Source organism: Arthrobacter psychrochitiniphilus (assembly GCF_003185915.1).
Taxonomy (GTDB): Bacteria; Actinomycetota; Actinomycetes; order Actinomycetales; family Micrococcaceae; genus Specibacter; species Specibacter psychrochitiniphilus.
Window position 1 is genome coordinate 1 of sequence record NZ_QHLZ01000007.1, and the last position, 115,343, is coordinate 115,343.

The 115,343-nt window shown below is 58.4% G+C and carries 97 protein-coding genes, 1 other RNA gene and 1 riboswitch (1 of these 99 running past the window's edge); of the genes, 65 read left to right on the top strand and 33 right to left on the bottom strand.

What is annotated here, in order from left to right; genetic code table 11:
• The 3 genes from CVS29_RS11730 to hpf form a co-directional block, all read left to right on the top strand.
• Positions 1–1,503, top strand: a 1,503-nt coding sequence (locus tag CVS29_RS11730; protein ID WP_110106528.1) for an LpqB family beta-propeller domain-containing protein, incomplete at its 5' end; no start/stop codon positions are given.
• Between the two features lie 202 nt (positions 1,504–1,705).
• Complete coding sequence (locus tag CVS29_RS11735; RefSeq protein ID WP_110106529.1) at positions 1,706–2,629, top strand: ComF family protein; 924 nt, start codon at positions 1,706–1,708, stop codon at positions 2,627–2,629.
• 142 nt (positions 2,630–2,771) lie between these two features.
• Positions 2,772–3,467, top strand: a complete 696-nt coding sequence (gene hpf / locus CVS29_RS11740) for a ribosome hibernation-promoting factor, HPF/YfiA family (RefSeq protein ID WP_110106530.1) — start codon at positions 2,772–2,774, stop codon at positions 3,465–3,467.
• 128 nt (positions 3,468–3,595) lie between these two features.
• Here hpf and CVS29_RS11745 read toward each other — a convergent pair whose 3' ends face one another.
• Both CVS29_RS11745 and CVS29_RS11750 read right to left on the bottom strand, forming a co-directional pair.
• Positions 3,596–4,813: an MFS transporter gene (locus CVS29_RS11745; protein WP_110106531.1), complete on the bottom strand. Its 1,218-nt coding sequence runs from the start codon at positions 4,811–4,813 to the stop codon at positions 3,596–3,598.
• A gap of 48 nt (positions 4,814–4,861) precedes the next feature.
• Positions 4,862–5,443 (bottom strand): MarR family winged helix-turn-helix transcriptional regulator, encoded by a 582-nt coding sequence (locus CVS29_RS11750; RefSeq protein ID WP_110106532.1) that lies wholly within the window; start codon positions 5,441–5,443, stop codon positions 4,862–4,864.
• A gap of 111 nt (positions 5,444–5,554) precedes the next feature.
• Here CVS29_RS11750 and secA point away from each other — a divergent pair, with 111 nt between their 5' ends.
• Positions 5,555–8,329 (top strand): preprotein translocase subunit SecA, encoded by a 2,775-nt coding sequence (secA, locus tag CVS29_RS11755; RefSeq protein WP_110106533.1) that lies wholly within the window; start codon positions 5,555–5,557, stop codon positions 8,327–8,329.
• 112 nt (positions 8,330–8,441) lie between these two features.
• On the opposite strand, the gene CVS29_RS11760 is transcribed toward secA, so the two are convergent.
• Together CVS29_RS11760 and CVS29_RS11765 are read right to left on the bottom strand one after the other, a co-directional pair.
• Positions 8,442–9,104, bottom strand: coding sequence for an Rv3235 family protein (locus CVS29_RS11760; RefSeq protein ID WP_110106534.1), 663 nt, complete (start codon positions 9,102–9,104; stop codon positions 8,442–8,444).
• 28 nt (positions 9,105–9,132) lie between these two features.
• The gene (locus tag CVS29_RS11765; RefSeq protein ID WP_110106535.1) at positions 9,133–9,903 is read right to left on the bottom strand and encodes a LysM peptidoglycan-binding domain-containing protein; all 771 of its coding nucleotides are present in this window, start codon (positions 9,901–9,903) and stop codon (positions 9,133–9,135) included.
• 155 nt (positions 9,904–10,058) lie between these two features.
• On the opposite strand from CVS29_RS11765, the gene CVS29_RS11770 reads away from it, so the two are divergent.
• A complete protein-coding gene (locus CVS29_RS11770) occupies positions 10,059–10,634 on the top strand; it encodes a hypothetical protein (RefSeq protein WP_110106536.1) in 576 nt (191 codons plus the stop codon).
• Between the two features lie 68 nt (positions 10,635–10,702).
• On the opposite strand, the gene CVS29_RS11775 is transcribed toward CVS29_RS11770, so the two are convergent.
• The gene (locus CVS29_RS11775) at positions 10,703–10,921 is read right to left on the bottom strand and encodes a helix-turn-helix domain-containing protein (RefSeq protein WP_110106537.1); all 219 of its coding nucleotides are present in this window, start codon (positions 10,919–10,921) and stop codon (positions 10,703–10,705) included.
• Positions 10,922–11,341: 420 nt separating this feature from the next.
• Here CVS29_RS11775 and CVS29_RS11780 point away from each other — a divergent pair, with 420 nt between their 5' ends.
• The 4 genes from CVS29_RS11780 to CVS29_RS11795 all read left to right on the top strand — a co-directional run bounded on the left by CVS29_RS11780 (position 11,342) and on the right by CVS29_RS11795 (position 20,298).
• On the top strand, positions 11,342–11,983 hold the full coding sequence (locus CVS29_RS11780; RefSeq protein ID WP_110106538.1) for a CpaB family protein: 642 nt from the start codon (positions 11,342–11,344) through the stop codon (positions 11,981–11,983).
• A complete protein-coding gene (locus CVS29_RS11785; RefSeq protein WP_110106539.1) occupies positions 11,980–13,785 on the top strand; it encodes a CpaE/TadZ family protein in 1,806 nt (601 codons plus the stop codon). The genes CVS29_RS11780 and CVS29_RS11785 overlap by 4 nt, the downstream gene beginning before the upstream one ends.
• A gap of 56 nt (positions 13,786–13,841) precedes the next feature.
• Positions 13,842–18,716, top strand: a complete 4,875-nt coding sequence (locus tag CVS29_RS11790; RefSeq protein ID WP_110106540.1) for an NAD-glutamate dehydrogenase — start codon at positions 13,842–13,844, stop codon at positions 18,714–18,716.
• Between the two features lie 103 nt (positions 18,717–18,819).
• Positions 18,820–20,298: a sensor histidine kinase gene (locus tag CVS29_RS11795; protein WP_110106541.1), complete on the top strand. Its 1,479-nt coding sequence runs from the start codon at positions 18,820–18,822 to the stop codon at positions 20,296–20,298.
• A gap of 66 nt (positions 20,299–20,364) precedes the next feature.
• Here CVS29_RS11795 and CVS29_RS11800 read toward each other — a convergent pair whose 3' ends face one another.
• Positions 20,365–20,613, bottom strand: coding sequence for a WhiB family transcriptional regulator (locus CVS29_RS11800; RefSeq protein WP_038469266.1), 249 nt, complete (start codon positions 20,611–20,613; stop codon positions 20,365–20,367).
• A gap of 231 nt (positions 20,614–20,844) precedes the next feature.
• Here CVS29_RS11800 and CVS29_RS11805 point away from each other — a divergent pair, with 231 nt between their 5' ends.
• Positions 20,845–21,324, top strand: coding sequence for a hypothetical protein (locus CVS29_RS11805; protein ID WP_110106542.1), 480 nt, complete (start codon positions 20,845–20,847; stop codon positions 21,322–21,324).
• A gap of 2 nt (positions 21,325–21,326) precedes the next feature.
• On the opposite strand, the gene CVS29_RS11810 is transcribed toward CVS29_RS11805, so the two are convergent.
• Complete coding sequence (locus CVS29_RS11810; protein WP_170120964.1) at positions 21,327–25,313, bottom strand: FtsK/SpoIIIE domain-containing protein; 3,987 nt, start codon at positions 25,311–25,313, stop codon at positions 21,327–21,329.
• Positions 25,314–26,160: 847 nt separating this feature from the next.
• Between CVS29_RS11810 and glf the strand changes: the two genes are divergently transcribed.
• The 6 genes from glf to CVS29_RS11840 all read left to right on the top strand — a co-directional run bounded on the left by glf (position 26,161) and on the right by CVS29_RS11840 (position 34,748).
• Complete coding sequence (gene glf / locus CVS29_RS11815) at positions 26,161–27,345, top strand: UDP-galactopyranose mutase (protein ID WP_110106544.1); 1,185 nt, start codon at positions 26,161–26,163, stop codon at positions 27,343–27,345.
• A gap of 92 nt (positions 27,346–27,437) precedes the next feature.
• Positions 27,438–29,357: a glycosyltransferase gene (locus CVS29_RS11820; protein WP_110106718.1), complete on the top strand. Its 1,920-nt coding sequence runs from the start codon at positions 27,438–27,440 to the stop codon at positions 29,355–29,357.
• 6 nt (positions 29,358–29,363) lie between these two features.
• A complete protein-coding gene (locus tag CVS29_RS11825) occupies positions 29,364–30,242 on the top strand; it encodes an ABC transporter permease (RefSeq protein WP_110106545.1) in 879 nt (292 codons plus the stop codon).
• A gap of 1 nt (position 30,243) precedes the next feature.
• Positions 30,244–30,972, top strand: coding sequence for an ABC transporter ATP-binding protein (locus CVS29_RS11830; RefSeq protein WP_110106546.1), 729 nt, complete (start codon positions 30,244–30,246; stop codon positions 30,970–30,972).
• The gene (locus tag CVS29_RS11835; RefSeq protein ID WP_110106547.1) at positions 30,969–33,080 is read left to right on the top strand and encodes an acyltransferase family protein; all 2,112 of its coding nucleotides are present in this window, start codon (positions 30,969–30,971) and stop codon (positions 33,078–33,080) included. The genes CVS29_RS11830 and CVS29_RS11835 overlap by 4 nt, the downstream gene beginning before the upstream one ends.
• 363 nt (positions 33,081–33,443) lie before the next feature.
• Positions 33,444–34,748 carry an ISL3 family transposase gene (locus CVS29_RS11840; protein WP_245932211.1) on the top strand — a complete coding sequence of 435 codons (1,305 nt, stop codon included), beginning with the start codon at positions 33,444–33,446 and terminating at the stop codon, positions 34,746–34,748.
• Positions 34,749–34,910: 162 nt separating this feature from the next.
• On the opposite strand, the gene CVS29_RS11845 is transcribed toward CVS29_RS11840, so the two are convergent.
• Positions 34,911–36,911, bottom strand: a complete 2,001-nt coding sequence (locus tag CVS29_RS11845) for a DUF6541 family protein (protein WP_110106549.1) — start codon at positions 36,909–36,911, stop codon at positions 34,911–34,913.
• Between the two features lie 321 nt (positions 36,912–37,232).
• On the opposite strand from CVS29_RS11845, the gene CVS29_RS11850 reads away from it, so the two are divergent.
• From CVS29_RS11850 to galE, 13 genes are all read left to right on the top strand, one after another.
• A complete protein-coding gene (locus tag CVS29_RS11850; RefSeq protein WP_110106550.1) occupies positions 37,233–38,522 on the top strand; it encodes a nucleotide sugar dehydrogenase in 1,290 nt (429 codons plus the stop codon).
• 44 nt (positions 38,523–38,566) lie between these two features.
• Positions 38,567–39,163 carry an acyltransferase gene (locus CVS29_RS11855; protein WP_110106551.1) on the top strand — a complete coding sequence of 199 codons (597 nt, stop codon included), beginning with the start codon at positions 38,567–38,569 and terminating at the stop codon, positions 39,161–39,163.
• The gene (locus CVS29_RS11860) at positions 39,160–40,251 is read left to right on the top strand and encodes a DegT/DnrJ/EryC1/StrS family aminotransferase (RefSeq protein ID WP_110106552.1); all 1,092 of its coding nucleotides are present in this window, start codon (positions 39,160–39,162) and stop codon (positions 40,249–40,251) included. Before CVS29_RS11855 ends, CVS29_RS11860 begins: the two co-directional genes overlap by 4 nt.
• A 2-nt stretch (positions 40,252–40,253) precedes the next feature.
• Positions 40,254–41,249, top strand: a complete 996-nt coding sequence (locus tag CVS29_RS11865; RefSeq protein ID WP_110106553.1) for a Gfo/Idh/MocA family protein — start codon at positions 40,254–40,256, stop codon at positions 41,247–41,249.
• Positions 41,246–42,409 (top strand): glycosyltransferase, encoded by a 1,164-nt coding sequence (locus tag CVS29_RS11870; protein WP_110106554.1) that lies wholly within the window; start codon positions 41,246–41,248, stop codon positions 42,407–42,409. Before CVS29_RS11865 ends, CVS29_RS11870 begins: the two co-directional genes overlap by 4 nt.
• Before the next feature lie 92 nt (positions 42,410–42,501).
• Positions 42,502–43,140, top strand: a complete 639-nt coding sequence (locus tag CVS29_RS11875; protein WP_110106555.1) for a glycosyltransferase family 2 protein — start codon at positions 42,502–42,504, stop codon at positions 43,138–43,140.
• 4 nt (positions 43,141–43,144) lie between these two features.
• Positions 43,145–43,495 carry a DUF2304 domain-containing protein gene (locus tag CVS29_RS11880; protein WP_110106556.1) on the top strand — a complete coding sequence of 117 codons (351 nt, stop codon included), beginning with the start codon at positions 43,145–43,147 and terminating at the stop codon, positions 43,493–43,495.
• Between the two features lie 188 nt (positions 43,496–43,683).
• Entirely contained in the window at positions 43,684–45,096 is a 1,413-nt protein-coding gene (locus CVS29_RS11885) for a lipopolysaccharide biosynthesis protein (protein ID WP_170120966.1), read from the top strand.
• Positions 45,097–45,155: 59 nt separating this feature from the next.
• Entirely contained in the window at positions 45,156–46,325 is a 1,170-nt protein-coding gene (locus tag CVS29_RS11890) for a glycosyltransferase family protein (protein ID WP_110106558.1), read from the top strand.
• Between the two features lie 86 nt (positions 46,326–46,411).
• Entirely contained in the window at positions 46,412–47,470 is a 1,059-nt protein-coding gene (locus CVS29_RS11895) for a glycosyltransferase (RefSeq protein ID WP_110106559.1), read from the top strand.
• A complete protein-coding gene (locus CVS29_RS11900; RefSeq protein WP_110106560.1) occupies positions 47,467–48,591 on the top strand; it encodes a glycosyltransferase family A protein in 1,125 nt (374 codons plus the stop codon). Before CVS29_RS11895 ends, CVS29_RS11900 begins: the two co-directional genes overlap by 4 nt.
• Before the next feature lie 388 nt (positions 48,592–48,979).
• Positions 48,980–51,787 (top strand): GH25 family lysozyme, encoded by a 2,808-nt coding sequence (locus tag CVS29_RS11905; protein ID WP_110106561.1) that lies wholly within the window; start codon positions 48,980–48,982, stop codon positions 51,785–51,787.
• A gap of 117 nt (positions 51,788–51,904) precedes the next feature.
• Complete coding sequence (gene galE / locus CVS29_RS11910) at positions 51,905–52,921, top strand: UDP-glucose 4-epimerase GalE (protein WP_110106562.1); 1,017 nt, start codon at positions 51,905–51,907, stop codon at positions 52,919–52,921.
• A gap of 52 nt (positions 52,922–52,973) precedes the next feature.
• Here galE and CVS29_RS11915 read toward each other — a convergent pair whose 3' ends face one another.
• Positions 52,974–54,977: a DUF6541 family protein gene (locus tag CVS29_RS11915; RefSeq protein ID WP_110106563.1), complete on the bottom strand. Its 2,004-nt coding sequence runs from the start codon at positions 54,975–54,977 to the stop codon at positions 52,974–52,976.
• A gap of 848 nt (positions 54,978–55,825) precedes the next feature.
• Here CVS29_RS11915 and CVS29_RS11920 point away from each other — a divergent pair.
• Entirely contained in the window at positions 55,826–56,971 is a 1,146-nt protein-coding gene (locus tag CVS29_RS11920) for a D-alanyl-D-alanine carboxypeptidase family protein (protein WP_110106564.1), read from the top strand.
• Positions 56,972–57,204: 233 nt separating this feature from the next.
• A complete protein-coding gene (locus tag CVS29_RS11925; protein WP_110106565.1) occupies positions 57,205–59,310 on the top strand; it encodes an acyltransferase family protein in 2,106 nt (701 codons plus the stop codon).
• Here the strand turns inward: CVS29_RS11925 and CVS29_RS18240 are convergent.
• Together CVS29_RS18240 and CVS29_RS18245 are read right to left on the bottom strand one after the other, a co-directional pair.
• Positions 59,303–59,557 carry a hypothetical protein gene (locus tag CVS29_RS18240; protein ID WP_146213043.1) on the bottom strand — a complete coding sequence of 85 codons (255 nt, stop codon included), beginning with the start codon at positions 59,555–59,557 and terminating at the stop codon, positions 59,303–59,305. The genes CVS29_RS11925 and CVS29_RS18240 overlap by 8 nt on opposite strands.
• Before the next feature lie 68 nt (positions 59,558–59,625).
• Positions 59,626–61,176, bottom strand: coding sequence for an LGFP repeat-containing protein (locus CVS29_RS18245; protein ID WP_245932226.1), 1,551 nt, complete (start codon positions 61,174–61,176; stop codon positions 59,626–59,628).
• 244 nt (positions 61,177–61,420) lie between these two features.
• On the opposite strand from CVS29_RS18245, the gene CVS29_RS11950 reads away from it, so the two are divergent.
• From CVS29_RS11950 to CVS29_RS11985, 9 genes are all read left to right on the top strand, one after another.
• Positions 61,421–62,644: a TadA family conjugal transfer-associated ATPase gene (locus CVS29_RS11950; RefSeq protein WP_110106567.1), complete on the top strand. Its 1,224-nt coding sequence runs from the start codon at positions 61,421–61,423 to the stop codon at positions 62,642–62,644.
• On the top strand, positions 62,644–63,498 hold the full coding sequence (locus CVS29_RS11955) for a type II secretion system F family protein (RefSeq protein WP_110106568.1): 855 nt from the start codon (positions 62,644–62,646) through the stop codon (positions 63,496–63,498). Before CVS29_RS11950 ends, CVS29_RS11955 begins: the two co-directional genes overlap by 1 nt.
• Positions 63,495–64,433 (top strand): type II secretion system F family protein, encoded by a 939-nt coding sequence (locus tag CVS29_RS11960; protein WP_110106569.1) that lies wholly within the window; start codon positions 63,495–63,497, stop codon positions 64,431–64,433. Before CVS29_RS11955 ends, CVS29_RS11960 begins: the two co-directional genes overlap by 4 nt.
• Before the next feature lie 166 nt (positions 64,434–64,599).
• Positions 64,600–64,830: a hypothetical protein gene (locus CVS29_RS18905; protein ID WP_245932227.1), complete on the top strand. Its 231-nt coding sequence runs from the start codon at positions 64,600–64,602 to the stop codon at positions 64,828–64,830.
• A gap of 5 nt (positions 64,831–64,835) precedes the next feature.
• The gene (locus CVS29_RS18910; RefSeq protein ID WP_245932212.1) at positions 64,836–65,204 is read left to right on the top strand and encodes a TadE/TadG family type IV pilus assembly protein; all 369 of its coding nucleotides are present in this window, start codon (positions 64,836–64,838) and stop codon (positions 65,202–65,204) included.
• On the top strand, positions 65,185–65,637 hold the full coding sequence (locus tag CVS29_RS11970; protein ID WP_110106571.1) for a hypothetical protein: 453 nt from the start codon (positions 65,185–65,187) through the stop codon (positions 65,635–65,637). The genes CVS29_RS18910 and CVS29_RS11970 overlap by 20 nt, the downstream gene beginning before the upstream one ends.
• Positions 65,634–66,107, top strand: coding sequence for a pilus assembly protein TadG-related protein (locus CVS29_RS11975; RefSeq protein WP_245932213.1), 474 nt, complete (start codon positions 65,634–65,636; stop codon positions 66,105–66,107). Before CVS29_RS11970 ends, CVS29_RS11975 begins: the two co-directional genes overlap by 4 nt.
• 68 nt (positions 66,108–66,175) lie before the next feature.
• Positions 66,176–67,294, top strand: a complete 1,119-nt coding sequence (gene prfB / locus CVS29_RS11980) for a peptide chain release factor 2 (RefSeq protein WP_110106721.1) — start codon at positions 66,176–66,178, stop codon at positions 67,292–67,294.
• Positions 67,295–67,506: 212 nt separating this feature from the next.
• Positions 67,507–68,301 (top strand): VanW family protein, encoded by a 795-nt coding sequence (locus CVS29_RS11985; RefSeq protein ID WP_245932214.1) that lies wholly within the window; start codon positions 67,507–67,509, stop codon positions 68,299–68,301.
• Positions 68,302–68,392: 91 nt separating this feature from the next.
• On the opposite strand, the gene CVS29_RS11990 is transcribed toward CVS29_RS11985, so the two are convergent.
• The gene (locus CVS29_RS11990; protein WP_110106573.1) at positions 68,393–69,361 is read right to left on the bottom strand and encodes a PDDEXK family nuclease; all 969 of its coding nucleotides are present in this window, start codon (positions 69,359–69,361) and stop codon (positions 68,393–68,395) included.
• 559 nt (positions 69,362–69,920) lie between these two features.
• On the opposite strand from CVS29_RS11990, the gene ftsE reads away from it, so the two are divergent.
• From ftsE to ssrA, 6 genes are all read left to right on the top strand, one after another.
• Positions 69,921–70,832, top strand: a complete 912-nt coding sequence (ftsE, locus tag CVS29_RS11995; protein WP_110106574.1) for a cell division ATP-binding protein FtsE — start codon at positions 69,921–69,923, stop codon at positions 70,830–70,832.
• Entirely contained in the window at positions 70,829–71,743 is a 915-nt protein-coding gene (gene ftsX / locus CVS29_RS12000; protein WP_110106575.1) for a permease-like cell division protein FtsX, read from the top strand. Before ftsE ends, ftsX begins: the two co-directional genes overlap by 4 nt.
• A 76-nt stretch (positions 71,744–71,819) precedes the next feature.
• Positions 71,820–73,292: a M23 family metallopeptidase gene (locus tag CVS29_RS12005; protein WP_110106576.1), complete on the top strand. Its 1,473-nt coding sequence runs from the start codon at positions 71,820–71,822 to the stop codon at positions 73,290–73,292.
• A 136-nt stretch (positions 73,293–73,428) separates the two neighbouring features.
• On the top strand, positions 73,429–73,905 hold the full coding sequence (gene smpB / locus CVS29_RS12010) for an SsrA-binding protein SmpB (protein WP_110106577.1): 477 nt from the start codon (positions 73,429–73,431) through the stop codon (positions 73,903–73,905).
• Positions 73,906–74,030: 125 nt separating this feature from the next.
• The gene (locus tag CVS29_RS12015) at positions 74,031–75,332 is read left to right on the top strand and encodes a glycoside hydrolase family 3 N-terminal domain-containing protein (protein WP_245932215.1); all 1,302 of its coding nucleotides are present in this window, start codon (positions 74,031–74,033) and stop codon (positions 75,330–75,332) included.
• A gap of 93 nt (positions 75,333–75,425) precedes the next feature.
• Positions 75,426–75,792, top strand: a transfer-messenger RNA (tmRNA) gene (ssrA, locus tag CVS29_RS12020).
• 80 nt (positions 75,793–75,872) lie between these two features.
• Here ssrA and CVS29_RS12025 read toward each other — a convergent pair.
• The 4 genes from CVS29_RS12025 to CVS29_RS12040 form a co-directional block, all read right to left on the bottom strand.
• Positions 75,873–77,270: an L-serine ammonia-lyase gene (locus CVS29_RS12025; RefSeq protein ID WP_110106723.1), complete on the bottom strand. Its 1,398-nt coding sequence runs from the start codon at positions 77,268–77,270 to the stop codon at positions 75,873–75,875.
• A 475-nt stretch (positions 77,271–77,745) separates the two neighbouring features.
• Positions 77,746–78,333, bottom strand: a complete 588-nt coding sequence (locus CVS29_RS12030; RefSeq protein WP_146213045.1) for a hypothetical protein — start codon at positions 78,331–78,333, stop codon at positions 77,746–77,748.
• A gap of 107 nt (positions 78,334–78,440) precedes the next feature.
• Positions 78,441–79,175 (bottom strand): hypothetical protein, encoded by a 735-nt coding sequence (locus tag CVS29_RS12035; RefSeq protein WP_110106579.1) that lies wholly within the window; start codon positions 79,173–79,175, stop codon positions 78,441–78,443.
• A gap of 82 nt (positions 79,176–79,257) precedes the next feature.
• Positions 79,258–79,650, bottom strand: coding sequence for a hypothetical protein (locus CVS29_RS12040; RefSeq protein ID WP_110106580.1), 393 nt, complete (start codon positions 79,648–79,650; stop codon positions 79,258–79,260).
• 335 nt (positions 79,651–79,985) lie between these two features.
• Between CVS29_RS12040 and CVS29_RS12045 the strand changes: the two genes are divergently transcribed.
• The 3 genes from CVS29_RS12045 to CVS29_RS12055 all read left to right on the top strand — a co-directional run bounded on the left by CVS29_RS12045 (position 79,986) and on the right by CVS29_RS12055 (position 82,481).
• A complete protein-coding gene (locus tag CVS29_RS12045; RefSeq protein ID WP_062007187.1) occupies positions 79,986–80,285 on the top strand; it encodes a DUF4193 domain-containing protein in 300 nt (99 codons plus the stop codon).
• A 107-nt stretch (positions 80,286–80,392) separates the two neighbouring features.
• Positions 80,393–82,063, top strand: a complete 1,671-nt coding sequence (locus tag CVS29_RS12050) for an AMP-binding protein (RefSeq protein ID WP_110106581.1) — start codon at positions 80,393–80,395, stop codon at positions 82,061–82,063.
• Between the two features lie 61 nt (positions 82,064–82,124).
• Positions 82,125–82,481 (top strand): DUF2568 domain-containing protein, encoded by a 357-nt coding sequence (locus CVS29_RS12055; RefSeq protein ID WP_110106582.1) that lies wholly within the window; start codon positions 82,125–82,127, stop codon positions 82,479–82,481.
• A gap of 43 nt (positions 82,482–82,524) precedes the next feature.
• Here the strand turns inward: CVS29_RS12055 and CVS29_RS12060 are convergent, their stop codons facing one another.
• The 8 genes from CVS29_RS12060 to CVS29_RS12095 form a co-directional block, all read right to left on the bottom strand.
• Positions 82,525–83,280 carry a metal-dependent transcriptional regulator gene (locus tag CVS29_RS12060; protein WP_110106583.1) on the bottom strand — a complete coding sequence of 252 codons (756 nt, stop codon included), beginning with the start codon at positions 83,278–83,280 and terminating at the stop codon, positions 82,525–82,527.
• Between the two features lie 17 nt (positions 83,281–83,297).
• The gene (locus tag CVS29_RS12065; RefSeq protein ID WP_257032526.1) at positions 83,298–84,548 is read right to left on the bottom strand and encodes an Nramp family divalent metal transporter; all 1,251 of its coding nucleotides are present in this window, start codon (positions 84,546–84,548) and stop codon (positions 83,298–83,300) included.
• A 121-nt stretch (positions 84,549–84,669) separates the two neighbouring features.
• Positions 84,670–85,437 carry a class I SAM-dependent methyltransferase gene (locus CVS29_RS12070; RefSeq protein WP_110106585.1) on the bottom strand — a complete coding sequence of 256 codons (768 nt, stop codon included), beginning with the start codon at positions 85,435–85,437 and terminating at the stop codon, positions 84,670–84,672.
• A 131-nt stretch (positions 85,438–85,568) separates the two neighbouring features.
• Positions 85,569–86,981 (bottom strand): aminotransferase class V-fold PLP-dependent enzyme, encoded by a 1,413-nt coding sequence (locus CVS29_RS12075; RefSeq protein ID WP_110106586.1) that lies wholly within the window; start codon positions 86,979–86,981, stop codon positions 85,569–85,571.
• A 44-nt stretch (positions 86,982–87,025) separates the two neighbouring features.
• A riboswitch (SAM riboswitch) is annotated at positions 87,026–87,139 on the bottom strand.
• Positions 87,140–87,300: 161 nt separating this feature from the next.
• Positions 87,301–88,116: a histidinol-phosphatase gene (hisN, locus tag CVS29_RS12080; protein ID WP_110106587.1), complete on the bottom strand. Its 816-nt coding sequence runs from the start codon at positions 88,114–88,116 to the stop codon at positions 87,301–87,303.
• A 138-nt stretch (positions 88,117–88,254) separates the two neighbouring features.
• A complete protein-coding gene (gene rsgA / locus CVS29_RS12085; protein ID WP_110106588.1) occupies positions 88,255–89,373 on the bottom strand; it encodes a ribosome small subunit-dependent GTPase A in 1,119 nt (372 codons plus the stop codon).
• 3 nt (positions 89,374–89,376) lie between these two features.
• Positions 89,377–90,726, bottom strand: coding sequence for a 3-phosphoshikimate 1-carboxyvinyltransferase (gene aroA / locus CVS29_RS12090; RefSeq protein ID WP_110106589.1), 1,350 nt, complete (start codon positions 90,724–90,726; stop codon positions 89,377–89,379).
• A gap of 6 nt (positions 90,727–90,732) precedes the next feature.
• On the bottom strand, positions 90,733–91,248 hold the full coding sequence (locus CVS29_RS12095; RefSeq protein ID WP_110106724.1) for a DoxX family protein: 516 nt from the start codon (positions 91,246–91,248) through the stop codon (positions 90,733–90,735).
• Positions 91,249–91,454: 206 nt separating this feature from the next.
• Between CVS29_RS12095 and CVS29_RS12100 the strand changes: the two genes are divergently transcribed.
• Both CVS29_RS12100 and rsrA read left to right on the top strand, forming a co-directional pair.
• Positions 91,455–92,216 carry a sigma-70 family RNA polymerase sigma factor gene (locus CVS29_RS12100; RefSeq protein WP_110106590.1) on the top strand — a complete coding sequence of 254 codons (762 nt, stop codon included), beginning with the start codon at positions 91,455–91,457 and terminating at the stop codon, positions 92,214–92,216.
• 2 nt (positions 92,217–92,218) lie between these two features.
• Positions 92,219–92,479, top strand: coding sequence for a mycothiol system anti-sigma-R factor (rsrA, locus tag CVS29_RS12105; protein ID WP_110106725.1), 261 nt, complete (start codon positions 92,219–92,221; stop codon positions 92,477–92,479).
• Between the two features lie 26 nt (positions 92,480–92,505).
• Here rsrA and CVS29_RS12110 read toward each other — a convergent pair whose 3' ends face one another.
• The 6 genes from CVS29_RS12110 to CVS29_RS12130 all read right to left on the bottom strand — a co-directional run bounded on the left by CVS29_RS12110 (position 92,506) and on the right by CVS29_RS12130 (position 98,959).
• Positions 92,506–93,015, bottom strand: a complete 510-nt coding sequence (locus CVS29_RS12110) for a group III truncated hemoglobin (protein WP_211315128.1) — start codon at positions 93,013–93,015, stop codon at positions 92,506–92,508.
• 6 nt (positions 93,016–93,021) lie between these two features.
• On the bottom strand, positions 93,022–93,489 hold the full coding sequence (locus CVS29_RS12115; protein WP_110106591.1) for a hypothetical protein: 468 nt from the start codon (positions 93,487–93,489) through the stop codon (positions 93,022–93,024).
• 170 nt (positions 93,490–93,659) lie between these two features.
• The gene (locus CVS29_RS19255) at positions 93,660–93,734 is read right to left on the bottom strand and encodes a 50S ribosomal protein bL37 (RefSeq protein ID WP_373366723.1); all 75 of its coding nucleotides are present in this window, start codon (positions 93,732–93,734) and stop codon (positions 93,660–93,662) included.
• Between the two features lie 215 nt (positions 93,735–93,949).
• Positions 93,950–94,165 (bottom strand): hypothetical protein, encoded by a 216-nt coding sequence (locus CVS29_RS12120; protein ID WP_146213047.1) that lies wholly within the window; start codon positions 94,163–94,165, stop codon positions 93,950–93,952.
• A gap of 280 nt (positions 94,166–94,445) precedes the next feature.
• Positions 94,446–95,063, bottom strand: coding sequence for a GDSL-type esterase/lipase family protein (locus CVS29_RS12125; RefSeq protein WP_110106593.1), 618 nt, complete (start codon positions 95,061–95,063; stop codon positions 94,446–94,448).
• Positions 95,064–95,131: 68 nt separating this feature from the next.
• Complete coding sequence (locus CVS29_RS12130) at positions 95,132–98,959, bottom strand: multifunctional oxoglutarate decarboxylase/oxoglutarate dehydrogenase thiamine pyrophosphate-binding subunit/dihydrolipoyllysine-residue succinyltransferase subunit (RefSeq protein ID WP_110106594.1); 3,828 nt, start codon at positions 98,957–98,959, stop codon at positions 95,132–95,134.
• Positions 98,960–99,336: 377 nt separating this feature from the next.
• On the opposite strand from CVS29_RS12130, the gene guaB1 reads away from it, so the two are divergent.
• The 9 genes from guaB1 to CVS29_RS12175 all read left to right on the top strand — a co-directional run bounded on the left by guaB1 (position 99,337) and on the right by CVS29_RS12175 (position 108,078).
• Positions 99,337–100,836 (top strand): GMP reductase, encoded by a 1,500-nt coding sequence (guaB1, locus tag CVS29_RS12135; RefSeq protein WP_110106595.1) that lies wholly within the window; start codon positions 99,337–99,339, stop codon positions 100,834–100,836.
• A 71-nt stretch (positions 100,837–100,907) separates the two neighbouring features.
• Complete coding sequence (locus CVS29_RS12140; protein ID WP_110106596.1) at positions 100,908–101,489, top strand: gluconokinase; 582 nt, start codon at positions 100,908–100,910, stop codon at positions 101,487–101,489.
• Between the two features lies 1 nt (position 101,490).
• Positions 101,491–101,967 carry a redox-sensitive transcriptional activator SoxR gene (gene soxR, locus CVS29_RS12145; RefSeq protein ID WP_110106597.1) on the top strand — a complete coding sequence of 159 codons (477 nt, stop codon included), beginning with the start codon at positions 101,491–101,493 and terminating at the stop codon, positions 101,965–101,967.
• 126 nt (positions 101,968–102,093) lie between these two features.
• Complete coding sequence (locus CVS29_RS12150) at positions 102,094–102,654, top strand: flavin reductase family protein (protein ID WP_211315129.1); 561 nt, start codon at positions 102,094–102,096, stop codon at positions 102,652–102,654.
• 303 nt (positions 102,655–102,957) lie between these two features.
• Complete coding sequence (locus tag CVS29_RS12155; protein WP_110106598.1) at positions 102,958–104,325, top strand: hemolysin family protein; 1,368 nt, start codon at positions 102,958–102,960, stop codon at positions 104,323–104,325.
• Positions 104,322–105,380 carry a hemolysin family protein gene (locus CVS29_RS12160; protein WP_110106599.1) on the top strand — a complete coding sequence of 353 codons (1,059 nt, stop codon included), beginning with the start codon at positions 104,322–104,324 and terminating at the stop codon, positions 105,378–105,380. Before CVS29_RS12155 ends, CVS29_RS12160 begins: the two co-directional genes overlap by 4 nt.
• A gap of 75 nt (positions 105,381–105,455) precedes the next feature.
• A complete protein-coding gene (locus CVS29_RS12165; RefSeq protein ID WP_110106600.1) occupies positions 105,456–106,379 on the top strand; it encodes a metal ABC transporter solute-binding protein, Zn/Mn family in 924 nt (307 codons plus the stop codon).
• Positions 106,376–107,206 (top strand): metal ABC transporter ATP-binding protein, encoded by an 831-nt coding sequence (locus CVS29_RS12170; protein WP_245932217.1) that lies wholly within the window; start codon positions 106,376–106,378, stop codon positions 107,204–107,206. Before CVS29_RS12165 ends, CVS29_RS12170 begins: the two co-directional genes overlap by 4 nt.
• Positions 107,203–108,078: a metal ABC transporter permease gene (locus CVS29_RS12175; protein WP_110106601.1), complete on the top strand. Its 876-nt coding sequence runs from the start codon at positions 107,203–107,205 to the stop codon at positions 108,076–108,078. The genes CVS29_RS12170 and CVS29_RS12175 overlap by 4 nt, the downstream gene beginning before the upstream one ends.
• A gap of 146 nt (positions 108,079–108,224) precedes the next feature.
• Here the strand turns inward: CVS29_RS12175 and CVS29_RS12180 are convergent, their stop codons facing one another.
• Complete coding sequence (locus CVS29_RS12180; protein WP_110106602.1) at positions 108,225–108,632, bottom strand: Fur family transcriptional regulator; 408 nt, start codon at positions 108,630–108,632, stop codon at positions 108,225–108,227.
• A 117-nt stretch (positions 108,633–108,749) separates the two neighbouring features.
• Here CVS29_RS12180 and CVS29_RS12185 point away from each other — a divergent pair, with 117 nt between their 5' ends.
• Positions 108,750–109,406 carry an MBL fold metallo-hydrolase gene (locus tag CVS29_RS12185; protein ID WP_110106603.1) on the top strand — a complete coding sequence of 219 codons (657 nt, stop codon included), beginning with the start codon at positions 108,750–108,752 and terminating at the stop codon, positions 109,404–109,406.
• A gap of 64 nt (positions 109,407–109,470) precedes the next feature.
• Here CVS29_RS12185 and CVS29_RS12190 read toward each other — a convergent pair whose 3' ends face one another.
• Complete coding sequence (locus CVS29_RS12190) at positions 109,471–110,550, bottom strand: PLP-dependent cysteine synthase family protein (protein WP_110106604.1); 1,080 nt, start codon at positions 110,548–110,550, stop codon at positions 109,471–109,473.
• Between the two features lie 64 nt (positions 110,551–110,614).
• On the opposite strand from CVS29_RS12190, the gene CVS29_RS12195 reads away from it, so the two are divergent.
• The 4 genes from CVS29_RS12195 (at position 110,615) to CVS29_RS12210 (ending at position 115,118) form a co-directional block, all read left to right on the top strand.
• Complete coding sequence (locus CVS29_RS12195) at positions 110,615–111,475, top strand: sulfurtransferase (RefSeq protein WP_110106605.1); 861 nt, start codon at positions 110,615–110,617, stop codon at positions 111,473–111,475.
• Complete coding sequence (locus CVS29_RS12200; protein ID WP_110106606.1) at positions 111,472–112,521, top strand: NAD(P)-dependent alcohol dehydrogenase; 1,050 nt, start codon at positions 111,472–111,474, stop codon at positions 112,519–112,521. Before CVS29_RS12195 ends, CVS29_RS12200 begins: the two co-directional genes overlap by 4 nt.
• A 54-nt stretch (positions 112,522–112,575) precedes the next feature.
• The gene (locus CVS29_RS12205) at positions 112,576–113,004 is read left to right on the top strand and encodes an HIT family protein (protein WP_110106607.1); all 429 of its coding nucleotides are present in this window, start codon (positions 112,576–112,578) and stop codon (positions 113,002–113,004) included.
• A gap of 140 nt (positions 113,005–113,144) precedes the next feature.
• Positions 113,145–115,118 carry a BCCT family transporter gene (locus CVS29_RS12210; protein WP_110106608.1) on the top strand — a complete coding sequence of 658 codons (1,974 nt, stop codon included), beginning with the start codon at positions 113,145–113,147 and terminating at the stop codon, positions 115,116–115,118.
• 20 nt (positions 115,119–115,138) lie between these two features.
• Here CVS29_RS12210 and hrpA read toward each other — a convergent pair whose 3' ends face one another.
• Positions 115,139–115,343, bottom strand: partial view of an ATP-dependent RNA helicase HrpA gene (gene hrpA / locus CVS29_RS12215; protein WP_110106609.1) — the 3' portion only. 3,812 nt of this gene lie beyond the right edge of the window; the window shows 205 of its 4,017 coding nt (coding positions 3,813–4,017); the start codon falls outside the window, past its right edge; its stop codon occupies positions 115,139–115,141.

The following is a 115,343-nucleotide window of genomic DNA, read 5'->3' on the forward strand; positions in this document are numbered from 1 at the left end:
ACCTTATTCTGGAGCAACTCAACGAACTTCGACTCACCACACCACGGCGCCCTCTACACTCTCAATTCTGAAGAGCCGGATAAGCGCACTCTGGTCTATACGAACACCTTTGCCGTGGCGCCCACCTATGAACAGGACACCTTTGAGCTGAAGTTCGATGTGGTCTCCACGGTGGACGCAACCGGTGTGCTGACCCCGGCCAAACCGGATTCATCGGAACTGTTGCGGATGAAAATGGTGCAAGTGGATGGACAGTGGAGAATCTCGGAAGCGCCCGACGGCGTGATCCTCACCGAGGCGAACTTCCAAACGCTGTTCGCACCGGTCTCGCTCTACTTCTATGATCCGAGTTTCACCTTTGGGGTCCCCGATGTCAGGTGGCTGGCTGGGCGCTCCTCACGCACGGCCACCTCCATTGTCAAAGCGATGCTCAACGGCCCGGCACCCTATTTGCAAGGCGCCGTGGTAAGTGCATTCCCCAACGGCATTGCCTTGGAACGCGATTCGGTGCCCGTGATCAATGGGCAGGCCCGGGTGGGGTTGACTGCAGGGCCTCTGCTGGAAACAAGCATCGAGCAGCGCCAGCAAATGAACGCGCAGTTGTTGACCACGTTCCAAAAGAGCCTGAACACCATCACCGAGGTGGCGTTCTTGGCCGATGACAGATCTGTTGACATGGGCAGCACTGATAACGAGGTGAGCCGCATGATCGTGGACAATCCCGTGCGGCCCACCCAAGTGGCGCTGTCCAAGAACGAGCTGGTTACCTTCGACGGCGTCAAGAGTGCCCGCATTCCCGGGATGGCATCTGTGGCAGGTCTCGATCCGTCGGCGCCGGCCATTTCCTATTCGGGGAAGGACTTTGCGTTCCTAGCAGGGGTGGGAAACCAAATATATTGGGCAACACCCAATGAGCCACCCGTGCTTGCCTTGTCTGGGGTGGGCCTGACCCCGCCTTCGTTTGCCCCCAACGGCTGGCTGTTCTCTGCTGCTGGGGACGGCTCTGGCCTGGTGTTGGCAATCAATCCGGACGACAACGGCAAGTTGGGCGCCCCTGTTCTGCTCAGGGTTCCTTGGTTGGTGGGGCAGGAGGTCAGTACCTTCCGGGTGTCCCGTGATGGCACCAGGGCCTTGGTTATTTCCCAGTCCAACGGCATCAGCAAGGTCAACATGACGGGTATTTTTAAATCCGGTGAGGTCCCCAAGGAACTCACCACGCCCATCAATTTTCTGCATTCCGGGATGCCTACGCTCGGCGTCTGGGTGGGGGGTGCCAGCGTTGCCGTCATGGCCCCCTCTGATACTGACCCGGTGGTCATCGATATTTTGGATCTAGCCGCGCGTCCGTTGGCATTGGATGAGCTCAAGGGTGTGCAATGGATCAGCGCCGGATCCGGTGTCCGGAACATCCATGCTCAGACGGCCACGGAGTTCTTCACCAATGTGGGCAGTTATTGGGAAGTGGCCGCTAAGGAACTCCAACAGGCCTCGTTCGCAGGATAGGCACTGTATAGGCGCTGCGTCGCACAGGATGGGCGCCGGATAAGCACTGTTTAGCACAGGATAGGCGCCGGCCGTGCGCCACTAGCACGTCCCTTCCCTGCCGCCGGTGCTTGATTCCTGCCCAAGGGTTTAGCCTGCAACCTTCTACACAATGGGTGGCCTGGTACTTCCATAGGCACGGCGGCACAAGCATGCTGGGCAGATGGATACGAGAGCAGAAACTGGCCAGGTAGCCGCCCGACACAGGGGGCGGGCAGGAACTGTGTGGCTGCGGGCCTGGTTGTGGTGCGAAGCAGCCTGGCGTGACTTCCTGAATTTGGTATTGCCGGCCGACTGCGTGGTCTGTGGCGCGGATGACCACGCTTTGTGTCCAGGCTGCGCAGTTCTGCTGCGCCAGCAAACGGGCGCGCCATTCCGGGCCGAACAGCATGCCGATGCCCTGATGGGTGTTTCCGGGGATCCGTTGCTGACGGTTTTTGCTGCCGGGGAATACCGGGATGCGTTGGCGCAGGCCATCTTGGCGTTCAAGAATCACGGGCGAACCGAACTTGGCCCGCCGTTGGCCCGGGTGCTAGCCCGAACCCTGACGGCGGCTCTCACCGGTCCTGGCCCATCCGACCAACACATGTGCCCCGCGCAAGATATAAACCCGGCCCGGCTCATCCCGCACGGCTTGCTCCTGGTCCCCGTGCCTAGTACTGGCAGTGGTTGGCGGCGCCGCGGATATGATCCCGTTGCTCTGCTGCTACGGGCCCTCATACGTGAGGGCCGGCTGCCTGAAGGGCTGGAGGTGGCGCCCGTCCTGCGCATCAAAACCAAGCTGCCGTGGCACAGGGCGCATCAGAAGGGGTTGGGCAGGGCTGCCCGGCGGCGCAATGTGCGTAACACTATGGCAATCAAGGCAAAAAAAGTGAGAAATTTTCGGCTGACAGCGAAGCCAAGTGGCCAAGAAATAGTTCTCCTTGACGATGTTCTGACCACTGGTTCCACTCTCAGGGAAGCAGCAAAAACACTGGAATTAGCGGGGTTTAATCTCCGTTGCGCAGTGGTTTTGGCAGCCGCGAAAGCCCCGTCAGGTGATGCGGAAACCAGCGGCCGGAGCGGAGGCGCGGAAAACAATTTTTGAGCAAAAGATGAATAAAACCATGAGGTGAACTAACGTGAGTAAACGGGTACCTCTAGCAAGGGGAAACCGCCCGTCGGCGGTCAGGAATACAGCGATAAATGCTAGCCGGCCGCCGTGTCACCTAAGTTATTTGGAGGGCACCATGGAGTTCATGATCACCGGTCGCAATGTGAGTGTTTCGGACCGATTCCGCGAATATGCAGCCGAAAAGCTCACCAAGATCGAGCAGCTGGCCAGCAAGGTTCAGCGTGTCGATGTGAAGGTTTCCAAGGAGAGCAAGGCGCGCGCAGCAGAGGCTCCACTCACGGTTGAGTTGACGGTTCTGGGCCGCGGGCCGGTCATCCGCGCGGAAGCTGCCGCACCGGATAAGTTCGTTGCCTTTGATCTGGCCTACGGCAAGCTGCTCGAGCGCCTCCGCCGTGCCAAGGACAAGAAGAAGGTCCACCACGGTCGGCACGCCCCCGTGGCTGTGAATGAGGCCACCGGGGCGTTGATTCCCGTGAGTAGTTCTGAGCCTATCTACGCCCAGAGCACACCGGAAGTTCCCGAAGTTAAGTCCCCGTACGAGATCGAAAATGACATCCCCGCCGGTGATTCACCGGTGTTGATCCGCAGAAAAGTCTTCCCGGCTACTGCACTTTCTCTCGATGACGCCGTGGACAACATGGAAATGGTAGGTCACGATTTCTACCTGTTCATCGACTCATCAACAGGGATCCCCTCAGTTGTTTACCGCCGCAAGGGCTGGACCTACGGGGTCATTTCACTCGATGACAACGCAGAGGTTTCCGAAGAGATTTCCGCTTACCGCTCAGAGGATGTTCCGGCACGTGTCTAGATCCTAGATAGTTGCCAGGCTTTCAAAGAAAGACGCCGGCACCTGGGTGGGGATTTTCCCTCACCTAGGTGCCGGCGTCGTTTGCTTCGTTGGGGTTTGCTTGAATACCGGGTTGCGTGAATGCCGGATTAGACGCCGGCGGGTGCGTGAGCCGTAAGGAACTTGCGCCCACCCACAATGATGGCGGCACTGACCAGCACCATGGCTGCGGCCACAAAGAAGGTTGTGGATGCGCCGCTGTACTCGGCTATTTTGGCTGCCAGAAACGGTGCGAGAGCCCCGCCCATCCAGCGCACAAAGTTATAGCCTGCACTGGCAACAGGACGCGGGGAGTCCGAGACAGCCATGGCCATTTCAGTGAACAGGGTGTTGTTGATACCCAGCAGAGCACCTGAAACCACCGTCAGAACCACAATGGCCGGCACCGAGTGTCCGGCAGCCAAGGCCAGTCCCGCCAAGATGACCACCAAACCCAACAGTGAACCGGTCAGGGCACGGACGGGGCCAAAGCGGCGCTGGACCATGGGTGCGACAAATACAGAGAATACGGCCACTGCCACGCCCCAGCTAAAGAATACTGCGCCTATTCCGTAGGCATCGAAGCCCAGAATGAAGGGCACGAATGCCAGGATGGTGAAGAATCCATAGTTATAGAACAAGGCGCTGCCAGCGGTAGTGCGCAAGCCCTTGTGGCCCAGTGCCAGGAGCGGATCACGCAGTCGGGTCTTGGTGGCCGGCAACGGGGTTTTAGGCAGCAGCACCATCAGGAGGATGAACGCCACCGCCATGGCGGTGGCCGTACCAAAGAAGGGTGCACGCCACTGCCAGGCGCCCAGCATTGCGCCCATGAGCGGGCCGAGTGAGAGGCCCAGCCCCAGTGCTGCCTCGTACAAGATGATGGCCGTAGCCGCCCCACCGGAGGCAACCCCCACCATGACGGCCAGCGCCGTCGCTACGAACAAGGCGTTACCCAAGCCCCAACCGGCTCGGAAACCCACCAGGGCATCGACGCTGCCGGATAGGCCTGAAAGGGTCGCAAAAATAACAATGATGCCTAGGCCCAGCAACAGCGTCCGCTTCCCACCAAGGCGTGAGGAGACAAAACCAGTGACGAGCATGGCGATAGCTGTGACCAGAAAATAGCTGGTGAACAGCAACGACACCTGGCTGGGGGTGGCACTGAGGTTCTCTGCAATGGCGGGCAGGATGGGATCAACGAGGCCGATTCCCATGAAGGCGAACACCGATGCTCCAGCCACCGCCCACACAGCCATGGGCTGCTTGAGCATTGATTGCTTTTCTTTTGAGACGGTACTGACTCCGTCGCGGGCAGTTGAATCTGCCATGTTCGCGTGCACTTTTTCTCCTGGGTTGTTGTTGCTGAATGGGCTTGCTTAATGGTGTTGCTTGCGGGTGTTAGTTGGCGGGGGATGACGCCGGTAGGACACGGACGGCGGAAGTGGCAGGGCTAGGGGGGAGAGTGCCGCGTTGAGTTTGGCGATGGCGGAAAGTGCGCGGGAGATGCTCTGCTGTTCACGTAGTGAGAGCCCGGAGAGGCCTGCGGCGACTTCCTGGTTGCGGCGCAGATTCGAAGCCTCCAGAGTTGCCCGCCCTTGCTCGGTGAGGAGCACTTCCACTACGCGGGCGTCGTTGGGGTTCTGCAACCGCTTGACCAGGCCCGCTGCTGCGAGCTTGGTGACCTGCTCAGTGGCGCTGGGCAGGCGGATACCGGCATTACGTGCAATATCGCTGATGCGCAGGGGCGCTTTGGTCAACATGTTTAAGGTGCTCACCTGGCTGGAACTGAGTTCGCCGTCAGCGTCAGTGGAACGCACCACATAGACAGCTTGGCGCAGAATTTCACGGTAGCGGCGCGCAGATGGTGCACTGAAATGCTGGGATATTACGTGCCTGAAGGTTCCGCTGCGGGAGAACAATGTGGCGCAATGCAGGCATAAGCAAGCACTTTCGCTCATATCTGGCAGTATTGCCGGGTGCCACACAGCTAGAACTGGCAGTGTGGTGTGCGTCTTCTCACGTAGACTGAACACGCCACTTTTAGGCAGTAATAGATTGGGAGCAATTTCGTGCCATCACTTCTTGAGCGGGTTCTTCGCACAGGCGATCGCAAGACGCTTAAACGACTCAATGTCCTTGCCGACGCCATTGATTCGCTGGAGGACTCTTTCCAGACCTTCACCGATGCTGAGCTCCGCGAGGAAACAGACAAGCTTAAGCTCCGCCATCAAGACGGCGAGACGCTCGATGACCTGTTGCCGGAAGCCTTCGCCGCGGTGCGGGAAGCTTCCTCGCGTACACTCGGTCTTCGCCACTTCCGTGTCCAGCTCATGGGTGGTGCCGCCCTGCACTTGGGCAACATTGCTGAAATGAAGACCGGTGAAGGCAAAACCCTGGTGGCCACGGCCCCGGCATATTTGAACTCGCTGACCGGCAAGGGCGTGCACGTGGTCACGGTCAATGACTACTTGGCGGAATACCAGTCTGATTTGATGGGACGCGTTTTCCGTTTCCTAGGTCAAAGCAGCGGTTGCATCATCGCCAATCAGGATCCTTCGGTGCGCCGCGCCCAATACGCTGCCGACATCACCTATGGCACCAACAACGAATTCGGCTTCGATTACCTGCGCGACAACATGGCCTGGAGCCAGGATGAGCTAGTCCAGCGCGGGCACAACTATGCCATTGTGGATGAAGTTGACTCCATTCTCATCGATGAGGCCCGCACCCCGCTGATCATTTCCGGTCCTGCGTCAGGTGACGCGAACCGTTGGTACGGGGAATTTGCCAAGGTGGTCCTGCGCCTCAAGCCTGAAGATGACTATGAAGTCGATGAGAAAAAGCGCACCGTGGGTGTTCTTGAAGGCGGCATTGAAAAGGTAGAAGACTACCTGGGCATCAGCAACCTGTATGAGTCTGCCAATACGCCCCTGATCGGCTTCCTGAACAACGCCATCAAGGCCAAGGAGCTCTTCAAGCGTGACAAGGACTACGTCATCATGGACGGCGAAGTCCTGATCGTTGACGAGCACACCGGCCGCATCCTTGCTGGCCGCCGCTATAACGAAGGCATGCACCAGGCCATTGAGGCCAAGGAAGGTGTGGAGATCAAGGCTGAGAACCAGACCCTAGCCACGGTGACCTTGCAGAACTATTTCCGCCTGTATGAGAAGCTTTCCGGCATGACAGGTACCGCCGAGACCGAGGCGTCTGAGTTCATGGGCACCTACTCGCTGGGTGTTGTACCGATCCCCACGAACAAGTCCATGCAGCGCGTTGACCAGCCCGACCTCGTGTACAAGAACGAGATTGTGAAGTTCGACGCCGTGGTGAAGGACATTGCCGAGCGTCACGAAACCGGGCAGCCGGTTCTGGTGGGCACAACCAGTGTTGAGAAGAGCGAATACCTCTCCAAGAAACTGGCTGAGGCAGGCGTCAAGCACGAGGTTTTGAACGCTAAGAATCACGCCCGTGAAGCCGCAATTGTGGCCCAAGCCGGCCGACGTGGGGCCGTCACCGTAGCAACCAATATGGCTGGCCGAGGCACCGATATTATGCTCGGTGGTAACGCCGAGTTCAATGCTGTGAGTGAATTGGCGGCACGCGGACTCGATCCTGAAGAAACCCCGGAGGAGTACGAGGCCGCATGGCTTGACGCCTTTGAGGAAGCAAAACTGGCTGTCAAGGATGAACAAGAGGCCGTTATTGAAGCTGGCGGGCTTTACGTTCTAGGTACCGAACGCCACGAATCACGCCGCATTGACAACCAGTTACGGGGCCGTTCCGGACGTCAGGGAGATCCGGGCGAGTCACGGTTCTACCTGTCATTATCAGATGATCTGATGCGCCTGTTCAACTCCGGTGCCGCTGAAAGGCTCATGTCACGTTCTGCCATGCCTGATGATGTGGCGTTGGAGTCCAAGCTGGTCTCCAAGGCCATTGCCTCGGCCCAGGGCCAGGTTGAAGGCCGCAACGCCGAGCAGCGTAAGAACGTGCTCAAGTATGACGATGTTTTGAATCGCCAGCGTGAAGCTATCTATGGCGACCGCCGCCGGATCCTCGAAGGTGGGGACCTGCATGAAAAGGTCCAGCACTTCTTGGAAGACACCGTCAATGAGATCATCGAGGCTTCCTTGGGCTCCGGTCATGCCGGAGACTATGACTTCAACACGCTGTGGACCAACTTGCGCACCATCTACCCTGTCACTGTCACGGTGGATGAAATCGCTGAAGAAGTGGGCGGCGAAGGCCGCATCACAGCAGAACACCTCAAGACTGAACTGCTCTCGGATGCCCGGGTTGCCTACCAGGAACGCGAAGCCGCACTTGGCTCAGAGAGCATGCGCGAGCTGGAACGCCGTGTGGTCCTCTCCGTTGTAGGGCGCAAGTGGCAAGAGCACCTTTACGAGATGGACTACCTCAAGGAAGGCATCGGTCTGCGGGCCATGGCCCAACGTGATCCCCTCGTGGAGTATCAGCGCGAAGGCTTTGAGATGTTCCAGTCCATGATGGCAGCCATCCGTGAAGAAAGCGTCGGCTTCCTTTTCAACTTGGAAGTTCAGGTTGAGAATGCTCCCGAAGCTACTGTCGGTGTGGTGGAGAACGCCCCGGCTAACCTCATGAAGCGCGTTGAAGGCGGTGCGGCTGCGTCAGAGCATGAGCACGCTGCCCCTCGCATCACGGCCCCTGGTCTTGAAGCTCCGGCCCGGCCCGCCCAGTTGCAGTTCACTGCTCCGGACGCCCAAGGTGATGCGGAGACGCATGTTGAGCGCCGCAGCACAGGCGGTGTCCCGCCGTCGGCCAAGCGCCCGGCTGGCAAGGCCAAGAAGAAGAAAAAGCGCTAAGTTCACGTGAAGAGGGCCGCCGTCCGGAGGAGCTGACACAGCACATCAGGTGCGTCAGTTCCTGCGGATGGCGGCCTTTTTGTTGTGTCTTTCTCTCTGGCCAACACGTTCCCTAGCCAATACGCAGGGCGGTGACCTTCCACAGGCCGTGGCTCAATTCCAGGCGCATGGCGATGGCTCTAAATCTGGTCCTGTCAGCCACCACAACCGCCGTTTCAAAGATGCCGGGGCCAACCACATGGCAGTGAACCGACTGTACATGCGGTTGCCGGTGCAGCATCTGGACGTTGTCCGGGTATCCGCCATCATTACTACTACGGCGTTCCTGCTCCCGGTAGGCTTCCGCATAAAGACGTGCCCGGGTGCTCAAAGCGCTCAGGCACCGGGCGTCGAGCCACCTGGCCAACTGCTGCACTGAACGGACGCCATGGAGAATTTCCAAGGCGCTTTGGGCAACCTTGCAGGACATATTGCCCACCACCGCCCGTTCGGCGGATTCCGGGTCGAGCGTCTGCACCGTGCCAACCCCGGCCGCGTTAAGTCCGACCGTGCCAATCTTGGTGGAGGTCTCTTCCGCCGGGGCTGATGCCTCGTCTGCCGTTGAGGCAGTGTTTCTGGATGGGCGTGTTTGAGGAGTGCCAGCAAACAACTCCACAATATTTTCCTGGTTCTCTTGCGGAGTCGGTGACGGGGCGGGAGTGCTGGAAGAGGGAAGTGGCCGTACCAACAAGAAAGTGGCTGGTGCGGGGGTTTCAGAGATGGCTGCTGTACTCACGGGGTGCTCCTTTGGGTGGTGCCAAATGTTAGTAATTGCCGGGTGCATGCAGTATTTGTCCCGGAAGAATAAGGTTCGGATCAGCACCAATGGTGCTTCGATTGGTGCCGTACCACTGCGGCCATGCCAAGGCCACCTCGACATCCGTGGAATACGGTCCCAACGCTTCGGCGACGATTCCCCAGAGTGTGTCGCCCTTTTTGACAACCACGTCACCGGAGCGCAGATCACCGGAAGCCGCTGTTGGGTCCTCTTGAAACTCGGGCTGGTCCGCGGGCTCGCGCGGCGAGGTCCTGATCAGTAGATCCGGTGCAATGTCAGGGGTGTGTGGCACCCACAAAGGATCCACTGGCGGTGATGATGGCGAAGGTGTGCTCACTGCTCCTGAGATGGGAGCCGTGGAAACCGTCAGGGTATGCCAGAGTGGGGCAACACCGGCTGCCTGCGCTGCGCCAGCCAACGGTGCGCCGAGGAGATTAATCCCAATAATCGCTGCGACCACTCGGCGCATGAACGCCGGCGACCAGCGTGCTGTGAGCGTTGAAAGCCTGTGGGCTCCGAATCTCTGGGCAAATGCAGATAGGCAAGCGCAGCAGAGGGCAAACAACCACCAGCAGAGCAAGGCAAAGCCGATCCCGGCACCCGCCACGCCCAACAATTCAGGGAACCCAAGTGTCGGAGCCATGGAGCGCCCGCCCCACTGCAGACGCAGCAGTGCAAAACCGCTGAAGACCAGGGCGGCCCCTAGGAAGGCAATGGCTGCGGTCATTGCCAGATCAGCCCGAGTTTGTGGTTTCACGGTTGCTCTCCTTTGAGCATGTTTGACACTGTTTGACATCATTTGAAGGTGATTCATTCATTTTGACCCCAACAGCATGGATATGTCTAGAGGCTGCAGCCAAGCTGTGGAAGGGCAGAGTTGACGGCCCCATGGTTGCCGCTTAGCGTGGGCCCATGCGGTGGGAACTTCTCTTCGGTGATCTGGAAACACAGTGGCATGCCTCAACGCAGCAGGATTTCGAGCGGCACGTCAATGAATTAGCCCGCATTGAGGCGTCCCAGATGACCCTTGCCGAGGCTTTACGAGGAGCCAGCGGAGAGCAGCTTTCCGTGTTTCTGTGCACGGGCACCGCGTATCACGGGGAAGTGCTCAGGGTGGAAAAGGACTGGGCTTTGCTGCGTGAAGAGAACCGATCCGTCATCGTGCCGCTGACGAAGGTGGTGCGGGTGAACGGGCTGGGATTGGAGCGTCAGCAGAGCCCGAGCCAGGTGGGCTATTCCCTGGCCGCGGCACTGCGGGTGCTGGCCAGGAACCGTTCGGCCGTGGTCCTTGAGCTGGACACCGCCGCGCAGGCGGGCTCCAGTGCGGTGCATGTCAGGGGTGTTCTGGACCAAGTGGGGGCTGACTATGTTCAACTCATGCAATTGGCCGACGGCGTGGGCCGGGACCCCGGAAATCGGCAGGGCTCAGTGGTAATTCCGCTGGGACGGTTGGTTTCGATCGTCTCATCACCGGACAACGAATTCTGAACCAGCAAGTTCCTGATGTACCTAGACCGGCACTACTTAGACCAAGAGATGCCAGTGCCCAGAGCTACCTATTCGGCGGTGACGGAATTCTCAGTGGCCAGCATGGTTCTGGCTGCTGCGTGTCTGTCATCGATGAACTGCTCAAATTTCGCTTCGTCCACACGCCACTGCCCGCGTCCACCAATTTGGAATGCGGGCAGCTCGCCACTGTGTACCAGGGCATAGCAGGCTGCTGCAGAGATCTGCAGCTGTTCGGCCACATCGGCCAAGGTTAAGAATCTGGGCATGCACTCATTATCCCCCCTTTGATGTGCTTTGACGAGCTTAATCATCCTTAACCACAGCCTAGGAGGTCTTGCCGGTCACTACGAGGTGCCGGTGCATGACTCCACGCTGCTTGTCACCGCGGATGGCTTGCCTTATGCAGCGCGAGCATGCCCGCTACCTGCACTCACGGCTAAGTTCGTCGCTATAGGCCTGGCTAGGCTCGTTTCCAGAAGCCCAGGTGTCAACGATCAAAGCACCAGCGGGACAACGCAGAGCAACCTGAGAAGGTAGTGGCAACTTGTTCCATCACTGCTGAAGTTGTCCACAGTTTTAGTCGGTTTTTGAGGAAGCCCTTTCAACCGTGGCCAATCAGCGGTAGAAAGAGTAGACGGCAGCGTGGCTCGCACCATCGCTGCCAGATTCCTGAAGGGGGCGGGGCTATGGCGATGGAAATGCCGGGGCAAGCACCACGGCTGAGCAAACCGTCGTGGAAGGATCCACGTCTGCTCATTGGCATTCTTTTAGTGCTGGCGTCCGTGGCCGGGGTGGTGGCATTGGTGGGCAACGCAGCCAAGACAGTGCCCATGTATGTGGCCAAGGATGCGCTGGTGGTAGGTCAGAAGATCACTCCGGATTCCTTCACCATTGTGGATGTCCAGCTTGGAGACGTTGATGGGAAATATCTTGATCCGGCCGACGCGCTGGATGCGAACGCCGTCGCCATTCGCATGGTTCCCAAGGGTGAACTGGTCTCCCGTAGCAGCATTGGGCGGATCGATGCGCTGAACCGAAAACCAGTTCCTGTCACTATCACTGAACCCTTGCCCAAAGAGGTAGTGGTGGGCGCTTATGTTGACGTTTGGGTGGCCCTGCCCGATGACCGCAACGGCTTTGCTGAGCCGGTGCTGATGCTCCCGGGAGCCGAAGTTGCCTCCCTGGCGTCAGCCTCGGGCTCCTTGGGATCGAGCAAGAACACAGCCCTCATGGTTCTGGTCAGTGACGCTCAAATGCCAAAATTTCTTGGTGCTGTGGCCAACAATGCCAAAGTTTCCGTGGTGTGGAATCCCGGTGCGGCGCCATGAGCCCAGTGACAGTGGTTGCGGTGGGGGACACCCCGGCAGCGGTGATTGCTGAGCTGGAAAACAACAGAGGCGCACTTCATATTGTCCGCCGCTGTCCTGAGCTGGCCGAGCTTCTGGCAGCGTGCCAAAATGGGCTGGCCCAAGCGGCTGTTGTAGCCGAGGGGGCGGATGAACTCAGCGCAACGCTTGTGGACAGGCTGGCCGCGGTTGGTGTCAGCGTGGTGGCTGTTGCCACTACTGCAGAGGCCGCACAGCGCCTACGTTCGATCGGTGCCGGCGTTGTCACGGAGCACGTGAGCGCGGAACTGCTCGCCCAGGTAGTCACAGCCGCCGTGCAATCTCGCAAGCAGTTGGATGGGGCAGGTGGGTACGCCGTCCCTGCGCGAGCCCCCACAGATGTGGCAGCTTCGCGGGGAGCACACGCGAGCACTCCAACGAAGCCGCAAGCAGATGCAATGGCCCTCACTGCCGCGCCGGAGTCTACAGCTCCAGCCACCCCGGAGCATTTAGATGCCACCGGCGAAGAAGCGGGCCACAACGCTGTCAAGCACAACGCTGTCAAGCACAACACTGTCAAGCACAACACTGCGGACACCACGGATCCAACGCAGCACGCGAGTCTGTGGGAGCGGACGCGGCGCCGATTACGGCGTCGCGACTGGACCCAGGAAGACGAAACAAAGCCCGAAACCACTAAAGAAACCGAAACGGATCCTAGCCCCGGATCCACGCCGCTGCCAAGACCAACTCCGGACCCGCCGAAGTCAGCTCTGCACAAGCCGGACCCGTTAAAGCCGGCACTGTCCAGACCTTCGCAGTCCAAGCCGGCCCTGTCCAGAGCTGCACCGTCAGCGCCAGAACCAGCAACGGCTCCCGCTGCCCTGTCTTCACCTGCGGCGGCACCTGCGGTCACAGCTGAAGCAACACCGGCACTGCCCGGCCGCACAGGCATGCTCGTGGCGTTGTGGGGTCCCATTGGATCGCCCGGGCGCACCACAGTGGCCATAAATCTGGCAGCCGAACAGGCGGCTGCCGGCCGCAGTGTCTTGGTGATAGACGCAGATAGCTACGGAGCCAGCATTGGTGCCGCGCTGGGCCTGCTGGAGGAATCCGCGTCCTTTGCCCAGGCATGCCGGGCAGCTGACCAGGGAACCTTATCCGCAGTTCGCTTCACGAACATCTTGACTAAGGTTGTTTTTTCAGCAGGCACGTTTTCCCTCTTGACGGGCCTGACCAGGGCCGATCGCTGGCCGGAGTTGCGGGCGGCCGCCGTGGCCAGGGTTGTAGCTCTGGCACGGGAATCGGCAGACTTGGTGGTGGTGGATTGCGGATTCTCGCTAGAGAACGATGAGGAACTCAGCTATGACACCGTAGCTCCGCGGCGCAACGGCGCAACGCTGACTGTGCTGGCCCAGGCGGACATCATCTACGCGGTGGGCAGCGGGGACCCGGTGGGGATCCCGAGACTGATCCGAGGCATGAACGAACTCCAAGCGGCCTTCCCTGCTGCACGGATAGATGTGGTGGTGAATAAGGTGCGCCGTCAAGCTGCCGGGCGGGCACCGGAAAAGGCACTGGCACAGGCTTGGGAACGGTTTGGCCCCACCGCGCCGATCAGGCATTTTCTCCCCTGGGACCCGGAAATAACTGATAGGGCGTTGCTGGAAGGGCGGCTCCTGCTGGAGGTGGCTCCGGACTCGCCGCTGCGCCGGGGCATTAGCCGGATCGATTGTGCAGCTGTCCAAGAGAACTCTGAATCCGCTGTCACAAGCACCACAGCAGCCCTGCAGAATCAGGGCTAGGCTCAGAACAGGCCTGCAAAGAAGCGGTCTCATCTCTTTGACGGAGGCGTTAATTCATGTCATCGCACACTTCAAGCCACGAGCCTGTGCAGGAGCACCCACAGTTTGGTGGACAGCCATTCCATAATGACTACTTTGTGCAATTGTCCGTAGAGGACGCCGCTCGCTATGACCCGGACGTACTTAATGCGCGGGCCCTGCTCCACCAGCAGATTGCAGCCATTAGAACTCCCGGCCATTCCACGGTGGATATCCGCGACGAACGCGATGCCAGCGTGGTTTACATTGTTTCCGATGACATGCCCTTCTTGGTTGACTCGGTCAGTGCCGAATTGGTGCGCCAAGATCTCGCCATCCATTTGGTCACGCACCCCGTTTTTGTGGTCTCCCGGGATAAAAAATCCAACGTCTTGAGCGCTGTCACGAAGGTTCCTTCCCACGCGGGCATCGCCAGCGGGGACACCTCAGCAATGCCCAACATTGCCCACCTGCTGGGGGATGGGGAGAATTCCTCCTTCCTGGAATCATGGATTGCCATTGAAATTCCCAAGATCGACGACGAGCGCAAGTTGGCGCTCTACTCAGGCCTCGCCAAGGTGCTGGCCAATGTACGGGCAGCGGTTGAAGATTGGCCTGCCATGCGTGAGAAGGCGCTGAGCCGGGCAGAAATTCTGGCCACCGTGCTGGCAGGGGAAGATCTTGTGGACCTGCGCGAAGCCGAAGATTTACTGCACTGGATGGAGGCAGATAACTTCACTTTCCTTGGCTACCGCGAATACGATCTTGAAAAGCGTGACGGTGAAGACGTACTCGTCAATCGTGAGGGCAGCGGCCTGGGCCTGATGCGGGATGGCTCCAGCCACCCTACCGTTCAGCACCTGACTACAACGGGGCAGCGCAAGGCCCGTGAAAAACGTGTCCTTGTCATTACCAAGGCCAACTCACGCTCCACAGTGCACCGCGGCGCGTACTTTGACTACATTGGTGTGAAGTCTTTCGATTCCCAGGGCAATGTCAACGGTGAGCAGCGTTTCATCGGCTTGTTTTCCTCTGGGGTTTACACCGGTTCCGTGCGTAACATCCCTGTGGTTCGGGAAAAGGTTGAGGCTGTGCTGCGGCACTTCGGTTTCCCGCCCAACTCACACTCCGGCAAAGACTTGTTTGCGGTTCTGGAGACCTACCCCCGCGATGAGCTGTTCCAGATTGAGGTTTCGGACCTGATCGAGATCGCGGAAGGGATCCTCAGGCTGGCCGAACGACGCCGCACGCGGTTGTTCCTGCGCCCTGACATCTATGGACGCTTCATGTCCGCGTTGGTCTACATCCCGCGTGATCGCTACACCACCGCTGTCCGGCACCGCATTGAGGATGAACTCACCCGCACCTTCAGCGCCGTGTCCATTGATTTTGAGGCGCGCATGAGCGAATCGGCGCTGGCCCGGCTGTTCTTCCGCATCCGCCTGCCCAAGGCCTACATGGTTCCGGCGGATCTGCAGGCTGCCGAACTGGAGCAGCGGCTGGTGCGTGCGGCGAGGTCCTGGCCCGAGGGGATCGCCCAGGTGTTGCGCGATTCGGAGCAGCGCGAGGTGGCGGACCGTTTGGAAGCCAAGTGGGCTCATGCATTCCCGCAGAGCTACCGGGTGGACTTTGAGGTTGAGGACGCTCTGGCGGACATTGCCCGCTTTGAGGAATTTGATGCCCGTTACAAGGCTGCAACAGCGGCCGGGCTAAGCCCCGATAAGTGTGCCCCCGGCATGCACGTCTACCTGCCCAAGGGCAGCGGCGGGCTCCTTGAAGGAGATGCCCGCGTCAAGCTGTACATGGCACATCCGCAAAGCCTGAGCAAGATCCTGCCCTTTTTCCACAGCTTGGGACTCGAGGTGCTGGATGAGCGGCCCTTTGACGTTGAAACTGCTGATAAGCGTGACTTCTTCCTCTACGATCTTGGCCTGAAGTACCCTGCCGGAGTTGACCCGTTGACAACGGCGGACCTGCTGACGGAGGCGTTTGGGGCAGCGATTACGGGCCGCAGCGAGTCGGATAACTTTGATCGGCTGGTGCTGACCGAGGGTATGCATGCACGCCAGGTAGTCATTCTGCGCGCCTATGCCAAGTACACGCGCCAGATGGGCAATACCAACTCCTACGGGTTCATTGCCAACACGCTTTTGGAAAATGTGGATGTTACCCGCGGGTTGGTGGAGCTTTTTGAGGCCCGCTTCAACCCTGCCATTGAGGAGGGGGCCCGCCCGGCCTTGCAGGATGAGATCCACACCAGGCTCAATGCGGCGCTGGAAAGCGTCCCAACACTTGATGCCGATCGGGTCCTGCGCACTTTCACCAACTTAGTTGATGCCACCTTGCGCACCAACTACTACCGTGAACGGGATTACCTCAGTCTGAAGCTGGATCCGCTAGCCATTGAGGGTTTGCCGGCGCCGAAGCCCATGTTTGAGATTTGGGTTTACTCCCCGCGCGTGGAAGGCACGCACCTGCGCTTCGGTAAGGTGGCACGCGGCGGGCTGCGTTGGTCTGACCGGCGTGAAGATTTCCGCACCGAGGTGTTGGGCCTGGTCAAGGCGCAGACCGTCAAGAACGCCGTGATTGTGCCCACCGGGGCCAAGGGCGGCTTCTTCGCCAAGCAACTGCCCAACCCGGCAGTGGACCGCGGCGCCTGGATGGAGGAAGGGCGGGAAAGCTATAAGACCTTCATCCGCGGGCTGCTGGACGTCACGGATAACCTGGTGGCCACCGACGCCGGTGAAGTGGTGGTGCCGCCGGTGAACGTGGTCCGCCATGACGGTGATGACACGTACATGGTGGTAGCGGCAGACAAGGGCACGGCGTCCTTCTCGGACACGGCCAACGCCATCTCTGCGGAGTACGGATTCTGGCTCGGTGACGCCTTCGCCTCGGGTGGTTCCGTGGGCTATGACCATAAGGCCATGGCCATTACCGCCCGTGGCGCGTGGGAGTCCGTCAAAGCGCACTTCAGCGAGTTTGGTGTAGACACCCAGACCCAGGAGTTCACCGCCGTGGGCGTAGGAGACATGTCAGGGGACGTGTTTGGCAACGGGATGCTGCGTACCCGCCACGTCAATCTGGTGGCCGCTTTTGACCACCGCGATATTTTCCTTGACCCCAACCCTGTGGCCGGGGTGGCGTTCGATGAGCGCCAGCGCCTGTACGATCTTCCGCGATCATCATGGCAGGACTACAACAAGGAGCTCATCAGTGCCGGTGGCGGGGTGTACTCACGCACACTGAAATCGATCCCGATCTCACCGGAAGTTGGCGTGGCGCTCGGCCTGCCCGCCGGAACCACGAAGCTCAGCCCGCCGGAGCTGCTCCGGGCAGTGCTGCTGGCCCCCACCGATCTGCTGTACAACGGTGGCATTGGCACCTACATCAAGGCCAGCTACGAAAGCAATGCCTCGGTGGGAGATAAAGCCAACGATCCCATTCGTGTTGATGGTGCGGACCTACGGGTCAAAATCATTGGCGAAGGCGGCAACTTGGGCATGACCCAGCATGGCCGTGTGGAGGCTGCTCTGCATGGGGTCATTCTGAACACTGACGCCATTGACAACTCTGCCGGCGTGGATTGCTCCGATCATGAAGTGAACATTAAGATCTTCGTTGATCGCATGGTGGCTGCAGGCAAGCTGGACCCCGCCGAACGCACCGATTTCCTGATGTCCATGACCGATGAAATTGGGCAGCTGGTGCTCGAGGACAACATTGAACAGAACATCTTGCTGCTCAACGATCGTCAACGAGTGGTTGAGTGGAGCCCCAGCTATGAGCGCTTCATGGACTGGCTGGAAGATCACGGGGACCTGAACCGTGAGCTTGAGGCGCTGCCCAGCAACGCCGAACTGCAAGAACGCCTGGCAACCGGGCAGGGACTGACCTCCCCGGAACTTGCCGTGCTGCTGGCCTACGCCAAGATGGAACTGGCCAAGTCACTCACCAACAGTGACTTGGCCGATGATTCGTGGTTCAAGACAACACTGCGCCGTTACTTCCCCGCCCAGGTGGCGGCACGTTTCGATGCGGAACTGGACACGCACCCGCTGCGCCGGGAAATCATTGCCACCGTGGTGGCCAATGACATGGTGAACCTGGGCGGCATCACCTTTGCCTTCCGGGCCATGGAAGAATCCTCGGCCAGCGAAGTGGTTGTTGCCAAGGCCTTTGTTGCCCTGCATGAGATCTTTGATCTGAAGTCCATGACCACCATGCTGGGCGAACTCCCGCCCAGCTTCCCCACGGAGCAGTGGAGCACGGTTCACCTGGACATGCGCCGCCTGCTGGATAGGGCCGTGCGATGGCTGGTCAATGAGGGGATTGGGCAGCAGAGCATTGCGGAGCTGGTGCAACGCTTCAAGCCTGGGGTCAGCAACCTGGCCCCACGCCTGAGTGAGTTCGTCCAAGGTGTGGATGTGGAGCGGGTGGAGAACTGGTACAGCCAGGCCACATCCTTTAACATGCCGCTGGCCTTGGGCCGCCGCTGGGCGGAACTCTTTGAGACGTTCCCGCTGCTGGATGTTGCCAAGGTCAGTGAAGCATTGGCCGAACCACAGGACACGGTGGCGAGCGTGTACTACACGCTTTACAACCGATACGGGGTGGACTCACTGCTGGAACGGATCACGGCGTTGCCACGTAATGACAGGTGGCAGGCGCTGGCGCGTGCAGCCTTACGTGATGACCTGTACGCCACCACGGCGGACATGACCAGTAATGTTCTGGACCGGACCGAGAAGGGTGCCTCCACCATGGCGCGCATTGAAGCCTGGGAGGCACAGAATGCGGAGCAGCTGGAGAGGGCTGTTCGGATGTTTGCCGAAGTCAACGAGCTCGAACAGGACGACATGGCGTCCTTGTCGGTAGCATTGAGGCTCTTGCGTTCAATTGTGCGGCGGTAACCGCAGCACACCATCTGTGTAACTGGCGCCCTCGAATGCGCCAGGTAGTGCGGTGCCCGCTGTTTGCAGCGGGCACCGCCACCCATTTTTTAAAAGGAGCCCGATGGCAATTTTTGCCGACATGATCAGGGACAATCCCGGGCTGGCCCCGGGCGACGCCGAATGGCTGCACCTTTTGGTGGGGGACTGGCAGATGATTGCTGACCTTTCCTTCGCCGACCTGGTCCTGTGGTTCCCGGCCAAAACCGGCACGGGGCATGTGGCGCTGGCCCATGTGCGGCCTTCCACTTCTCACACCATGTTCCACGCAGACTTTGTGGGCGAACAGATTCAGCCTTCTCTGGAGCCGTTGGTGAAGGCGGCCTGGAAGAGTCAAAACATTGAGCGCTCGCATGAAACCAAAATCTGGAGCCCGGACATGGCCATGCGGGTTGAAGCCATCCCCATGGTGCGCAACGGGCGCACACTGGCTGTTATCACCACACATATGGACCTCTCCAGCTCGCGGATGCCCTCCCGGCTGGAACTGACGTACCGGCAGTGCGCCTACGATTTGCTGAAGATGGGCACCTTGGGTTTGTGGCCCGATTTTGCCTCGCCCACAGGATCCCGCCGCGGTGCGCCGCGTGTTGGTGATGGTTTGCTGCGTCTGGACGTTGACGGGATTGTGCAATACGCCAGCCCCAACGGCGTCTCGGCTTTCCGCCGGCTAGGAGATGGCGAGTCCTTGGAAGGCCGGTCCCTGGCCGAGGTGACCACGGGGCTGCTCAAGGACCGGCGCATGGTGGATGAATCGCTGCCACTGGTTGTCACGGGCCGCATGCCGTGGCGCACCGAGATTGAATCACGGGGCGTCAGCTTGTCATTGCGGGCCATTCCGTTGCGTGATGGTGTGGAACGCTTTGGAGCACTGGTACTGTGCCGCGATGTTTCCGAGCTGCGGCGCAGGGAGCAGGAGCTGGTGACCAAGGACGCCACCATCCGCGAGATCCACCACCGGGTGAAGAATAATTTGCAGACAGTGGCTGCCTTGCTGAGGATGCAGTCGCGCCGCATGCACAGTGAAGAGGGAAAGCAGGGGCTGGAACAGGCCATGCGCCGGGTCGCCACCATTGCGTTGGTGCATGAGACGCTGTCCCAGGGCCTGGCTCAGAACGTTGACTTTGATGAGCTGATTGACCGGCAGTTCCGGCTCTCCGCCGAGGTTGCCTCCCCGTCCCAGCGGGTGCGCACCGAACGCGAGGGTGCCTTCGGTGAGCTGCCCAGCGATTTCGCCACCCCGCTGGCACTGGTGATCAACGAGCTGGTGACCAACGCCGTCGAACATGGTTTGCAGGACCGGGAGGGGACGGTGTGGCTGATGGCGCACCGGTTCAAGAATGATTCAGGTGATGACGCGCTGACCGTGAAGATCGCGGACGACGGCGTGGGGTTGCCGCCGGGGAACATTGCTGAGGGTCTGGGGTTGCAAATTGTGCGGACCCTGGTGACCAGTGAATTAGGCGGCACCATTGACTGGTCTGTGCGTGAGGGTGGCGGCACGGTGGTTGAGATGCAGATGGCACTCATTTCCCGGCATTAAAAAACTGACCCGCAGCAATCTGTGATTGCTGCGGGTCAGTTGCCTATGCGCTTAGCTTGCGTGCGCTTAGCTTGCGCGGCGGGCGCGGGCTGCGCGGCGCTTCATAGCGCGACGCTCGTCCTCGCTAAGACCGCCCCACACGCCTGCGTCCTGTCCGGATTCGATGGCCCACTTCAAGCAGGTGTCAATCACGGGGCAGCGGCGGCATACGCTCTTTGCTTCCTCGATCTGCAGCAAGGCCGGACCTGTGTTTCCCACGGGGAAAAACAATTCCGGGTCCTTGTCGAGGCAGGCTGCGCGACTACGCCAGTCCATGCTGATCACTCACTCCTTTTAAAACGGGGGCGTCTTGTGAAAAAATTCACTTTAGGCCACATAAGAAAAGGCCCACAATGGGCCCTTCAGGTCATTTACTTAAGATTGTCATGTTAACTCAACGTAAACAAGGGGTAATGGCGGAAATAATTGTCTCTAACCGTGAGCGATGCGTCACAATGCCCCGCGGGTTCCCGGCCCCCACCCGGCAAACTCCGATAAGGTGCTCTTGTGCAAAACGATCCCCAAACCCCAGCTGACATGCCCCGCCCAGAGGACGCTGATGCGTTGGAAGCGAGCCTTAAACGCGGTGAGTTAGTCCGCCCGGCAGGCGTTTTTGTCATTGCGGGCGTGGTGGGATCAGAAGCGTTGGCATTGGCCGTGTTCGGCATCTGGTCGATCTTTTCATTGCTCACACAGCCGAGTAATTCCTTTGCGAGCGCCATATTTTTGACTCTCTTGCTCTTGGGACTGTCCGCAGGCTTGGGTGCGGTAGCGTTCAAGGCTTTCCATGGTTTCAGGTGGACACGCTCGGCTGCGTTTGTGTGGCAATTGCTTATGGTGGCCATCGCTACGCCGGCCTTGTTGGAAGGTGAGCTGATGCTGGGCTTGCTGCTCCTCTTGCCGCCGCTGGCGGTTGTTTACTTCCTCTTCACCCCCAAAGTGGTGGCCTTTTCATTGCGTACGGCGGCGGAGGAAACGGTCCTTTAGCTTCACAGTCCCGGGAACTGAAACCATTCCCGGTGGCCGCCGTTGATCAAGACTGCCCGCCCCGGTGGTTCTGAGCCGGCAGTGTCTAGGCGGATGCCGAACATCTCCGCGTCCATGGCCCGCTGGGGTCGCACAACCACTCCTTGGCTGGAGGTTCGTAAACCCCACTCCAAGGGCAGCCGTGACAGTGCGGGACCTGGATACGGCACTGCCACAATGAGGACAGCGCCGGCAGCCAGTAATTCATCCGCTGTATGAATCTGCTCGGCAGTGGTGGATAAGGGATTATCCAGCAACACCACGGAGCTCTCCGCGCACCGCACTGAAGCGGGGGTGCTTGATTCAAGCCAGCTTGCGCCATTGAGGTGAGCCAAGGTCTGCAGGAAAGTACTCTTGCCCGTTTGGGGCCCGCCAAAAACGGGCAGAACCGTTCCGGGAGGGAGGCAGACGCTCACGGGGTCGCTGCCGTCGCCGCCCAAGCCCAGGATCAACGGCGCGGCTGGGCCGTTGCCGGGCTGTGCCAGCTGAGCCTTCCGTTCCTGCCGGGCCAGAAGCGCCCAGTCAACTAGTTCATGCCTCTGTTGCGCTGAGATGGACACTGGTAACGTGCCAACGCGCAGGATCCCCGCCGCGAACCCTTCCGATTCAGGGGAGTCTGGCCCGGACCAGCGTTGGGTGCTCAGTTGCAGTGTGCTCGTCCCCAACTGGGCCACGTGCATGAGATTCACCGGTAGGTGGTTCCCCTGTTCTGGGTTCGCCGGGGGTGTGCCTGAGACTGTGGAGGCGCTGGCGTTGATGGGTCCATCCAAAGCACCCCGCCCGGGCATCGGGGAGAAGTGCGGAATGCGGGGCCACAGCATGGTGGTTTCGGCAGGGCTCCCATGACTGAGATAAATCCTGTTGGGGATGGCAGCCATGAACCCGGTGGTGAGCAGGTCACGGCTACCGCCTATAACAACTATGAGATTTTTTCCGCCGAAGCGGATCAGCTCGGACACGGCGTCTTCACCTTCGTGCCATGGCCCGGATCTGAAGGCCGTGGACCAGCGGCCCCAATCTGTCATGCACAAAATCAAAGGGCGAACACTACTGGGGGCAGCCTCGGCCAGCCTTTGCATAAGATGCGCCACAGTGCGCAAATCCGTGGGCGTTAAATAGCTGCCCACCCACGGGTTGTCCGCAAGATCCTTCAGGGAACCATCGGCATCGAGGAGGTACAGCACAGGGGCCGTGGAAAAATTTGCTGTTGCTGTTGCTGTTGCTGTTGCTGTTGCTGTTGCTGCGGCGGCTGTGAGCGCTGCGTGCGCTAGAACCCTGGTGGCCACAAGGGCCACGGCGCAAGAAGATTCCGTTACCGTCCCAAAGCACGCCAGATGTGAATGATCGCGGGGGTGCCATACAAGGGCTTTCAAGCATTGCTGTTCCGGCAGATCAACTATGCCCAGCACCACAGTTCCTGGTTGCCTTGCAGGATCTTCGCCAGATAGCTGAACGCTCTCCGTGCCTGGCTCAGCTTCGCCAAGGCCATCAAGGGCTATCTCGGTGGGTAGTTCAGGTGCCACTACGGCAGGGGCGCAGACTAGCGCGGGTTGGAGGGTGCAAGCATTGCGCCAGGCCTGATTCATGACTGCCACCACGGCCTCAACATTGCTGGTCACTGCTGAGCTGGTCATTCCTGACTTGGTCACTGAAGCGGCGTTTGGTGGTTCGCCCTGTTCTACCTGCATCAACTCAGGCACCACGGCCTCTCCTGACGGTGGCACACCCAGAACAGCACTTTGAAATTCCGTGGGAGTCCCGCCTGCCCTGCTGATGTAGGCGCGGCCGGGAGTCTCCACGGCGATCTCAGCGGCGGCCGCAGTGCCAATGACGTCAATGGAATCAAAACTTGACTGCACCCGCAGGCAAATTGAACTGGTCACATTGGCGCGGATGTCCGCATTGATGGCGCCTTGCGGACGCTGGGTGGACAGGATCAGGTGAATGCCCAAAGATCTGCCCACAGCGGCGATCCGCATGAGTTCTGCCATGGCGTCAGGGAATTGGTCAACAAGAACCCTGAATTCATCAACAACAATCACCAGGTGCGCCATACCGTAGCGTGTGGGCTCGTGGGTGTTGGTTTCTCTGCGAGTGGCACGGGCGCGGTAGGCCAGGCTGTCGGCAACATCTGCGGCAGAAAGCGCTGCTTCACGCCGGTGCAGTTCGGCACGCAGGGATGCCAACGTTCTTGCTACCCCGTGCCCTCCCAGATCGGTGACCAGTGAACTGGTGTGAGGGAGCTTGACCAACGCGCCCAACCCGGCACCGCCCTTGAAATCAATGAACAGAAATTGGAGATCGGCGGGGGAGTGTGAGGCGGCCAAGCTGCCCACCAGGGCCTTCAGGAACTCGGACTTTCCGGAGCCAGTGGTGCCACCCACCAGCAGGTGCGGTCCGTCATGCACCAAGCTGAACAAGGTGGGGCCCGTTGCTGAGCTGCCAATAGGGATGGCAAGTAGCGGCCCTCCGCCCGAGGCTTCCCATGCTGCTACCACGGACGATGCCGTGGACTGCCCCGGCCGCGGCACAAAATTGGTGGAGAGAGTTCCGGGAGCCTCTGATAGAGCAGAAGCGGCTGCCACCGCACGGCGGCGGGCATGGCTTGCAAATACTTGCGGCGGCACCCCGTCGGGAATGAAGTCATATCCCGCGCAGTGCCCCACAATCCGTAGGCCTTGGGCGTGGAGGTGCACACTGCTCGGGTCTGCGCTCGCATAGGCGCCGGGCTCGGTGGCGTCCACCATGACGTGGATGGTTCTGGTAGGGGAGGGAAGGGAAAGTTTGGTGCTGCCAGCACCTCCCAGCATGATCAGCACGTTAGTCGCTGGAGCGGCACCAACTCCGGGATCGGTACCAGCTGCGGTGGGCCATTGCATGGCAGCAAGTGCGTTCTGCGCAGCCGCAGTGCATTGAACAATTTTGGTTCGGGGAAGAAACCTTGCTGCCCAGGGAACGTCCTCCGGTGGACTCAGCACAACAACGGGAATGGCTGCGGCATCCAACTGCACTAAGAGAAAGTTCAGCAAAGCCTGCACAGCCCCGGAAGGCCCCCTAATGGTCATTCCCGCCGGTCCCAGTGAGACAGTAAAGGGCTGCGCCTGCACCACAGGAGCTATGAACCCCGGGGCAGGGGGAGCAGGGGCTACTTGTGCGCTGCGAGAAGCGGTTCCTAAACGAAGCGCCAAGTCCCTACGCGGCGACGCTGTAGATTCGCCTGCGCTGGTAAGTGTGCCCGTGAACGCCACAGCGGGTGCATTCGTGGGTACCTCCAGGAGCAATGTTGCAGCATCAGGAAAAGAACTGGCTGCCCGCTCGGCGTCCTGGACAACCGCACGCGCCACGTCATCACGGAATTGTCTGCGCCGTTTGGCACCGCCAAGTAGCGGAACCAAAACGGTGACGGCCCCCATGGCGGCAAAGGCCAAGAACATCATTGAACCGGTAAAAACTGCCAACGCGGTGCCCATCAGCAGGGGGAGCAGTCCGGTCAGCACCATAGCTAGGGAGGCGCGGGTGGAACCGGCCGGCTGTGGCACCACTAGGGGAGCAGGGTCAGCAAGGAACAACGGAGACGCGGCGGATGCCCAGGCTGATTCCAGATTGGGACGAGGTGCGGACAGTGGAGCAGAGCCGGTACCAAGAACCAGGCCAGTGCCAGAAACTAAGCCAGTGCCAGAAACAAAGCCGCGGGCAGAAAAAGAACCGGGGGCAGGAACCCCGCTAAGGTACTGCCCGGGCAGTCGCAGCTCCAGTACACTATTCCCGCAGATAATGCGCTTGCCGGTATCAACGGTGATGGTCCCTTTGAACGGTTGGGCGCTCGCCGTAGGGCCGTCTGTGATCTGGTGAATCAGGAATCCTGAGGAGCCGGGGGATGCCGTCAAGGTGATGCTCTGGGATCCAACAATCAAGGTTCCGTGATGCCTGGACAACGCAGGATCGGGCATAGGCAATCGGCACTTCCCGCGGCCTAGGCTGTAGCTTCCGCGATGAAGTGTGAAGATGGTCCCTGCCGCAGGACCAGCGGAAACACACAACAATGCCACAACCCCGGAACCGGAAGCCCAAGGATCAGCAGGATCTGGCGCTTCGCCTACGGATGCAGCGCCGGACGCAGCGCCAGTCCAAGCGCCGGAAGAAGCACCACGCGCGGGGACGGGTTGAGATCCGGCTCGGCAGGCAACCACTACCGCTCCGTCGCAGAGTGGGGCGCAGCCGGGACGCAACGTGTTCAGTGCTTCTCCGGAGACCGCAAATGCAAGCCCTGGCCATTTGGTTGCCAGTGCCCGAGCCAGGGAAGCCCCCGTGCAGCTCTCGAGGCCCACACCCGGTGGCCACAGAGCGCTGAGTTCAATAGGTGGGAACCAGCAACTACTCGGCTCACCTATTTCAGGTACTGCACTCCCCGTGGAGGCAGACGCAGTTGAGGAAGGCCCCGCAACCAGCGTGAATTCCAGCCGCATGGCACCTCCCCTCCAGCCTCTCTGGCTCTCCTACGCTTCCGGCGCTCCCACTACTCCAGCACTCCCCAGGCTGACATAGCGGGCACTGGCGCATCGGTCCAAAAATGCCCTCGCACGGCCGAGCCTAGGTGAGTTGGCAGCTATGGAGGGGCCCGGTGCCGTACTTTGTGGGCAGGATAGGGACGGGCGCACGCTGTGGGGGAAGAGCGCCGGGCTCTTGTGAGCATTGCCACGTATGCAGTGCCCTGAGATAACACTCAGGTAACCTAGGGAGGTAGACCATGGCACTGCTGTGCCCAATACATCGCTACCAAGCACCGCAGGAGAGTTTGTGAACGCTGACTTAGTCGTCGTTGGTTCGGGTTTCTTTGGCCTGACCATTGCAGAACGTGCCGCCACCGAGTTGGGGTTGAAGGTTGCTGTCCTTGACCGCCGTCACCACATCGGCGGAAACGCCTACAGCGAGAACGAGGCCCAGACCGGGATCGAGGTGCACCGCTACGGAGCGCACCTATTCCACACTTCGAACGAGCGCGTCTGGGAGTACGTGAACCGCTTCACCGCGTTCACCAACTACCAGCACAAGGTGTACACCTCCCACAACGGAGAGGTCTACCAGATGCCCATCAACCTGGGTACCATCAACCAGTTCTTCCGTTCCTCCATGGGCCCCGGTGAAGCGCGTGCGCTGATCCAGGAGCAGGCGGGCGAGCTTGCTGGAACCGATCCGTCCAACTTGAACGACAAGGGCATTCAGTTAATTGGCCGCCCGTTGTATGAGGCGTTCATCAAGCACTACACGGGCAAGCAGTGGCAGACGGACCCCAAGGACCTGCCAGCCGAGATCATCTCCCGCCTGCCTGTCCGCTACAACTATGACAACCGCTACTTCTCCGACACCCACGAGGGTCTGCCGGTAGACGGCTACACTGCGTGGATTGAGCGCATGGCGGACCACCCAAACATTGAAGTGGTGCTGAACACCGACTTCTTTGACGATGGTGTGTACGGCCGCAAGGCTGTCACCGGCCAGGTCCCGGTCATTTACACCGGCGCCGTGGACCGCTACTTTGACTACGCCGAAGGTGATCTGTCCTGGCGCACCATTGACTTGGAGCAGGAAGTTCTGCCCATCGAGGACTTCCAGGGCTGCTCGGTCATGAACTACCCGGATGAGGCGCAGAAGTACACGCGTATCCACGAGTTCCGCCACTTCCATCCGGAACGCGATTACACCAAGGACGCCACGGTCATCATGCGCGAGTACAGCCGCTTCGCCGAGAAGGGCGATGAGCCGTACTACCCGGTCAATACCAGCGATGACCGCAGCAAGCTGCTGGCCTACCGCGATCTTGCCCGCGGTGAGAAGGACGTACTGTTCGGTGGCCGTCTGGGCACTTACAAGTACTTGGACATGCACATGGCCATTGGTTCGGCACTGAATATGTATGACAACAAGATTAAGCCCCACTTCACCGGTGGTGCGAAGCTGCAAAGCGGAGGAGTTGACGCGTGAGCGTAGCGCAGAAGTTGGAAAGCACGACGGCGGCAGTTGAGTCCGAGCAATGGCGCACCCTCCAGCGGGTCATCCTGCCCGAGCAGAGCCAGATGGACACCGCGCCGCTGTACATGGATACCGGTAGTGCCATGGGTGTGCAGATCCCCACGGCTGGCGCTGGTAACACGATGCGCGATGCCAAGACGACTCAAACGGTAAGTGCCCCCACAAAGGAAGTCCATGTTGAGGATTTCCTGTCCAGGTACGCAACATCGGTCCGCCCGGGTGAGCGTGTTTCTTTCGGCACGTACTTCAACGCCTTCCCTGCCAGCTACTGGCGCCGCTGGACCACTGTGGACAGCGTGCGCTTGAGTGTTGCCACTTCAGGTGCTGGCGCGGTAATTGTCTACAAATCGAACGCTCGTGGCGCACTGCAGCGTGTTGACTCAGTCCGTGTTGAAGGCGATGCTGTCAGCAACTTTGACCTTTCGCTGACCCCCTTTGGCGATGGCGGCTGGTACTGGTTTGACCTGGTTGCAGGATCAGCGCCGTTGATCCTCCAGGGTGCGGAGTGGCAGGCCGAAGGCGATTTCAAGAAGCCTGGCACCATTACGCTGGAAATCACCACGCTTAATAAGACCGATTTCTGCATCAACAACTTGCGCCTTCTGGCTGAGAACCCCCAGGCTTTGGAACACGTCAAGGAACTGATCCTGGTGGATCAGGGCACACAAAAGGTGGCTGACGCAGAAGGCTTCGCCGAAGTTGCCGATGCCCTTGCCGGAAAGCTGCGCATCATCAACCAGGACAACTTGGGTGGTTCGGGTGGCTTTGCGCGCGGCATGTACGAGGCTGATAAGAATGGCAGCGACTATGCCCTTCTCATGGATGATGACGTTGTTGTAGAGCCGGAGAGCATCATCAGGCTCTTGACGTTTGCTGATCTGTGCAAAACCCCCACCATTGTGGGCGGCCACATGTTTGATCTATACAACCGCACGGTGCTTCACACCTTCGGTGAAGTTGTGAACCCGTATTCATTCCAGCCCGATCTGCCCAGCGGCGAGATGACTTTGGGCCATGACTTTGTCGGGTCCAATCTGCGTCACACAGGTTGGATGCACCGCCGTGTCGATGTGGACTACAACGGCTGGTGGATGTGCATGATCCCCACCAAGGTAATCCGTGAAATTGGGCTCTCACTGCCTGTCTTCATCAAGTGGGATGACGCCGAGTATGGCCTGCGTGCCAAGGCAGCAGGTTACCCCACGGTATCCATGCCGGGCGCAGCCGTGTGGCATGTTTCATGGATCGACAAGGACGATCTTGTTGGATGGCAAGCCTATTTCCATGCACGGAACAGGTTCATCGCAGCACTGATTCACAGCCCTTACGAATTTGGTGGGAAGGTAGTGCGCCAGTCGTACGCCTTTGATGTGAAGCACCTGGTGTCCATGCAGTACGCCACTGCTCAGGGCCGCATCATGGCTCTGCGTGACCTGTTGCGGGGCCCGGAGCAGTTGCACGGTTTACTGCCGGGGAAGCTGCCAGAAATCCGCTCCATGATGAGTGGTTACTCTGATTCACAGTTCTCTTCAGACCCCGATTCTTACCCGGCGCCGAAGATGGATAAGCCGCCTAAGCGTGGACACGGCGTTACCCCGCCTTCCTATGTGGGGCTACTGCCTTGGGCTGCCAAGACCGTGATCCGTCAGTTGTCACTGCCTGTTTCTGATTCGAGCAAGGAACGGCCCCAGACCAATGTGGCGCACCAAGATAACCGCTGGTGGCGGATGTCGCAGTATGACTCTGCTGTGGTTTCCAACGCCGAAGGAACAGGTGCTTCTTGGTACAAGCGTGATCCCAAACAGTTGCGCACCATGATGGCAGAAAGTGCCAAGTTGCACGCAGCACTGCTGAAAGATTGGCACAAGCTCAGCACACAATACAAGAACGCACTGAGCGAGATCACTTCCATTGCGGCTTGGGAAAAAACTTTCGAAGCCCACAGTGAAAAAAGCGAGAACTAGTCACACATGACACAAACGAACAGTGAACTGGTCCGCCCAGGAGTGAGTGGCGGACTGGCAGATGTGGTGCGGGCACGGTTCCTGCTCAAGCTCTTAGTGCGCAAGGAACTCAAGGTCCGCTACCGCGGCTCTGTGCTGGGTCTGTTGTGGTCCTACGTCAAACCCGGTGTCCAGTTCATTGTGTTTTACGTGGCGTTGGGTATTTTTCTGGGTCTGGAGCAAAGCCCCACCAACAGGGGTGGCCTGCCGAACTACGCCATTTACCTGTTTTCGGGAATCATCCTCATCAACTTCTTTACTGAAGCGCTTGGCAATGCCTCACGGTCAATCGTGGGCAATGGTGGACTGATCAAGAAGATCTATCTGCCCCGCCAGTTGTTTCCTGTGGCTTCGGTATGGGTTTCAGCAGTGCACTTCTTCCCTCAGCTGATGATCCTGCTAGTAGCCTGCTTCTTCTCAGGCTGGAATCCCAACCTGATTCAGTTGTTGGCTGCCGTGGCGGGTTTTCTGATCGTTGCTTTGTTGGCCACTGGACTGGGCTTGCTGTTTGGTGCAGCCAATGTGTATTTCCGAGACTCCGAAAACTTCGTGGATATGCTCTTGATGATTGCCACTTGGGCTTCCCCCGTTATGTATGCCTGGACCATGGTGCAGGCCAAAGTGGGGGATTTCTGGTTCACGGTTTACCAGATGAACCCCATCACCATCGCGGTGGAGACCTTTCACTACGCTTTCTGGCTTCCGACCACGGATGGGGCCCAAGCCATCCCGCCGCACCTTCTCTCCCTCTGGATCCCTGTGGGTGTGCTGATCTCCGCAGCGATCCTCTTGTGGGGACAGCTGACCTTCCGCCGGCTTGAAGGCCGCTTCGCGCAGGAGCTTTAGAATGACTATTGCCATTGAAGTAAAAAGCATTGACAAACAGTTTGTGCTGCGCAGATCACGATCAATCAAAGAGGTTTTTGTTTGGTTGATCAAAGGCCGCAAGGGTGAGCTCTCTGAGAAGTTTCATGCGCTGAAAGGCGTGGACCTGGAAGTGCAGCAGGGCGAGACTGTTGCCTTGCTCGGATTTAATGGATCCGGGAAGTCAACTTTGCTCAAGCACATATCCGGGGTCATGATTCCGGATAGCGGAACCGTGCGTACCCGCGGACGCGTTGCTGGCCTGATCGAAGTGGGAGCAGGCTTCCACCACGATCTCTCTGGACGCGACAATGTCTACCTCAACGGCGCTATTTTGGGCATGACTGAGGAACAAATCAATGAGCGGTTCCAATCGATTGTTGATTTTGCGGAGATCGGCCAGTTCATTGACACCGAAGTAAAGTTCTATTCCTCTGGCATGTACCTGCGGTTGGCGTTCTCCGTTGCGGTGCATACCGACCCGGAGGTCTTCCTTGTGGACGAAATCCTTGCTGTGGGTGATGAACCTTTCCAGAAGAAGTGCATCGCTAAGATTCAGGAACTGGCCTCAGATGGCAAGACTCTTGTTGTGGTCAGCCATGACCTGGACCTTGTCTCCCGGATCTGTGACAGGGGAGTGTTGTTGGATCACGGTGAAGTACGTTTTGACGGCCCCATCCATGAAGCTGTTGCGAAAATGCGCGGGCAGTGAGCCACAGCCCCGTCTATGAAACGGTAGCTGCAACAGCTCACACGCTGAAGCGCCCCAGGCGACGGCCTGCTGTTTTCCGTGCGGACATTCAGGCTCTAAGGGCCGTGGCTGTGGGGCTCGTTGTCTTGAACCATTTGTGGGCCAATCGAATGCCCGGTGGGTTCATCGGCGTTGATGTTTTTTTTGTTATTTCTGGATTCCTTATCACCACCCACTTGGTGAAGGAAGTCACTGCCACGTCCAAAATTGACTTGGCTCGTTTCTATTCACGGCGAATTAAGCGGCTGCTGCCAGCAGCCTTCGTTGTTCTGGCTGTCAGTTCCTTGGCCGTGTACCTTTGGCTACCATATGCGCAATGGGGGCCAACGGCTAGAGAAACGCTCATGAGTGTGCTTTACGTTGAGAATTGGTCATTGGCGGCCCAGTCTATTGACTATTCCGCGTTAAACAATGAAGCGACGATTGCCCAACATTACTGGTCTCTTTCAGTTGAGGAACAGTTCTACTTCATCTGGCCAATCCTCCTTTTCGGGATCTACTTCCTGGGTAAAAAACTGGGGAAACCTATCCTGGCGCTTGTTTTGGGCACAGGCTTGATCGCGCTTGGAAGCCTGCTATTTTCCATCTACTTTACCGCCTCAAATCTAAGCCCGGCCTACTTCGTCACGCCGGTGCGGGTGTGGGAATTTGCCGCCGGCGGGTTGTTGGCACTGCTAGGAAGCCGGGTAGCTCTCAGAAGCTCTTCAGCTCGCGTAGTCGCTGCTTGCGGCTGGTTAGCAATATTCAGTGCGGCCTTAATCTTCAGCCCAGCTACCCAATTCCCGGGCTGGGCTGCCTTACTGCCAGTCCTAGGTACCGTAGCTGTCATAGCTGCAGGCATGAACCAGACCAACGCTCCACTTGGTTTGCTGGTTGGATGGAAACCAGTGCAGTTGACTGGCGATATTTCTTACTCGATCTATTTGTGGCACTGGCCACTGGTGGTGATTGCCCCGTTCGCGTTGTCGACTGCGCTAAATTCCTGGCAGAAAATCGCTATTCTATTGGTTTGCTTCCCTGTGGCATGGCTGAGCAAGCACTTCATTGAAGATAAGGGAAAATCTTGGCGCATTTTGGGCAACAGGCCCCGTGCCACCTTTGCCGCCATGGGGATAGGCATTCTAGCTGTTGCATTGATCGCTGGGGGGCTCAGCCTGGGATCCACGCTAAAGCAGCAGCAGTCTTTAGAGGTATCACAGCAGCTAATCCAAAAGCCTTGTGCAGGGCCTGCAGCACTTCCTGTTTCCGAACAGTGCGGCGATCCGTTTGGACCAGCAGCAGAGACAGTCATGGGTGATTCCAACAAGTACTATGCCTCGGCGCCCGGATGCGCCGTTGACCCTGGACGTAAGCGCCCGGGTGTAGATGTTGTGGGGTTGTGTGATTATTCGGAAGGTAATAAAGACGCAGAGGCTGTTTGGCTGACTGGAGATTCCCACGCAGAACAGTGGAAATTGGCGGTTATACAGCTAGCTAAGGTAAATAAGTGGAGACTAAGTTATGCCATGTTGGGCGGTTGCCCGATGGCTGACGTACATTTCAAGGGCTACAGAGGAAAAGCTGACAAAAAGGCAAGCGAAGCCTGCATGTCTGGCTCCCAATCGATTGCAAAAATAATTGAGGAGGAACAACCTAGCAAGGTTTTCTACTCCATATTTGCCAGAGAACAGCAGCTTGACGATGGATCCCAGCGTAGCCAAGAAGAACAATACGTCACGGGATTGCCTAAGTTTTGGCTGCGGTGGGCAAGTGCAGGTAGCACAGTCTTTGTCCTTGCGGATCCTCCGTTGAACGGATCGGTTAGGGACCGCAACTGTGTAACCTCGAATCCTCAGGATCCGCTACGGTGCGCGGTTGATAGAGAAGTTGCCCAACCGGCTGACCCGCTCGTAGCCGCAGCTAAGTCACTAGACTCCTCACGAATAAAACTAGTGGATTTAACTGAACATTTCTGTGATCAGCAACTGTGCTACGCAGTTGTCGGGGGAGTTCCCGTCTATTACGATGCCGATCATCTAAACGGCGAATTCTCGACCCTCATGGCTCCGTTGATAGCGCGCCACCTATAATTTATTTTGCTTCCTCAGTAATCTGGGATTATCACCATTTACGGTTATCTCCCACTAGCTTTTTGCTGACGTAGATCAGTGATGACAGAACCATCCCTGGAGTAATGCCACCGTTTTGTTGGGGGTGCTGATCGCGCCGCCGGTTTCACGAGAAGAGCACAGCAGTCCCATCTAGAGAGATTGCACACCATCTAGCAGAAACAAGCGGTGCCACCTACCCGGACACTAAAGCCGTATCTGGCACGTTAAATGGCTCTCCGTGGTTCGTGGTGAAATCTGGTTTCGTGTCCTTGAACGAAGGTGACTCGTAGCCCTGTTGTGATGGATGTTCTGACGCATTCATCGATGACAGGACTACGAGCCTTGAACGAGCTTACTTTGCCGCACCCTGATGCTGCCACCACGATCTTCAACCTCAAGGATTACCGGGTTCTTGAGACTCAGATCCTTGATTATGGGCAACGCCGCGTTCATGTTGAAAGTACCGTCGAGTCAGGCTGCCCCGGGTGCGGGGTGATCGGTACTCGGTGCCATTCCAGACGCTGGCAGCGAGTCCGGGACATCCCCGTCGCTGGCCCGGTCGAGGTACTCTGGCGTAAGCGCCGCTACTTTTGTGATGAGTCAGTGTGCGAGCGAAAGACCTTTTCTGAGGCCACTGCCCAGGTTCCAGCCAGGGCTCGCTCTACCCGCCGGCTCCATGGCGCACTCGTTGATGCGGTGGTCTCTTCCGGGCGGGCAGCGACAGAAACAGCCATCGCCCATGGTGTCTCGTGGTGGCTGGTGCAAAAAGCCTTGAACATGGCGGCAACGAAGCTTCCTGACGTTGATCTCCTACGACCGCGGATGCTCGGTATCGATGAACACCGCTTCAGATCTGTCCGCTTCTTCAAAAACACCGAAACTAATACTTGGCAACGCATAGAGCCGTGGATGACAACGATCGTTGACCTGGATACTGGCCAAATCCTTGGTGTTGTTGACGGCCGAGACCACACAGGAGTCGGTGCGTGGCTGATCAAACGACCCTTGGACTGGCGCCTCGGGGTGCAGGTCGTTGCCATCGATCCCTCAGCAGCGTTCAGGAAAGCGTTGAGGATGTGGCTGCCCCGCACCGCCGTTTCCGTTGATCACTTCCACCTCATCCAGCTAACGAATCAGGCGCTGACGGAGGTACGCCAACAACTTTCCCACAAGGTGCGTGGGCGTCGTGGCCGGGCCGTTGATCCGGCCTGGGCACACCGGATGCTGCTCCTGCGAGCCGCTGATTCACTTTCGGAAGCAGCCAAGGCAAGGCTGGGGAAAGTCTTCGCAACCGACGATCCAACCGGCAAACTCAAGGCGGCTTGGGACGTGAAAGAACAAGTGCGAACACTGCTGCGCACCGGCTCGTTGGAAGACGCCGAACTAGCCAAGGCAGACCTTGAAAGACTTGTGAAGGAATCCAATCAACCTGAGACGACCAGGCTGTGGCGGACTATTTGCCGGTGGTGGAAAGAGATCGAAGTTCTCATCGTCACCGGCGCCACCACAGGGAAAGTAGAGGCCAACAACACCAGCATCAAACACATCAAAAGGACCGGCCGCGGCTTCGTCAATAGCACCAACTACACAACACGCATTATGCTCAGAAGCGCCGCCAGAACAGCGGTGAACTTTCCATTGCAATAAGGGAATTCACCACGAACCGCGGAGAGCCCGTTAAATCGGCTCGTAACCGGACTATGCCGCCAACAAAACAGCGCATGATCTCCGGGGAGGTTCATACCGTCATCTCAGATACAGGGCCTAAATGGAGACCTAACGAATCGGATCCGGGCCACTCGGCCGTCCCTAACAGGAGGTGAGTTCGTAAAGTTTTGCCGTACCTTGTCTGTCAACCAGGACAACTCGTGGTGATCCGCCTATATTGACGAATCCCGGATATAGCAAGGAACCCTCGTAGAAACCGAGGTAGCTTGGACCGAAATCCAAAATGTACCGAACATTTAGTGAGGCAGCCTGTTCGCAAGTGACAGATCCAGGCAGGGCATAGGCTAGATTGGTCGCCATATCGGCAATGTGGCTGCCCGGTCCTGACGACTGCAAACTGTATTGCGTCACTTTGCGTCCGGAAACGGCATAAGCCAAGGCGCTGCCATTGAACGGATTTACGGCAATGACTGCATCTGCAGGGACGGTTTCAGGCAGCCTTTCCATGAGGATTAGTTCATCATTTGAGACCCATGGATCTGCGTTTGCCCGCAATTCAGATGAAACCGGTGGAGTCAATGAGATTGGCAGGCTGGCGCTGCTTGGTTGCACGGCCGTGAGAACCAATGCACCTATGACCAAGCTCCCGGCGACGGCTTGGATCGTTGTGGTTTCCATCCTGTCGAAGCCAAAAGTGGGAATCCGCCGCAATCCTTCCGGAGCCGTGGCCACTCGTCGAGCGATGATTTCGGCAATGCCGGTAATGCCGGTTGATGCCAATACCAACATGAAGACCGGCACAAGCGCTGCCAATCGGGGGGTATCTTCGTACCAGATACCCACCAATACATTTCGAAGAGGACCACTCGGAGTTGAGGCAGCCACCACGTAGAGACCAGCGGACAGCGCGAAGGCTCCAATCATCCAGTACCCCTTTCGGCGTATGGCAATGAAAACAATTCCGGATAGAGCCAACACAGAGACAGGCCAGTTGAGACTGTTACTTGTCAGGCCGCCGGTGGCTACGTTCATGAGCGCTTCCAACACGGTTTCGCCGGGTTGCCATTGATCGTAGGAGAGCACCAAGAGACTCCAGAGCACACAATATGAGATCACGACCGGAACTGCGAGCGCGAGTCCTTGTAGCGGAACTGCAAACCGTGGCTTTTCCCGGTAAAAGCGTCGAAGATGCCGGACCCCAGCACCGATAAGCATCGGTACGGAAAATACCATCAATGCCGCAAATCCATTGGGTTGTGATGTGAACAATGCGGCACTGCCGATCATCATCATCATGACCAGAGCATAGGGGCTCATAATCTTCTGGTGAAGAAGCCGAAATATGCCTGCCAGAGCTATGACCACTAGCGGTAAAAGGCAATACGAGAGCAGATTTGGAAGCAGCGGACCACGCTGGATAGTTTGAAAAGGGAATACCCAGAATGTCGCAGAAAGAATTCCAGCCCCAACGAGAGTGATGGCTCTACTTCCAAGAAGGCTGCGTACAAGGGCAATGCAGGCAAATGGCCAAATTACGGAACTGACCACTAGTGTTAAGACGTTCTCAGCGACGAACACGTTGACATGACATAGCTGCACAATCAGCGCGGCTATGGAGTGCCACGCCGAGGGGTATACGGCCCAGACAGCATCCGCGTTAATCATTTGCCCAAGAGTCAACGACGAGGCGTTGCCGGTCTGCAGGATGTATTGGATTGCATTGAGATGGAAGGCACTGTCATAGGCTTGGATAAAGCTCTCCGGCGTCCCGACATCACAAATGTACCACTGGCCGATGAGCAAAAGAGGCACAAGCAAAGCCAACAGATAGACAAGGAAGTCTCGCAGCCTGAGCCGTTGTGACAGCGGCTTGGAGACCAGATGCGAAGGAAGTTGGGATCGAATCACCCAAACCAGTGCTGATGCCGCCGCAGTTAGAGCCGCCAAAAGCCAGATATTCCAAGGAAGGTTTAAGAGCCCTCCGACTATGCCAGCAGCACCAATAAGTCCGGTGGAAGCAACAGGAGCCATGGCTGAGAGGGCAATGTGACGTAAGCCAAGGGCCCAGCAGAGAAGTAAACCGGGCAATAGTAGTAATGCGAGAGCAACGAAGATGGAGGGCAGTGTCTGCCACCAGTTCATAAGAAAGTCTCGCTCCGTACTAGGCCAAAGGTTCAGAATACCTACTCGATGGCCGTTACTTGCCTAAGTTAGCGTGTGATCTTGCTCCCTCCCGTCTAATATTTGGATAGTTGCTGGTACAAAGTGACATATTTCGGGGCTGCTGGTGGCACCGTGGGCTTGTGAGATGAGTTTGGGAGTGGGTAAAGTCTGCGGTTCGGTTGGCGGTCTTGATCACAAATGAAAGTGCCGAACAACAAATCCCTATAATCTAGTACTTAAGCCCTGACTTCGACTGTCCAGCTCGAGGTCATCATTGCTCGAAAGAAAAGGCTCCTAAAAGTGAAGATTGCTGTCATTGCACTCGGCAAGATCGGCCTGCCCCTGGCTGTCCAGTTCGCCTCCAAGGGACATGACGTTGTTGGTGTGGACGTCAACCAGACAGTCGTAGACCTGGTCAACGCAGGCACCGAGCCGTTCCCGGGTGAAGCGCACCTGCAGGAACTGCTCTCTGAACTGGTACCTGCCGGTAAGCTGCGCGCTACAACGGACTATGCCGACGCTGTACCCGGAGCCGACGCAGTGGTGCTTGTTGTGCCGCTGTTCGTTGACAAAGATGCCAACCCGGACTTCGGCTGGATGGATACCGCAACTGCAGAGCTGGCCCGCCACCTCACTCCGGATACTTTGGTCGCCTACGAGACCACCCTCCCCGTAGGAACCACACGTTCACGTTGGAAGCCGGCTCTGGAAGCAGGCTCCGGCTTGGTTGAAGGAAAGGACTTCCACCTGGTGTTCTCACCTGAACGAGTCCTCACCGGCCGCGTCTTTGAGGATCTGCGCAAATACCCCAAGCTGATTGGTGGCCTTTCTGAAGCGGGTGCTGCCAAGGCCGTGGAATTCTACGAGTCTGTTTTGGACTTTGATGAGCGCCCCGATCTGAACCGCGCCAACGGCGTCTGGGACTTGGGCTCCGCAGAAGCGTCAGAGTTGGCCAAGCTTGCCGAGACCACCTACCGCGACGTAAACATTGGTCTGGCCAACCAGTTTGCTCGTTTCGCTGCAAAGACCGGCATTGACATCTACCAGGTCATTGCTGCTTCAAACTCACAGCCTTTTAGTCACATCCACCAGCCTGGAATCGCCGTCGGTGGACACTGCATCCCCGTTTACCCGCGCCTGTATCTGTGGAACGATCCGGAAGCCACTGTTGTGCGCGCTGCCCGGGCCGCAAACGCTGATATGCCGGACTACACCATTGGGTTGCTTGAAGGCGCCTACGGAGACCTGACGGGGGCACGTGTCGTCGTTCTTGGTGCTGCCTACCGGGGGGGAGTGAAGGAGACTGCATTCTCCGGAGTGTTCGACGCCGTTGAAGCCATCAACCGTCGCGGCGGCACCGCACTGGTTCATGACCCCATGTACACGGATGCTGAGCTGGAGAAACTTGGCTTCGTTGCCTACCACCTAGGTGATGCCGTAGACGCTGCCGTAGTTCAGGCAGATCACGCTGAATACCGGGAGTTGACGCCGTCTGATCTGCCAGGTGTCAAGGCCTTCATTGACGGTCGGCGTGTGAGCTCGGCTGAGAAGTGGGCCGGCGTTATTTACCGCGTCATCGGCAAGGCCTAAGAGTCTTCCTCTACCCACTTTGACGGCATGTCAGGAGAAAATACATGAGTTTTATAGCACCCACTGCAGACGTTTCAGAACAAGCCGTTCTGGGCGACGGCACTAAGATCTGGCATCTGGCACAGGTCCGTGAAGAAGCCGTGCTCGGAGCAAACTGCATCGTCGGCCGCGGCGCGTATGTTGGTACCGGTGTGAAGATTGGCGACAATACCAAGATCCAGAACTACGCCCTCGTCTACGAACCTGCGGTACTAGGCAATGGTGTTTTCATCGGACCGGCCGTGGTCCTGACCAACGACACCTACCCTCGTGCCGTCAGCCCAGATGGCTCGTTGAAGAGCGCCCATGACTGGGTTCCGGTGGGCGTCACTATTGAAGACGGCGCTTCCATTGGTGCGCGCGCGGTATGCATCGCCCCGCTCACCATTGGTCGTTGGTCCACCATTGCTGCCGGATCCGTGGTAACAAAGGATGTGCAGGCGTTTGCCCTCATGGCAGGTGTACCCGCCCGCCGTTTGGGTTGGGTTGGCAAGGCAGGTTTCCCTCTCAAGGCAGAGGGCGGTTTTTGGGTTTGTCCAGAAACTGGAGCAAAGTATGTAGAAGATTCAAACTCCCTGAAAGAGGCAGAGGAAAACTCATGAGCCAGGACTTCATTCCCGCAGCAAAACCGATTATTGGAGCTGAAGAGCGGGCGGCCGTAGACGCGGTCATGGCTACCGGCATGTTAGCGCAGGGCAAGCAGGTGGCTGACTTCGAGATTGAGTTCTCAGACGTCTTGCTCGACGGCCGTGCCAGCGTAGCTGTGAACTCGGGCACCTCCGGATTGCATTTGGGGCTTTTGGCCTCGGGCGTTGGCCCCGGCGATGAGGTCATCGTTCCATCCTTCACCTTCGCTGCCACGGGCAACTCGGTCGCATTGACCGGCGCTACTCCCGTGTTTGCAGACATTGAACTGGATTACTACTCGTTGGACGTAGCCCACGTCGAGTCACTCATCACCGACAAGACCAAGGGCATCATGCCTGTTCACTTGTACGGGCACCCGTTTGCGGCCGAAGCTTTTGCAGCACTGGCCCAGAAGCATGGCATAGACTTGTACGAGGATGCAGCCCAGGCCCACGGAGCGGCGCTCAACGGTAAAAAAGTGGGCACGTTTGGCAAATTCGGTATGTTCAGCTTGTACCCCACGAAGAACATGACCTCCGGTGAAGGCGGCATGGTTTCTACCTCTGATGCCACGGTGGAACGCAATCTGCGCTTGCTGCGCAACCAGGGAATGGAAACTCAGTACGAAAATGAGCTGGTCGGCTTTAACAACCGTATGACGGACCTGCACGCAGCCATTGGCCGCGTCCAGTTGACCAAGGTCATGGGCTGGACCAAGCAGCGTCAGGACAATGCCGCGTTCCTCACAGGAAATCTTGAGGGCGTGGGAACACCTAAGGTTGCGCCAGGTGCCGAGCACGTGTACCACCAGTACACCATTCGTGTCCCCGAAGGCCGCGATGAGCTGCATGCCCGCCTACGCTCGGAGTTCAACATTGGCTCCGGTGTGTATTACCCGGTTCCTAATCACCGCCTCCCGTCATTTAACCGTGTTGCGGACCTGCCGAACACTGAAATTGCGGCCAAAGAAGTTCTCTCATTGCCCGTGCATCCGTCAGTGACGCAGAACGACCTTGAACGGATCGTTACTGCTGTGAATACCATTGTGAAGGCAGGAGCCTAAGCATGGGTAATCTACGCGTAGGACTTATCGGTCTTGGCATGATGGGCCGTCACCATGCCCGCGTCATTCGAGAAGTTGAGGGTGTGGACTTGGTTGCCGTTGCGGATGCTTTCGGCGACCCTCACGGTGTAGCCAAGGAACTCCCTGTGCTTCACAGCGTTGAGGAACTCATTGCTGCTGGCATCGACATGGCCGTTGCGGCCGTGCCCACCGGAATGCATGAGGAAGTCGGCCTGGCCCTGGCGGCCGCAGGCATCCACACTTTGGTGGAAAAACCCATCGCGGCTAGCGCACCGGCCGGCCAGCGCCTCGTTGACGCGTTCGTGGCCAAGGGGCTGGTGGGCGCCGTCGGCCATATTGAACGCTTCAACCCTGCATTGCAGTCGCTGCGCCAGCGCATCGCCAACGGTGAATTGGGTGAGGTCTACCAGATTGCAACCCGCCGCCAAGGTCCATTCCCCGCACGTATCGCCGATGTAGGCGTGGTCAAGGACCTGGGCACGCACGACATTGACCTGACTGCTTGGCTCGCCCAGAGTCGTTTCGCGTCAATCTTTGCCCAGACCACAACCCGCAGTGGACGCCCGCATGAGGACATGGTTGTAGCCAGCGGCAAACTGGAAAATGGCATCATTACCAACCACCTTGTGAACTGGCTGTCCCCGATGAAGGAACGCTTGACTATTGTCACAGGTGAAAAGGGTGCATTCGTGGCAGATACTGTGACCGCAGACCTCACGTTCTTCGAAAATGGGACCGTAGCTACCGAATGGGAGTCCGTGGCTGCATTCCGTGGAGTTTCCGAAGGCAATGTCACTCGTTTGGCGATCGCGAAACCGGAACCGCTGCGCACAGAACATGAAGCGTTCCGCGACGCCGTCCTTGGCCTGCGTACTGACGTTGTCACGATGGCCGAGGGCCAAGATACCTTGGTTGTTGCTGAAGCTGTGTTGGAGTCCTCACGCACGGGACAGAATGTGAGAATTGCTGCACTGTGATTTCTTCGAAGTCCCCCCGGGTGGTTATCGTATCGAGGCTTTTCGCACCGGAAGTCGGGGCAGCAGCCTATCGACTTAAAGCGTTAGCAGAGGCATTGACTGCTGCGGGCGCCCAGGTGGAAGTGCTCTCGTCCAAGCCTCCCGTGGGTATGGAGCTGCAATCCACACAGTATCCGGTGAGCCGCTGGCCGGTGCTGCGGGACGCTGGCGGAAATGTCCGTGGCTACATCCAGTACATGAGCTTTGATATTCCAGTGTTCTTCAGACTGTTGTTTAGCAGGAAGGCTGATGTTGTGGTGGTCGAGCCGCCGCCCACCACCGGACTCATGGTCGCGGTCGTCACGGCTTTGAAGAAAACCCCCTTCGTATACTTCTCAGCCGATGTTTCCTCATCAGCAGCAAAGGGTATCGGGGTAAGCGGGGTTGTCCTAGGAGTCCTAACCGGCCTAGAACGTTATGTGCTTCGACGTGCCAAATCAATTCTGGCCGTTTCAAACGGCGTGAAGCAAGAAGTCGCGGCACTGACAGGGAAGTCCGGCAACATATTTGACGTTGGCACGGGCGTAGATACGGATACCTTTTCGATCCAAGGAGACGACAAGTCTGCGGAAGGAAAGTACTTTGTTTACGCTGGCACCATGTCCGAAATTCAAGGCGCCGGAGTTTTTGTTGACGCTTTCATCTCCATCGCTGATGCGAATCCGGATGTACGGCTGGTGATGATTGGGCAGGGAGTCGAACTCCCGAAGCTGAAAGAAAAAGCTGCACATCTCGGCGAACAGATCCTCTTCAAGGAACCTGTTGCTGGATCGGTTGTTGCACAATGGTCACGTAGTTCGTTGGCAAATTTGGCATCTGTTCGGCCAGGCAAAGGATATGATTTTGCTTTTGCTACCAAGGCGCTGGCGGGACTGGCTGCGGGTGCTCCCTCCATCTACGCTGGTGTTGGACCGCTGAAGGAGATCATCGCTGAGAACAACCTTGGCATAGGCTGTGACTGGGATGTGAAACAGGTTGCTCATGCAATGAGTCGAACCATTGAGAACCCCGTTTCTGCTGAGCGCAGAGCGGAGCTTTCTGCATGGGTGGAACTGAACCACTCGCTGTCAGCGGTCTCTCAGGCAGCTGCACTAATTGTCATTGCTGCAAGAAACAACTAAGGACCTCGTTTTCGCGCTGGCGGAGACGATGTCGTTCGAACTAGTTACTATGGGATACTGATTTTGTGAGTCGCACTTGGATAGTCATACCGATGTACAACGAAGCTACAGTCGTTGGCAAAGTCATCGAAGGTCTCCTGACGGATTTCCCCAACGTTGTCTGCATCGACGATGGCAGTTCTGACGGATCTCAGGAAGTTGCAAGAAAAGCCGGAGCTGTTGTAGTCCAGCACCCCGTCAATCTTGGCCAGGGTGCTGCCCTGCAGACGGGGCTTGAATATGCATTGTCAGACCCTGAAGTCGACGCCATTGTCACTTTCGATGCCGATGGTCAGCATCGGGTTGAAGACGCCAAAGAAATGGTCGCTCGGATCCTCTCTGGAGAAGCTGAAGTTGTTCTCGGCTCGAGATTCCTCGACGACAGGACAGTTGTTTCCAAAACCAAACGGTTGGTGCTAAAGGTTGCCGCTGTTCAATCACGTTGGGCAACCGGCATGGCTCTGACCGATGCTCACAATGGGTTGCGGGTTTTCAGCCCTGACCTTGCCAAGAAAATTCGCCTGACTCAGAACCGAATGGCTCACGCATCCGAGCTCGTTAATCAGCTTTCTGTGATCAAGCCTGTTTGGGTAGAACATCCCGTGGAAATTATCTATACAGATTACTCTCGGTCCAAGGGGCAATCTTTGCTCAACTCAGTCAATATCCTCGCGGATCTCTTCCTTAGGTAAGCAAGTGCAGATAATTGTTCAGATAGTTCTCATCCTTGCCGTAGTTTTGGTGTCCCTCGCTCTAATGCGCGGAGGATCCAATGCCAGGCATCTTGCGATACGTCGCATCCTGTTAGTGCTGTTCGCACTGGTTGCTGCTTTTTCGGTCTTCTTCCCAAGCATTCTGACGAGTGTGGCCAATGTCTTCGGCATTGGTCGAGGAACAGACCTAGTGCTCTATGCTCTCATCGTGACTTTCCTAGTCTTTATGGCCACCACTTACCAGCGCTTTCGTGGGTTGGAGACATCGTTGACTTTACTGTCGCGCCGAATTGCCCTCGATGAAGCCGTTCGGCCATGGGACGAGCAGAACTAAGCTCGCAAGACGCTACTTGCAGTGCTACACCACTTAGGTGAAGCACTGTGTGCAACACTTTCACCGACGCTGGTGGAACGTAAATTTTGAAGCCTTTCTGGTATTTAAATTGCCTAGAAAGGCTATTTAAGGACGGCCAACTGCCAATGGTAAAGCTCGTACGACGCACAGACGTTAGAAAAACGAGTGTGGATGGACTTTCCAAAAAGTGGGGATTTGCCCTTATGGGAACCCTCTCTCAAGGTTTGGTTAGATTCCTCTACAACATCCTGCTGGGACGGGTACTGGGGCCAGTTGCTCTCGGTACTGTGAACTCCGCCATGTCGGTGGCTTTGCTACTGAGCCTGCTCTGGCCGACCTCTGCCGGTCAGGCTGCCACTCGCTATGTTGCACAAAAGCGTGGGCAAGGCAATATGGATCAGGCTCAAGCCGTGGCAAATTACTTGGGCCGCAGAATGCTCGGAAGCGCCATCTTATTGGCAATGGCGACAGTGGGTGTTTGCCTGACCGTGCTCCATACGGAATTGGGAACCGCACTAAGCGCTGGGTTCCTCCTACTTGGCTATGCCGCCTGGTCTTTCACTCGAGGGGTTCAATACGGCGCAGGACAGATCGCGCATGCGGCAACGTGGGACGTGTTCAGCTCCATCGCCTCCATTATCATGCTTGTCCTTGTGCTGGGTTTTCAGTGGCACGCCATATTACTCATTCCGCTCGCTTTGTCCTACGGCGTTTATGGCATTGTTTGCTGGCCCAAAAAGGGCGCAGCAGAGTTGGACAAACCGTTTGTGAAGGAGATGAACAAGTTTGTCTTGTATGGGGTGCTGGGAACAGTATCGAGTACCGGTCTGCTCCAGCTTTCGATGATTGCAGCCAAGATTGTTGGTACCCCGCACGATGCCGGGCTCTATGCGGCGGCCCTTAGCCTGGCAACACCGGCAACCATGATGGCTCGAACTCTCAGCCAAGTCCTTTTCCCGACATTGGCAGAAGCTGGCGGCCGTGAAGATGATTCTTCCCTACGCCGACAAACAGACCTCGTTACTAGGGGCTTGGTCGTTACAATGATTCCTGTTTTTGGCGCCTTGGCTCTCGCTAGCCCGTTGCTCCTGAGAGTTCTGTATGGTGAGAAGTTTGCGGACGCTGGTCAGCTACTGCCTGTTCTCCTTATTGCGGTGATGTTCACTACGCTTCCGGTGGGAGGCGTGAACCGGCTAAACGCCAAGGGCATAGCCGGTGCCCGGTTTGTCTCTGTCGTGGCAGCTATGGGATTGTTGCTGTCGGTCCTGTTGTGGCTGCTGCTTGCACCTTCAATGGGCCTGATGGCTATTGCCGTGGGCTATCTGACCACAACTGTCTGTACTTCAGTTCTGCCAATCGCAAAAAGTTGGGCACTTGACAAACAGAAGTGGGCCGGATTATTCCTGCGTATGGCGGCCGGAGTCGGCATCGTGACAGTTGGACTGGCTTATACTTGGGTGACTAATCCGGACCTTTGGGTTGGTCTGGCCATTGCCGTCATCTTCGTCGGATTGTGGATCTGGATTTCTCACGGAGATATCCAAAAGTTAAGGTCGAGCCGCGCAACGGCGAAGGTCTAAGGCGGATTGCGCCGAACCCAATTAGTTGGGATATCAATGGAATGGACTGAAGGACTTCAATGAAACCCAAAATTCTGTGCATATCGTTTTCGGATATCAATGCGGATTCCAGGGTGTTGCGACAACTAAAAATACTGGCTGAATTTGGCGATGTCACGACTCTTTCCTATGGTTCGAGACCAACTGAAGCGGCCTACCATTTAGAGATCGACTCTTCGCTGCCCTCGCTCCCGCAGACAATCTCCGGCGTCGCGAACCTCGCCCTGCACAGATTTGAATCCGTCATGTTCCAGGCTCCCGCTGTACGCCAGGCTTTGATGCTCGCCGGTACTGATACTTACGATCTGATCGTCGCGAATGAGGCCAGAGCTCTGCCGCTGGCGCATCGATTGGCAGAGCTTACGAGCCCAGCTACACCCGTCTGGGGAGACATGCATGAATGGGCGCCGGAAGAGCGTACACATGTGCTTTCGTGGCGAATTTTAGTCAAACCGTTCATGACTTACGTGTGTGAGAAGTACCTGACCAAGTCCTACGCAGTGACCGCAGTCAATGGCTCCATTGGTAGCCTCTATGACGAGAAATTTGGTTGCACTTCCGAGATCGTCCGAAACGCTGCTCGGTTCCAAGACCTGAGTCCGAGCGAAATGGTGCCGGACACCATCCGTCTGGTTCACAGCGGTGCCGCAATTCCCGGTAGAAATCTTGAGGGCATGATTGAAGCAGCACTTATGTTGGGGCCCGGGTATACCTTGGATCTTTATCTAGTTAAGGGGCGTGACGGGGGGAAATATTGGGAATTCCTGAAGGGCAAGGCAGCCGGTTCACCCAAGATCGTCTTCCACGATGCTGTTGCTCCAGCTGATCTTGCCGCGACATTGAATCAATATGATATCGGAATTTTCAGTCTTCCCCCTAAAACCACAAATCACAGGTTAATGTTGCCTAATAAGTTCTTTGACTTTGTACAGGCCCGCCTTGCAATTGTTTTCAGCCCTTCCCCGGAGACAAGTTCATTGATCCAAGCGCACAATCTAGGTGCTGTTACAGAAAACTTTTCTCCGGAGTCACTGGCGGCCTCCGTGAGTTCTCTCTCTCGGGAAGACATTCGCTTTTACAAAGAAAATTCACACCGGGCTGCACAAGCCTTGAGCTCTGAGCAAGACGAAAACACTGAACGCGGCATCCTGAAACGTTGCTTCGGGATCCAACCCACCAACCAGAACTGAAAGGGGCGGTTGGTGTGAGGGTTGCCCTGACTAAGAGTTCATTGTTAATTCCTCCGACGTATTTTGCGGTTGCACACGCTCAGAAAATGACTGGTGACTTCGATTTTCGATTTTTCACTATGGCGGCGGAGATCCGTGATTCCGGGATTTCTGTTCCGATTGAGGATTTTGTCCCATTCCGAGATAAGCCCTTTGCTAGCAGGGAACGCTTTCTTCCGCTGGTCATGCCCGCCATGGCGCATTCTATCAAGCGCTTTGACCCAGCTGTGATTCACCAGCATTTCGCCACATGGGCTTGGCCCGCCATTCGAGCGGCGAAAGCGGAAAATATTCCACTGGTCACCACTCTTCATGGCTCTGATGTAGTCATGGCCGGTCGTCAAGCCACTACGGCCATGGCCAAGTGGCACCACCACAACATCAATCTTGCACAGAAGTACAGCAGCAAAATCTTGGCAGTAAGTGAGTATCTGGCAAATCAAGCGATCGGCAACGGATTTCCGAGTAAGAAGATTACTGTCCACTATCAGGGGATCGATACCGACGTATTCCGCCCACTGGACCAGTTGCGGGAGGGGCCGAACCATCGATCGTCGCGTCCAACTGTGCTCTTTGTGGGTGCGCTCAATGACCAAAAGGGTATTTTGCACTTGGCCCGAGCATCTGTGGAACTGTTTGGACTCTGTGAACATGAGCTAGTAGTGGTCGGTCGAGGTGTGCACCAGGAAGAACTTCGGCAGATGTCCCAGACCCATCCGCATATTAGAATGCTGGGACAATTGAGCCGTGACGAAGTCCTAGCACAACTGCAAAGCGCCACCCTATTGGTAGCGCCAAGCCGGTTTCATAACGGAGCAAGGGAAGCAGCGGGACTGGTGCTTTTGGAAGCTCAAGCAAGCGGGACACCAGTTGTGGCTTACCGCAGCGGCGGGACTCCTGAAATGGTAGGCCCCAACAGCGGTCGCTTAGTTACCGAAGATGACGTGGGAGGATTAGGTAACGCCATCCGCAGCGTCTTGGAACTCGATAGTGCCTCCTATGCGGCCATGAAGCATGCAGCACGCGAATATGTACTTTCTCAGCGCAGCTTGAAGCAAAGCGTGGAAGAATTGACAGAGCACTACTTGGAAATTGGTAAGTCATGACCGAACCAGTTGTTCCAGCCGACCCCGCGGAAATAAGCGGAACACAGAATCCAGACATTGACGTGGTTATTGCTGTTCACACAACTACACGACCGCTATCACGGGCTATTGCTTCATGTCTGAACGGTTCGCAAGGTCTCAGGATTCGGATTACTGTTGTCTGCCACAATATCTCTGCCGAAGAGATAAATAGAAGCGCTGATACACAGCACGACAATATTTTGCGGTATTTGGAACTTCATGATGGAAAAAATTCTCCCGCAGGACCTAAGAATGCAGGACTCAATAGCACGACGGCACCATTTGTCTGTGTCCTAGACTCCGATGACTTTCTTGAGCCGGGGGCATTGGCCAACTGGTATCAGCTGCTTAACGAGAAGAACGCTGATGCTGTCATTGCGCCGGTCCGGCACGAATCAGGCCCGATCATCAAGACTCCCAGAGTTCGCTTAGGTCGGACAGAGAACTTAGATCCGGTCAAGGATCGGTTGCCTTATGCGACAGCCGTGAGGGGACTGTGGCGCACGAACCTGGGGCGGTTTGGCGAGTTCCGCTATGTTGAAGGGTTACGCACAGCTGAAGATCTGGCTCCAGGGCTTCAACTGTACTTCTCGGGTGGACGGTTCCTCTTCCCGGCAAAGGGTCCTGCATATGTACTTGGAAATGAATCTGACGACAGGGTTACTAGTGATTTATTGCCGTTGGCGGAGGAGTTCTTGGCAATTTTTCGGTTGCCTGATGAATGGCTGAAGGAACTTTCCCCTGCTGCGCGTAAGGGGATCGCAGTCAAACTAGCCCGGACAAGTTTGGTTAGTGCCCTCAAGCGCAGAGGTTCTGGGGCGGATTGGGGGATTGATGAGAGAAGCGCCGTGCAGCAGTTGGTCGAATTCCTCACAGAGCTGGCACCGGAATTCCGGAAGCCACTTTCAGCTGCTGAAGATAATCTGATACTGGGGAGTTTGGTGGCTGCCAGAGAGCCTGACACATTCCTATCTGCCATTCAAGCTTTCGAGAACGCCAACGTGATCTTACGTACTTTAGGAAAACATCCGTTGGGTAATTTGGATCCCGACAGTGCGTTTAGGCAAATAATTCGTGCGGCCCTTGACCGTCGACAGTAGCCCGGAATCATCTCTTTTTGTCGTCAGGAGGGATAGGCTCCTTCCCCAATTTTGGGGACTCTTGTTCACACTGCGGCATTCTATGGCCCACCCGTGCAGATGGACTTCCAAGGTACACGGTTCGAAGTCACCCAGTATGACGGTGTGCCACACAATATTTCAGAACCAACGGTGTCATGGATCCATCACACAACTTAGTTTGTGCGCTATTTCCAGAATCCGAGTATACCCTCGTCTGTCCCGGCTGGCACGAATTCGGGTAGGGCGTTTAGGTTTACTGCAGTAGGCCCGCTATCTGGACACTGGAAGGGTAGCCGTCGGGTTCGCTTTGTTGGATATTTATCGGCACCATTAAAAGAAATTATAATTACAAGTGAAGAGCCAAGGTATGGATGAGAATATGTTGATTCGAAAAAAGCGAACAAAGAGCCCTGGGACTAAACCGGCAATGCAGCTAGCCAAAGGGCTCATCATTTCTCTGGCCCTGATTTCTGGATCTATAGTTCCTGCGATAGCAGGCCCCACCGAGCCGCCGGTCACAGCAAATACAGCGGCAAATCTGAATCACGCAACAGCGCTTACTAGCGCCGAACAAAGCCTTGATTCTGCAGCGGTGCCATCCGCTGAGCCGGCCCTTAAAACGTCGGCAGCTTCATCGGCGGAGCCAGTGGAAAAGACACAGCTTGATGACGTAGAAATAAGTGCATACATGAAGGCCGCTAAGGATGAGGTGACTCCAACATTTCAGGCCAGCATAGAGGAGCAACGAGGAGTTGCTGGTGCGCGCATGGGACAAGGGCTAGCATACGGTGACTCTTCTTCGCAGCCGGGCCAAGGAACTATAAAAAGCGGCGTTGCGGCCCCGTTCGCGGCGACGAGCTGGATACCAGCAGGCGTGCTCGGCGTCGATGTTAGTGGGCACCAACCCAATGTGGATTGGGCGCAACAGAGCCGCCTCGGAGCAAAATTTGCGTATGTAAAAGCTACCGAGGGAATTGACTTCAAGAGTCAAAAATTCTCATCTCAATACTCCGGCGCGTACAGTGCTGGCTTAATTCGAGGGGCCTACCATTTCGCTCTTCCAAATGAGTCCAGTGGTGCAGTTCAGGCAGAATTTTTTGTCAAAAATGGAGGCGGGTGGTCATCCGATGGAATGACTCTTCCGCCCTTGCTAGATATCGAATATAATCCGTACTCCAGCTACGGGAACAGCTGCTTTAATATGAGCGCAAGTCAGATGGTCACATGGATCAAAGACTTCTCGAATCGCATACTGGCGCTAACCAAACGACTTCCAATGATATATACAACAAGTGACTGGTGGCGTACCTGCACTGGTAACAGCGCAGCGTTCCCCAATCACCCGCTTCACATCGCGGCGTACCCTTTGGATCTAGCGAATGGATTCAAGCTGGGACCCGGTGGACTGCCAGCTTCCTGGAGTAACTATGACTTTTGGCAGTTTTCCGACTCTTGGAATCTGGCAGGTGATAGCAATGTGTGGCGTGGAACATACGCTGAGCTTCAGGCGTTTGCGGCTAAGAGCGACGTTTCAGTAACTCCGCCAGTTGCGAATGATTTTCTTCCTCAGTCCTTGGGGATTGGTGACTACAATTTTGATGGGGCTAACGATCTCTTACAGTCTAGGGAAGACGGTACTCTGTGGTTCTATCCGGGCAAAGGAAATGGAACATTTGGTACGGCTATTAGAATCGGAACCGGGTTCGGGGTCTACACAAAACTCACAGCTTTAGGGGATTTCAACAGAGATGGACGACCTGACTTCGCTGGGCTGCGGAAGGACGGTAGTTGGTGGTTCTATGCAGGAACTGGAGTGGTGAATTCAGCCAACACTGGGTATAAACCTGCTGTACGAACTACGGCAACTTTGACCGGCTTTACTTACGTAACTGGAATAGGCGACCTGACCGGCGACGGATTGGCTGACGTGGCCGCAATCAAGGCTGATGGTACGCTCTGGATTCTTCCGGGCACGGGTGTGGTCAGTGCCAAAAGCTCAGGGCTGGGTGCAGCTAAGAAGATAGGAAACAGCGGTTGGAATGCCTACTCATCGATCGTACGTGTTGGTGACGTTGACGAGAACGGAACGGATGATTTTGCCGCCGTTGGCAAAGACGGAACACTGTGGCTCTATCCAGGATCCGGGAAGGTCTCAACCACCAGTTCTGGCTATTTAGCCCGAGTAAGATGGGGCAAGTCCGGATGGAATAAATTTGCCGCCGTCATTGGAGCCGGTGACCTCAATGGTGACAGGCAGCCGGATCTAATTGGTAGGAACAAAGATTCATCGTACTCCTTCTATGCGGGTACCTTGGCTGGGAATGACGGGTATCGTCCAGCCAGAATAATTGGTAATTCAGGTTGGGATAAATTCAAGCAGGTTATCTCGGTTGGCGATTTCAACGGTGATAAGAATCCCGATCTGCTCGGGGTGCGCACCGATGGGCAACTATATTTCTATGGGGGAGACGGCGTCGGGGGTTACCGGCCAGCCATGGTGATAGGGTACGGCTGGAATATTTACTCTGGCATTTACGGCGTCGGCGACTACAACAAAGATGGTAGCGGAGATCTATTGGCCGTTCGCCCCGATGGAACGCTGTGGTTCTATGCCGGAACTGGGCGTATCGGTGGTTCGGACCAAGGGTACGCGCGAGCGCTGCAGGTGGGCCGAGCTGGGTGGAACGCTTTTACACAAGTCATTGGCCCAGGGGATATCTCTGGTGACAAGTTGGTCGACCTGGTGGGAATTAAGGCCGATGGCTCAGTATGGTTATATGCCGGAAACGGAAAAGTTAGTTCCAACTCCGAGGGATACTCGCCAGGAGTTAGAGCAAACCCGGAGACATTGAGGGACGCCCATACGGTTGCGTCTGCCTTTGACTTCAACGCAGATGGAAGCAACGACCTCTTGGCCACCAAAAATGATGGTTCGCTCTGGTTCTATCCAGGTTCTGGACGTCTTAGTGTGAAAGGCACTTTCAACACGGCCCGATTGATTGGCAAGTCGGGATGGAATGCCTATTCCTCCGTTGTTGGTGTTGGGGATAGCAACAATGACGGCTTGCCTGACATGATCGGGGTAAACAAGAACGGGACGCTTTGGTACTATTCCGGAACGTCGATGAGAGCTGACGGTATCAGTCCGGGAGTACAGAATGGATACATACGCTAGCTCCGTTCGCTGAGGATCAGGTGGTTGGACAGCTGGCGTGATGGGCAAGACTTTTCTATGTGGAGCTTCCCTCTGAAGAAATGACGCAGTAGATAGGAACCCATATAAAGTGGAACCATGAAGGTATTGGTTACCGGCGGCGCCGGCTATATAGGTTCACACACAGTCCTTTGCTTGATGGAAGCTGGGCACGACGTCGTCGTCCTGGACAATCTCGCAAACTCTTCTGCGGAATCCTTGCGCAGGGTTGAAGAGCTGACAGGCAAACACCCCAAGTTCGTTGAGCTGGACTTATTAGATGCAGAAGGGGTTAGCGCACTCTTCGCCAATGAAGCTTTTGACTCGGTCATCCATTTTGCTGGCCTCAAGGCAGTGGGTGAATCAGTGGCAGAGCCGCTGCGCTACTACCAGAACAATATTGTCGGCACCTTGAACCTCCTGGCATCTATGGACAAACACGGTGTGCGGACCATCGTCTTTAGCTCTTCGGCCACCGTGTACGGGGCTAGCGAAGAAGTTCCCCTGATTGAAAAGATGCCTTTGGACGCGACCAATCCCTATGGGCGTACTAAGGAACAGATCGAAGATATTTTGACCGATCTAGGCGCGGCCGACCCCACTTGGCGCGTTGCTCTCCTGCGATACTTCAACCCGGTGGGTGCGCATGAGTCGGGCAGGATTGGTGAAGACCCCCGGGGCATCCCTAACAACCTCCTGCCCTTTGTGGCACAGGTTGCCGTGGGACGCAGGGAAAAGGTCATGGTGTTTGGCAACGACTACCCAACACCTGACGGCACGGGTGTGCGCGACTACATCCATGTAATGGACTTGGCCGCGGGGCACCTAGCTGCTCTCGACTACCTTCCTTCGCGCCAAGGCGTATTCCGGTGGAACCTCGGAACCGGGAACGGGTCTTCAGTGCTGGAAGTCATCAAGGCGTTCGGAGATGCGGCAGGCAAGCCTGTGCCGTTTGAATTCGCACCCCGCCGCCCGGGAGACGCTGCAGTGAGTTATGCCGATCCATCGGCGGCCTTGGCCGATTTGGGTTGGTCCGCTCATCGCAGCCTTACCCAGATGTGTGAAGATCACTGGCGCTGGCAGTTCAACAATCCCCAGGGTTACGACGCCCAGTAAGGTCACTCAAATCGGGCAGGGAACACCTGGGCTACTGGTGATCCCTGCCCGGCTAACAACCAACTACTTCATACAATTTTGCATGATCCTGCTGGTCGATGAGCTTCAACGCGGGGGCGTTCTGTATCTCCACAAAACCGGGATATTTCTTAGCGGCCGGTACGTCAAGCATGTAGAAAGACCCAAAATCCAGCACAAAACGAATGTTTAGTTCATTTGCAAGTTTGCATGTCTCCGACCCGTGCGATGCTGTCGCAAGGTTTTGTGCCACGAGGAGAAGGTCTTTACTCGGACTCGGGTTGAGATGATACTGGGTGACTTTGCGTCCCGAAATGGCGTAGGCCAGAGAACCACCGTTGAAAGGATCCACAGCAATTACGGCGTTAGGGGGGACCTCACTGTCTAGCCGCGACATGAGGATGTATTCAGGGGAAGAGACAATCCAGCCAGGTTTGTATGACCATGACTGCGAAATTTTCTTCGTAATCATCTTCATGCCCTTTTGATTGGTTTGAAGTGTCAGCGGGACCATTACAGCAAGGCCCAAGACGAGGACTAATAATCCTGCGATGGACTGTAGTGCCGCGGAAGGCTTCTGGCTGAGACTAGCTGCCCGACCGCCGAACCGCAGGGCGAGCCGTTTGAGGAGCGAGCCCACACCAATGGCCAAACCGTCTGCGCCGACTGAGGCCAGCACGATAGTGAAAAGTGGCACGAGGGCGGCTAATCGGTATGGGTCTTGGTACCAACTGCCGGTGATTGTGTGACGGAAAGCCCCCATTGGTGCCCAAACTGCCGTGACATAGAGGCCGCCAGCGACGGCCATGCAGGCGATCATCCACCAACCTCGCCGTTTGATCAGGATAACCAACAGACCGACAGCCGCAAACATTGATGCCAACCAGGTAAAGTTTCGTCCTAGCAAACCACCTGTAGCGACATCTTTGACAGCCTCCCCCAAGCTTCTGGAGGGCTTCCAATCGTCATAGCCGAGAAGGAGTGCTTTCCAAATAATGACGAAAGTCACAAGTGCCGCAAGGCCCCAAGCTAGTGTGAGTAGTACATTTTGGGTGCGGTTTTCACTTCTAAGGGATTGAATGAGTGTCCGTATCCACAGCCCTAGAACCATGGGTACGGAAAATGCGAGCATGGCACTGAAGCCGTTTGGCTGGGTCAGGAACATGGCAGCCACGGAAACCGCGAAGAGGGTCACCACTGTAAACGGATCGGCCATTCGTTCACGAGTCAACCCAAATGCGGAGGCCAAGAGTAACACCGCAATGGGAAGAATGCTGTAGGCAAGCGTGTTGGGGAACAGCGGGCCCCATTGAATGATTTGGAAGGGAAAGACCCAAAAGCTTGTAGATAAAATACCGGCAACTACTGTGGCAATAATTTTTGGGCCGATTACTCCCCGCACCAATGCAATGCAGGCAAAAGGCCAAACGAGTGCGGTGACGGCTATGGTTACTGCGTTTTCCGCTACGAAAACGTTTACAGATGCTAGCTGTGCGACCAAAGCTGAAAGAGAATGCCAAACGGAAGGGTAAATAGAGATGCCCGAACGGCCAGTGGACATATTTCCCAACGTCAGCGACGATGCATTGCCTGTTTCGATGATGTACCGGATGGCGTTGAGATGGAAGATGTTGTCATAAACTTGGGCGAACGAGTCGGGTGTTCCCATCGCGGGAAGAAGCTTCTTTGCCACCATAGGGGCCGAGGTGCCCAATACCAGAAGAACTGTTGCCCAGCTGAGGACTGGCCCACCTGATGATCTCGCAACGGGGAGGAGCTTGTCTCTGAACAGCAGGCGCAAAAACCAGCCAGCAGCAGTGCAGGCAATCGTCACACCAGCAACGAGCCAGATTGACCACGAGATGTGTGTAACACCGCCAATGATGCCGGAGACACCTATGACCCCACACGATGCCAGCGGGGCCATAGCTGTACTAAAGAAACCTCTGGCTCCAAGCCCGCGGGCGAGGACGAAGCCTGGAACGAAAAATAGTGTAGCGGCAATGCAAATAGCCGGCAGCGCTTGCCACCACGTCATATATGGATTCCATTCATCGAGAAGTCTCAGCCAATTCTAACAACTCGGTTCGCCGCTATTTGTACAGTTCGCTGAACGCCACATCCATGAGCTCTGCGGCACGCAGGTCCAGACGGCGGGACTCGTCAAGATCCTGGTTAAGTGTCTCCACCACTCCGCGAAGGTCTCGCAGCTCGGTCTCTACCTGATCTAGCCTCTGCTGCAACGCTGTAATGGCTAATGGCTAATGGCTAATGGCTACTGGCTGATGCGCCATTGTGCGCAGGTTTTCAGCGCATGCCGGGCTGAGCGTTTCAACAATTTTTAGAACCATGTACTTGGGTCCTGTCAAGATACTCATTGCTGGCTGACCTTTCGAATGATGTAGCTGAGGGATGAGCCGGCTGAGCCCGGTTCAGTAATGAAGTTGGATTTAACGATTTTTAGGTTGTAAAACGCCAACCGGCTACTGAACTCCCAAGGGTCAACTAAAGCTTGGGCAGACCCGTCTGACGGTTGGCCATAGTTGATAAGGGTAGGCCCCCGTTGTTGGTGAGTGGTCCCGCTGGATCGTGGACAGGCCGATTGGCGCTTCGTAGGCACTGGACCAGGTACTCCATGTCTTGATTCACCACTTCGTGTACCCACGACCTCTTGACAGGCACTGGCGGTCGAGAACTTTTGCCGTTCGGTAAAGGTTCCCCGAAGACTGCGGACGAAGAGTCGATATCCTCACTCCACGATTTAGCGAGGTTGTGCACCAACTATGTGGACTGTGACTGCCAAATAGGGCCTTCAATTGCTTGCCTGTGAAGCAGAACTAACCTAGTGTCTCGAATACCATCATTCAACGGAAGGCGCACTGCCCGATGCAGACCAAGCGATTGATATCACTGTTGATCGCGGCTGTTGCCGTGGTGGGAATGACCATGGGCGGGTCCGTTGCGGCTGTTGCACAAACGCCGGACAATGGTGCCATCGCGACAAAGCACGCTTCAGGCGGCAATGCTGTTCGACTAGGGAATGCAAAGACACCACTGCGCTGCTCGTTGCCTCAAGGCGGCTGCTATCGCGATTATCGAAATGGCAGTATTTACTGGTCTCCGGCCTCAGGCGCCCATATTGTTCTCGGCGCCATCTCTGCGCGCTGGGCAACATTCAACTGGGAACGCGGACTCCTTGGGTACCCCATCAGCGACGAAAACTGCACACTCATCTCCCGTGGGTGCGTTCAGCAATACCAGGGTGGCAACATTTACTGGCAATCCTCTGTCGGTGCCCACACCGTTCGTGGCGGCATCGGCTCAAAATGGGGCCAAATGGGATTTGAACGCAGCCCACTCGGTTATCCGGTAGGTGAGGAGAATTGCGCGGGGAGACCAGTGAGCTGCCTCCAACTCTTTCTAGGAGGAACCATCACGTGGAAGGCAGGTAGCGCCGTCAGCGTCAATCCAAATGCTGGCAGTATCGGCATAGTTGTCAACAAGCGCCGTCCCAATGCTCCTATCAATCGCATACCTCCGGATCTCGTCTGGTCTGGATCTCAACTCATGCGCCGAGAAGCCGCCACCCAAATGTCACAGCTCATCTCCGGCGCATCGGCGATAGGAGTTCCTGTGACTTTGGTCAGTGGTTTCCGGTCCTATGACACTCAAGCAGGCCTTTACAACAATTACGTGTGGCAGTACGGGCAAGCGGTGGCGGATACTATCTCCGCACGCCCAGGGTATAGCGAACACCAAACAGGTTTGGTCATGGACATTGGAACACCCAATGGAACCTGTGCATTGCAGGCTTGCTTCGTCATCACTCCAGCCGGACAATTTGCTGCTGCCAATGCTTGGCGCTACGGCTTCATTGTGCGCTACCCTCAAGGATACGACTCCATCACGGGATACAGCTACGAGCCGTGGCACCTTCGCTACATCGGTGTTCGGGCCGCCACTGACATGCGCAATCGCGGCTTCAAGACACTCGAGCAATACTTCGGACTGTCCTCGGCGCCCAAGTATTGAGACGTTGCCAGACGGTAGCCACCTGTGGTTTTGCCGCTGATCAGACGGACAGAGCCCGGAACCTATACCAATCTCGAATCAGCGCCTAACTCTATGGTTGGCGACAGCCCCCAGCGGTAGTGGCCACGTCTCGATTTTCGGTTTGGAGCAAGAGGGTAAACTTACACGGGGGAAAATTTGAGGTGCGCAGTAGATGCACTGCTTGACCCCAACCATTTAGAGGTAAGAAATACATGTCGCTGATCGCCGAGGAGGCACCGAAAGTACGGGGCCGCCGCAGTGCCGCGTCTGATCCGAATTCCCAGCAGAACGGCGGAGACCGGAAATTCCTGCCGGAAGTGCAGGGGCTCCGCGCAGTTGCTGTACTGATGGTGGTGGCGTATCACGTTTGGTTCGGCCGGATCTCTGGCGGTGTGGATGTCTTTCTCCTCATTTCATCGTTCCTTTTGACGGGGCAGTTCACACGCAGGCTTGAAAGTGGCAAAGCGCTAGAGCTGTTCAAATACTGGGCCCACTTGTTCAAGCGGCTCTTGCCTCTCATTGCGCTTACCTTGTTGCTGACTCTGCTAGGTGTCTATGTACTCCTACCGGAAACTGTCTGGTCCAGCATGTTCGGACAGACCTGGGCATCCCTTATCTACTATCAGAACTGGTTCCTAGCCTCGGAAGCCGTTGACTACTACGCCACCGACCACAGCGCGGCAAGCCCGCTTCAGCATTTCTGGTCTCTGTCCATTCAGGGACAGATCTTCATCTTATGGCCCTTGGTGTTCGCGACGGCGGCAATCATCTCCCGCGCTGGAAGACTCCGAATTCGGGCCTTGCTGATCTATATATTTGGCGCAATTTTCACCATCTCGTTGCTGTTTTCCATGATCACGACATATACCAATCAGGCTTTTGCCTACTTTGACACGCGGACAAGACTTTGGGAGTTTGCTCTAGGGTCACTACTTGCGCTGATCCTGCCCTACCTATCCTTCAAACGATCCACCCGAATATTTCTGGGCTGGGTAGGCATTGTGGCCATTCTGTCCTGCGGATTCATCTTGCAAGTGGGCCAGAAATTCCCCGGCTATATGGCGCTCTGGCCTACATTGGCCGCTGCACTTATCATCGTGGCTGGCTTTACTAACAGCAAACTTGGGGTGGACAGGTTCCTGAGTTGGAAGCCGCTAGTTAGGCTGGGTGACAGTTCGTACGCCCTGTATCTTTTTCACTGGCCGCTCTTGGTGTTCTTCCTCGTCTTCACGGGCCGTGAACAAGCCGGACTCAAGGCTGGCGCCGTCATCATCCTTGTTTCAATTCTGGCTGCGATCATCGCCACAAAGCTTGTGGACACACCTATCCGGCGTAGCAAATGGATCGAGAAGAAACGACGCCGCGCGGTCCTGACCATAGCGATTTGTATTGCGTTAGTTGCTGCTCCGCTGGGTGCATGGCAAGGAAAGCTGAAAATTCAGGAATTACTTCAAGCGGCACAGTCCAAAGCCGATCAAGCAGAAGTTGTCCGAAACTATCCTGGCGCGCTTTCACTTCAGGACGGGTTTGTGGATACCGCTGATCCAGCTTTGCCAATGACGCCTCCGTTGACTGCACTAAATAAACAGTGGGTGAACCTAGGAAATGAATGTACGGAGAAATTCCTTCCAATTGAGCAGATTTTGGCCGATAAATGCGGCCAAACCGCACCTGTGAAGACGCCAAGAAAGACCATCGTGATTATCGGTGATTCGCATGCGGAGCAAATTGCTGGGGCACTCATGCCTGTGGCTAAGAGCAATGATTGGCAGCTAGTTTCTCTGCTTTTAGGCGGGTGTGACTTTGGAAGCGAGTCCGCCCCATCTGGCAGGAACGAGACATGCCAAGCGTTCAATAATGCCGCAATGAATTACGTGCTAAAGCTGAAGCCGGATGCTGTTTTTACGATTTCTACGGACGCCGTCCCGGATTCACCGGACGAGAGTCTCATTCCAGGGTATGAGGCAGCGGTACAGAGGTTTGCGGGCGCAGGTATTGACGTCATTGGTGTCCGAGACAATCCCCGTTTTAGCGACAGCAAGTCAGCCTGTGTGGCAAAATCAGGTCCTGACGCCTGCGCCTTCAAGCAGGCCGATCATCTGGCAGCAACGGACCCGGCAGCATCGCTGAATAGCATCAACGGCGCGCACATGATTGATCTCACTGATCAGTACTGCAAGGACGGGAACTGCCCTGCAGTTCTAGGTAACGTCCTTGTTTATCTTGATGACAACCACCTCACGTGGGACTTTGCCCGCACCATGGCGCCAGCCCTTGGGGAACGCATTGCCGCCTCAACGGGGTGGGACGTCAGGTAGCTCTTTCGTTGTATAAGGTCTTGATCTGCTGATGCAAGGCATGGAGGTCCGCGCCTTGGTTGAGGCAGTGGTCAACAACTCTGTCAACAACTCTGTCAACAACTATGGCGAACGCTCCATGCTCGGTGCGGTGCTGGCCCTCGCTCAAGCCGACGATGCCAAGCTGACGGTGTGCAACGCCGTCGCCGGTTTCGGTGCGCTGCAACCACTCCTTGAAGATCCAGATGAAGTCATGCATATTGTGCAAGCCGGAGGTCTCGGACGATTGGACACGACTTGGTTGGTTTCTCCGCCAGGAACGTTACTGGGAGAGGATCACCAGGGGCGCGCGCCGGGTGCTGCCCAGGAAACCACTCCATGCTGAAACTGTTGTTCGCAGTAACCGTTGGCGCAGACTTCATTCCAAATTGGGTAGCCCATTCGTCCATTGACTCCGCCTAGCTGGTTCCAGCGCGACTGTATGCCATTCTTGACGAAAACGGCTGTGCGAGTGTTTGGTGACCAGTAGTAACGACCGGTTTGGAATTGCTGATAACAACCTTTCTGGGCGAGTCCACAGATCTCATCACCCAAAGGGTAGCCCTCCGGGCCCAACCATCCAGCGAAGGCACCGGTGTGCGCTGCACCTATGGCTCCACGCGTTATGCGAGCACCCGAGGCTGCCGACCAAATAATGGTCCCTCCTTGAAACCCTTGCTTGCAGCCTCCGCGAGGAATCCCACACTGCTCCTCGGCAGTTGGATAGCCCAGGTAGCTATTCTGGGCGCCGACGCTTGTGTACCGTGACCCGATGGCTCCTCGAAGAGTCTTTGCTCCGGTTTTGGTAGACCAAGCTATTTGCCCGTTCTGGAAGTTCTGAACACAACCTTTATCGCGCAAATTACACTTTTCATCACTCAGTGGAAGGCCAAGAGTGCCCACCATGAATCCTGAATTCCAGTACATCGACCTGATGCCACCCCGGACTATTGTGGCGCCAGTCCTCTTTGACCAGATGATCTGCCCGCCCTGAAAAGACTGAAGACATGAAGGCGTTGAACCAAAACATTCTTCTTGATCAATGGGATAACCGAGAATGCCGTTTTGAGCAGCGGTGCTTACCCACTTGGACTTGATGCCACCTTTGATCAATGAGGCAGCTGATGTGGAGCTGGAGAAGATCGTCCCGGTGTCGAAGCTTTGGCTGCATCCCTTGTCCTTCAGGCCGCATGAAGCCTGGCCAATAGGGTAGCCAACAACGGAGATTCCACCGAGCCAGTTAAACCTGTAGCCGATATCTGTTCCAAGTGCGATTGGGATAATGCCCTGCAGAGCTCGCCAAGTGCGAACCGTGATTCCCTTGCCGTCGAAGGAGTCGAACTCTTGGTATGAGCCTTCTGTGGTATTAATTTCATCAGTAACTGGCACGCCTATTCCTGATTTCAATCCCCCAACTTCAAACCATTGGGGTCCAACATGCCCTTGACTTCTGAGCGCAACCGTTACGGTATTGCCTCTGACAACGAAGATTGTGCCACCCTCAAATTCTTGGCGGCAGATTCCGTCCTGACAGTTGGCATCTGCGGAGGGTTCCCCCAACACGCTTAGGGCTCCACCCATTTTCTGCCACTTCTCGGTCATGAGCTTGGTGAGGACGGCGGGCACCGACATAGGTGCAGCTGGTGGAGTCGCTAGCTTTGTAATTGGAGATGGAATCAGTACGGACGTTGGCTCCGGAGTGATCGGTTCAGGAGAGGCTGGCTCGTGGTCTGGAGAAAAAGTGGGGATGGCTGGTAGAGCTGACTCAACTGCAACCGTTGGAGATGGCGTAGGTGAACTCTCGCTCTCCGCCGAAGCTGGTGAAACCACCCAGCCGGTCATGACCATGCTCAAGGCTGCGACCAGCGCGATAGTTCGTCGTTTCACGGATTCCCCCGGGTGGATTTTACAAAGGCTTCCCAAATATATGCTTGTGATGCCAGCGGCGCAATACCGAACGACATGAAGTAGCCACCTGCAGCCCCTACTTATCCACAGCCGCACGATTGCCCCTAGCGCGTCCCTATTGAACGGGTCTAGGCTCCTGACCATTGGCAAAGGCGAACACCGCAAAGGGGCGGACGTGGTCTGATTGGATGCGCTGACACAAGTTGAGGATGAAGTCCGGGAGCTCATCCGCCGTAAAGGTCTTGATCCGCTGAGGCAAGGCATGGAAGTCCGTGCCTTGGTTGAGGCAGCGGTCAACGATTATGGCGAGCGCTCCCTACTCGGTGCGGTGCCAGCACTTGCCCAAGCTGCCGATGCGAAACGCACGGTGTTCAACGCCGTCGCCGGTTTCGGTGCACTGCAACCACTCCTTGAAGATCCGGACATAGAGGAAATTTGGCTCAACGCCCCTGATGAGGTGTTTGTGGCTAGGCACGGCGAATCCGAACTCACCAACCTGGTATTCACCGCAGAGCAAGTGCGCGATCTGGTGGAACGGATGCTGAAAAGTTCTGGCCGCCGGCTGGATTTGAGCAGCCCCTTCGTGGACGCTGCCCTACCGGACGGCAGCCGGCTGCACGTGGTGATCCCGGACATCACCCAAACCCATTGGGCCGTGAACATCCGCAAGTTTACTGCCCGGGCCAGCCGCCTGGACCATCTGGTGGAGCTGGGTTCCCTCACACCACAGGCGGCACGTTTTTTGGGGGCAGCCGTCAGCAGCGGGCTGAACATCCTGGTCTCGGGCGCAACCCAGGCTGGTAAAACCACACTGCTGAACTGTTTGGCCTCCGGTATTGGTTCCCGCGAGCGTGTGGTTACCGTCGAGGAAATATTCGAGCTGAAGCTTCCCCTGCGCGACGTGGTGGGGCTGCAATGCCGCCAACCCAACCTCGAGGGCATGGGCGAGATCCCGCTGCGCCGCCTCGTCAAGGAGGCACTGCGCATGCGCCCAGACCGGCTCATTGTGGGTGAGGTGCGTGAGGCGGAAAGCCTGGACATGCTGATCGCCCTAAATAGTGGTCTTCCCGGGATGGCCTCGGTCCATGCCAACTCTGCGCATGACGCCGTGGTGAAGATTTGCACCCTCCCGCTTCTCGCAGGAGAGAACATCACGGCCGCCTTCGTCCTGCCAACAGTGGCGGCCTGTATAGACCTGGTGGTGCACTGCGTCCGAGCCCCCAACGGGCGGCGGTCCGTGGGGCAAATCCTGGCCCTGGGCCGCCGTGTGGAAAACGGCATCATCGAATCGAGCCTCGTCTTTGACACGGTCAACGGCCGGCTGGAAGCCTCGGACACCGCTATGCCGGCTCCTGAGAAGTTCGCAGCGGCAGGCTACAACGTGGCTGCCTTGATGGGGGAGTCCTAATGTCCGCGGTCCTCGGGCTGCTGGCAGGCCTGGGGATGTTCCTGATCTGGATGGCCTGCTGGAGTGAACCTGCCCGCAGCGCTGTCCCGGTCCGGGGTAATAAGGTGGCCTCATTGCTCCACCGGGCCGGCGTTCCTCAAGTCAGCCCTGCCTCCCTGCTGGTCAGCACCGCCGTGTTTGCCGTGGTGGTGGTCCTGATTGTTGTGGTGCTGACGCGCGCCCCGGCCATAGCCTTGTGCTTTGGCTTGTTCAGCGCCTACCTGCCCTTTGCGCTGCTGGCGATGCGCGCACGACGCCGGGCGGCAGTCATGCGCGATCTCTGGCCTGACGTTGTGGACCATTTACGCTCAGCCATCAGAGCCGGGCTTTCACTTCCCGAAGCTCTGACTCAGCTGGGGAGCAAGGGTCCGCTCCAACTCCGTGAAGAATTCAAAGCCTTTGGTGCGGATTACCGGGCCACCGGGCACTTCGAAAGCGCCTTGCAAAGACTCAAAGGATCATTGGCTGATCCCGTTGCGGACAGGATCATTGAGGCGTTGCGGCTCACGCGCGATGTTGGCGGCTCCGACTTGGGCAAACTGCTGGGCACGCTCTCCGAATTCCTGCGGGACCACGCCAGAACCCGGAGCGAACTTGAGGCCCGGCAGTCATGGACGGTCAATGCAGCCCGCCTGGCCGTAGCCGCGCCCTGGATTGTACTGATGCTCATGGCCACGCGCCCCGAAGCCATTGGCGCGTATAACTCAGCGCCCGGGTGGGCGGTACTGGGAGGGGGCCTTGTGCTCTCCGTGGTTTGCTACCGGATCATGCTGCGCATTGGGGCGTTGCCAGAGGAACAGCGGGTGCTGCAATGACGGGGCAGCTGCTGCTGGTGACCGGCGTTGGGCTTGTCCTGGGGGCCGGGCTATGGCTGACGTTGGTGCGTCTTCCTGCCATGCGTCGGCCCAGCTTTGCCCAACGTGTGGAACCTCAATTGCTGACGGCTTCCAGGCGTTCCCGGCTTCTGGAGAAGGAAGAACAAGTGCCGCTCTTTGGCCCACTGGAGCGTATTGCGCGCCTGGTGCTCAAGGATGCTGTGCAGAGACTTGGCCGGAGCAATATCAGTGTTCACGGACTCAGTGCCCGTCTTGCACAGGCTGGGCGGCAAGAGAGTGCTCTGGAATTCCGCGCCGCACAGTTGCTTGTTGCCGGGGTGGGGCTGCTTTTAGGGGTGCTGTTGACGCTGTTCTTACTGTGGCAGGGCCGCCTGAATCTTCTGGGCGCTGTGGTGCTCTCTGTGGGGCCCATGATGGGCGGGTACGTGTTGTATGACTACCTTCTGAGCTCACGGATCCAACGCCGGCAGGCCCGCATGCTGGCAGAATTCCCGGCGCTCGCAGAGCTGATGGCTTTAGCGGTGGGTGCGGGGGAGAGCGCCGTCAGTGCGCTGGACCGGGTGGCCCGGTCCTCATCCGGGGTGCTTTCTGCCGAATTTGGCGCGGTCCTGGCTCAAACACGGACGGGGATGCCGCTAGTAGAAGCCCTGAACCAATTCTCGGCCAGAGTCAATGTGCCGGCCCTGGCCCGGTTTGTGGACGGCATCAGTGTGGCCATCAATAGGGGCACCCCGCTGGCCGAGGTACTACGGGCACAGGCTCAGGATGTGAGGGACGTAGCCAAGCGTGAGCTGATGGAATCGGCGGGACGCAAGGAAATCGGCATGATGGTGCCACTGATCTTCGGGGTGCTGCCGCTGACAGTTGTTTTCGCCGTCTTTCCCGGCCTGGCCCTGCTGCAGTTTGGTTTCTAGATGGGCAGACACGGGACTACACGCAGAGGAAAGACTTTAGCAAAACAACAGCATCAGCAAAAGGAGAGGAAACATCATGCACGTTTTCAACAAGGCCAGGCAAAGGGCAACGGCGCGGTTCAGGGCAGTGATGACGTTCAGCGGCGGGCTACACGTCCGCGCGAGGATGTGGATCAGTGTGGCGAGGGAGTACTTGGTACGGCAGTGGCAGCGGGCCAACTACCGGTTGTCCCTGCCACTGGCCCTGCGCCCAGCTACTGGCAGAAGCCAAGGAGACGTGCCCGGGTGGGTTTTAATAACCCTCATGAGCGCCGTTCTGGTGGCCGGGTTGCTGGCCATCGCCGGGCCCGCACTGGAGGGCCTGTTCAACCAAGCCATGGAACAAGTTCAGCCTTAGCTTCGGTGCGGGAAACCGGGGCTGCGGTGGTCGACTTTGTTCTGGTGGGAGCGTTGGTGACGGTGATCTTTGTGGCCCTGCTCCAGCTGGCGTTGGTGCTGCACGTGCGCAACACTATGGCTGATGCCGCCTCATCCGCTGCCAGATACGGTGCCTTGGGGGATAGGACCGCGGCCGATGCCAAGGACCGGGCCATCCACCTTATGGATGCTGCCCTGGGGCCCGGCTATGTCCAGGACGTGTCCGTCAGCATTGACACACAGGACGGCCTGGATATTCTCCAAGTCTCGCTCAATGCTCCCTTGCCGTTGATAGGACTCTTCGGACCGGCACGATCCCTGGAGATGACAGGCCATGCCGTCATCACCCGTTGAAGCAAAGCCGCCGCCCGGCGCTAAATCAGAAGAAGGCAGCGCCATTATTGAGTTCATCTTTCTCGCGGTGCTGCTCATGGTGCCCGTGGCTTACCTGATTCTGACGGTGGGACAGCTCCAAGGCGGAGCATATGCGGCAGTGGGGGCCGCAGATCAAGCCGCCAAAGTGTTCGTTTTACACAAGGAGGTCCCCTCCGCACACCAAGCCGCTGAGCGTGCCGTGCGGCTGGCCGTAGCGGACATGGGCTTTGACCCCGATGCTGCAACTCTGTCCATTACCTGCAATCCCGGCTGTTCCACCGCCGGAGCCATAGTCCGTGCCCACGTGCAGCTCACAGTGGAACTGCCCGTGGTGGGCTCGCTGCCAGGAGTCAATGCCACGGCCGCCACGGTGGAATCCACTGCCCAGCAAAAGGTGGGACGCTACAAATGAAAACCCGCAGGAAAACTGAAACATCTCCAACAACCAACACCGGAGAAGAAACCGGACACGTCATGATCCTATTGATCGGCTACGTCCTGATCAGCCTGTTGGTAGTCACCGTGGTGGCAGCGGCCGGCAGCATCTACCTAGGACACAAGAAGCTGCTGTCCATTGCAGACGGCGCTGCGCTCGCAGCCGCGGATACCTTTGAACTCAGCGGAGGCAGTGCCACCGCTGATCCCGGGACCTTGCTCACCGCTCACAGCGTTCTCGGGGCAGCCCAGGATTACCTTGCCGGGATCGGCTCCCCGGAGGGTTTGGGCAACATTGTCCTGGATTCGGCCACCGGTGTGGGGGACGGTAGAACAGCGGTGGTGGGGGTGAGCGCCGTCGTCCATCCCCTCTTTATCAACTTCCTGGTCCCGGAGGGGATCAGTATCAGTGTCAGCAGCACAGCACGGGCCAACTTGGTGCTATGAAAAGTGCTGTGACGCCCGCGCTGGGGCCCGCCGCATGCAGCCCTGCCAATGCCGTAGGCTTGAATATCATGGCAGAGATTGACTTTCCCGCAGAACTCCGGGCCCTACGCGCAACCTACACTTCCATCGAGCAGGTCTCCGAAGTGGAGAAACTCATGGAAAATATTGAGGATTTATCTGACCAGGCTGGTTCGCCCAACCTCTGGGATGATCCCGCAGCCGCGCAGATAGTCACCTCAAAGCTCAGCCATGCCCAGTCCAAGCTGGAGAAGCTGCGTTCCCTGGAATCCCGGATCGATGATCTTGAGGTCCTTGTGCAGCTGGCTCAGGAAGAGGGCGACGCCGATTCCCTCACCGAAGCTGTCAAGGATCTCGCCGGTTTGCAGAAGTCCCTTCAGGATTTGGAAATCGTGACTCTGCTCGCTGGTGAATACGATGAGCGTGAAGCCGTCATCACCATCCGTTCCGGCGCTGGTGGCGTGGATGCTGCCGACTTCGCCCAAATGCTGTTGCGCATGTACCTGCGCTGGGCCGAACGCCACGGATACCCCACAGCGGTTCTTGACACCTCCTACGCGGAAGAAGCCGGGCTGAAATCCGCCACGTTCGAGGTCAAGGCACCGTACGCCTTTGGCACGCTCAGTGTTGAGGCCGGCACGCACCGCCTGGTGCGCATCAGCCCCTTCGATAACCAGGGCCGCCGCCAAACCTCGTTCGCCGCCGTGGAGGTCATCCCGCTGATCGAATCAACGGACAGCATTGAGATCCCGGATAACGAGATCCGGGTGGATGTTTTCCGCTCCTCAGGTCCGGGCGGGCAGTCCGTGAACACCACCGACTCCGCCGTACGCCTGACCCACCTTCCCACCGGCACCGTGGTGTCCATGCAGAACGAGAAGTCGCAGATTCAGAACCGGGCGGCCGCCATGCGCGTGCTGCAATCGCGCCTGCTGCTGCTGAAGAAGGCTGAGGAAGACGCCACCAAGAAGGCCATGGCCGGTGATGTCAAGGCCTCATGGGGGGATCAGATGCGTTCCTACGTGCTGAACCCGTACCAAATGGTCAAGGACCTGCGCACCGAGCACGAGGTGGGCAACGCTGGCTCCGTGCTGGACGGCGAGATTGATGACTTCATCGACGCCGGAATCCGCTGGCGCGCCGATCAGCGAAACGCCGAAAAGCACTAGACCTTTCGAATTCCCCGTCACAATTGCCGCACAGCTGTGGCAGGGTAGCCGCCAGCAGTAATGTGACTGGCGTTACTCTGTCACACGGCCCGGAAGCCTCCGGTACTTCCGGACAGCATGGGGTGGCTGCGTGCTTGCAGCCATGGTGGGGAAATGGGAATTTGGGTCGGAAGCTGTTTGGCGACATATCCCCGTTGACCTATGCCCTCGCCGTGAAACGGCAGATCGCCCAACGCACGCTGCGCGATTTCATCCGCCTGTTAACGCTGGCCTCCACCCGCGGGCAACAGGACCTACCGGTGGTCGTGTACAAGCACAATTCCCTCATCCGGCGGAAACTGGGAAATGTGGATGCGGCGCTGCAGGAAAACAAGGCTGTCAGCCTGGGCTTGGCCGCGCCGCATGTGGACGGGATCCTGATCAAGCCCGGCGAAACATTTTCCTTCTGGCACCTAGTGGGGCATTGCTCGGAGAAGAAGGGTTACAAGACGGGCATGACCGTCAGTAGCAACGGCCCATCCTCCGGGATTGGTGGGGGCCTGTGCCAGTTCACCAACCTGCTGCACTGGATGGTGCTGCATAGCCCGTTGGACATTGTGGAACACCACCACCATGGTGGCATCGACTTGTTCCCCGATTTCAACCGGCAAATTCCGTTTGGCACGGGAACCTCCATTGTCTACAACTATCTGGACTACCGGGTGTACAACCCCACGGAGACCACCTTCCAGGTCAGGGTTTCGGTGACCGAGGAATACCGGCGCGGAGAACTGCGCGCCAGTGAACCACTGGGCGTGAAGGTCCATGTCAAAGAAACAGACTCCCATTTCCAGGAAGTGGGGAAGGACGTGTACCGGCGCAACAAGGTCTACCGCAGCGTCATCGACAAACGCACGGGCAATGAGATTGCTAAAGACCTTATTGTCGAGAGCAACGCTAAAGTGCTCTATGACCGTGAACTGATCAATGCAACGATCCACCCGGAGTGCGAGGCCTCGCACAGCTAAGGTCGCGCTGCCGGGTGGCCCGGGGAATAATAATCGCGTGTGCAATTATTATGAGTAACTAGACTTGCGGATAAAGCGTAGGCGCTCCCCGTTAGGCGACGGCAGCCAGAAATGGTGCGTTGTACATTGCCAGGATCCGCCGCTTCATTTCCTGCTGGTTGGCAAGGTCCTTCCATTCGAGCCGGACGAAACGCCAGCCCAATTCCATGAGCCGCTTTTCGCGCTTCCGTTCCTCCAAGATGACCTTGTCGGTGCGTTCATAGGCGAAGTACTTGATATCGCCGTCAAACTCGACGATCAACTTTTGCCTTTCCCAGAGAAAATCAGGGCGATAGATCCTGCCACCCGCAAGAAGTTCCTTTTGCAGGACTGGCTGGTCAATGGCCATGCCGGCAATGATCAACCGGGTCCTGCTCTCGCCCGGTGATTCCGAAAGACCGTCCAATGAACGCAGCACCCGGCGCGCCTTGCGAACGCCGCGGCGCCCCGGCATCGAATCGACCAAGGCCAACATGACCGCCATCCGGGCTCCCTTGGACAGTGCATGGTCACCAATAATTACCGCTTCTGCGAATCCGCCTGCCCTTGCACAATCAACGACCGTGCGCTCCAACGTTGTTACAGTCACGGACATGCCGGTGCGCAGAAGCAACGAATGGGAATCCGTGACGGGCACAGCCTCGTGGTGTTGGACAACGTCCCTGGCACCGCTTGTCCCGGAGCTGGCCGATGCCCCGGTGACATGAATGCGGGCATCACTGTTCCAGATGAACAGCCCGTGCAGCCGCGCGGCCGTGAAGTACGAGTAGACGGGTTCGCCCCGGACCGTCATGATGTGCGCCAGGATCCGGAGTTTGTCCTTGTCCCAGGGCTTCAACGCTGCCCAGTGTGCGGCTCGCACGTAAGCACCCTTCCGCAGCCTGAAAACTAGTCTCCTGTCCAAAGCGGTGGCTAGCACTCGTTCGCCAAAGCCCGCTTCGGCCAGCTGGGCAGAAGTGGCAACCTGATAGAACGCTGGCCAGGCCTGAACCAATCGTCGCTCCAATTTGTTCTGTTCCATGCCCCGAGTCTGTTGATGTGTTAAGACGTCTTCAAGGACACTTTGTTGAAACCACCCATTCTGTGGACAACGCAGCCCGTATGCCGCGTGAAATCATCAGCTTCTTCCTTGTCCACACCGCAGAAGCTATACCTTGACATGGCAGGGGCGTGAATGTCAGAGGAACAGAAAGGGCTTCCCTGCGGGAATTGAACTCAAACGGGGCCAACCCGCGAACCACCCCACAAGAAACGCCGTTCTTGCGGGGCGACACCGGTTTCGGGAGTATACGCAGCCCGGTCCCCTTCTCTCAGCAGCGTTCACCCGGCTTGGCCCCGTTCTCGCGGAAACGTGGCCGCGTCCCGGGGAGCGGGCCGGCCGCAGTGAGAAGCCTGAAGCCGGTGCCTCGGCACCGTCCCACCCTGGATTCACAGCAACCCCCAACCTCGACACACCGCTGTGGAACCAGCAATAGCGCGGCCACACGCCTATAGTCGTTAAGCTGGCGGCTTCTTCCCCCAAACACCTGCCCGGACGCCAGCATGCCAGCGAATTGCGCTGGCCGGGCAATGAAAAAGTCATGATTCGTTTTGAAAATGTGAGCATAGCTTACGATCGCAAGGATAAACCTGCGCTCGACGACGTCTCCTTCGATGTGGAACGCGGCGAGTTTGTGTTCCTAGTGGGCTCCTCCGGTTCCGGCAAGTCAACCCTGCTGCGCTTGATTTTGCGCGAATACCGGACACCACACGGGCAGATTTACGTTGCCGGACAGAATGTTGCCAACGTCCCCAGCTGGCGCGTGCCCAAGTTCCGCCGCGGCATTGGCGTGGTGTTCCAGGACTTCCGCCTGATCCAGACTAAGACCGTGTTCGCCAATGTGGCCTATGCCATGCAGGTGCTGGGCAAGAACCGGGCCGCCATCAAGTCTGAGGTGCCGCGCGTGCTGGAACTGGTGGGCCTGGAAGATAAGGCGCACCGCACACCCACGGAACTCTCCGGTGGTGAGCAGCAGCGTGTGGCCATTGCCCGCGCCATCGTGAACCAGCCAGGAATCCTGCTGGCCGATGAGCCCACAGGAAACTTGGACCCTATCACCAGTGCCGGCATCATGGCCATCCTGGACCGGATCAACCAAAACGGCACCACGGTGGTCATGGCCACGCACGACGATGACATTGTCAACACCATGCGCAAGCGAGTCATCGAGCTCCACCATGGCCAAGTGGTCCGGGATGAGGCTACAGCCCTTTACACCTCCGCGATTCCGGTGGTGCAAGCGGGCGCCGCGGGACCCGCTATGGTCCCCGTCAAGACGGACGACGCCGAACCCATGACCCGCCGTCGCCGCGCAGCAACTGCCGCGGCAGCAGAGGACGGCACTTCCACGGAGGAGAGCATGCCGCCACGCCTTGAACGCAAGCTGGGAACGCCGCTGGGGGAAGCGGCGCCAACGCCTGCCGATGAGATGAATGACGGGAACAAAAAGTGAGACTTGCCTTCATTATGAGCGAGTTGGGAAGTGGCCTGCGCCGCAACCTGACGATGGTCATTTCAGTGATTCTGGTGACGTTTGTGTCGCTGACGTTCGTGGGAACGGCCGGACTCTTGCAGATGCAGATTGGCCAGCTCAAAGGATTTTGGTATGACAAGGTCCAGGTCACCATTTACCTGTGCACCGACATTCCTGCGAACACCAACTGCGTTTCCGGCCCGGTCACGGATGAGCAGAAGACAACCATTGAGGATCTGCTGGAATCACCGGCTGTGAAGCCTTATGTGGAGACATGGACGTTTGAGTCCCAGGAGGAGGCGCTGGGCCACTTCCAGGAACAGTTTGCCAACTCACCCATGGTGGACTCGGTGGAAGCTGCCAACCTGCCATCCTCATACCGCATCAAGCTGACCGATCCGACGAAGTACCAGATCATCAACGAGACCTTCGCGGCAACCCCGGGCGTGGATTCCGTGGTGGATCAGCGCAAGGTGCTGAATAAGCTGTTCTCCTGGATGAACATTGCCACCTATGTGGCCATGGGAGTTGCTGCTCTCATGACCATTTGTGCGGCGCTGCTGATTGCCACCACCATCAGACTGTCGGCACAATCGCGAACCCGAGAGATTGAAATCATGCGCCTGGTGGGCGCCTCACGGACTGTCATCCAGCTACCCTTTGTGCTGGAAGGTGTCATTGCAGCCACAATAGGGGCGCTTTTGGCCTCAGGCGCGGTCTGGTCCATTGTGCACTTCTTCTTTGGCGGTTACCTGGCCTCTTCCAGTTCCGGAACCCCCTACATCTCAACGGCTGATGCCTTTGTGATCTACCCGGTCCTGATACTGCTGGGAATCGTCTTGGCAGGCATCGCATCAGCCGTTTCGTTGCGTAAAAATCTCAAAGTGTAAGGTAGGTAGGGGCCTTGTTACCGAGGAGGCCCCTGTGACTGGAGTTGTTAGTGTCAATCGTCAAGGAGCTCAAGGCATGAATTCGAAATCAAGCGGGGGAATTGGAACCGTGAAATCCCCCCGGCTTGGGCGTTCTCTGCCCGGGTCCCGAGCGCTGCGGCACCGTTTCGGTGCTGCCATTGCAGCTCTTCTCGCCGTGGGTTTACTGGGGCTTGTGCCCCCCGCCCAGGCCGACGATCTTGGCGATCAGGCCAGCGCCCTTGAACAGCAGGCTCACGATGTTCAAGCATCGCTTGAGTTTGTGGACTCCGGGATTGCCAAGTCTGCCGCGGATCTTGTCATGTTCCAGGGCCAGCTTCCAGGTGCCCAGGCGGCGCTGACACAGGCACAGAGCCGCGTGAGCGCGGCAACGGCTGAGGTTAACTCCCTCGCAGCACGGATGGATCTTGCCCAGCAGAACAAGGACAAGATCACAGCCCAAATAGCCACGGATGCCAAGAAGGCCACCGAAACAAAGGCGCTGATTGGCCAGATCGCCGCCCAGTCTTACAAGGCTGGCGGCTTGCCCGCCAACCTGACCTTGATTCTGGGCGCTGAATCCACCACGGACTTGGCTAACTCCATAGACTTGGCCGAACAGGCCTTGCGCAGCCAGACCGCGGCTCTGGAAGAGTTGACGGCACAGAAGGCAACCAACCAGAATGCCCAGGCTCGTCTGGTAGCGGTGGAAGCTGAAATCACTGACTTGAAGTCGCAGGCCGATGCGGCACTTATTGCCGAACAGAGCGCCCGTGATGCTGCCGCCACGCAAAAAGCCACAGTTGATAAGCTCATCACCGATTCAGCTTCACTGAATGCCAAATTAGAAGCTCAAAAGCCGCAGATCCAGGCCAAGCTCAAGGAAGTTCAGGGCAAAAAGGCTGCTGTTGCCGCTGAAATCGCGGAGATTCAGCGCAAAGAGCGTGAAGCTGCCGCGGCCGCTGCCAAGGCAGAAGCCGAACGGATTGCCCGTGCGCAGGCAGCAGCAGCCGCAGCCGCAGCAGGTAACAATAACGGTGGCGGTGGCGGTGGTGGCAATAGCTTCGTGCCTCCGCCCTACGTGCCGCCAGCACCGGGTAACCCCTCCGCGTTCGGACTCCAGCACCCCTTCTCCGTCAATGTCCCCATTACCTCCGGTTTCGGCTGGCGGCAAACACCTGCTGGCACCATCGACTTCAACGGCACGGGCGGCTACGTCCACACTGGCATTGACTTCGGCGCCACGTGCGGTACCCCCGTGTACGCGGCAGCAGCGGGCACCGTGGTCATGGCTGGCTGGGATGTTTGGGGAGGTGGCTGGGGTGTCAAGATCAGCCACGGTGTCATTCAAGGGAACGCTCTCCTGACGGCCTATTACCACAACACCAATGTCCAGGTCAGCAATGGCCAAAAGGTCAGTCGCGGCCAGTTGATCGCCATCTCCGGTGGAACAGGCAACTCCACCGGTTGCCACGCGCACTTTGAAACGTGGCTCAACGGTGTTGCTGTTGATCCCATGACCTTGCTCTAGGCTCTAGAAAAACCGCTTTTTGTACCACCCGGCAGGCCCGGCTGAGAGTTGCATGACCCTCAGCCGGGCCTGGCGTTGTTAGACTTATACCTTGCGCCGCTGATGCGGCACCCAACCATCCGTGAAGGAGCCAGCTGTGCCGAAGGAAAGTGGCCTGAAGGTAGTGGCCACCAATCGCAAGGCCCGGCATGACTACCTCGTCATGGATACCTTTGAGGCCGGGTTGGTCTTGATGGGCACCGAAGTGAAATCGTTGCGTGAAGGCCGGGCCTCCCTGGTTGATGGCTTTGCCACCTTCTACGGAGATGAACTATGGCTTGAGGGTGTTTACATCCCCGAGTATCTAAATGGAAGCTGGACCAACCACACAGCCCGCCGCCGCCGCAAGCTGCTGTTGCACCGTGAAGAGTTGGAAAAGATTGAACGTAAAACCCGCGAATCCGGGTTCACCATCGTGCCCCTGCAGCTGTACTTCAAGGACAGCCGCGCCAAGGTGGAAATTGCCATTGCTCGCGGTAAGAAGGATTACGACAAACGCCACGCCCTGCGTGAACAGCAGGACAACCGTGAGGCGCTCCGTGCCATGCGCGAGAAGAACCGCGGCAGCGAGTAGGCAAGCAGGTTAGACCATGACGCGTGCTGGGCTTGAGAGCCCATCTCACCGGACGGTTTTATGAGTTGTTTGTGGGTGGTGTGTCCTAAGCTGACAGGTGAAGCATCTGTGGCGGAAGGAGGATCGTGACTGCGCTAAAAGATAAACGCTGGTGGATCGGCGCCCTTGGGCTTGTTGTTGTTGCGCTGGTGGTATTTTTTACCCTCCAATTCTTTCGCAACAATGCCCCTCAGATATCGCCCGCCAGTACTGCGCCCGCCAGTACCGCGCCGGCACAGACCGGCCCACCCGCCACCAGCACGGCCCCGCGGTCATCGTCCCCAGGCAACGCCTCGGTGCCCCCAACGCAGGCAAGTGTGGCTCCTGCGCCACCTGCGCCAAGCTTGGCTGAGGCAAAACTGGCGGCTATGACGTTAGAACAACGGGTGGGTCAAACGCTCATGGTTTCCTCGCCCGTGACCGGGGCAGACGCTGATTCTTTGTACGCCTTGGACACCCTGTACGTGGGCAATATTTTCATGGCGGGCCGCAGCGCGGTGGGGCAGGCCGGGATTGGAGCGGAAGTGGCTGCCATTACGGGTCATGTTTCCGGCTCGAGGACAGAGGGTGCGCGGCCATTCGTTGCTACCGACCAGGAAGGCGGGTTCGTGCAGATCATGCGCGGGCCAGGTTTTGCGCAGATACCCCAGGCCATTGAGCAAGGTCAGCTTTCGCCCGCGGAACTGCTCCGTGAGGCCACGGTGTGGGGGCAAGAGCTGGCCGCCGTGGGGGTCACCGTGAATTTGGCTCCCGTGCTGGACACAGTGCCCAGCGCAGAGTTCGCGCCACTGAACGCACCCATTGGGACCTTCGGACGCGAGTTTGGTTACACGCCCGCGGCAGTTTCGAGCCACGGGTTGGCTTTTGCTCAAGGCATGATGGATGCGGGCGTAGAGCCTACTGTGAAACATTTTCCGGGTCTGGGGCGGGTGACTGAAAATACTGATGTCTCCGCCGGCGTAACGGATGGCATTACGGTGCGCAATGACACCTATGTGGCCCCGTTCCGGGACGCTGTCAATGCTGGAGTGCCGTGGTTGATGATCTCGAATGCCTCATACCCGCGCATTGATCCGAACAATATGGCCCCGTTCTCCCGGATCATTGTGCACGACATGGTGCGTGGGGACCTCGGCTTCAAGGGTGTCATCATCAGCGACGATATTTGTAACGCCGTCCAAGTCTCGTCAGTACCAGTCTCACAGCGTGGCGTGCTTTTCCTGGAAGCTGGCGGCACCATGGCGTTGTGTACCAATCAGGGATTGATGCCGCAAATGTATGCGGGCATGGTTGACGCTGCCCGGACGGATCCCGCTTTTGCCGCAACAATTGACGCTGCGGCGCTGCTGATTCTGCAGCAAAAGCAAGCCAAGGGCCTCATTGACTAGCCCGAAGGAATATATTTGGCCCCGCATGCGCTAACATGGATAGTCCACGGACATTTCCCAACGGGCACGGTGCGTGGAATTGAAAAAACAATAGGGGATGATCGGTTTCGACGGTGTTCGTCGAGACAGGTGAAGCGGGTCGAGGATACAGGGTTATCTCGTAAACGATCTCTGTAAAACAATAAGTGCTGAATCAAATCGCACTGACTTCGCTCTTGCTGCCTAAGCAGTAAGACAGTCCGTCAGCCCGGGAATGCTCTCGTCCCGGATCCTGACGTCATTTAGAGGGCCACTGCTTCAAACGCTCGTTGTAGGCGTTTGAGGGACTCTTATACAACTGGGCCTGGCAGCTACTTGTTTGCGAGATAGTTGGGGCCGAGAAAAACCGACGCAAACTGCACCCGGAGAAGCCCTGACAACACAACATCGGACGGGAGTTCAATTCTCCCCATCTCCACATCCCTATTGGGACCTGTTCCCCACCATAGCGGTGGGGGACAGGTTCTTTTTTGTTCCGAAGCTTGGTTTTGCGGGTGGGGATTAGCACTCCACCACGTTGACGGCGAGCCCGCCCAGGGCCGTTTCTTTGTATTTGGAGTTCATATCGCGGCCCGTCTCCCGCATCGTGACGATCACCTCGTCGAGTGAAACCCGGTGCTGCCCGTCGCCCCACAGCGCCATTTTCGCCGCGTTAATGGCCTTGGCTGCGGCAATGGCGTTGCGCTCAATGCAGGGGATCTGCACCAACCCGCCAATGGGATCGCAGGTAAGCCCCAGATTGTGCTCCATGGCGATTTCCGCGGCGTTTTCCACCTGCTCCGGCGTACCTCCCATGACCTCGGCAAGACCCGCTGCTGCCATGGACGACGCCGATCCCACCTCCCCCTGACAGCCCACCTCCGCACCGGAAATGGAGGCCTGCTCCTTGTACAGGACACCCACAGCCCCGGCCGCGAGGAGAAACTTAACCACGACGTCGTCCTTCTCCCGTTGGGTGGCAGTTGCCATCCCGTCGGTGTAGTGGGTGGCGTAGAACATGACTGCCGGGATGATGCCGGCGGCGCCATTAGTTGGTGCTGTGACCACCCGCCCGCCGGAGGCGTTTTCCTCATTGACGGCCAGTGCCACCAAGTTGACCCACTCCTGCCAGAACTTCGGGTCCCGGTGAGGGTCCTCCTGCTTGAGGCGGGCATGCCAGTCTGGTGCCCGGCGTCGAACTTTGAGGCCTCCTGGCAGCAACCCGGTGCGGGCCAAAGAAGCGTTCTTGCACTCCTCCATGACATCGCGCAAGTGCAGAAGCCCGCTGCGAATATCCAGGGCGCTGCGTTCCACTAGTTCATTGGCATACATGACTGCGCTGAAGTTCGCGCCGGCGGTGGCGCAATGGCCCAACAGTTCGGCCGCCGTTCTGAAGGGGTAGGGCAGTAGCGCCTTGGAACTCTCCAGCTCGGCCGTGGCGCTATCCACTTCGCCCTCACGCACAATGAAGCCGCCGCCCACGGAGAAGTAGGTGGCTTCGTGGATGGCACTGTCGGCGTCGTCGAGGACCGCGAATTTCACGCCGTTGGTGTGGCGCGGCAGGACCGTCAACGGGTGCAGGATCATTTCTTCGGCACCGTAGGCCAACTCGATGCTGCCGGCAAGCAACAAGGGGGCGCCGGTGGCAAAGGCGGCAAGCCGTGATTCCACCTCCGCAGGGAGGATGAGTTCTGGTTCTCGGCCCTCGAGCCCCAGCAGTACTGCAGTCATGGTGCCGTGGCCGCGGCCAGTGGCAGCAAGGGATCCATAGAGGTCAACTCGTATAGCAGCAACTCGTGTCAGTACCCCGGCCACTTCGAGTTCGCGGACAAAGGCTGCGGCAGCCCTCATCGGTCCCACGGTGTGGGAACTGGAGGGGCCAATTCCTACGGTGAACAGATCAAATACGCCGACGCTCATGGCAGGGCCTTCCGGGATCATTGGGGCGCAGAGTCCAGGGTGTTGACCTGCTTTCCCATGGTACCGCCACGCCACGCGCACAGCCCCAGTCCGCACTTATCAGAGCCGGTGGTGAGCTCGAAAATTCATAGTTTCAAGCTAATGGTCATTTGATGGGCCGGTGGAAGGCCCTGGAAACGCTTATTGAGATGGGCGCTGATTGCACGAAAATCGTGTTCCGCGTTGGAATCAGCGGCTTCTTTCCGAGTAAGACAAGCTCCTCAGCGTTACTAAGTGAAGGTCCATCAAAAAAGGCAAAGTGAGAGCAAAAAATTGAGTGGTGGTCTGGCTCTGCAGCCAAACCACCACTCACCCCCAAAGTTTCATGCGAACCCTCGCAACATCCCGTGTTCACACATTCATTATTATGTCAGAGACTAATGGAAAAGTGTACATCTGGGCTCGAAATAATACATCGAAGTGATTATCAGCGGACTTACTGCTGGGCGGGGCGGCGGATGAAAGAGAACCAGACAAGAGACATCCCGGCCGCTACGAAGAGAATGGAGCCAAAGGAAAGTAACTGAACAAGGCTGCCCACGGGTAGAGGCGCGAGCTTGAGTACCAGAGTTATGCACACGAGGAAGAACCCCATGGACAGGCAGGCAGCTGCACTGCGGTCCACCAGGGCATACCCTGCGGAGAGGGCCGTCTTGGCCGTCGCGGGAACAAGTATGGCCGCAGCATAGGCCGTATAGCTCAGTCCAATCCACATATAGGCCGCCACAGTGGGCTGGTCGCCAAAACGGGTCAATCCAGGGCTGGAGCCCTCCACCTCGGAGAGCAGAAAAGTGATAAGAATACCCACAGTGCTGGCGGCCAGCACCAGCAGCCCGACTGGCCCTCGGATGAGCTTGAGAGCTCTTGGTGATTTATAGGCCGCAGCGACTCTGGAGGCCAGTAGAAAAAAGACAGAAAACAAGCTCAGCCGCACAATCACATTCGCCAGATTGTGCCCACCCAAGAGTTTATCCACGGGAAAATAAATACTGGGAATGCTCAAAGCCACAGCGATGGATGCCAAAGCAAAGATCCAAAATAACCCACGGTTGTGTCCGGACCGTACGGCTGGAAGGCGCCAGGCAGTGCACAGGAGGCAAACTCCCAGCACCACCCACTGCAAGATTGAAATCATCCGAGATTCTCCCAAATACTTTGAACAGCGGCTCTGTCATCTTCATTGCGGCGCATGAGGCGGCCAAGGATTTCGAGCCGCTGAGCGGCGAGGCTAGCTAGAGCGCTGTTTGCGGTCTGCCTCAAGGCGAGTTCTCTAGCATCAGGAGCCCACCCTGCCTCTGTGGGGGAGAGAAAGCCGGTGGCAACCAGACCGTTGGTCAAGCCCACGTTGGCAATCCGGGCTGTGGCTACCGCAAGCTCTGCTGAGAGCCTATTGGCGCTGATTTGGGCTGAGAAGTTCTGGGGTGCCATGTCCGCATCCCGGGCCACTCTCTGACGCAGCTCACCCACATCCACGGCGTCGAGCCAGGCGCGCACTGAGGATCTGTGCGGCACTGATGTCAATAGCGCAGGCTTAGGGGCCAGGGCGCCCTCTACCTGCGTTTGCCGGTTCAAGATCTCTTGGAGCAGGTCATAATCTGAAATTTGGCTCAGCAGCTCAGCTTGCGTAGGCGCTTTGATGCCTGTGGCCAGGTCAGTGAAGAGGGGGAAAGTAGAGAGGGAGGCCACCACGGGTAGGTTCAAAGCACGGCTGACGGCGGCTACGGTGGCCACTGAAACCCGCCCCCGAACCAGCTGCTGGGCCAAAGTTGAGCGCTTAATGCCGGCGGATCGGCACACCGCTGCTTGGCTGGTATCGCCAGCAACAGTGCGCAGCCACTGCTGGAAGAGTTTGGCCGGAACTGTCACGTCAAAACTCTACTCGATGCAGGCCTGCAGCGCTGTGGCAAGCCGCGAACAAACCACACCACCCCCACGCCCCGTTGCCTAACTACTGGTCTTGGGAATCGACGATGCCAATAAAACGGCTCCCCACGCCGTCGTACTGGCTGCGACGAGAACCGGGCTCAGGCTCAGGCAGCTCCGAAGTTTCATGGAAGTCGCAGATGACATAAGTGAATTCCGGCCACCACTTTTTGGGGCGGGCCACTTCCAGGAAATCGCACAGGTAGCAGCGCAGATCCACCCAGACCGGACGTTTACCGGTGGCGTTAGCCCGGGATTGCGCCAGCCACGCCGGGGGATTGGTGTCAAGGGCGGCAACTTCGGCGGCGCTCAAACGCGAGGGGATACCGTTGCGGGCTGCCATCTCCGGCGGAATATTCAAAGCTTGAGCCACTTGCCGGCGGTTGAGCGAGACGCGGGGGGAATTGTTGTTTGCCATGGTGCTATCAAGAATAGGTCTAAGCCTGCGCGCTGGCGATTCCTGCTCTCCGGCAGGGCACCGCAAAAGCTGCGTGGAGCACGCCAAACACGCTCGGATGGCGCTCTATGGGGTCCAAACGGGGCCCTCGGGAGGGTGATAATCGCCACAAATTACCCGTGGCGCAGGGCGCCGTGAGAGCAAATTTTGCGAGAATACAACAAATTCCCATACCATCCCCTATGCTGTGGGAAAACATCGAGGAATTTAAGGCGCGTTTCCAGCTTTCTAGGGCTAGGATGGGGCGCTGAAAGACCCCGCCACTACCACGAGTACTTCAGGAGTTTGAAAACCGCATGGCAACGGATTACGACGCACCCCGCAACAAGGACGAAGACCACGAGACAGAGTCGCTTCAGGCGCTCCAGGTTCAGCGTGGCGGTGCACAGACGGCCCATATTGACGTCGAAGATTCAGACACCGCAGAGGGCATGGATCTGCCCGGCGCGGACCTCTCCAACGAGGAACTGGTTGTTCAGGTCATTCCCGCCCAGGATGATGAATTCACCTGCTCATCATGCTTCCTGGTCCGCCACCGCAGTCAGGTAGCACGCGAAAAGAACGGCATGCTGTTCTGCAAGGATTGCGAAGGCTAAAGAGGCCGGTACAGCCCGCGGCAGCCTAAGCACTGCCGTAGGCTCAGCTGCACTGCCGGCACGTAGCGTTCGTTGCAGCCGGGCGTCATCAAGCAGGAGAGCAAATCATGGTTGAGCGTGTTCAAGAGCTAGCGGCGCGGTTCGCCGCGCCCGGCGCTAATGCGCCGTGGCTACTGTGCGACAGCCATCCCGCTGGCGAGATTGCCTTCACGGTGATTGACGCAGAGTTAGAGAGCATGGACATCAGTTACGGCGAACTGCGAGCGAAGTCCACGCAGTTCGCCGCAGCTTTGCGCTCTCTTGGAGTCAAGCGCGGAGATCACGTGGCCACTCTCATGGCGAAGTCTGCCGAGCTGGTGATTGCTCTGCTGGGAATTTGGCGGCTGGGGGCCGTTGACGTTCCGCTCTTTACGGCTTTCGCCCATGACGCCATTGACTTCCGCCTTAAGTCCAGCGGTACGCGGCTGGTCATTTGCGATGCCGATCAGCGCCGCAAGCTGATGCCGCCGGGCGAGGTCCCCACCGATGCCTCCCTGCCGGTGGTGGTGGCTCACGGTGACGCTTTTGGTTACGATCTCTCACTCGATGAGATGGTGGCCGGGACCGGCGCCTTTGCCGAGCTGGGAGAACTTTCCGCTGCAGATACTGCCCCGCACGACGTCGGACCGGTGGCCGTGGGTGGGGGTGGAACGCTGGCGCAGTTGTTTACCTCAGGGACCACTGGCGCGCCCAAGGGTGTGCCCATTCCCCTGCAGGCGGTAGCTTCCTTTGCTGGCTACCACCACTTTGGTTTGGATGTCCGCAAGGACGATGTTTTCTGGAACGCTGCCGATCCCGGCTGGGCTTACGGCTTGTACTTCGCTATCTTGGGGCCCCTGGCCGCAGGTCACCGCTCACTATTGCTCCGTGCCCCCTTCACACCAGAGCTGGTGTGGGCCGTCATGGAGAAATTCTCCGTCACTAACTTTGCCGCAGCCCCCACGTTGTACCGTGCATTGCGCGCAGGATCCCCGGACGGGCTCCACCACCAGCTGCGCCGGGCCTCCAGCGCCGGTGAGCCGCTGACTCCCGACGTGATTGCCTGGGGCAAAGAGCGCTTTGGCGTGGACGTGCATGACCACTACGGCCAAACCGAGTTGGGCATGGTGGCCGGCAATGCCTGGGATGAATCCCTACAGGCACCCTTGCGGCCCGGCTCCATGGGCGTGCCGTTGCCGGGCTGGAGCGTGGACGTGCTGGCCGAGAATGTTGATGTGCCAGCCGCTGATGGGGAGCAGGGCCGCATAGCAGTCAATGTTCCACAAAGTCCCTTCATGTGGTTTTCCGGCTATGTGGATGCCCCGGCAAAGACTATGGAACGGTTCAGCGCTGACGGCCAGTGGTACCTCACCGGTGATGCCGGCCGCCGAGATAGCGATGGTTTCATTTACTTCTCTGCACGCGATGATGATGTCATCATCATGGCCGGGTACCGTATTGGCCCCTTCGACGTGGAATCCGTCATGGTGCGGCACCCAGGCGTTGGCGAAGTAGCGGTCATTGGCGCCCCGGATGATATTCGCGGTGAGGTTTTGGAAGCTTTTGTGGTGCTGCGCCCCGGATACCAGGCCTCCGATGAGCTCTGTATGGAATTGCAGCAGTTGGTAAAAACCGGATTTGCCGCCCATGCTTACCCGCGGCGCATTCACTTTGTTTCAGAACTGCCCAAAACACCCAGCGGCAAGGTGCAGCGTTTTGTATTGCGCCGGGACCGGGCAGCAATGACCGAGAAAAACTAGCAGGCGGAGAAATCTAGTGGGACGACGCAGGGTGGATGGGCCTCAGGGAGCACGCTTGGACATGGTTGCGTTGAGCCCTGCGCTCCGGGGCGCAAGCCAGGTCCTCGGCTTCGTGCTGGAGGTGGCCATGCTGGCCGCATTCCTCTACTGGGGGTTCGCCCAGGCTGCACCCTGGAACCTAGTCCTTGGCATAGCGCTCCCAGCGGTTGTGGTTGTTCTGTGGGGCGCCTTCTTGGCTCCTCGCAGCGAACGCTTTGTGGGGGCCCAACGCGCACTGTGGGCGGCCCTGCTCCTGTTCGTAGCCGCGGCTGTGGCCCTGTTCAGCGCCGGCTCAGCTGTTCTGGGCATCCTCATGCTGGTGGGAGCGGTGAGCCATTTTTGCCTGGCCCGCTGGCTCAGTGACCCGAAGGCTCAGTGACCCGAAGTAATAGCCGGGAAGCTGCCGGTCAGAGCCCGGAGATTCAGAGCCCGGACATGTGGGGGACCATCAGGGTTCCTCCCGTGGGCTCCTGAACGCAGCAGCCAGCGTGCTGTCCTACCGATGCCAGCCACAGCGAAACCGCAGCGTCAGGGCCCAAGGTGAGAGGGCCGGCGTCGTGCGTGGCAGTTCTCAGGCCCACCTGCCAGCCGGCGCCAAAGGGCAACTGGCCAACTACCAACAGCTCCGTGTCAAGCCCCAGCCCCTGCTGCTCAAAGTAGCGCAAAAGCTCAGGGTCATGATCGCTGATGCGGCTGATCCGGCCTACATGCCCAGGATCGAGCTCGTCCAGACGGTGTGAGGGGACCATGGCGATCTGGCCCTGCGCATCGGGGATGGGATCGCCATGAGGGTCACGGAACGGGTGGCCCAACTTGGCGCTCATGCGTTCAATGAAATGATCAGAGACGGCATGTTCTAGCTGCTCCGCCTCGTCATGGACCTCGTCCCAGGTGTAACCGAGCTCGTTCACCAGGTACGTTTCCAAAAGCCTGTGCCGCCGGACCATGGATAAGGCAAGGCTCAGACCCTTGGGTGTCAGGTGAATGGGGCTGTAGGGCTGGTGATCCACAAGGCCCTGATCCTTGAGCTTGCGCACCATTTCTGAGACGGATGAATTGGCAACGCCCAGGCGGGTGGCCAGCACCGAGGAGGTGATGGGTTTGTCCTGCCACTCGGTGTAGGCATAAATGACCTTCACATAGTCTTCGAAGCTGGAGGAAGTGGCAGTTGGTTTCACACTCTTCAGCCTACCCGTTAGCCCTGCCCCGTGAAGGTTAGCCACAGCAGCAGCGCGTTGAGAGCCACGATCAACACCACGCTCACCAATGCGGCCAAGCGCAGGAGCAGGCCGTCACGGTGTTCGCCCATCAGTTTTTTGCTGGCCGTCAGGCGTAGGAGGGGAATCAGCGCAAAGGGGATGCCGAAACTGAGCACAATCTGGCTAACAATCAGCGCCCACGTGGGGTCCACACCGACGGAGAGCAAGATGATAGCCGGGATCAGGCTCACCATTCGCCGGGTTTGCAGGGGGATGCGCACCTTGAGCAAGCCGTTCATGATGGTGGAGCCTGCGTAGGCGCCCACCGAGGTTGACGCGAGTCCTGACGCTAGCAAGCCCACGGCAAAGACCACGCCTATCACCGGCCCCAGACTGGCGACAATGGCGGCATGGGCTCCTTCAATACTGTCAGTTCCAGAGATTCCACCCAAGGTGGAGGCCGCTAGCAGTAGCATGCCAATGTTGACGGCGCCGGCAAGAATAAGGGCCAAGACTACATCGATCCGGGTCGCCTTGATGATCTGGCGCAGGCGCTCTGGGGTGCTGCGGGCATCCGTATGGCGGTCCTTGGCCAGCTGTGAATGCAGATAAATGGCGTGCGGCATCACCGTTGCACCCAGCATGCCAGCCGCCAGCATGATGCTATTGGCGCCGTCGAACCGGGGTACCAGCCCGCCGATCACACCTGCCGGATCTGGTGGACTGAGCACCAGGCCTGCCAGAAAACCAATGGTGATAATGACGAGCAGAACAATAATGACGCTCTCAAAATGGCGTTGGCCGCGTCTATTCTGAACTGTCAGCAGAGCCATGGAAGCCAGGCCCACAATGAGCCCGCCTATGGGCAACGGAACCTGAAACAGCAAGTGTAGGGCGATGGCGCCGCCCACCACTTCCGCAAGATCGGTGGCCATGGCCACGAGCTCGGCCTGCACCCAAAAGAGCCGGCGGTTGCGGGTGCTGAAGCGTTCACCCAAGTGCTCCGGCAGGGATTTGCCCGTCACCACCCCCAACTTTGCGGATTGGTACTGGACCAGCATGGCCATGACATTGGCTGTGACCAAAACCCACACGAGCAGGTAGCCGTATTTGGCGCCGGAGGTCAGGTTAGCGGCCACGTTGCCGGGATCAACGTAGGCAATGGCCGCGACAAAGGCCGGGCCCAGCAGCAGCATCATGCCACCGCGAGGCCTGCGCCGTGCTGTCCTCTTGGCAGTGTCGAGCAAGGTCTCGCCTTTCGATGATCCTAAGTAGTTTATTTAGGTATACCGAAATTCTAAAACGTGGCAGGGGTGGTTGTCGAGCCGGGAACGACTTATAGAAACTTTACGGGTGCCCGGGCCGCAGCTAGCGTTTTTGCGCCCGCCATGTTTGGGAGCTGTACGGTAGCTCAATGCTTTCACCGGGCGCGTGTTCCAGATGCTCATACAAGTACCACTGCAGATTGGTGATGACCTTGTCCCTGACCTGGTCTGTTGCCCTGAGGTAATAGCTGCGTGACTTTGCCAGATCGATGATCTCCTCAGCCGTGCGCTGCTGGGACCAACGGGAGGTGTGAGGCTGGGCAGGGAAGAATTCCGGACCAATCTGAGGGCTGAAATCTGCCTTGTGCACATCCCCTGCGTGCATGATCCGGGCCAAGCGGTGAACCCAGGGGAGTCCGACGTCCAGCTGGTTCCAAATCAGGCCCAAGGTTCCCCCCGGACGCAGTACGCGGGCAATCTCGGTACTTGCCGCGAGAGGATCCACCCAGTGCCAAGCCTGGGCCACCACGGCCAAGTCCATGGATTCATCCGGTAGGAGCAACTTTTCGGCGGTACCCACAACGGTGGTGACCTGGGGCAGCTCCGCGCCAAGTTGCGCCAGCATGTCCGCTGAGGGGTCCACCGCCGTCATCGAGAAGTTGTGAAGGGCCAACAGCTGCGTGTATTTGCCCGTGCCTGCACCAATGTCCACCACATCTTGGACGCTCCCGGCAGTTTCCAGCAGCCACGTCAAGGAATCCTCAGGGTAACCCGGGCGCACCAAATGATAATGCCCGCCGCCTTCCAAAAACGCGGCGGCCATGTGTTTGCGCCGCGCCGCATCAAAGACCGGTCCGCCGGTGCCTGCCATGGTGCTCCTGAAAGTTGTGCCGGTCAATGCCGTTCAACTTTACCCCCAGGTGCTCCCCGCCCCGCACTTCCGGACGCTACTGCGTCTGCAAAATATGCCCGAATCTAACCGAGCGCTGGTATGGGGGTGGGTTAGTGGATGCTGCAGGGGGCTGCCCCTGCTGTCCCTGGCGTGTTCGGGGCCCAGCTGGGGTACTCCCGGTTGTCATTGACGGGGACCCAGCGGCCGGAATCCACCACGTAGTCCCAGCCCAAGCCCTCCTGCAACAACGTTTGGATTCCGGCCACCAAGCGCTGAGCGTCCTCCAGCTGTGAGCCCACACCAAAGCTTGCGCGTAGGGAACCCGCGGGCAGGCCTAAGCGGTTAAGCAGCGGGTGTGCGCAAAACTTTCCGTCACGCACGCCCACGCCGTGCTCGGCGGAGAGGTATGCGGCCACCAGCCCGGCGTCGTACCCGGTGACCGAGAAGTTGACCACCCCAATGCTGCCGCAGTCCGGGTACGTGTCCGCGTCGCTAAAGAGCGAGTGGACAGTGACGCCCTCTAGCTCGTTGAGGCCGGCCACCAAGTGGGCGCGCAATTGCTGCTCGTGCTGGTGCCAGTCATCAGCATTCAGCGCAGCCAGCACAGAGGTGGCCTTGGCCAAGGTGGCGGCACCCAAAACGTTGGGAGTGCCGCCCTCGTGGCGGGCCGGTCCGGTGGTCCAGCTGATGGATTCAAGCCGGACGTCCTTCACGGCTCCGCCACCGGCAAGGTGAGGGTGACCGGCGTCGAGCCAGTCAGGGCGGCCCACTAAAACCCCGGCGCCGAAAGGTGCGTAAAGCTTGTGGCCCGAGAACGCCAAGTAGTCAATGCCGGTGGCAGTCAGATCGATCCGGCGGTGCGGCGCCAGTTGGGCGGCATCGAGAACAATCCGGGCGCCATAGCGGTGCGCCAGGGCAGTCAATTCGGCCACGGGCAGCACCTCCCCTGTCACGTTGGAGGCTCCGGTAACGGCCACGAGCAGCACGTTTCCTGCCCGCAGCGCCGTCTCAACACGGTCTAAGGTAGCGGCGATGGAGTCAGCGCCAACAACTGAACGGTGCGGCAGAGCCTGCCAAGGCAGCAGATTCGCATGGTGTTCAATGTCCAGGTAGAGCACCTCGCCGTGAACGTTGGAACGGCCCTCGGTGAAGCCCCTCTGTTGCAAAATCGATTCCACACAACCCGCCAACAAGTTCAGCGAATCTGTGGTGTTACGGGTGAAAATGACCGTGTCATCAGGCCGGGCGCCCACAAAACCGGCAACAATCTTGCGAGCATTTTCATAGACGGAGGTGCTGACCTGCGAGGCGAATCCAGCGCCACGATGCACACTCGCGTAGAACGGCAGCACCTCATTCAGGTGCGCTGCCACGTCCTTGATGGCCGGGGCAGACGCTGCATAGTCCAGGTTGGCGTAACGCACATGCCCGCCGTGAATCAAGGGGGCCGCCAGATCCTGGCCCACCACGGGCAGGAGCGGTGAATCAATGAGTTGTGTTGCATCCAAAACGGCAGAGCTCATGAGAAATTCCTTCGACACCAAAGGACCTTTTGGGGGTGCCAAGAAGTCCGCGCTTGCCAGAACCGAACAGGTTTGGCCAGGTCGTCACCCGGGGCACCCCACCGCGAAAGGAGGGTTGCCGGCCAGCAAACCGGGGTTTAGCGCTGGCACTCGTGACCTATGCCCAAAAGAGTAGCCCAAGATTTCTGCCGGTGCATCTATTACGTTTCATTTCGCACACCCTGGGTGAGGGCCGCGGATGGGGAAACAAAGAACGACGGCGGGAGGCCGCCGTCGTTCTTAACTCACTTGTACTTTATTATTTTATGCGTCCAACGGGTCAGCCCAACAAGTCATCCCAATTGGGGTTCAGACGTTGTAGAACTTCCGTGTGGAGGATGGAATTGGTGGCCAGGGCGTTGCCGCCGAAGGGGCCGTCGGCTCCCTCGAGCGAGGTGAAACGGCCGCCGGCTTCCTGCACAATGGGGACCAGTGCAGCCATATCATAGAGGTTCAATTCCGGCTCGCAGGCAATGTCAACACTGCCCTCAGCCACCATGCAATACGACCAGAAATCGCCATAGGCCCGGGTGCGCCAGACATCGTCGGTCAAGGAAATGAACTCATCACGGTTGCCACGTTCGGCCCAGCCCGTGAGCGAAGAGTATGAGAGTGAAGCATCTTTGAGCTCGGCCACATTAGAGACTCGGATGCGGGTGGCGGCGGCGAGCGACTTGCCCATGTATGCGCCCGTTCCTTGGGCCGCCCACCAACGCTTGCCCAGCGCAGGGGCACTAACAAGGCCGACTACGGGGACGCCGTCGTCAATTAGAGAGATCAGGGTGGCCCAGACCGGCACACCACGGACAAAGTTCTTGGTCCCGTCAATGGGATCGATAACCCAGCGCCGCGAACCGTGGCCACTGCTGCCGAACTCCTCACCCAAGACTGCGTCGCGGGGGCGGACCCGGGAGAGCTGGCTGCGGATGGACTCTTCTGCGGCCTTGTCGGCGTCGGTGACAGGGCTCAGATCCGGCTTGGTCTCGACGGCCAAATCCAAGGCCTTAAAACGGGACATGGTCAGGGAGTCAACACTGTCAGCAAGGACATGGGCCAGGCGGAGATCGTCGTTGTACGTCTGGGGTGCGAAGGTCATGGGTTCACGCTATCGCGGTTTAGGCCCAACACCCGTCAGGACGCCGCTGGGCCTGCGCACCATTTGTCCGCCAACGGTGCGCCACTCTTGAAGTGGAGCACCATTGACGGGTCAACCGTGCGCGGCACCAGGGCCGCGCTAGTCCGTGCTGCCAAGTTCCTTTTCTGCGGCCCGGCCTTCGGTACGGTCGCTGGTGCCCAGCAGGCGCCGCAGCGAGGCAAGCCGTGCCGGCCCCGATGCGCCCGCGTGCCCGGCGGCAACGTAGGTATCCACACAGCAATTGACGGCGGCGCTGTCATGTTTGCAGCCGCGCTCACAATCCTCCGTGCCCGGTTGCAGATCCGGGAAGGCGGCAATAATGCGGTCGGGGTCCACATGGGCCAGACCAAAGGAGCGGATGCCGGGGGTGTCAATGATCCAAGAACCGGGCACTGCATCTTGCAATTTCAGCGCCAACGCCGAGGAAGAGGTGTGACGGCCGCGGCCTGTGACGGCATTGACGCCGCCTGTGGCCCGCTGCGAACCTGTCAAGGCGTTAACCATGGTGGACTTGCCAACGCCTGAGTGCCCCACCAGGACGCTGACCTTCCCATCGAGATATCCGTGCAATTGTTCCACGGCGCCACCGGATAGGAGCGCGGAGTGGCCGTCGTCGCTGCGTGCGTCGATGCCGAAGACGCCGTCCGCGGCAGTGCGGCTGATGATGACCGTCATGTCCAAGTGCTCGTAGTTGGCCAGCAACTCTGAAGGGTCCTTGATGTCTGTTTTGGTGATCAGCAGCAACGGCGCAATTCCGGAGTCATAAGCGGCCACCAGGGCCCGGTCGATGAAGCCAGTGCGCGGTTCCGGATTTGCCGCGGCCACCACAATGACCAGCTGGTCTGCGTTGGCCACCACCACCCGCTCCACAGGATCGGTGTCATCGGCACTGCGGCGCAGCAGCGTGCGGCGTTCCTCGATCCGGACAAGCCGGGACAAGGTGTCAGGCTTGCCGGTGGTATCTCCCACGAGAGAGACAAAGTCCCCGGCCACCACGGGATTGCGCCGAAGTTCCCTGGCACGGGCCGCGATCAGGACACGTTGGCTGGGCAGGTCCTCATCCACAATGGCCGTGTACCGGCCCCGATCCACCGTGATAATCCGGCCAATGACGGCATCTTCATGGGCGGGCCGGTCCTTGGTGCGCGGACGGCTGCCCCTCTTATTGGCTCGGACGCGGACATCGGATTCGTCCCAGTTGCTGTAATCCCGTGCCATACCCTAAACCCCGGCTTCAACCGCCGCAGTGCTACCGGTGCCAGCGGACGGTTCGGCGGTTTGGGCCACCATATCCGCCCACATGGCAGGGAAACCAGGCATAGTTTTGGCCGTAGTGCCAATGTTTTCAACCTCGACGCCGGGCACGGCCAAGCCGATGATGGCGCCAGCCGTGGCCATCCGGTGATCGTGGTAACTGTGGAAGACGCCGGCGCGCAGCGGTGTCGGGGTAATGATCAGGCCGTCCTCGGTTTCCACAGCATCCCCGCCCAAGGCGTTGATCTCGGCAACCAGGGCGGCCAGCCGGTCCGTCTCATGCCCACGCAGGTGTGAGATCCCGCGAAGGCGCGATGGCGTTGACGCCAACGCGCAGATGGCTGCCGTGGATGGGGCCAGCTCTGATGTGTCAGAAATGTCCACACCGCGAATTTGCGCCCCGCCCGTAACTGTCAAGACACCGTTTTCGAGTGTCACCGTGGCACCGAACTGGGGCAGGATTTCACGCCACTTATCACCCACCTGGGTGGTGTTGGCGGGCCAGTTGGGGATACGGACGGTGCCGCGAGTAGCCAGCGCAGCCGCCAGGAAGGGGCCGGCGTTGGAGAGGTCCTGTTCAAGTTCCACGTCAAAACCGGCAATGCTGGCAGGCTTGACGAACCAGTGATTAGGGGTGGAATCATCCACAGAAACGCCCAAGGACCGCAGGATTTCCACAGTCATGGAAATGTGGTCCACGCTGGGGACGGACTCGCCAATGTGCTCAAGGTGCAGACCCTGGGAAAAACGGGAAGCAACCAGCAGAATTGCCGAAATGAACTGTGAGGAACCGCCCGCATCAACTTGCACATGGCCGCCGTGCACAGCGCCGGTGCCGTGAACAGTGAACGGCAAGAAACCATCCTCACCATCGTCAACCCGCACACCGAGCCCCTCCAGTGCCACCACAATCGGAGCCATGGGACGCACCAACGCCGCGGGATCGCCGCTGAACCTCACAGCACCGGAAACCAGTGCGGCCAGCGGAGGGACAAAACGCATGACAGTGCCCGCCAGGCCGCAGTCCACCAGAATCCCGGAATCGGGAGCAGAAAAATCGGCAGGAATGGGGGTGACCACCAGATCCGGGACATCACCGTTACCGGGAACTTCCAAGATGCCGGCACCCAAGGCACGCAGCGCGCCGATCATGAGGTCCGAATCGCGCGATTGCAGCGGTGCGCGCAGACGGGATTCACCCTCGGCGATGGCTGCGAGAACAAGATACCTGTTGGTCAGCGATTTGGAAGCCGGAATTCTTACAGTGGCATCCAGAGGCAGTGCGGAAAAAGGTGCGGGCCAATGGGCGGTGGTCATGGGTTCTTACTGTCCTGTCACATCGTGAGCGAGCGCGCGGACTTGCTTATCCGCATTCTTCAACTGGGTTTTGGCATTCTTTTTGCCGCTCGCAAGCAGTTTCTCGGTGCGCCAAGCAAGACCCGGACGCCCCTCGGTATCCATACTTGCCAGCAGAGCGCCGCCAATCAAGGCAATGTTGCTTGAGAGCTGATTGCGCCGGTGGGCACGGTTTTCCTTGGTGTCTGTGTTCGCATTGCGGTACTCAACCACAGTGGACAGCCCCGCCGTCAGGGCCAGCACGACGGCGGCGGGCCGGGAAAATTTGCCAGCGGCCAGCAGGACGCCGGCACCCACCTGGGCTGCGGCAAGTGCCCGGGCGAGAGTTTTCTCACTGACGTCAAGGGGCAGGGCCGCACTGAGCGGGCCCAAAACAGGTGAGAGTTGCTTGGCTGTCGTCTCTGCGTGGCGCAACCGGTCTAAGCCGGAAAAGATAAACGACGACGCGAGCATAGGGCGGGCGATTGCTCGGATAATGGACAAGGAGGCCTCCTTAGTGGTGCTGTCAGCCTTCCGTGGGCGGCCTGTGCCAGCCCGCGGAAGGCTCATGCTGTGTACAAGTCTCCCACGAGTGTTAGTGCTCATGCGCTCATTGCGGAATATCCCGCGCCGTTACCCAGTTTGAATGATTAGAGATGGTTCCAGAGAGCGCCGGGTAGGCGGAAGAAACGTGTGAAGGAAAGGCGGCTATGCAGACTCTTAGCCCTGTGGCGCGTGCGGCAACGGACGGGGAGCTGCGTCTGAGCATAGACTCATCAGTGATGAACACTTCCGAGCCTGAGCAAACCACCAGTACCGAAACTGTGAGCACGCCCACTGTGGCTATCACGGACGTTGCTGGTGTTGATGTTGCCAATGAGTCCATTGAAGCAAGGCGCGCCCGTTTTGAACGCGATGCCATGGTGTACGTTGACCAGCTATATTCGGCGGCCATGCGCATGGCGCGAAATCCTGCAGACGCCGAGGATTTGGTGCAGGAGGCCTACACCAAGGCGTTTTCAGCGTTCCACCAATATAAGCCGGGCACAAACCTGAAGGCTTGGCTGTACCGGATCCTGACCAACACCTATATCAACTTGTACCGCAAGCGTCAGCGTGAGCCGCTGCAATCCAATGCTGATTCCGTGGAGGATTGGCAGCTGGCACGGGCGGAATCGCATACGTCCGCGGGTTTGCGTTCCGCCGAAGCAGACGCCCTGGACCACCTGCCAGATTCGGACGTGAAGAACGCACTGCAAGCCATTCCGGAGGAATTCCGGTTGGCCGTGTACTTTGCCGATGTGGAGGGATTTGCCTACAAGGAAATCTCAGAGATCATGAACACCCCCATTGGCACCGTGATGTCACGGCTACACAGGGGAAGAAAACTATTGCGAGATATGTTGGCTGACTACGCCGTGGAACGCGGTTACCTCAAGGACGCCAAGCAACTAACTGAGACGGAGAAATGACCATGGGCGACTGCCAAAGCCTGGGCGATTGCGACGACGAACGCATCGCAAGGATCTACGAATACCTTGACGGCGCGCTGTCCTGCGAGGACCTCACCGAGATCAAAAATCACCTTGACGCCTGCACCGACTGTTCGCAGGAGTACGATCTGGAGTGCGTCATCCGTTCCGTGGTGAAGCGCTCCTGCAAGGAAGCCGCTCCGGAAACCCTCAAGGCAGCCATCCTGGCCCGCCTCCATGCAGGTAAGCCCGCCGCCGTTTAGCGGGCAGCCGTTTAGCTGACAGCCGTCTAGTCAGCAGGCGTCGGAGGACGCAGGGAGATGGTGCTGTACTGACTGGCCGGCCGGCCCGTCACGCGCCGGTGCAGCGAACCTGCGATCAGATGTGCCTGCACCTTCGCCATTTCGGCTTTCTTGCCAGCAAAGAGCTCGTCCACAGTGGCGGTCCATAACTGCAGCCAACGGTTGAAATGCTCCAGGCTCAGCGGTTCTTTAGCGTGGATATGGAAGTGGATCTCCAAGGCATTCCTGTTGTACAACCCGGCCTTGAACAACACTGTCTGCCAAAAGTCAGCCATGATGGGCAGGTGCCGCGGCAGGTCCATGTGCACCACATCGGTGAAGATGTACCCGATCGAAGCATCCGCGAACGCCTTGGTATAAAAGCTCTCCACCAGCATCAAGATGTCCTCCCGCGTGGTGATATCGGGGAGCTCCGCCGCGCATTTTTCCGTGCTGGAGGGGTTGTAGGCTGCCACGTTCGACGCCGTTCTGCCGGAGTTGCGTGCCGTGCGTTTCATGGGTGCCTAAGCCGCCACGGCAAGAAGCAGCAGAACGCCGGCTAGAGGAAGGGCAATGGCCTTGAGAAGTTCCGAGGCAATGTAGGTGATGTGCGTGATGGTGGCGACTTTGGCCTTCACCGCGGTACCGCCCGAGTGGGTCAGGGCCGTGTCCGAGAGTGCCTTGGTCCGCGCGGACATTGCAGGGCGCAGAACCAGGGCCTGTAGGGCCAAGGCAATAAGGGGCAGTGCCAATATAATGCCGATCGGCAAAGTTACCAGGTCCTGTCTTTGCGTCCATGCGCCCACCATGGCTACTGCCAAGAGCGCCTCCACCAAGTTCAGCACCTTGAAGACGAGCCTGCCAATGCCAACTCCCAAAGCGTGAGTCATACCCGGGGCCTTGAACTTCAGCGGCGTTTCTATGAATGAGATGGCGAAGATCATGCCAAACCAAACAAACGGAACTATGACCAGGACAACCAGCGCGAGCATTTCCCAACTTCCTTCGAGGGCGGCAAGACGCCGTTATTTCCAGCCTATCTTTAGAACAGTATTTTCCGTGATTAATAGGCTGGTGCGTAGCTCACACAGGGTTGGGGCGCGGCATGAAAAAGCCCGTCCTGCCGGTTGGCGGGACGGGCTTTTACTTATTACGTCAAGACTTACGTGTTGGGACGCTTACCGTGGTTTGCGCCGCCACTCTTACGATCCCGACGCTTACGTGAACGCTTCGACATAGCTGCCTCCAATCATCTGAAAAAAGATCTTCAAAACCGATCCGAATCAAGTTTCTCATAGGTGACACATCCGCGCCTAACCGGCGGTTCAGGCGTGGCTGCTCAGTGACGACGGCGGGTAAAAGGGCGAGGTGCCTGCTCCCAGCATCATGGCTGCTGCGTCGCCAGCGAGCCACCAGGAAACAGTGCTCACACCGGTGTGGGCCAGGTCCTGTTCAACCCCACCGGCAGGTGCTGTGCCAGTATGGGTGACTGGCCGTGGGTGTAGTTGCGGCGGGCGAGCCCGCATAAATGCTTGCAAAAGCGCCGTTGACCGTCACACCCCAGAATGCTGCCACAATGCGCTGGGGAACTTCCGTGGTAGCGGCAACGGCCGGGTATTTAGGACCGGCAACCGCCTCGCTGCCCAACTCATAGGAATTTACGCTCACTGGCCCGGAGAGACGGTCCTTGAGGCTCTTTGCAAAAAGTGCCGCTTGTTTGCTCGGAGCGCCCACAGTTTGGCCCGAGCCGCGGGCAAAGATCTATTCAACATGGGCGCAGGGCTCACCTAGTGCGCCACCAGCGGCTTGAGCGGCGGGAATAGTTAGTGCCCCTGGAGGGCAACTTCGTCCCAGATGACAGGCACGCACTGAAGGAAAACCCTCAGTGCGTGCCTGTACTTTTTAGTGTGCTTCGAGGCCGCCAAGCTCCGGATGATTCGGTACGCGCCTAGTTGGCTTCGGGAAGATCAAGCCACTGGTACCAGCCGCGGTGCAACACCAGCCAAGCCATAAGACCGTACCCGGCCTGGCCGGGCGCCCCTGCGTTGGCGGCTACGTCGTTGCGCCACTGCTCATGATTTTGCAACGGCGTGAAAGTATCAACGTAGTGGTGCTTGCGGCGGGTGGTGACATCAGCAAAGGCCGTATTCAACTCCGCCAGCTTGCGGTTCAGGGCAGGATCCAGCGACGGCGGTGGCCCCACCACGAACACGGGGATGTTCAGCTGGGTGGCGCCGTCGAGGATGTTCGCCAGGTTCAGCCGGCTGCGGGCAGTGGATAGCCCATATTCAATGTCACGGCCGGAAAGCCCAATGACCAGACGGTTCTCATGGAAGTCATCAAAGCGGCGCCCGGCCTCGTTGAGCCAACGCCCCGCTAAAGCCTCGGTGCCTTCCCGCGGGCAGGCCAAAACAAAAGGCTCTATTGAAACATCGTCGGAGGGGGTCCTTGCCAGAACCCGGCCCAACCAGCCCAGCGCGCGGGGATCGCCCACACCTGCCACCAATTCATCCCCGACAGCTACAATTCGCAGGTCCCGCTTCTCCACGGCTCCCCTTTCCTTCATGTAAAAAATCCGAAAGTCTAAACAAAAGATGCCCGGCCTGATAGTGCAGACCGGGCATCTTGGATGGGCTAACTACGCTCGAAAGCCTGCTTGATGAGCAATGTTTGCTCCACCGCGTGGGTCTTGGCGGACCCCGTAGCTGTGGCTGCAGAGGCAGGGCGGGAAACCCGGTTCAGTTTCTTCGCCAACTCCGGTGCCAAGTTCAGGCCCATGAACGGCCAAGGACCCTGGTTGGCAGGCTCGTCCTGTGCCCAGACCAGATCGGCATTGGGGTACTTGGCCAGTTCGGCCTTGATCTCCTCCAGCGGGAGCGGGTAAAGCTGCTCAACACGGATGATGGCAACCTTAGTGTCGGCGGCCTTCTCACGTGCTGCAATCAGATCGTAGTACAAGCGGCCCGAGACCATAATGACGCGATCCACGGCGTTGTTGTCCACCGCTGCATGCTCACCAATCACGGGACGGAAACCGCCCGTGGTGAAGTCCTCAACGGGGGAAGCGGCAGCCTTCAGGCGCAACAGCTGCTTCGGGGTGAAGATGATCAGCGGCTTGCGCGGGCGCAGGTACGCCTGGCGACGCAGCAAGTGGAAGTGCGAGGCCGGCGTGGTGGGGTTGGCCACGATCATGTTCTCTTCAGCACACATCTGCATGAAGCGCTCAATGCGAGCTGAAGAGTGGTCCGGTCCCTGACCTTCATAGCCGTGCGGGAGCATCAGTACCAGTGAGGAACGCTGGCCCCACTTCTGCTCAGCAGAGGAGATGAATTCATCAATGACCGTCTGGGCGCCGTTGACGAAGTCACCAAACTGGGCTTCCCAGACAACCAAGGCATCCGGGCGCTCCACAGAGTAGCCGTATTCAAAGGCCATGGCAGCGTATTCACTCAGGAGTGAGTCATAGATCCACAGTTGTGCCTGATCCTCGCTGAGGTCACGCAACGGGGTCCAGACCTTGCCATTGGCGCGGTCGTGGAACACTGCGTGGCGCTGTACGAAGGTGCCTCGGCGTGAGTCCTGACCAGCCATGCGGACAGGGACGCCTTCCATGAGCAGTGAGCCAAAGGCGCTGAGTTCACCAAAGCCCCAGTCAATGCCGCCTTCACGGGACATTGCCTCACGCTTAGCCAGGAGCGGCTTGAGCTTCTGGTGAATCTCAAAACCTTCCGGGATCTGTGTGTGGATGGAGCCGATCCGGGCCAGCATGTCTGCGCTGATGGCCGTGATCTGAGGATCGTTGACACCGGAGTCAGCCTGCTGGGCAGTGGGGCGCTCCAGATCCGAAATGGCCTGCGAATCCTTGGTGATGATGGGGATCGGGGATGTCTGAGCAGCATGCGTTTCAGCGAAGACGCGCTCGAGGCGTTCCTGGTAGTCGCGCAGCAGCTGCGTGGCTTCCTCTTCGGTGATGTCGCCACGGCCAATCAGCGCTTCCGTGTACAAGCGGCGCACTGAACGTTTGGCTTCGATCAGGTTGTACATGAGCGGCTGCGTCATCGAGGGGTCATCGCCCTCATTGTGCCCGCGGCGGCGGTAGCAAACCAGGTCAATCACAACGTCCTTGCGGAAACGCTGCTGGAACTGGTAGGCCAGCTGTGCGGCACGGACCACGGCTTCGGGATCGTCTCCATTGACATGGAAGACAGGTGCCTGGATCATCTTGGCCACATCGGTGGAGTACACCGAGGAGCGCGATGAAGACGGGGCCGTGGTGAAGCCAACCTGGTTGTTGACAACAATATGGATGGTACCGCCGGTGCGGTAGCCGCGCAGCTGGGACAGGTTCAGGGTTTCAGCAACAACACCCTGACCCGCGAAGGCGGCGTCGCCGTGCACCATGATGGGTAGCACGGGGAAGTTCTCGCCCTGGTCCAGACGGTCCTGCTTGGCGCGGACAATTCCTTCCAGGACGCCGTCAACAGCTTCCAGGTGGGAGGGGTTTGCAGCCAGGTAAACCTTGGTTTCGTTGCCGGCGTCGGAAGTGAAGGTTCCTTCCGTGCCCAAGTGGTACTTGACGTCACCGGAGCCCTGGACGCTGCGCGAATCCTGGGTGCCCTCAAATTCGCGGAAGACCTGGGCATAGGTCTTGCCGGCAATGTTGGTGAGCACGTTCAGGCGGCCCCGGTGGGCCATGCCAATGGCAACTTCATCCATCCCGTCATCAGCGGCATCGGAAATGATGGAGTCAAGCAGCGGAATCAGGGATTCGCCACCCTCCAGGGAGAAGCGCTTCTGGCCAACGAACTTTGTCTGCAGGAACGTCTCAAACGCTTCGGCGGAGTTCAGCTTGGAGACAATGCGTAGCTGCTCTTCGCGGCTCGGCTTGGAGTACGGGTGCTCCAGCTCGTTCTGGAACCATTCGCGCTGTTCAGGTTCCTGGATGTGCATGTATTCCACGCCAGTGGTGCGGCAGTAAGCGTCACGGAGGACGCCCAAGATGTCACGCAGCAGTAGTTTGGACTTGCCGCCAAAACCGCCAGTGGGCCATTCGCGGTCCAGATCCCAGAGGGTGAGGCCGTAGGTCAGCACATCAAGGTCCGGGTGCGTGCGCTGGACGTATTCCAGGGGGTCGGTGTCGGCCATGAGGTGGCCGCGAACACGGTATGAGTGGATGAGCTGCTGGATGCGGGCGACCTTGTTGATCTGGTCGGCCGGATCCACCTGCAGGTCCACACTCCAGCGCACAGGCTCGTACGGGATGCGCAGGGATTCGAAGATTTCATCATAGAAGTTCTCGGCACCGAGCAGCAGCTGGTGCACCTTCTTCAAGAATTCGCCCGAACCGGCACCCTGGATGACGCGGTGGTCATAGGTGCTGGTCAGCGTCAAAATTTTCGATACGGCGTTGCGAGCGATGATCTTGGGGCTGGCACCCTGGTACTCGGCCGGGTAATCGAGAGCGCCGACGCCGATGATGGCCGCCTGGCCCTTGGACAGGCGCGGCACCGAGTGCACGGTGCCGATCCCACCGGGGTTGGTGAGTGAAACGGTGGTTCCGGAGTGGTCATCAGCTGTCAGCTTGCCAGCACGGGCACGCTTGATGAGGTCCTCATAGGTACGCCAGAACTCGGCGAAGTTAAGCGTCTCAGCCTTCTTGATGTTCGGCACCATGAGAAGGCGGGTGCCATCCGGCTTGGGCATGTCAATGGCAATACCGAAGTTCACGTGCGGAGGCTGCACTGCTACGGGCTTGCCATCGATTTCGTCGTAGTAGACGTTCATCGAGGGGAATTGGCCCAGCGCCTTGATGACGGCGTAGCCGATCAAGTGGGTGAAGGAAACCTTGCCGCCGCGGGCGCGGGCCAGGTTGGAATTGATGACAACACGGTTATCGATCAGCAACTTCGCCGGGATGGCGCGCACGCTGGTAGCCGTGGGAACTTCAAGGCTCATGACCATGTTGGCTGCAATGGCCTTGGCCGGTCCACGCAACACAGTCTTGACTGCTTCAGACGGGACGGACACGTCCTTGGCGGACTTGGGCAGCTGGGCCGGGATGGGGGTGGTTCCCGTGCGTGCTGCATCCTTGGCCGGAGCCGGCGGACGCGGGGCAGCCGGCGCCTTGGGGGCCACGGCGGGAGCTGCCGGAACAACGGCGGCGGGGGCCGGCGTCGTGCTTGCAGCCGCGGTGTTTGCCGCAGAGGCAGCAGGCGCAGGGGCGGCAGGTTCAGCAGCAACAGGGGCAGCTACAACTGGAATCTGGGCGGTGATGGGGGCGGAATTGCTGGCAGTATGGCGGCCATTGCCGGCCGCATCATCAGCAGCGAAACCCTCAAAGAGTGGCCACCACTTGGTGTCTACTGAGTTCTTGTTGCCCTTGTAGCGCTCATACAGTTCATCGACGAGCCACTCGTTGCCGCCAAATTCTTCTGGTAGACGGTGGATGGATTGCTCTGGCACGTGTATTACGCCTCTTCCATGAGTTCTTGTTGCCCGCTGTGCAGTCATACGCGTGGCGACAGCACCCGAATCTGGCGGATGTTGACGGCGCAAACGTGCGAAGCCTATTCGTAAATGGTCAGGATCCGAGAAATCCCTTCCTCGAGCAAGTCTAGTAAGATTCACGGCCTGTAGGCCAATCTATGCCGCGGCGCGCCCGGGTGCTTCGTAAAAACATGCACGTTCTGGCGGTGAGGCGCCTCACATGGTGGCTAGACTCGGAGGCGGATGCTGCCAAGCTCAGAGGCGGCTGCCGGGCGCTGTGCGTACGCTGCCTAGCAGCTCTTCGGCTATCCGCCCGGGCATATACCACCGGCACGCGTGAAACAGGGAGAAAGATGCGTTTTCTGACCCAACCCACCACGGACCTGACCTATTCAGATGTTTTCTTGGTTCCCTCGCGCTCCACAGTCTCATCACGGCTGGATGTGGACTTGTCCAGCGGCGATGGCACCGGCACCACCATTCCACTGATCGTGGCCAATATGACGGCAGTCTCCGGGAAACGGATGGCTGAAACCGTGGCCCGGCGCGGCGGCATGGCAATCCTGCCCCAGGACATTCCGTTGGATGTTCTGCGTTCCGTCACCAGCTGGGTGAAACAGCGTGATTCGCTTTTTGAAACACCTCTGCTGATGAGATCAAGTGACATTGTGATTGACGCCCTGCACCTCATGGGCAAGCGCTCCCACAACGCCGTGGTGGTGGTTGACGGTCATGACTTTATGGGTGTGGTGCGCGGTGCCGATTGTGAGGGGGCAGATAGATTCGCCTCCCTAGCCTCAGTTATGCGCTCAAATGTTTTGACGCTGGAGTCCGCACCCTTTGACGAGATTCGCACGCAGGCCGACGCCGGTGAACTGGATTTTGCTGCCGCGAAGGCGCAGACGGATGCGGCCCTACGGTCAGCCTTCGCAGTCCTTGATTCGGCGGGGGCCGACTACGCCCCTGTCCTGCGGGCTGGGGAGGTTGTAGGAGTTTTGACCCGTTTAGGGGCGCTGCGTTCCACCATTTACCGGCCGGCTCAAGATGATTCGGGCCACTTGCGGTTGGGTGTGGCCGTGGGGATCAACGGTGATGTTGCCGGGAAGGCCGCGGCTCTTTTGGACCATGGTGTGGACGCCCTGGTGGTGGACACGGCACATGGTCACCAGGAAAAGATGCTGGCCGCACTGCGCGGTGTGCGCCTGCTGGGCCCATCCGTTCCGGTGGTGGCGGGCAACGTGGTCAGCGCTGCGGGTGTGCACGATTTGGTGGAGGCCGGCGCGGACATCATCAAGGTAGGGGTTGGTCCGGGTGCCATGTGCACCACACGCATGATGACGGCTGTGGGCCGGCCCCAGTTCTCTGCCGTTTTGGAATGTTCCGCGGCAGCCGCAGAGCTGGGTGCCCACGTGTGGGCCGACGGCGGTGTGAGGTACCCGCGTGATGTTGCCTTGGCTTTGGCTGCCGGTGCCAGCCAGGTCATGATTGGCTCTTGGTTCGCCGGCACGTATGAGAGCCCGGGGGATCTCCACCTGGACGCCACTGGGCGCCAGTTCAAGGAAAGTTTTGGCATGGCCTCGGCCCGGGCCGTTGCGAACCGTTCCTCGGGGGACGCCGCCTTTGAACGCGCCCGCAAGGGATTGTTCGAGGAAGGAATCTCTACTTCCAAGATGTATCTGGATCCGGCTCGGCCGGGAGTGGAAGATCTCTTGGACATGATCACGGCAGGGCTGCGCAGCTCATTTAGTTATACGGGTGCGTCCTCCCTAGCCGAATTCCGGCAGCGGGCCATTGTTGGGGTGCAGTCCGCGGCTGGTTATGAGGAGGGCCGGCCACTACAGCAAAGCTGGTAGGGGAGCAGCTCACCTGGGCTCCGGTGGGCTCATCCGGGGTTTCTGGCCCAAGGTTTGGTATACAAGAAGCTATGACTACCCCTGAAGATGCTTCACCTTCACCCACCAGCAGAGTGCCTGCTATCTCAGTGCCTGCTACCCGAAAGTCTGCCACCCGGATTGTGGTCATGGGTGTTTCCGGGGCCGGTAAGTCCACCATCGGCACGCTCGTTGCGGACGCCCTGAATGTCCCCTTCGTGGACGCCGATTCGCTGCATCCGCTGGGAAATGTCCGCAAGATGGCCGGCGGCACCCCGCTTGATGACGATGACCGCTGGCCCTGGTTGTACCTGGTGGGCCACGAATTGGCGGCCACCACGGCCAGCGGAATTGTGGTGGCCTGCTCGGCGCTGAAGCGGCGCTACAGAGACGCCATCCGGGAACAGGCGCCCGACACCATTTTCTTGCACCTCGATGGCACGCTTGAGGTGCTTAGTGCAAGGCTTGAGGGCCGCTCCGGGCACTTCATGCCGCCGAAGTTGCTCGCCTCCCAGCTGGAAGCCCTGGAACCGCTGGAAGCCGACGAGTCCGCCGTCGTGGTTGATGTGGGTGGGAGCATGAGCGAAATTCTGGACCGCGCCGTGAGCGGCATTCGCCAAGTGCACGGGCAATAACATGTCCGACGCCGGAGCAAGCCTCCGCGCGCAGGAACAGTTGAGCGTGGGCCAAGTTGCCCAACGTGGTGACGTCAGCGTTTCAGCACTGCACTTTTATGAGCGGCAGGGGCTTATTTTCAGTTCCCGAACCTCCGGGAACCAGCGCCGCTACCCCCGCTCAGTGCTGCGCCGTGTGGCTGTCATCCGGGCAGCCCAGCGTGCAGGCATTCCGCTGTCCCTGGTGCGCGGGGTCTTTGCCGAACTCCCTGATCACGGCGTCCCCACCCAGCAGGATTGGCAGCGCCTGTCCGAGCACTGGCAGAGTGAATTGGACGCCCGCATCGCCGCTCTGCAAAAACTGCGGGGCAGTTTGGGTGGCTGCATTGGCTGCGGTTGCCTTTCGCTGGCAGAATGCGGCTTCGTCAACCCTGATGATCAGGTAGCCGATTTGGGGCCAGGGGCGCGGGTGTTCGACGGCATCGATCGGGATGAATAATACAACGGTGTCCAGCGGTGTGAGGGGCCTCATGGCGCTCCGGCTTGACCTCAACTAAGGTTGAGGTTCTAGAGTCACTTGAGGATCTTGGCCCAGAGGGCAAGACGCGGTGAGAGGAATTTTGTTATGACTGTGCAGGCCCATCACGTTCAGCTCGGTGCACCGTTAACGCAAGAAACCATGACGGCGGGCTTCAAGGCAGCCTTCGGCGGGCACCCTGCCGGCGTTTCCATCATCACAGCCGATTCTGTGACGGGGCCAGTGGGCATTACGGCGTCGTCGGTGGCTTCAGTTTCCGCAGACCCGCCGCTTTTGGCCTTCTCATTGGCTGCCTCGAGCGGTTCGGCGGCGGCGATCGCCGTGGCCGACTCTGTTGTGGTGCATCTGCTCACTGCCGGGGATCTAGAGTTGGCCAAGACCTTCGCAAACTCCGGAGCTGAGCGATTCGCTGGAACAATGGCCTGGACCCGGCTGGAGACAGGTGAGCCGCTGCTGTTGCACGGTGGCTACGCGCTGCGCTGCAAGATCATCAGCCGTACCCCGGCCGGCGGCTCCTTACTGCTGGCGGCGCACGTTCAAGAGATCATCACCTCCGAAGATGGTGCGGCGCATGGAGACCATGTGCCCATGGTTTACCACGGCCGTAACTTCCATGCTTTGGGCGAACACACAATCTTGCCCCACTAGAGATTCACGGCAAACTCACGGCTTTTGTTCACCTGTTCGACACCGAAGTCTCAGCAGTCCCGGTGTGCACTGGGGTAGACTGAACGTCCAATGGAAAGTAAATCTAGGGGCCGGCGCAACGGCTTACAGGGCACTGAAGGTGCCACTTGTATTCACGTTGCTCATGCCGGCAAAACCCGTACACATGACCACAGTTCCCTCACCCCCGCAGTGGCCGGCCCCAGCGCCGACCACCCTCCGCCGGCGGTCAACCCCCCTCAACGGACAGCATGGCTGTCCGTCACATCTAGGGGGGTGCTGTAAATGGAATGGTTACTACTTGCAGCAGGCCTGCTGTTAATCCTTAGCACAGGATTCTTTGTTGCCGTTGAATTTTCCCTCGTTGCGCTGGACCAATCCACCGTGCAACGGGCCGTGAACAATGGGGACAAGGCAGCAGTTCCACTGCTGCGCTGTTTGAAGTCTCTATCTACGCAACTTTCCAGCTGCCAGCTGGGTATCACCTTGACTACTTTGTTGACGGGATTCCTGATGGAACCGTCACTGGGAGCCTTGCTCCAGGGACCGCTAGGCGTGCTGGGCATCCCCGAACTGGCTGTTTCTGGCATAGCGTTGGCCCTGGCCATGCTGATCGCCACGCTCCTGTCAATGCTGATTGGCGAACTGGTTCCCAAGAACATGGCCATTGCCAAGTCGCTTGAAATCGGCAAGCTGGTGGCCCGGCCGCAACTGGTGTTTACCGCCGTTTTCAAGCCCGCCATCATTGTCCTGAACGGCTTCTCCAACAAGGTGCTGAACGTGTTCGGCATGGAAGCCAAGGAAGAGATTTCCGGCGCCCGATCGCCGTCGGAGTTGGCCTCACTGGTGCGCCGTTCCGCAGCCATGGGCACCTTGAACAAGGGAACGGCAACGTTTGTGGCCCGCACCCTGAGCTTTTCCGAGCGCACCGCCGCAGACGTCATGACACCGCGCATGCAAGTTCAGACGATTGAAAGTACCCAGTCCGTGGCGGAGATCATTGACGCCGCCCGGCGCACAGGCTTCTCCCGATTCCCTGTCATCTCTGAATCGCCAGATAACATTGTGGGCGTGGTACACCTGAAAAAGGCTGTTGCCGTGCCCTCCCACAAACGTGAATCGCTCCAAGTTGGCGCCATCATGACTGATGTTCTGCGGGTGCCGGAAACTGTTCACCTGGACGCCTTGATTCTTGAACTCCGCGAGGGAAACCTGCAAATGGCCGTGGTACAAGATGAATATGGTGGCACTGCCGGCGTGACCACACTAGAAGATCTGGTGGAGGAAATTGTTGGGGAAGTTTCCGACGAGCATGACCGCATCAAGCCGGGCATTTTGCTCGGTGCTGACGGGACCTGGCTTTTTCCTGGACTCATGCGCCCCGACGAGGTCACTGAGCGCATTGGCCCGCTCAATGTTCCAGACGAGTCAGGCTACGAAACTGTGGGCGGCTTCATGATGGCAGAGCTGGGCCGCATCGCCGTCCCCGGTGACAGCGTCACTGTGGAGGGAGGGACTCTGGTGGTTGATCGGATAGAACAACGCCGTATTGACCGGATCCGGTTCCTTCCGGCACCAAGTCCCGACGGCGCCAAAGGTGGCCCCGGTGCCACCGAAGGTGCAGCCTCAAAGGAACGCGGTGAGCGAGCATGAGCCCCATTGCCGGAATTGCCTGGTTGGTGGTGCTGCTCCTGGGTAACGCCTTTTTTGTTGCCGCCGAGTTTGCCGTCATGACTGCGCGCCGCAGCCAGATTGAACCTCTGGCGGACGCAGGTTCCAAGCGTGCCAAGATCACCTTGGGCGCCATGGAAAACGTCTCGCTGATGCTGGCATGTTCGCAGCTTGGCATCACGGTGTGTTCGCTGCTGATCTTGAACGTCTCCGAACCTGCCATCCATCACCTGCTGGCCGCACCACTGCATGCCCTGGGTATCCAGGACAATGTGGCATCACCGGTGGCCTTCATCGTTACCTTGGCGCTTGTGACCTTCCTGCACGTGACGTTCGGTGAAATGGTGCCGAAGAACATGAGCGTTTCCGCAGCGGATAAGGCGGCCTTGCTGCTGGCACCGCCGCTGGTACTTGTCACTAAAGTGGTGCGGCCCCTGATTGTGGCGCTGAACTGGACTGCCAACCATATTGTGCGGTTGTTCGGGATCACACCCCAGGATGAGGTGTCCTCTACCTTCACGCTGGAAGAAGTGCAATCGATCGTGGAGGAATCCACCCGCAGTGGGCTGGTGGTTGACCAGACGGGTCTGATCACCGGTGCCCTGGAATTCTCGTCCCAGACGGCCCAGAGCATCATGGTGCCCTTGGCGGATCTGGTCACGTTGCCAGCAAATGTCACCCCCGCGGACTTTGAACGTGCCGTGGGTAAAACAGGCTTCTCACGCTTCGTTTTTGCTGATGAGGCGGGCGTGCTGATCGGCTATTTGCACCTGAAGGACGTGCTGCGGATTCCCTTGGAGCGCTACCAGATGCCCATCGGTGAAGCACGTGTGCGTTCCATGGTGAATCTGGCGGCCACCGAGGAAATTGAGGATGTTATGGCTACCATGCAGCGCACCGGCTCACACATGGCCAGGGTTATCGATGCCCATGAACAGACCATGGGCGTGCTGTTTTTGGAGGATGTTATTGAGCAGTTGGTAGGCGAGATCCGCGACGCTACTCAGACGCACATCCACGAGCGACGAAAAGCTTGATGCGAACGGTTCCTAATATGGGCTATGCTGGTCTTATTGGTAACAATTCTCATTAGCATCCCGTAAAGGAACCTTATGTCTTCACGTCGGCGCACATTTCTTGCCGTGGGCTCAATAGTGGCCGCCTCCCTCACCCTCGCCGCCTGTGGTGGTGGGGGAGGCGTCTCCACCACCGCCGCGGAGGGCACCATCTCGGTGGTGGCCTCTACCAATGTGTACGGGGATATTGCCCAGGCCATTGGCGGGGAGTACGTCAGCGTTCATTCCATCATCGCCAAGGCCTCGGCGGATCCCCACGGGTATGAAGCCAACGCTCAGGACAAGCTGGCGGTCTCCAAGGCGCAGATCGGCATTGAAAACGGCGGTGGCTACGATGACTTCTTCGCCCAGCTGGCCAAGGGGCAGCTGGATTCGGGAGAGATTGTCAATGTCAGCGAGCTCTCAGGATTGGACACCGGAGCGGACTTCAACGAGCACCTCTGGTATTCCGAACCCACCATAATCAAACTCGCCGATGATCTCGCAGCCCGCTTCTCAGCAGTGCTACCGGCCCACGCGGAGACTTTCACCACCCAGGCGGACGATTTTAAAGCCGGTCTGAAAGAGGTGGCAGATGGCCTGGCCCAGGTGAAGACAACCTTTGGTGGCGAGTCCGTGGCCATCACTGAGCCCGTGCCGCTGTACCTTCTAGAACAGGCCGGTCTGACTAACAAGACCCCCCATGAATTCACGGATGCAGTAGAAAGCGGCAATGACGTCCCGGCCGCAACTTTGGTGGAGATGAAAACTCTGCTTTCTTCCGGCACCGTTGCGCTGCTGGCGTACAACGAACAAACCGCAAGCCCACAGACCGAACAGGTTAACGCCGAAGCCGTGGCCGCCGGTGTTCCCGTGGTGGACTTCAATGAAACTCTTCCGGAAGGGTCCACCTACCTGCAGTGGATGCTTGCTAATGTTAACCACTTGGAACAAGGACTAAAAGCAGCGGCCGCCAAGTGAGCGAAGCCGCTGTCATAACACTGAAACGGGCCACATTAGCGTACGGGCCGCGAACTCTCTGGGAAGATCTCAACCTGACTGTGGCCCCCGGAGAATTTCTCGCCGTCCTCGGTGCTAACGGCAGCGGCAAAACCAGCTTTCTGAAGACCCTGCTGGGCATGACCCAGCTTAGTTCCGGCACGCTCATGCTTGATGGTGCACCTGCTCGCCGTGGCAACCGCACCGTTGGCTACGTTCCCCAGCAAAAGAATTTCGCGCCAGACACCCCCTTGCGGGCCAGGGATTTGGTGGGCTTGGGTGTTGACGGTGACAAATGGGGCTTCCGTCTCCGCGGCCGGTCCTACCGGGCGCGTGTGGATGAATTACTGGAGCAAGTGGGTGCCACCAGTTACGGGAATATCCCGGTGGGCATGCTTTCCGGTGGTGAGCAACAACGGCTGCGCATTGCCCAGGCCGTTGCCGCCAACCCGAAGATTCTGCTCTGTGATGAGCCGTTGCTCTCCCTTGATTTGAATCATCAAAAAGAAGTCAGTGCCTTGGTGGGCCGGCAAGCCAAAGATCACGGGGCCGCCGTCGTGTTCGTCACGCATGAAATCAACCCCATTCTGGAACACGTGGACAGGGTGCTGTACCTGGCAGGTGGAAAATTCACGCTCGGAACACCGCAGGAAGTCATGCGCAGCGAGGTGCTCTCGGAGCTGTATGGCACACGGGTTGAGGTACTCGCGCTGGACGGACGGCTCGTGGTGGTGGGCGGTCCGGACACGGTCCTGGATGGGCATGCGCTGGACACGCTGGGCTCCGTGACGGAACGGGAACTTTCATGAACTGGACAGATTTTTCTGATGCCGTCTTCAACTTCTCCAACTATGGCGAACTGCTGCCGCTGTTCCGGGACACGTTGCTGGCCGGTGCCATCCTCGGTGTGGTTGGCGGGCTGATCGGCACCTTTGTCATGATGCGGGATTTGGCGTTTGCGGTGCACGGCATTGCCGAATTATCCTTCGCGGGGGCCGCCTTTGCCTTATTGATTGGCGCGGACGTCATTTTTGGATCCTTGGTTGGCTCCATTTTGGCCGCCTTGTTATTGGGAGTCATGGGTGTCCGGGCCCGGGAGCGTAACTCGGTCATTGGCGTCATCATGCCATTTGGGCTGGGTTTGGGCATCTTGTTCCTGTCCCTCTATGAGGGCCGCTCCGCCAATAAATTCGGGCTCTTGACGGGGCAGATTGTCTCCGTTGATTCAACTCAGCTCTCCGTCTTGGCGGGCACGGCACTGGTGGTGGTGGTGGGGCTGGCCCTGATTTGGCGGCCGCTGACATTCGCCAGCATTGATCCTGACATTGCAACAGCACGCGGAGTGCCCGTGCGCACACTCTCGTTGGCGTTCATGTTCCTGTTGGGCATTGCCGTGGCGCTGTCGATCCAAGTGGTGGGTGCCCTACTGGTTTTGGCCCTGCTCATCACGCCCGCCGCCGCGGCCTTGCAGGTCACGGTGGCGCCCCGGAGGGTGGTTGTGCTGAGCGTGGCCTTCGCCATGATCTCCACCGTGGGTGGAATCATGCTGGCCCTGGGCGGCAGCATCCCCATTAGCCCTTACGTGACAACACTTTCCTTCGTGATTTACTTGCTGTGCCGGGCCACAGGGGCGGTGCGGCGCCGTCGTGGTTGGTCCCAGCGCCCCGCTTTGGCCGCATAGCTTCCCGGGTCCTCTGAAGCTGCACACGGTTTGGGCCCCAATGGTGCGCTACTTCAAAAGTGGCGCACCATTTGAGATCTTCCGTACGCACGTCCAGGGTAGGACGGGGCAGAGTGGTACAGGGAAAGGGTGCGCAGCAGAACGGCTTACGCGGCTGAGCACTCCGGGCACAGACCGTAAATTTCCACGGTGTGCTGGACTTGGGTGAAGCCGTTGGCTTTGGCGATGGCCGCCGCCCAGCTCTCCACCTCTGGTGCCTGCACCTCCACTGTTTTCCCGCAGTTGCGGCACAACAGGTGGTGGTGGTGGCTGGTGGCGGAACAACGCCGATACACGGCCTCGCCTTCGCCGTTGCGCAAGGTGTCCACCAGACCCTCTTCAGCCATCGAGGCGAGGATCCTGTAGGTGGTAGCGAGTGAAACCCGGGTTCCTTGTTCATGCAGCAAGCGGTGCAGTTCTTGCGTGCTGACGAAGTCGTCCAGAGTGTCCAATGCTGCGCCGATGGCAACACGTTGCTTGGTGACGCGCTGCTCCTTCACCGGGGCATCCGACATGGTGCTCTCTTACTCTCATAGGGGCCGTGTTCCAATCACCCAGCCTAGCGCACCAGCATGAAAAGTCCCGTGGCGCCGCCCATGGCCGGGGCGGCGATACGGGCATAGGCTGACAGCATGTTGCTAACAAAATACACCCACTCTTGTATCCGGCTCGAGCAAGACGGGCGCGTGCTGGTGCTTGACCCGGGGATCTTCTCGGAGTCCGCCACGGCGCTGGCGGGGGCTGACACCGTCCTGATCACGCATGAACATCCGGACCATTACGACGGCGATGCCCTGGCACACGCGCTCTCAACCCTGCCGGACTTGAGCGTTCACGCTCCGACCGGTGTGGCCCGCGACTTGCGGGTGCGGGCGCCAGAGGCGCAGGGCCGGATCATGGACGCGGCGCCCGGGGAGCGGTTCACGGCCGCCGGTTTTGCCGTTGAGTGCTTTGGCGGACAGCACGCCCTCATTCACCCCAGCATTCCCGTGGTGGCCAACGTGGGCTACCTGATTGATGATGATCTCTATCACCCAGGGGATGCCCTCATAGTCCCCGACGGGGTCAGCGTGGGCACCTTGTTAGTACCCGTCCATGCGCCGTGGTCGAAGGTGTCCGAAGTGGTGGACTTTGTGGTCTCGGTGCGCGCCCCGCACGCGTTCCAAATCCACGACGGCCTGCTCAATGAGCAAGGACTCGCGTTCACGGAGTCGCACATTGCCCGCATTGGCGGGCTGCACGGGGTGAAATTTCGGCACTTGCACGCCGGGCAATCCGTGGACATTTAGGCGTTGCGAGGTACAGGGTTTAGCCGGTCCTGCCCGCTTATCCGTCCAGCCCGTCCTGGCCGGTTTAGCCGTTCCAGAGGCCAGTGGCGAAGAAGTCTTCAATGACTTGTAGGTGCGGTGCGGGGTCCAAATCCTTCTCGCGCAGCCACGCCGCATTGTTGTAGCTACCCGCGTACCGTTCACCGCCGTCACACATCAGCGTGACAATGCTGCCCTTTTCTCCGGCAGCCACCATGGCCGCCACCACCTGCCACACGCCCCACAAATTAGTGCCCGTGGACGGTCCGGCGTGCATGCCGGTGAACTGTTCAAAGTGCTTCATGGCGGCCACGGAGGCGGCGTCGGGAATTTGGAACATGGCGTCAATGACCCCTGGCACAAAACTGGGCTCAACCCTGGGCCGGCCGATCCCTTCAATGCGGGAGGACGTGCCTGTCACGGTGTCCATGTCCCCGCTCTTCCATGCCGGGTAAAAGGCCGAACCTTCCGGATCCACCACGGCCAGTTGCGTAGCGTGCCCGTGGTAGCGGATGTAGCGGCCAATGGTGGCCGAGGTACCACCGGTGCCGGCGCCCACAACAACCCACGCCGGTTCGGGATGGCGCTCATGGGAGAGCTGGCTGAAAATAGATTCGGCAATGTTGTTGTTGCCGCGCCAGTCGGTAGCCCGTTCAGCATAGGTGAACTGGTCCATATAGTGACCGTTGGTTTCGGCGGCAATGGCGGCGGCCGCCGAATACACCTCATCGGCGTTGTCCACAAAATGGCAGCGTCCGCCGAATTGTTCAATCAAGGAAACTTTTTCCGGGCTGGTGGAGCGGGTCATGACGGCCACAAAGTCCAGGCCCAGCAACTGCGCAAAGTACGCCTCTGAAACAGCCGTGCTGCCGGAGCTGGCCTCCACCACCGTGGTGCCCTGGTTGATCTGGCCGTTGACCAGGGCAAACAGGAATAGCGAACGGGCCAGGCGGTGCTTCAAGCTGCCTGTGCGGTGGCAGGATTCATCCTTTACATACAAGTCAACGCCCCACGCCTGCGGTAGCTCGATCTTGTACAGGTGGGTGTCTGCCGAACGGTTGTTTTCGGCTTGAACCTTGCCTATGGCGGTGTTTGTCCAGGACCAGTCAGGCTGCAAAGTGTTCATGCTTGTCAGCGTATCGCAGTAGATTTGGGGAAAGTTGCATGCGAATCAATTTCCAGGAGCTGCCATGAGTGTCCTTATCACTGTTGACCAACTGAACGCCCGCCGCTTAGCCGGTACGCGGACGGTGTTGTTGGACGTCCGCTGGGCGCTGGGGGACCCCCACGGCCACGAGCATTATGTGGCCGGTCATATCCCGGGCTCCGTCTTTGTGGATTTGGACACCGAACTGGCCTCGCACGGGTTGCCAGCAGATGGCCGCCACCCCTTGCCCGCGGAGGCGGACTTTGCTGCCGCAGTGCGCCGCTGGGGTATCAATTCAGGTGACACGGTGGTTATTTACGACGACGCCGGGGCGGCTGCCGCTGCCCGTGCCTGGTGGCTTTTGCGCCATGGCGGCCTCACGGAGGTGCACCTGCTCGACGGCGGATTGGGCGCCTGGCGTGCAGCCAACCTTCCCCTCACGGAAGGCGAGGAAACCGCGGAACCAGGTGATGCAGTGGTACATTTCGGGGCGCTGCAAACTATTGACGCCGATGAGGCAGCCACCTGGGCCGGAATTTTGCTCGATGCCCGGGCAGGGCAGCGGTACCGGGGTGAGGTGGAGCCCATGGATCCGCGCGCCGGGCATATTCCGGGGGCGCTCAGTGCCCCAACCAGTGAGAATCTGGTGGATGGGCATTTTTGTTCCCCGGAGCAATTGCGGGCACGGTTTGCTGCCTTAGGCGTTATGGAGGGAACCGCCGTTGGCGTGTATTGCGGATCCGGGGTGACGGCTGCGCACCAAATTGCTGCCCTGGAGATTGCCGGGTTCACGGCGGCCCTGTACCCAGGCTCGTGGTCCGCGTGGTCCAATCAGCCGCAGAGGCCCGTGGCAACAGGGCCTTCTAGTGGCAGGGGTGAGAACGGCGATAGGGTGGAAGCATGACCCTTGTAAAAGCTTATGCAGCTGTTTCTGCCACGTCCGGACTCCGACCCAGCACTATTGAACGCCGCGAGCCCGGAGCGCACGACGTTGAAATTGCGATTGAATTTTGCGGATTATGCCACTCTGACGTGCACACCATCCGCTCCGAATGGGGACCTGCGAAGTACCCGCTGGTTCCGGGGCATGAAATTGTTGGAATTGTGAGCCGCGTTGGTGAGTCCGTGGAAGGGTTCACCGTGGGCGAGCGGGTTGGTGTTGGCTGCATGGTGGATTCCTGCCGCGAATGTGATTCCTGCCTGGAAGGCTTCGAGCAGTATTGCGAGGTAGGAAACGTTGGCACCTACAACGTGGCAGATCCACGCAATGGTGGTGCTATCACCCAGGGTGGCTATTCACAGGGCATTGTTGTGGATGAGAACTATGTAGTGCACATTCCCGAGGGCATGGACCCGGCCGCGGCAGCACCGCTTCTGTGTGCCGGAGTCACCACTTACTCACCGCTGCGCTACCTTGATGTCCAAGAAGGCGACAAGGTCGGTGTTGTTGGTCTGGGCGGGCTCGGTCACATGGCGGTGAAGATCGCCAAAGCTCTCGGTGCCACCGTCACAGTGTTCACCACCTCGCCCTCGAAGGCGGAAGCTGCCAAGGCCTTGGGTGCCGATCATGTAGTGGTGTCCACGGATGCGGCGCAAATGGAATCGGCGAAGAAGTCACTCAATGCGATCATCGACACTGTTGCCGCCGTGCATGACATCAACGCGTACCTGCGCACACTGGCCCGCGACGGGGCGTTGATCCAGTTAGGTCTGCCCTCAGAGAAGATGCCGCCCGTAGATCCGGGCCTGCTGATCCGTGGCCGCCTTGCCTACGGTGGTTCGCTAATTGGTGGGATTGCCGAGACCCAGGAAATGCTTGATTTCTGCGCCGAGCACGGCGTTGTTTGCGACATTGAGCTAGTGAGCGCTGATGAGCTTGACGGCGCCTATGACCGGCTGGTTGCTGGCGATGTCAAGTACCGTTTTGTCCTTGACGTTTCCACCCTCTAAACACACTTTTTCTGTTGTTATTCTCTTTCCTTTTGTGATTCTGAGGAGTCTTTTGTGAGCACCCTTTTTACCAAGATCATCAATGGTGATATTCCCGGCCGTTTCATCTGGAAGGATTCCGAGTGCGTTTCCTTCCTGACCATCGGACCGCTGACGGATGGGCACGTGCTGGTGGTTCCGCGGCAAGAAGTGGACAAGTGGACGGACGCAACACCTGAACTTCTCACACACCTGATGGCTGTTGCGCAGAGAATTGGCCAGGCCCAGGTGGCCGCCTTTGGTGCGCCCCGGGCGGGGCTGACCATTGCCGGTTTCGAGGTGGAGCACTTGCACGTGCATGTGTTCCCCGCGTATGGGTTGGAAAACTTTGACTTCGGCACGGTGAACAACCACCCGGACCCTGAGCTCATGGACGCCAGCGCAGAAAAAATCCGGGTGGCTTTACGTGATGCTGGCCACGGTGAGCACGTGCCAACTGCCTAGTATCCGCCCATCTGGGGAAAATACTCCAGTAGCAAAAAGCTCCCGGCTGTGTGTCCGCACCCAGAGACCGGTAACGTTGGCGTCCGTTAAGTTCAGCTAAGTTCAACTACACAACTTTTCCGCGGACGGGAACTCAAGCAATGCCACAAGTGCATAAAACTGGGCAGCATGTAGGCCAAGACGGTAAGCCGCACAAAGAGGACCACACTCTTTTGCAGACCATTGAAGAGAACTATCCCCACGATATTCATCCGGGTCTTGTGCCAGGAATTTCGGTGGATGAACAACGGTTTAAATACGGTACTGACAGGCTTGTCTTTAGCCTGGCTGCGGTGTTGATTCTGGGATTCATCGCTTGGGGTGTGATCTCCACTGACTCGCTGAAGAGTGTTTCAGATGCGGCTTTGAGCTGGGTGGTAGCCAACACAGGCTGGCTGTTCACTTCCCTTGTTTCGCTGGTTTTGGTGTTCATGATCTTCATTGGCTTTAGTAAATATGGCCGCATACCCTTGGGGACCGACGGGGAAAAACCGGAGTTTTCCAAGTTTTCCTGGATTGCCATGATGTTCTCCGCTGGCATGGGCATTGGATTGTTCTTCTTTGGCCCTTACGAGCCGCTGACGTACTTCATTACACCGGCGCCCGGAACAGCCGCTCCGGAAACAGCTGATGCCATTCACAAGGCCATGGCGCAAACCATTTTCCACTGGGGACTGCATGCGTGGGCGTTGTACGCGCTAGTGGGTGCGGCGGTGGCCTACGGCGCATACCGGCGTGGCCGGGTTCCTTTGATGAGCTCAATTTTCACCTCACTGTTTGGCAAGCGGCAAACTGAAGGTGTCCCCGGACGCTTGATCGACATGTTCGCCATTGTGGCCACACTCTTTGGAACAGCCGCATCCTTGGGAATTGGGGCCTTGCAAGTGGGCCGCGGTGTGGAGATTGTCAGCGGTATTGGCAAACTCCCCAACGCCGGGCTCATCCTCATTATTGCGATTCTCAGCGCGGCCTTCGTGGCCTCGGCTGTCTCAGGTGTTGGGCGCGGCATCCGCTGGCTCTCCAACATCAACATGACACTGGCCTTGGTGCTGGCCACCTTTATCTTTGTGGCTGGACCCACCTTGTTCCTGTTGAACCTTGTCCCAGCATCACTGACCGAGTACCTCTCTGAATTGCTGCACATGATGAGCAAGGGCCCCTCCTGGGGTGCTGATTCAGCTGACTTCTCAGCCACCTGGACCGTGTTCTACTGGGCCTGGTGGATTTCCTGGTCACCCTTTGTAGGGATTTTCCTGGCCCGCATTTCCCGCGGCCGGACCCTGCGCGAGTATGTGCTGTACGTTCTGGTTGTTCCCACCGTGGTCTGTGCGCTGGCCTTTAGCGTCTTTGGTGGAACCGCCATCTGGCTGCGTATGAATGGCGCCGATATTGGCACCAACGCCTCTCCCCAAGACCTGTTCTTTTCCGTGCTGGATCAGCTGCCACTGGCGCAGATCACACCCTTCTTGGCCATGACCTGCGTTGCTATTTTCTTTGTCACCTCCGCTGACTCTGCGTCCGTGGTGATGGGCATTCTCTCCCAGCGCGGCAAGGCGGAACCCGATAAAAAGATTGTGGTTTTCTGGGGCCTGGCCATGATGGGCATCGCCGTGGTGATGCTACTGGTAGGGGGCAACACGGCGCTGGAAGGATTGCAAAATCTGATCATTGTTTCTGCTTTGCCCTTCGCCATCATTTTGTTGCTCATGATGATTGCCTTCGCGAAGGACCTCCACACGGATCCCATGATGATCCGGGCGGAGTATGCCGAACAAGCCATTGAGAACGCGGTCAAGGCGGGAATTGATGAACATGGTGATGACTTTGCCCTGACCATTGAAAAAGCAGCCGTAGGCCACGGCGCTGGTGAAGACTTTGACTCCCACGGCAGCGGCGTCACCGATTGGTATCAACGCCATGACGAAGAAGGCGAACCTGTTGATTATGACTACAAAGCTGGGGAGTACGCAGACGGCTGGGTGCCCGAAGACGGCACCGAGCCCAGCATTGACTCCACGCCTGCCGATCCGCAGGAACAGGACCCGGATCCTGACGCGGAGTACGTCAAAAGCTAGAACGCGCGGGTGGTGCCGGCCTAGGCCATAGCCTTGGCCAGCGCCACCCGAACCCGCTTTTCCGAGACCGAATATGCGGTCCCTAGTTCAACCGCGAACAGGCTGACCCGCAACTCCTCGATCATCCAGCGCACATGTTCGAGCCCCGCTGTGGAGCGCTGCCCGGGCAGCAAAGCCGCCATGGCGTCGTCGTACTCATCTTCCAAACGCTGCACAGCCGCCATT

Coding starts and splice junctions, on each gene's coding strand:
- CVS29_RS11735 (WP_110106529.1), top strand. CDS start 1,706: ATGGATACGAGAGCAGAAACTGGCCAGGTAGCCGCCCGACACAGGGGG.
- hpf (WP_110106530.1), top strand. CDS start 2,772: ATGGAGTTCATGATCACCGGTCGCAATGTGAGTGTTTCGGACCGATTC.
- CVS29_RS11745 (WP_110106531.1), bottom strand. CDS start 4,813: ATGGCAGATTCAACTGCCCGCGACGGAGTCAGTACCGTCTCAAAAGAA.
- CVS29_RS11750 (WP_110106532.1), bottom strand. CDS start 5,443: ATGAGCGAAAGTGCTTGCTTATGCCTGCATTGCGCCACATTGTTCTCC.
- CVS29_RS11770 (WP_110106536.1), top strand. CDS start 10,059: ATGCGGTGGGAACTTCTCTTCGGTGATCTGGAAACACAGTGGCATGCC.
- CVS29_RS11775 (WP_110106537.1), bottom strand. CDS start 10,921: ATGCCCAGATTCTTAACCTTGGCCGATGTGGCCGAACAGCTGCAGATC.
- CVS29_RS11780 (WP_110106538.1), top strand. CDS start 11,342: ATGGCGATGGAAATGCCGGGGCAAGCACCACGGCTGAGCAAACCGTCG.
- CVS29_RS11785 (WP_110106539.1), top strand. CDS start 11,980: ATGAGCCCAGTGACAGTGGTTGCGGTGGGGGACACCCCGGCAGCGGTG.
- CVS29_RS11790 (WP_110106540.1), top strand. CDS start 13,842: ATGTCATCGCACACTTCAAGCCACGAGCCTGTGCAGGAGCACCCACAG.
- CVS29_RS11795 (WP_110106541.1), top strand. CDS start 18,820: ATGGCAATTTTTGCCGACATGATCAGGGACAATCCCGGGCTGGCCCCG.
- CVS29_RS11800 (WP_038469266.1), bottom strand. CDS start 20,613: ATGGACTGGCGTAGTCGCGCAGCCTGCCTCGACAAGGACCCGGAATTG.
- CVS29_RS11810 (WP_170120964.1), bottom strand. CDS start 25,313: ATGCCCGATCCTGCGTTGTCCAGGCATCACGGAACCTTGATTGTTGGA.
- CVS29_RS11820 (WP_110106718.1), top strand. CDS start 27,438: ATGGACACCGCGCCGCTGTACATGGATACCGGTAGTGCCATGGGTGTG.
- CVS29_RS11825 (WP_110106545.1), top strand. CDS start 29,364: ATGACACAAACGAACAGTGAACTGGTCCGCCCAGGAGTGAGTGGCGGA.
- CVS29_RS11830 (WP_110106546.1), top strand. CDS start 30,244: ATGACTATTGCCATTGAAGTAAAAAGCATTGACAAACAGTTTGTGCTG.
- CVS29_RS11845 (WP_110106549.1), bottom strand. CDS start 36,911: ATGAACTGGTGGCAGACACTGCCCTCCATCTTCGTTGCTCTCGCATTA.
- CVS29_RS11855 (WP_110106551.1), top strand. CDS start 38,567: ATGAGTTTTATAGCACCCACTGCAGACGTTTCAGAACAAGCCGTTCTG.
- CVS29_RS11860 (WP_110106552.1), top strand. CDS start 39,160: ATGAGCCAGGACTTCATTCCCGCAGCAAAACCGATTATTGGAGCTGAA.
- CVS29_RS11865 (WP_110106553.1), top strand. CDS start 40,254: ATGGGTAATCTACGCGTAGGACTTATCGGTCTTGGCATGATGGGCCGT.
- CVS29_RS11875 (WP_110106555.1), top strand. CDS start 42,502: ATGTACAACGAAGCTACAGTCGTTGGCAAAGTCATCGAAGGTCTCCTG.
- CVS29_RS11890 (WP_110106558.1), top strand. CDS start 45,156: ATGAAACCCAAAATTCTGTGCATATCGTTTTCGGATATCAATGCGGAT.
- CVS29_RS11895 (WP_110106559.1), top strand. CDS start 46,412: ATGACTGGTGACTTCGATTTTCGATTTTTCACTATGGCGGCGGAGATC.
- CVS29_RS11900 (WP_110106560.1), top strand. CDS start 47,467: ATGACCGAACCAGTTGTTCCAGCCGACCCCGCGGAAATAAGCGGAACA.
- CVS29_RS11905 (WP_110106561.1), top strand. CDS start 48,980: ATGGATGAGAATATGTTGATTCGAAAAAAGCGAACAAAGAGCCCTGGG.
- galE (WP_110106562.1), top strand. CDS start 51,905: ATGAAGGTATTGGTTACCGGCGGCGCCGGCTATATAGGTTCACACACA.
- CVS29_RS11915 (WP_110106563.1), bottom strand. CDS start 54,977: ATGACGTGGTGGCAAGCGCTGCCGGCTATTTGCATTGCCGCTACACTA.
- CVS29_RS11920 (WP_110106564.1), top strand. CDS start 55,826: ATGCAGACCAAGCGATTGATATCACTGTTGATCGCGGCTGTTGCCGTG.
- CVS29_RS11925 (WP_110106565.1), top strand. CDS start 57,205: ATGTCGCTGATCGCCGAGGAGGCACCGAAAGTACGGGGCCGCCGCAGT.
- CVS29_RS18245 (WP_245932226.1), bottom strand. CDS start 61,176: ATGGTCATGACCGGCTGGGTGGTTTCACCAGCTTCGGCGGAGAGCGAG.
- CVS29_RS11955 (WP_110106568.1), top strand. CDS start 62,644: ATGTCCGCGGTCCTCGGGCTGCTGGCAGGCCTGGGGATGTTCCTGATC.
- CVS29_RS11960 (WP_110106569.1), top strand. CDS start 63,495: ATGACGGGGCAGCTGCTGCTGGTGACCGGCGTTGGGCTTGTCCTGGGG.
- CVS29_RS18905 (WP_245932227.1), top strand. CDS start 64,600: ATGTGGATCAGTGTGGCGAGGGAGTACTTGGTACGGCAGTGGCAGCGG.
- CVS29_RS11970 (WP_110106571.1), top strand. CDS start 65,185: ATGCCGTCATCACCCGTTGAAGCAAAGCCGCCGCCCGGCGCTAAATCA.
- CVS29_RS11975 (WP_245932213.1), top strand. CDS start 65,634: ATGAAAACCCGCAGGAAAACTGAAACATCTCCAACAACCAACACCGGA.
- prfB (WP_110106721.1), top strand. CDS start 66,176: ATGGCAGAGATTGACTTTCCCGCAGAACTCCGGGCCCTACGCGCAACC.
- CVS29_RS11990 (WP_110106573.1), bottom strand. CDS start 69,361: ATGGAACAGAACAAATTGGAGCGACGATTGGTTCAGGCCTGGCCAGCG.
- ftsE (WP_110106574.1), top strand. CDS start 69,921: ATGATTCGTTTTGAAAATGTGAGCATAGCTTACGATCGCAAGGATAAA.
- CVS29_RS12005 (WP_110106576.1), top strand. CDS start 71,820: ATGAATTCGAAATCAAGCGGGGGAATTGGAACCGTGAAATCCCCCCGG.
- CVS29_RS12025 (WP_110106723.1), bottom strand. CDS start 77,270: ATGAGCGTCGGCGTATTTGATCTGTTCACCGTAGGAATTGGCCCCTCC.
- CVS29_RS12040 (WP_110106580.1), bottom strand. CDS start 79,650: ATGGCAAACAACAATTCCCCCCGCGTCTCGCTCAACCGCCGGCAAGTG.
- CVS29_RS12045 (WP_062007187.1), top strand. CDS start 79,986: ATGGCAACGGATTACGACGCACCCCGCAACAAGGACGAAGACCACGAG.
- CVS29_RS12050 (WP_110106581.1), top strand. CDS start 80,393: ATGGTTGAGCGTGTTCAAGAGCTAGCGGCGCGGTTCGCCGCGCCCGGC.
- CVS29_RS12055 (WP_110106582.1), top strand. CDS start 82,125: ATGGTTGCGTTGAGCCCTGCGCTCCGGGGCGCAAGCCAGGTCCTCGGC.
- CVS29_RS12070 (WP_110106585.1), bottom strand. CDS start 85,437: ATGGCAGGCACCGGCGGACCGGTCTTTGATGCGGCGCGGCGCAAACAC.
- CVS29_RS12075 (WP_110106586.1), bottom strand. CDS start 86,981: ATGAGCTCTGCCGTTTTGGATGCAACACAACTCATTGATTCACCGCTC.
- hisN (WP_110106587.1), bottom strand. CDS start 88,116: ATGACCTTCGCACCCCAGACGTACAACGACGATCTCCGCCTGGCCCAT.
- rsgA (WP_110106588.1), bottom strand. CDS start 89,373: ATGGCACGGGATTACAGCAACTGGGACGAATCCGATGTCCGCGTCCGA.
- aroA (WP_110106589.1), bottom strand. CDS start 90,726: ATGACCACCGCCCATTGGCCCGCACCTTTTTCCGCACTGCCTCTGGAT.
- CVS29_RS12100 (WP_110106590.1), top strand. CDS start 91,455: ATGCAGACTCTTAGCCCTGTGGCGCGTGCGGCAACGGACGGGGAGCTG.
- rsrA (WP_110106725.1), top strand. CDS start 92,219: ATGGGCGACTGCCAAAGCCTGGGCGATTGCGACGACGAACGCATCGCA.
- CVS29_RS12110 (WP_211315128.1), bottom strand. CDS start 93,015: ATGAAACGCACGGCACGCAACTCCGGCAGAACGGCGTCGAACGTGGCA.
- CVS29_RS12115 (WP_110106591.1), bottom strand. CDS start 93,489: ATGCTCGCGCTGGTTGTCCTGGTCATAGTTCCGTTTGTTTGGTTTGGC.
- CVS29_RS12125 (WP_110106593.1), bottom strand. CDS start 95,063: ATGAAGGAAAGGGGAGCCGTGGAGAAGCGGGACCTGCGAATTGTAGCT.
- guaB1 (WP_110106595.1), top strand. CDS start 99,337: ATGCGTTTTCTGACCCAACCCACCACGGACCTGACCTATTCAGATGTT.
- CVS29_RS12140 (WP_110106596.1), top strand. CDS start 100,908: ATGACTACCCCTGAAGATGCTTCACCTTCACCCACCAGCAGAGTGCCT.
- soxR (WP_110106597.1), top strand. CDS start 101,491: ATGTCCGACGCCGGAGCAAGCCTCCGCGCGCAGGAACAGTTGAGCGTG.
- CVS29_RS12150 (WP_211315129.1), top strand. CDS start 102,094: ATGACTGTGCAGGCCCATCACGTTCAGCTCGGTGCACCGTTAACGCAA.
- CVS29_RS12155 (WP_110106598.1), top strand. CDS start 102,958: ATGGAATGGTTACTACTTGCAGCAGGCCTGCTGTTAATCCTTAGCACA.
- CVS29_RS12160 (WP_110106599.1), top strand. CDS start 104,322: ATGAGCCCCATTGCCGGAATTGCCTGGTTGGTGGTGCTGCTCCTGGGT.
- CVS29_RS12165 (WP_110106600.1), top strand. CDS start 105,456: ATGTCTTCACGTCGGCGCACATTTCTTGCCGTGGGCTCAATAGTGGCC.
- CVS29_RS12175 (WP_110106601.1), top strand. CDS start 107,203: ATGAACTGGACAGATTTTTCTGATGCCGTCTTCAACTTCTCCAACTAT.
- CVS29_RS12180 (WP_110106602.1), bottom strand. CDS start 108,632: ATGTCGGATGCCCCGGTGAAGGAGCAGCGCGTCACCAAGCAACGTGTT.
- CVS29_RS12185 (WP_110106603.1), top strand. CDS start 108,750: ATGTTGCTAACAAAATACACCCACTCTTGTATCCGGCTCGAGCAAGAC.
- CVS29_RS12190 (WP_110106604.1), bottom strand. CDS start 110,550: ATGAACACTTTGCAGCCTGACTGGTCCTGGACAAACACCGCCATAGGC.
- CVS29_RS12195 (WP_110106605.1), top strand. CDS start 110,615: ATGAGTGTCCTTATCACTGTTGACCAACTGAACGCCCGCCGCTTAGCC.
- CVS29_RS12200 (WP_110106606.1), top strand. CDS start 111,472: ATGACCCTTGTAAAAGCTTATGCAGCTGTTTCTGCCACGTCCGGACTC.
- CVS29_RS12210 (WP_110106608.1), top strand. CDS start 113,145: ATGCCACAAGTGCATAAAACTGGGCAGCATGTAGGCCAAGACGGTAAG.